This is a genomic window from Aeromonas sp. QDB14 (genome assembly GCF_027707845.1).
GTDB lineage: Bacteria > Pseudomonadota > Gammaproteobacteria > Enterobacterales > Aeromonadaceae > Aeromonas > Aeromonas caviae.
This window is the reverse complement of record NZ_JAPCJD010000010.1, coordinates 1-96,779: the sequence shown is the minus strand read 5'-3', so window position 1 is coordinate 96,779 and position 96,779 is coordinate 1. Positions and strand designations below refer to the sequence as shown.

At 60.1% G+C, this 96,779-nt stretch carries 104 protein-coding genes, 5 tRNA genes and 2 pseudogenes; 70 read left to right on the top strand and 41 right to left on the bottom strand.

Features of this window, described 5'->3' with window-relative positions; genetic code table 11:
- Positions 1-135 precede the first annotated feature (135 nt).
- The 3 genes from PG887_RS05570 to PG887_RS05560 are packed head-to-tail and all read left to right on the top strand — an operon-like array spanning position 136 to position 5,042.
- Complete coding sequence (locus PG887_RS05570) at positions 136-774, top strand: restriction endonuclease subunit S (RefSeq protein ID WP_270821314.1); 639 nt, start codon at positions 136-138, stop codon at positions 772-774.
- Position 775: 1 nt separating this feature from the next.
- Positions 776-1,951, top strand: coding sequence for an anticodon nuclease (locus PG887_RS05565; protein WP_270821313.1), 1,176 nt, complete (start codon positions 776-778; stop codon positions 1,949-1,951).
- Positions 1,944-5,042, top strand: a complete 3,099-nt coding sequence (locus PG887_RS05560; protein ID WP_270821312.1) for an HsdR family type I site-specific deoxyribonuclease — start codon at positions 1,944-1,946, stop codon at positions 5,040-5,042. Before PG887_RS05565 ends, PG887_RS05560 begins: the two co-directional genes overlap by 8 nt.
- 326 nt (positions 5,043-5,368) lie before the next feature.
- Here PG887_RS05560 and PG887_RS05555 read toward each other — a convergent pair whose 3' ends face one another.
- The 3 genes from PG887_RS05555 to PG887_RS05545 form a co-directional block, all read right to left on the bottom strand.
- Positions 5,369-6,532 (bottom strand): helix-turn-helix domain-containing protein, encoded by a 1,164-nt coding sequence (locus PG887_RS05555; RefSeq protein ID WP_270821311.1) that lies wholly within the window; start codon positions 6,530-6,532, stop codon positions 5,369-5,371.
- 1 nt (position 6,533) lies between these two features.
- The gene (locus PG887_RS05550) at positions 6,534-7,157 is read right to left on the bottom strand and encodes a hypothetical protein (protein WP_270821310.1); all 624 of its coding nucleotides are present in this window, start codon (positions 7,155-7,157) and stop codon (positions 6,534-6,536) included.
- A gap of 160 nt (positions 7,158-7,317) precedes the next feature.
- Positions 7,318-8,274 (bottom strand): tyrosine-type recombinase/integrase, encoded by a 957-nt coding sequence (locus PG887_RS05545; RefSeq protein ID WP_270821309.1) that lies wholly within the window; start codon positions 8,272-8,274, stop codon positions 7,318-7,320.
- Positions 8,275-8,506: 232 nt separating this feature from the next.
- On the opposite strand from PG887_RS05545, the gene dusA reads away from it, so the two are divergent.
- Entirely contained in the window at positions 8,507-9,559 is a 1,053-nt protein-coding gene (dusA, locus tag PG887_RS05540) for a tRNA dihydrouridine(20/20a) synthase DusA (RefSeq protein WP_270821308.1), read from the top strand.
- Between the two features lie 2 nt (positions 9,560-9,561).
- A complete protein-coding gene (locus tag PG887_RS05535) occupies positions 9,562-9,711 on the top strand; it encodes a hypothetical protein (RefSeq protein WP_270821307.1) in 150 nt (49 codons plus the stop codon).
- Positions 9,712-9,794: 83 nt separating this feature from the next.
- Here PG887_RS05535 and PG887_RS05530 read toward each other — a convergent pair whose 3' ends face one another.
- Together PG887_RS05530 and hupA are read right to left on the bottom strand one after the other, a co-directional pair.
- The gene (locus tag PG887_RS05530; protein WP_029313758.1) at positions 9,795-10,220 is read right to left on the bottom strand and encodes a hypothetical protein; all 426 of its coding nucleotides are present in this window, start codon (positions 10,218-10,220) and stop codon (positions 9,795-9,797) included.
- 113 nt (positions 10,221-10,333) lie between these two features.
- Positions 10,334-10,606 (bottom strand): nucleoid-associated protein HU-alpha, encoded by a 273-nt coding sequence (gene hupA / locus PG887_RS05525; protein WP_005305063.1) that lies wholly within the window; start codon positions 10,604-10,606, stop codon positions 10,334-10,336.
- Positions 10,607-10,944: 338 nt separating this feature from the next.
- On the opposite strand from hupA, the gene PG887_RS05520 reads away from it, so the two are divergent.
- Positions 10,945-11,427 (top strand): Rsd/AlgQ family anti-sigma factor, encoded by a 483-nt coding sequence (locus PG887_RS05520; RefSeq protein ID WP_029313757.1) that lies wholly within the window; start codon positions 10,945-10,947, stop codon positions 11,425-11,427.
- A gap of 102 nt (positions 11,428-11,529) precedes the next feature.
- Entirely contained in the window at positions 11,530-11,916 is a 387-nt protein-coding gene (locus tag PG887_RS05515; RefSeq protein WP_270821317.1) for a PilZ domain-containing protein, read from the top strand.
- 53 nt (positions 11,917-11,969) lie between these two features.
- Here the strand turns inward: PG887_RS05515 and radA are convergent, their stop codons facing one another.
- Positions 11,970-13,334: a DNA repair protein RadA gene (radA, locus tag PG887_RS05510; RefSeq protein WP_010673036.1), complete on the bottom strand. Its 1,365-nt coding sequence runs from the start codon at positions 13,332-13,334 to the stop codon at positions 11,970-11,972.
- Between the two features lie 100 nt (positions 13,335-13,434).
- Here radA and PG887_RS05505 point away from each other — a divergent pair, with 100 nt between their 5' ends.
- Positions 13,435-15,810: a PilZ domain-containing protein gene (locus tag PG887_RS05505; protein ID WP_270821306.1), complete on the top strand. Its 2,376-nt coding sequence runs from the start codon at positions 13,435-13,437 to the stop codon at positions 15,808-15,810.
- A 56-nt stretch (positions 15,811-15,866) separates the two neighbouring features.
- Here the strand turns inward: PG887_RS05505 and PG887_RS05500 are convergent, their stop codons facing one another.
- Positions 15,867-16,772, bottom strand: a complete 906-nt coding sequence (locus tag PG887_RS05500; protein ID WP_270821305.1) for an alpha/beta fold hydrolase — start codon at positions 16,770-16,772, stop codon at positions 15,867-15,869.
- Between the two features lie 28 nt (positions 16,773-16,800).
- Positions 16,801-17,805, bottom strand: a complete 1,005-nt coding sequence (serB, locus tag PG887_RS05495) for a phosphoserine phosphatase SerB (protein WP_104455220.1) — start codon at positions 17,803-17,805, stop codon at positions 16,801-16,803.
- 193 nt (positions 17,806-17,998) lie between these two features.
- Between serB and PG887_RS05490 the strand changes: the two genes are divergently transcribed.
- Positions 17,999-18,607, top strand: coding sequence for an AhpA/YtjB family protein (locus tag PG887_RS05490; RefSeq protein ID WP_010673032.1), 609 nt, complete (start codon positions 17,999-18,001; stop codon positions 18,605-18,607).
- Positions 18,608-18,672: 65 nt separating this feature from the next.
- Positions 18,673-20,876 (top strand): annotated as a pseudogene (locus PG887_RS05480) (PAS domain S-box protein).
- A 64-nt stretch (positions 20,877-20,940) separates the two neighbouring features.
- Here the strand turns inward: PG887_RS05480 and deoD are convergent.
- From deoD to PG887_RS05445, 7 genes are all read right to left on the bottom strand, one after another.
- The gene (gene deoD, locus PG887_RS05475; RefSeq protein WP_005341325.1) at positions 20,941-21,657 is read right to left on the bottom strand and encodes a purine-nucleoside phosphorylase; all 717 of its coding nucleotides are present in this window, start codon (positions 21,655-21,657) and stop codon (positions 20,941-20,943) included.
- Between the two features lie 133 nt (positions 21,658-21,790).
- The gene (locus PG887_RS05470; RefSeq protein ID WP_039039948.1) at positions 21,791-22,999 is read right to left on the bottom strand and encodes a phosphopentomutase; all 1,209 of its coding nucleotides are present in this window, start codon (positions 22,997-22,999) and stop codon (positions 21,791-21,793) included.
- Positions 23,000-23,013: 14 nt separating this feature from the next.
- Positions 23,014-24,345: a thymidine phosphorylase gene (gene deoA / locus PG887_RS05465; RefSeq protein WP_039039947.1), complete on the bottom strand. Its 1,332-nt coding sequence runs from the start codon at positions 24,343-24,345 to the stop codon at positions 23,014-23,016.
- Between the two features lie 82 nt (positions 24,346-24,427).
- The gene (deoC, locus tag PG887_RS05460; RefSeq protein WP_039039946.1) at positions 24,428-25,201 is read right to left on the bottom strand and encodes a deoxyribose-phosphate aldolase; all 774 of its coding nucleotides are present in this window, start codon (positions 25,199-25,201) and stop codon (positions 24,428-24,430) included.
- Positions 25,202-25,588: 387 nt separating this feature from the next.
- Complete coding sequence (locus PG887_RS05455) at positions 25,589-25,759, bottom strand: XapX domain-containing protein (protein ID WP_010673027.1); 171 nt, start codon at positions 25,757-25,759, stop codon at positions 25,589-25,591.
- A 123-nt stretch (positions 25,760-25,882) separates the two neighbouring features.
- Entirely contained in the window at positions 25,883-27,157 is a 1,275-nt protein-coding gene (locus tag PG887_RS05450) for a NupC/NupG family nucleoside CNT transporter (protein ID WP_010673026.1), read from the bottom strand.
- Between the two features lie 213 nt (positions 27,158-27,370).
- Complete coding sequence (locus tag PG887_RS05445; RefSeq protein ID WP_104455217.1) at positions 27,371-28,159, bottom strand: TatD family hydrolase; 789 nt, start codon at positions 28,157-28,159, stop codon at positions 27,371-27,373.
- Between the two features lie 40 nt (positions 28,160-28,199).
- On the opposite strand from PG887_RS05445, the pseudogene tppF reads away from it, so the two are divergent.
- Positions 28,200-28,814 (top strand): annotated as a pseudogene (gene tppF / locus PG887_RS05440) (type IVa pilus pseudopilin TppF).
- Here tppF and PG887_RS05435 read toward each other — a convergent pair.
- From PG887_RS05435 to amt, 4 genes are all read right to left on the bottom strand, one after another.
- Positions 28,783-28,953 (bottom strand): DUF5363 family protein, encoded by a 171-nt coding sequence (locus PG887_RS05435; RefSeq protein WP_164882078.1) that lies wholly within the window; start codon positions 28,951-28,953, stop codon positions 28,783-28,785. The pseudogene tppF and the gene PG887_RS05435 sit on opposite strands and share 32 nt — an antisense overlap.
- 81 nt (positions 28,954-29,034) lie before the next feature.
- On the bottom strand, positions 29,035-29,544 hold the full coding sequence (locus PG887_RS05430; protein ID WP_199769718.1) for a GNAT family N-acetyltransferase: 510 nt from the start codon (positions 29,542-29,544) through the stop codon (positions 29,035-29,037).
- A 112-nt stretch (positions 29,545-29,656) separates the two neighbouring features.
- The gene (gene rlmD, locus PG887_RS05425) at positions 29,657-31,009 is read right to left on the bottom strand and encodes a 23S rRNA (uracil(1939)-C(5))-methyltransferase RlmD (RefSeq protein WP_104455215.1); all 1,353 of its coding nucleotides are present in this window, start codon (positions 31,007-31,009) and stop codon (positions 29,657-29,659) included.
- A gap of 231 nt (positions 31,010-31,240) precedes the next feature.
- Positions 31,241-32,668 carry an ammonium transporter gene (gene amt, locus PG887_RS05420; RefSeq protein WP_270821303.1) on the bottom strand — a complete coding sequence of 476 codons (1,428 nt, stop codon included), beginning with the start codon at positions 32,666-32,668 and terminating at the stop codon, positions 31,241-31,243.
- A gap of 533 nt (positions 32,669-33,201) precedes the next feature.
- On the opposite strand from amt, the gene PG887_RS05415 reads away from it, so the two are divergent.
- A complete protein-coding gene (locus PG887_RS05415; RefSeq protein ID WP_104455214.1) occupies positions 33,202-33,570 on the top strand; it encodes a VOC family protein in 369 nt (122 codons plus the stop codon).
- Between the two features lie 299 nt (positions 33,571-33,869).
- Here PG887_RS05415 and PG887_RS05410 read toward each other — a convergent pair whose 3' ends face one another.
- Positions 33,870-34,922 (bottom strand): site-specific integrase, encoded by a 1,053-nt coding sequence (locus tag PG887_RS05410; protein ID WP_270821302.1) that lies wholly within the window; start codon positions 34,920-34,922, stop codon positions 33,870-33,872.
- 241 nt (positions 34,923-35,163) lie between these two features.
- On the opposite strand from PG887_RS05410, the gene PG887_RS05405 reads away from it, so the two are divergent.
- Genes PG887_RS05405 through PG887_RS05395 form a run of 3 tightly spaced genes read left to right on the top strand, consistent with a single transcriptional unit; the run spans position 35,164 to position 37,440 of the window.
- Entirely contained in the window at positions 35,164-35,955 is a 792-nt protein-coding gene (locus tag PG887_RS05405) for a TIGR04255 family protein (protein ID WP_201969705.1), read from the top strand.
- A gap of 10 nt (positions 35,956-35,965) precedes the next feature.
- Positions 35,966-36,607, top strand: a complete 642-nt coding sequence (locus PG887_RS05400) for a hypothetical protein (RefSeq protein WP_270821301.1) — start codon at positions 35,966-35,968, stop codon at positions 36,605-36,607.
- The gene (locus PG887_RS05395; RefSeq protein ID WP_270821300.1) at positions 36,604-37,440 is read left to right on the top strand and encodes a hypothetical protein; all 837 of its coding nucleotides are present in this window, start codon (positions 36,604-36,606) and stop codon (positions 37,438-37,440) included. Before PG887_RS05400 ends, PG887_RS05395 begins: the two co-directional genes overlap by 4 nt.
- Before the next feature lie 133 nt (positions 37,441-37,573).
- Here PG887_RS05395 and PG887_RS05390 read toward each other — a convergent pair whose 3' ends face one another.
- Positions 37,574-37,795 (bottom strand): hypothetical protein, encoded by a 222-nt coding sequence (locus PG887_RS05390; protein WP_270821299.1) that lies wholly within the window; start codon positions 37,793-37,795, stop codon positions 37,574-37,576.
- A gap of 74 nt (positions 37,796-37,869) precedes the next feature.
- Here PG887_RS05390 and PG887_RS05385 point away from each other — a divergent pair, with 74 nt between their 5' ends.
- Positions 37,870-38,073 carry a hypothetical protein gene (locus PG887_RS05385; RefSeq protein ID WP_270821298.1) on the top strand — a complete coding sequence of 68 codons (204 nt, stop codon included), beginning with the start codon at positions 37,870-37,872 and terminating at the stop codon, positions 38,071-38,073.
- Between the two features lie 165 nt (positions 38,074-38,238).
- Here PG887_RS05385 and PG887_RS05380 read toward each other — a convergent pair whose 3' ends face one another.
- Positions 38,239-38,922, bottom strand: coding sequence for a LexA family protein (locus PG887_RS05380; RefSeq protein WP_270821316.1), 684 nt, complete (start codon positions 38,920-38,922; stop codon positions 38,239-38,241).
- A gap of 110 nt (positions 38,923-39,032) precedes the next feature.
- On the opposite strand from PG887_RS05380, the gene PG887_RS22660 reads away from it, so the two are divergent.
- From PG887_RS22660 to PG887_RS05295, 17 genes are all read left to right on the top strand, one after another.
- On the top strand, positions 39,033-39,329 hold the full coding sequence (locus PG887_RS22660) for a Cro/CI family transcriptional regulator (protein WP_333563757.1): 297 nt from the start codon (positions 39,033-39,035) through the stop codon (positions 39,327-39,329).
- A gap of 5 nt (positions 39,330-39,334) precedes the next feature.
- On the top strand, positions 39,335-39,622 hold the full coding sequence (locus PG887_RS05370; protein ID WP_244057266.1) for a hypothetical protein: 288 nt from the start codon (positions 39,335-39,337) through the stop codon (positions 39,620-39,622).
- Between the two features lie 28 nt (positions 39,623-39,650).
- Positions 39,651-40,166 carry a phage regulatory CII family protein gene (locus tag PG887_RS05365; RefSeq protein ID WP_244057264.1) on the top strand — a complete coding sequence of 172 codons (516 nt, stop codon included), beginning with the start codon at positions 39,651-39,653 and terminating at the stop codon, positions 40,164-40,166.
- A gap of 8 nt (positions 40,167-40,174) precedes the next feature.
- Positions 40,175-40,522: an ogr/Delta-like zinc finger family protein gene (locus tag PG887_RS05360; protein WP_270821297.1), complete on the top strand. Its 348-nt coding sequence runs from the start codon at positions 40,175-40,177 to the stop codon at positions 40,520-40,522.
- Between the two features lie 24 nt (positions 40,523-40,546).
- Complete coding sequence (locus PG887_RS05355; RefSeq protein ID WP_270821296.1) at positions 40,547-41,005, top strand: hypothetical protein; 459 nt, start codon at positions 40,547-40,549, stop codon at positions 41,003-41,005.
- Positions 41,006-41,066: 61 nt separating this feature from the next.
- Entirely contained in the window at positions 41,067-41,243 is a 177-nt protein-coding gene (locus PG887_RS05350) for a hypothetical protein (RefSeq protein WP_223933176.1), read from the top strand.
- A 2-nt stretch (positions 41,244-41,245) separates the two neighbouring features.
- On the top strand, positions 41,246-41,419 hold the full coding sequence (locus PG887_RS05345; protein WP_216993518.1) for a hypothetical protein: 174 nt from the start codon (positions 41,246-41,248) through the stop codon (positions 41,417-41,419).
- On the top strand, positions 41,416-41,607 hold the full coding sequence (locus PG887_RS05340) for a hypothetical protein (RefSeq protein WP_270821295.1): 192 nt from the start codon (positions 41,416-41,418) through the stop codon (positions 41,605-41,607). Before PG887_RS05345 ends, PG887_RS05340 begins: the two co-directional genes overlap by 4 nt.
- Entirely contained in the window at positions 41,604-41,813 is a 210-nt protein-coding gene (locus tag PG887_RS05335) for a hypothetical protein (protein WP_270821294.1), read from the top strand. Before PG887_RS05340 ends, PG887_RS05335 begins: the two co-directional genes overlap by 4 nt.
- Positions 41,810-42,337: a hypothetical protein gene (locus PG887_RS05330; RefSeq protein WP_270821293.1), complete on the top strand. Its 528-nt coding sequence runs from the start codon at positions 41,810-41,812 to the stop codon at positions 42,335-42,337. The genes PG887_RS05335 and PG887_RS05330 overlap by 4 nt, the downstream gene beginning before the upstream one ends.
- Positions 42,334-42,648, top strand: coding sequence for a hypothetical protein (locus PG887_RS05325; RefSeq protein WP_270821292.1), 315 nt, complete (start codon positions 42,334-42,336; stop codon positions 42,646-42,648). Before PG887_RS05330 ends, PG887_RS05325 begins: the two co-directional genes overlap by 4 nt.
- A complete protein-coding gene (locus tag PG887_RS05320; RefSeq protein ID WP_270821291.1) occupies positions 42,645-42,902 on the top strand; it encodes a hypothetical protein in 258 nt (85 codons plus the stop codon). The genes PG887_RS05325 and PG887_RS05320 overlap by 4 nt, the downstream gene beginning before the upstream one ends.
- On the top strand, positions 42,899-45,235 hold the full coding sequence (locus PG887_RS05315) for a replication endonuclease (RefSeq protein WP_442866332.1): 2,337 nt from the start codon (positions 42,899-42,901) through the stop codon (positions 45,233-45,235). Before PG887_RS05320 ends, PG887_RS05315 begins: the two co-directional genes overlap by 4 nt.
- Positions 45,232-45,435, top strand: coding sequence for a hypothetical protein (locus PG887_RS05310; protein ID WP_270821290.1), 204 nt, complete (start codon positions 45,232-45,234; stop codon positions 45,433-45,435). Before PG887_RS05315 ends, PG887_RS05310 begins: the two co-directional genes overlap by 4 nt.
- Positions 45,428-45,931, top strand: coding sequence for a hypothetical protein (locus PG887_RS05305; RefSeq protein ID WP_270821289.1), 504 nt, complete (start codon positions 45,428-45,430; stop codon positions 45,929-45,931). The genes PG887_RS05310 and PG887_RS05305 overlap by 8 nt, the downstream gene beginning before the upstream one ends.
- On the top strand, positions 45,928-46,260 hold the full coding sequence (locus PG887_RS05300) for a hypothetical protein (protein WP_270821288.1): 333 nt from the start codon (positions 45,928-45,930) through the stop codon (positions 46,258-46,260). Before PG887_RS05305 ends, PG887_RS05300 begins: the two co-directional genes overlap by 4 nt.
- Positions 46,261-46,360: 100 nt before the next feature.
- On the top strand, positions 46,361-46,696 hold the full coding sequence (locus PG887_RS05295) for a hypothetical protein (protein ID WP_270821287.1): 336 nt from the start codon (positions 46,361-46,363) through the stop codon (positions 46,694-46,696).
- Between the two features lie 16 nt (positions 46,697-46,712).
- Here PG887_RS05295 and umuC read toward each other — a convergent pair whose 3' ends face one another.
- Together umuC and umuD are read right to left on the bottom strand one after the other, a co-directional pair.
- Positions 46,713-47,990, bottom strand: coding sequence for a translesion error-prone DNA polymerase V subunit UmuC (umuC, locus tag PG887_RS05290; protein WP_270821285.1), 1,278 nt, complete (start codon positions 47,988-47,990; stop codon positions 46,713-46,715).
- Positions 47,987-48,409 carry a translesion error-prone DNA polymerase V autoproteolytic subunit gene (gene umuD, locus PG887_RS05285; RefSeq protein WP_270821284.1) on the bottom strand — a complete coding sequence of 141 codons (423 nt, stop codon included), beginning with the start codon at positions 48,407-48,409 and terminating at the stop codon, positions 47,987-47,989. The genes umuC and umuD overlap by 4 nt, the downstream gene beginning before the upstream one ends.
- Positions 48,410-48,716: 307 nt before the next feature.
- Here umuD and PG887_RS05280 point away from each other — a divergent pair, with 307 nt between their 5' ends.
- Positions 48,717-49,688, top strand: coding sequence for a hypothetical protein (locus PG887_RS05280; RefSeq protein WP_270821283.1), 972 nt, complete (start codon positions 48,717-48,719; stop codon positions 49,686-49,688).
- A gap of 452 nt (positions 49,689-50,140) precedes the next feature.
- On the opposite strand, the gene PG887_RS05275 is transcribed toward PG887_RS05280, so the two are convergent.
- Both PG887_RS05275 and PG887_RS05270 read right to left on the bottom strand, forming a co-directional pair.
- Positions 50,141-51,202: a phage portal protein gene (locus tag PG887_RS05275; protein WP_244081748.1), complete on the bottom strand. Its 1,062-nt coding sequence runs from the start codon at positions 51,200-51,202 to the stop codon at positions 50,141-50,143.
- The gene (locus PG887_RS05270) at positions 51,199-52,968 is read right to left on the bottom strand and encodes a terminase ATPase subunit family protein (RefSeq protein WP_270821282.1); all 1,770 of its coding nucleotides are present in this window, start codon (positions 52,966-52,968) and stop codon (positions 51,199-51,201) included. The genes PG887_RS05275 and PG887_RS05270 overlap by 4 nt, the downstream gene beginning before the upstream one ends.
- Before the next feature lie 149 nt (positions 52,969-53,117).
- Here PG887_RS05270 and PG887_RS05265 point away from each other — a divergent pair, with 149 nt between their 5' ends.
- From PG887_RS05265 to PG887_RS05140, 26 genes are all read left to right on the top strand, one after another.
- Complete coding sequence (locus PG887_RS05265) at positions 53,118-53,948, top strand: GPO family capsid scaffolding protein (protein ID WP_139737916.1); 831 nt, start codon at positions 53,118-53,120, stop codon at positions 53,946-53,948.
- Between the two features lie 11 nt (positions 53,949-53,959).
- Complete coding sequence (locus tag PG887_RS05260; protein WP_270821281.1) at positions 53,960-54,991, top strand: phage major capsid protein, P2 family; 1,032 nt, start codon at positions 53,960-53,962, stop codon at positions 54,989-54,991.
- 9 nt (positions 54,992-55,000) lie between these two features.
- Entirely contained in the window at positions 55,001-55,681 is a 681-nt protein-coding gene (gpM, locus tag PG887_RS05255; RefSeq protein ID WP_270821280.1) for a phage terminase small subunit, read from the top strand.
- Positions 55,682-55,790: 109 nt separating this feature from the next.
- The gene (locus PG887_RS05250; protein WP_270821279.1) at positions 55,791-56,261 is read left to right on the top strand and encodes a head completion/stabilization protein; all 471 of its coding nucleotides are present in this window, start codon (positions 55,791-55,793) and stop codon (positions 56,259-56,261) included.
- The gene (locus PG887_RS05245) at positions 56,261-56,464 is read left to right on the top strand and encodes a tail protein X (protein ID WP_139737920.1); all 204 of its coding nucleotides are present in this window, start codon (positions 56,261-56,263) and stop codon (positions 56,462-56,464) included. The genes PG887_RS05250 and PG887_RS05245 overlap by 1 nt, the downstream gene beginning before the upstream one ends.
- Before the next feature lie 2 nt (positions 56,465-56,466).
- Positions 56,467-56,697 carry a TraR/DksA C4-type zinc finger protein gene (locus PG887_RS05240; RefSeq protein ID WP_180344887.1) on the top strand — a complete coding sequence of 77 codons (231 nt, stop codon included), beginning with the start codon at positions 56,467-56,469 and terminating at the stop codon, positions 56,695-56,697.
- 15 nt (positions 56,698-56,712) lie between these two features.
- Complete coding sequence (locus tag PG887_RS05235; RefSeq protein WP_041214915.1) at positions 56,713-57,075, top strand: putative holin; 363 nt, start codon at positions 56,713-56,715, stop codon at positions 57,073-57,075.
- A gap of 1 nt (position 57,076) precedes the next feature.
- The gene (locus PG887_RS05230; protein WP_270821278.1) at positions 57,077-57,385 is read left to right on the top strand and encodes a phage holin family protein; all 309 of its coding nucleotides are present in this window, start codon (positions 57,077-57,079) and stop codon (positions 57,383-57,385) included.
- The gene (locus tag PG887_RS05225; protein WP_270821277.1) at positions 57,382-58,203 is read left to right on the top strand and encodes an N-acetylmuramidase family protein; all 822 of its coding nucleotides are present in this window, start codon (positions 57,382-57,384) and stop codon (positions 58,201-58,203) included. The genes PG887_RS05230 and PG887_RS05225 overlap by 4 nt, the downstream gene beginning before the upstream one ends.
- On the top strand, positions 58,193-58,666 hold the full coding sequence (gene lysB / locus PG887_RS05220; RefSeq protein ID WP_270821276.1) for an Rz-like lysis system protein LysB: 474 nt from the start codon (positions 58,193-58,195) through the stop codon (positions 58,664-58,666). Before PG887_RS05225 ends, lysB begins: the two co-directional genes overlap by 11 nt.
- Positions 58,560-58,802, top strand: coding sequence for an Rz1-like lysis system protein LysC (gene lysC, locus PG887_RS05215; protein WP_234932323.1), 243 nt, complete (start codon positions 58,560-58,562; stop codon positions 58,800-58,802). Before lysB ends, lysC begins: the two co-directional genes overlap by 107 nt.
- On the top strand, positions 58,777-59,247 hold the full coding sequence (locus PG887_RS05210) for a phage tail protein (RefSeq protein ID WP_270821275.1): 471 nt from the start codon (positions 58,777-58,779) through the stop codon (positions 59,245-59,247). Before lysC ends, PG887_RS05210 begins: the two co-directional genes overlap by 26 nt.
- Positions 59,229-59,687: a phage virion morphogenesis protein gene (locus tag PG887_RS05205; protein ID WP_270821274.1), complete on the top strand. Its 459-nt coding sequence runs from the start codon at positions 59,229-59,231 to the stop codon at positions 59,685-59,687. Before PG887_RS05210 ends, PG887_RS05205 begins: the two co-directional genes overlap by 19 nt.
- A 78-nt stretch (positions 59,688-59,765) precedes the next feature.
- Positions 59,766-60,338, top strand: a complete 573-nt coding sequence (locus PG887_RS05200) for a phage baseplate assembly protein V (RefSeq protein WP_270821273.1) — start codon at positions 59,766-59,768, stop codon at positions 60,336-60,338.
- Positions 60,335-60,706 carry a GPW/gp25 family protein gene (locus tag PG887_RS05195; protein ID WP_270821271.1) on the top strand — a complete coding sequence of 124 codons (372 nt, stop codon included), beginning with the start codon at positions 60,335-60,337 and terminating at the stop codon, positions 60,704-60,706. The genes PG887_RS05200 and PG887_RS05195 overlap by 4 nt, the downstream gene beginning before the upstream one ends.
- Positions 60,703-61,602: a baseplate J/gp47 family protein gene (locus PG887_RS05190; protein ID WP_104452366.1), complete on the top strand. Its 900-nt coding sequence runs from the start codon at positions 60,703-60,705 to the stop codon at positions 61,600-61,602. Before PG887_RS05195 ends, PG887_RS05190 begins: the two co-directional genes overlap by 4 nt.
- The gene (locus PG887_RS05185) at positions 61,599-62,231 is read left to right on the top strand and encodes a phage tail protein I (protein WP_104452365.1); all 633 of its coding nucleotides are present in this window, start codon (positions 61,599-61,601) and stop codon (positions 62,229-62,231) included. The genes PG887_RS05190 and PG887_RS05185 overlap by 4 nt, the downstream gene beginning before the upstream one ends.
- Positions 62,228-63,244: a phage tail protein gene (locus tag PG887_RS05180; RefSeq protein ID WP_270821269.1), complete on the top strand. Its 1,017-nt coding sequence runs from the start codon at positions 62,228-62,230 to the stop codon at positions 63,242-63,244. Before PG887_RS05185 ends, PG887_RS05180 begins: the two co-directional genes overlap by 4 nt.
- 17 nt (positions 63,245-63,261) lie before the next feature.
- On the top strand, positions 63,262-63,663 hold the full coding sequence (locus PG887_RS05175) for a tail fiber assembly protein (protein ID WP_270821268.1): 402 nt from the start codon (positions 63,262-63,264) through the stop codon (positions 63,661-63,663).
- A gap of 181 nt (positions 63,664-63,844) precedes the next feature.
- Positions 63,845-65,023, top strand: a complete 1,179-nt coding sequence (locus PG887_RS05170) for a phage tail sheath protein (RefSeq protein ID WP_171272718.1) — start codon at positions 63,845-63,847, stop codon at positions 65,021-65,023.
- 9 nt (positions 65,024-65,032) lie between these two features.
- Positions 65,033-65,551 (top strand): phage major tail tube protein, encoded by a 519-nt coding sequence (locus PG887_RS05165; protein WP_171272719.1) that lies wholly within the window; start codon positions 65,033-65,035, stop codon positions 65,549-65,551.
- A 77-nt stretch (positions 65,552-65,628) separates the two neighbouring features.
- Positions 65,629-65,913: a phage tail assembly protein gene (locus PG887_RS05160; RefSeq protein ID WP_104452360.1), complete on the top strand. Its 285-nt coding sequence runs from the start codon at positions 65,629-65,631 to the stop codon at positions 65,911-65,913.
- 8 nt (positions 65,914-65,921) lie between these two features.
- Positions 65,922-66,053 (top strand): GpE family phage tail protein, encoded by a 132-nt coding sequence (locus PG887_RS05155; RefSeq protein WP_201926187.1) that lies wholly within the window; start codon positions 65,922-65,924, stop codon positions 66,051-66,053.
- Entirely contained in the window at positions 66,050-69,376 is a 3,327-nt protein-coding gene (locus PG887_RS05150; RefSeq protein ID WP_270821267.1) for a phage tail tape measure protein, read from the top strand. The genes PG887_RS05155 and PG887_RS05150 overlap by 4 nt, the downstream gene beginning before the upstream one ends.
- Positions 69,377-69,387: 11 nt before the next feature.
- Positions 69,388-69,879, top strand: a complete 492-nt coding sequence (locus PG887_RS05145; protein ID WP_104452358.1) for a phage tail protein — start codon at positions 69,388-69,390, stop codon at positions 69,877-69,879.
- Positions 69,879-71,039 carry a phage late control D family protein gene (locus PG887_RS05140; RefSeq protein ID WP_270821266.1) on the top strand — a complete coding sequence of 387 codons (1,161 nt, stop codon included), beginning with the start codon at positions 69,879-69,881 and terminating at the stop codon, positions 71,037-71,039. The genes PG887_RS05145 and PG887_RS05140 overlap by 1 nt, the downstream gene beginning before the upstream one ends.
- 258 nt (positions 71,040-71,297) lie before the next feature.
- On the opposite strand, the gene PG887_RS05135 is transcribed toward PG887_RS05140, so the two are convergent.
- Positions 71,298-71,382 (bottom strand) — tRNA-Leu (locus PG887_RS05135).
- Positions 71,383-71,525: 143 nt separating this feature from the next.
- Here PG887_RS05135 and PG887_RS05130 point away from each other — a divergent pair.
- A complete protein-coding gene (locus PG887_RS05130; RefSeq protein WP_161470421.1) occupies positions 71,526-72,038 on the top strand; it encodes an RDD family protein in 513 nt (170 codons plus the stop codon).
- A 144-nt stretch (positions 72,039-72,182) separates the two neighbouring features.
- On the opposite strand, the gene lptG is transcribed toward PG887_RS05130, so the two are convergent.
- Positions 72,183-73,253, bottom strand: coding sequence for an LPS export ABC transporter permease LptG (gene lptG / locus PG887_RS05125; RefSeq protein ID WP_041210919.1), 1,071 nt, complete (start codon positions 73,251-73,253; stop codon positions 72,183-72,185).
- Positions 73,254-73,278: 25 nt separating this feature from the next.
- Positions 73,279-74,391, bottom strand: a complete 1,113-nt coding sequence (lptF, locus tag PG887_RS05120) for an LPS export ABC transporter permease LptF (RefSeq protein ID WP_270821265.1) — start codon at positions 74,389-74,391, stop codon at positions 73,279-73,281.
- A 172-nt stretch (positions 74,392-74,563) separates the two neighbouring features.
- Here lptF and pepA point away from each other — a divergent pair, with 172 nt between their 5' ends.
- The 6 genes from pepA (at position 74,564) to pbpG (ending at position 82,778) form a co-directional block, all read left to right on the top strand.
- Positions 74,564-76,075 carry a leucyl aminopeptidase gene (pepA, locus tag PG887_RS05115; protein WP_010672960.1) on the top strand — a complete coding sequence of 504 codons (1,512 nt, stop codon included), beginning with the start codon at positions 74,564-74,566 and terminating at the stop codon, positions 76,073-76,075.
- A 169-nt stretch (positions 76,076-76,244) separates the two neighbouring features.
- The gene (locus PG887_RS05110; protein WP_201985204.1) at positions 76,245-76,700 is read left to right on the top strand and encodes a DNA polymerase III subunit chi; all 456 of its coding nucleotides are present in this window, start codon (positions 76,245-76,247) and stop codon (positions 76,698-76,700) included.
- Positions 76,701-76,765: 65 nt separating this feature from the next.
- Positions 76,766-79,630, top strand: coding sequence for a valine--tRNA ligase (locus PG887_RS05105; RefSeq protein WP_270821264.1), 2,865 nt, complete (start codon positions 76,766-76,768; stop codon positions 79,628-79,630).
- A 207-nt stretch (positions 79,631-79,837) separates the two neighbouring features.
- Positions 79,838-81,130 carry a hemolysin family protein gene (locus tag PG887_RS05100; protein ID WP_029313724.1) on the top strand — a complete coding sequence of 431 codons (1,293 nt, stop codon included), beginning with the start codon at positions 79,838-79,840 and terminating at the stop codon, positions 81,128-81,130.
- A gap of 18 nt (positions 81,131-81,148) precedes the next feature.
- Positions 81,149-81,814 carry a DedA family protein gene (locus PG887_RS05095; RefSeq protein WP_010672956.1) on the top strand — a complete coding sequence of 222 codons (666 nt, stop codon included), beginning with the start codon at positions 81,149-81,151 and terminating at the stop codon, positions 81,812-81,814.
- Between the two features lie 178 nt (positions 81,815-81,992).
- Positions 81,993-82,778, top strand: a complete 786-nt coding sequence (pbpG, locus tag PG887_RS05090) for a D-alanyl-D-alanine endopeptidase (RefSeq protein WP_010672955.1) — start codon at positions 81,993-81,995, stop codon at positions 82,776-82,778.
- Between the two features lie 329 nt (positions 82,779-83,107).
- Here the strand turns inward: pbpG and PG887_RS05085 are convergent.
- The 10 genes from PG887_RS05085 to pncC form a co-directional block, all read right to left on the bottom strand.
- Positions 83,108-83,184: transfer RNA gene (locus PG887_RS05085), tRNA-Arg, on the bottom strand.
- Positions 83,185-83,194: 10 nt separating this feature from the next.
- Positions 83,195-83,271: transfer RNA gene (locus PG887_RS05080), tRNA-Arg, on the bottom strand.
- Positions 83,272-83,365: 94 nt separating this feature from the next.
- Positions 83,366-83,442 (bottom strand) — tRNA-Arg (locus tag PG887_RS05075).
- A 4-nt stretch (positions 83,443-83,446) separates the two neighbouring features.
- Positions 83,447-83,539, bottom strand: a tRNA-Ser gene (locus tag PG887_RS05070).
- A gap of 212 nt (positions 83,540-83,751) precedes the next feature.
- Complete coding sequence (gene csrA, locus PG887_RS05065; protein ID WP_005315760.1) at positions 83,752-83,940, bottom strand: carbon storage regulator CsrA; 189 nt, start codon at positions 83,938-83,940, stop codon at positions 83,752-83,754.
- Between the two features lie 93 nt (positions 83,941-84,033).
- Positions 84,034-85,281, bottom strand: coding sequence for an aspartate kinase (locus PG887_RS05060; RefSeq protein WP_010672822.1), 1,248 nt, complete (start codon positions 85,279-85,281; stop codon positions 84,034-84,036).
- 16 nt (positions 85,282-85,297) lie between these two features.
- Positions 85,298-87,922: an alanine--tRNA ligase gene (gene alaS / locus PG887_RS05055; protein ID WP_270821263.1), complete on the bottom strand. Its 2,625-nt coding sequence runs from the start codon at positions 87,920-87,922 to the stop codon at positions 85,298-85,300.
- A gap of 273 nt (positions 87,923-88,195) precedes the next feature.
- Positions 88,196-88,702 (bottom strand): regulatory protein RecX, encoded by a 507-nt coding sequence (locus PG887_RS05050; protein ID WP_270821262.1) that lies wholly within the window; start codon positions 88,700-88,702, stop codon positions 88,196-88,198.
- 41 nt (positions 88,703-88,743) lie between these two features.
- Positions 88,744-89,808 carry a recombinase RecA gene (gene recA / locus PG887_RS05045; RefSeq protein WP_043154135.1) on the bottom strand — a complete coding sequence of 355 codons (1,065 nt, stop codon included), beginning with the start codon at positions 89,806-89,808 and terminating at the stop codon, positions 88,744-88,746.
- Between the two features lie 80 nt (positions 89,809-89,888).
- The gene (gene pncC, locus PG887_RS05040; RefSeq protein ID WP_029313644.1) at positions 89,889-90,380 is read right to left on the bottom strand and encodes a nicotinamide-nucleotide amidase; all 492 of its coding nucleotides are present in this window, start codon (positions 90,378-90,380) and stop codon (positions 89,889-89,891) included.
- A 199-nt stretch (positions 90,381-90,579) separates the two neighbouring features.
- Here pncC and PG887_RS05035 point away from each other — a divergent pair, with 199 nt between their 5' ends.
- Positions 90,580-90,987: a Spy/CpxP family protein refolding chaperone gene (locus tag PG887_RS05035; protein ID WP_039040926.1), complete on the top strand. Its 408-nt coding sequence runs from the start codon at positions 90,580-90,582 to the stop codon at positions 90,985-90,987.
- Positions 90,988-91,250: 263 nt separating this feature from the next.
- On the top strand, positions 91,251-93,821 hold the full coding sequence (gene mutS / locus PG887_RS05030) for a DNA mismatch repair protein MutS (protein ID WP_270821261.1): 2,571 nt from the start codon (positions 91,251-91,253) through the stop codon (positions 93,819-93,821).
- A gap of 70 nt (positions 93,822-93,891) precedes the next feature.
- Here mutS and PG887_RS05025 read toward each other — a convergent pair whose 3' ends face one another.
- Together PG887_RS05025 and PG887_RS05020 are read right to left on the bottom strand one after the other, a co-directional pair.
- A complete protein-coding gene (locus PG887_RS05025; protein WP_270821260.1) occupies positions 93,892-95,490 on the bottom strand; it encodes a BCCT family transporter in 1,599 nt (532 codons plus the stop codon).
- Positions 95,491-95,499: 9 nt separating this feature from the next.
- Positions 95,500-96,027, bottom strand: a complete 528-nt coding sequence (locus PG887_RS05020; RefSeq protein ID WP_270821259.1) for a hypothetical protein — start codon at positions 96,025-96,027, stop codon at positions 95,500-95,502.
- A gap of 163 nt (positions 96,028-96,190) precedes the next feature.
- Here PG887_RS05020 and PG887_RS05015 point away from each other — a divergent pair, with 163 nt between their 5' ends.
- Positions 96,191-96,670 (top strand): MarR family winged helix-turn-helix transcriptional regulator, encoded by a 480-nt coding sequence (locus tag PG887_RS05015; RefSeq protein WP_010672813.1) that lies wholly within the window; start codon positions 96,191-96,193, stop codon positions 96,668-96,670.
- Positions 96,671-96,779: the final 109 nt, after the last annotated feature.

The following is a 96,779-nucleotide window of genomic DNA, read 5'->3' as shown; positions in this document are numbered from 1 at the left end:
ATGAGCGTTCACATTGGTCCGGAAATGGTGTTCACGTTGAATCGGAATTGGTGTTCATGATCGGCCGGAATATGCACCGAGCTTACCACCGAGCTTACGGCACGGAAAAAGCAATACAACTACTATCGTGACCAGTTGTTGAGTTTTAACGATGGGGAAGTTGAATGGAAGACATTGCCGGAGATGGCAGTTGATTTTGGGCGTGGAAAATCCAAGCATCGCCCGAGAAATGATGAGCGGCTGTATGGCGGTGATGTTCCATTCATACAAACGGGCGATATTAGAAACGCAGCCCACGTCATCATGACGCACAACCAAACGTATAGCGATTTTGGATTGCAGCAAAGCAAACTGTGGCCAAAGGGCACACTGTGCATAACAATTGCAGCCAATATCGCGGAAACTTCCATATTGGGTTTTGATGCTTGCTTTCCCGACAGCGTAATCGGCTTTGTTGCTGCCCCTGAAAAAACAACCTCTGCTTATGTTGAATACCTTCTTCAATCAACCAAACGTAAGCTTGAAGAAAAGGGGAAGGAAAAAAGTAGTGCGCAGAGCAATATAAATCTTGGCACCTTTGAAGCATTGAAGCTCCCCTTTCCACCACTTGCCGAGCAAGCCCGCATCGTCGCGATCCTCGACAAATTCGATGCTCTGACCAACTCCATTACGGAAGGCTTACCCCGCGAAATTGAATTGCGTCAGAAGCAATACGAGTATTACCGCGATTTATTGCTGAGCTTCCCAAAGCCGAATACCGAGGTAGCCGCCTGATATGAGCAAGACGTTAACGGAAATTGCCCAACAATTAAATGCACCAAGGTCAGTAAAGCATAAGAAAACCACCGAGGTTGAGGTGGTCACACAAGTGCCTAAAGTGCAACTAATCTATGCGTTCAACGGTACGGGTAAAACCCGTTTGTCTCGTGAGTTCAAACTGCTGGTTGCACCTAAAAGTAATGGTGAAGGTGAGGAAGTAATATTGCCACGCGAAAAAATACTGTATTACAACGCCTTCACCGAAGATCTCTTTTATTGGGACAACGACTTGGAAGGGGATGTTGCCCCTAAACTGAAGATTCAACCGAATACGTATACTGACTGGTTGCTCTCGCTTCTGAAAGACCTTGGACAGGATACGAACATTGTTAGGTACTTCCAGCACTTCGTAAATGATAAATTGACTCCGCATTTTAGTGAAAACTTTGCTGAAGTGACCTTTACACTGGAGCGGGGTGATAACAAAGGTACCGAACCGCTGAAAATCTCCAAAGGTGAAGAAAGTAACTTTATCTGGAGTGTTTTCTACACGCTTTTGGATCAGGTAATTACGATCCTGAATGTAGCAGAGCCAGCTGAGCGGGAAACCAATCAGTTTGATCAATTAGAGTATGTGTTTATTGATGACCCAGTCAGCTCTCTGGATGAAAATCACTTGATTGAGCTAGCGGTCAATTTGGCAGGGATTATCAAATCCAGTAAATCTAACCTGAAGTTTATTGTCACCACTCACAGTCCCTTGTTTTATAACGTGCTCTACAATGAGCTAAATAGTAAAGTTTGTTATCTATTGGAGCGTTTTGAAGATGGCACCTTCGCGCTTGCAGAAAAGCATGGAGATTCTAACCAGAGCTTCTCTTATCATTTGTATTTGAAGCAAACACTGGAAAAAGCCATCGCTGAAAACAAGGTTCAAAGATACCATTTCACATTATTGCGAAACCTTTATGAGAAAACCGCAAGCTTTTTGGGCTACCCCAAATGGTCTGAACTCTTGCCTGACGACAAGCAGGCCTATTTGAATCGAATTATTCAATTTACTAGTCATTCAACATTATCGAATGAAGTTGTCGCTGAACCCAGTGGACCAGAAAAGAATACTGTAGGTTTGCTACTGAACCACTTGGTCAGTAATTATGGCTTTTGGCAGCAGGAGCACCAAAATGGCTGATTATAAAACCATCGCAGAATCCAACAAATTTATCGTGCTGGATAAATACACCAAGGAATGGTCTGTAGCTGAAAGCTATCAGAGCGAAAGTGATCTGGAGCGCGAGCTAATTGAAGATCTGGTCAATCAAGGTTATGAGTTCCTGCCCACCCTGAATAACCCTGCTGCCATGCTCGCCAATGTACGGGAACAGCTGCAAACGCTCAATAACATAGCGTTTCTTGATGGCGAATGGCAGCGTTTTGTTGAGACCTTCCTCGATAAGCCCAGCGACAGCATCGTCGATAAAACCCGCAAGATCCACGATGACTATATCCATGACTTCGTTTTTGATGATGGCCGAATTAAAAACATATACCTGCTGGATAAGAAGAACACCGTCCGCAACAAGGTACAGGTGATCAAGCAGTTTGAACAAACCGGCAGCCTTGCCAATCGCTATGATGTGACGATCCTGGTGAACGGTCTGCCACTGGTACAGATCGAGCTTAAAAAACGTGGTGTGGCGATCCGCGAAGCCTTTAATCAGGTCCACCGCTACAGCAAAGAAAGCTTTAACAGTAAGCACTCTTTGTTCAAATATTTACAGCTGTTTGTCATCTCCAACGGCACCGATAGTCGCTATTTTGCCAATACCACGACACGCAATAAAAACAGCTTCGACTTCACCATGAATTGGGCGAAGTCGGACAACGCGCTTATCAAGGATCTGAAGGACTTTACTGCAACCTTCTTTCAGAAACACACATTGCTCAATGTGCTGCTGCATTACTCGGTGTTCGACATCAGCAACACCTTGCTGGTGATGCGCCCTTACCAGATTGCCGCCACCGAGCGCATTCTGTGGAAGATCAGAAGCAGCTATCAGACAAAGAACTGGAGTAATACCGAAAGCGGCGGCTATATCTGGCACACCACAGGTTCAGGAAAAACCTTGACCAGCTTTAAGGCGGCGCGGCTGGCCACCGAACTGGAGTTTATCGATAAGGTATTCTTCGTGGTGGATCGCAAGGATCTGGATTACCAGACCATGAGGGAGTACCAGCGCTTTTCACCCGATAGCGTCAATGGCTCAGACAGCACAGCGGGCCTGAAGCGCAATCTGGACAAGGATGACAACAAGATCGTCGTCACGACCATCCAGAAGCTCAACAACTTGATGAAGAGCGAGGCCGACTTGCCGATTTACGGCAAGCAGGTGGTCTTTATTTTCGATGAATGCCATCGCAGCCAGTTTGGCGAGGCACAGAACAACCTGAAGAAAAAGTTCAAGAAGTTCTACCAATTTGGCTTTACCGGCACGCCCATCTTCCCGCAGAACGCGCTGGGCGCAGACACCACCGCCAGTGTGTTTGGCCGCGAGTTGCACTCTTATGTCATCACCGATGCCATTCGCGATGAAAAAGTGCTCAAGTTCAAGGTGGACTACAACGATGTGCGCCCGCAGTTCAAAGCCATCGAAACAGAGAAAGATGAGAAGAAGCTGAGCGCGGCGGAAAACAAGCAGGCCTTGCTACATCCGGATCGCATTCGTGAGATCACCCAGTACATCCTGAATAACTTCCGGCAAAAGACCCATCGCCTGCAAGCGAACGCCAAAGGCTTTAATGCCATGTTTGCGGTGAGCAGCGTGGAGGCGGCCAAGCTCTACTACGAATCGTTCAAGGCGTTGCAGCAAAAGAGCAATAAGCCCCTTAAAGTTGCCACCATCTTCTCGTTCGCCGCCAATGAAGAGCAGGATGCTGTGGGTGACATTGAGGATGAGAGCTTTGATGTCTCTGCCATGAATAGCAGTGCCAAGGAGTTTTTAAACGCGGCAATCGCAGACTATAACGCGCTGTTTAAAACCAATTTCAGCGTGGACAGCAATGGTTTTCAGAACTATTACCGCGACTTGGCCAAACAGGTTAAGGCCAAGGAGATCGACCTGTTAATCGTCGTGGGCATGTTCCTGACCGGCTTTGATGCCCCCACGCTGAACACACTGTTTGTGGACAAAAACCTGCGCTACCACGGTCTGATGCAAGCCTATTCACGCACCAACCGCATTTACGATGCCACCAAGACTTTCGGCAATATCGTCACCTTCCGCGACCTGGAACAAGCGACCATCGACGCCATTACCCTGTTTGGTGACAAGAACACCAAGAACGTGGTGCTGGAAAAGAGCTACAAGGAGTACATGGAAGGCTTTACCGATCTCGTAACCGGTCAAGCACGGCGCGGCTTTATGGATGTGGTGAGCGAGCTGGAGCAGCGCTTTCCAGACCCTGCGGCCATTGAGAAAGAGGCCGACAAAAAGGCGTTCGCGAAACTCTTTGGAGAGTATCTGCGCGTTGAGAACCTGCTGCAAAACTACGACGAGTTTGCCAGCCTGAGGGCCCTGCAAAGCGTAGATATGAGCGACCCTGAAGCTGTCGAAGCATTCAAAGCCGAACACTATCTGGATGATGCAAAGCTGGCCGAGTTGCAGATCATTCGCCTGCCAGCCGAACGCACGATCCAGGACTACCGTTCTACTTACAATGACATCCGAGATTGGCAGCGTCGGCAAAAATCGGCAGAGGAAAAGGACAAATCCAAAATTGATTGGGACGACATCGTCTTTGAGGTGGATCTGCTCAAATCCCAGGAGATCAACCTCGATTACATACTTGAGCTGATTTATGAGCACAACAAGAAAACCAGAAGCAAAGCCGAGCTGGTTGACGAAGTACGCCGTTTGATACGCGCAAGCCTTGGCAACCGAGCCAAGGAGAGCCTGCTGGTCGATTTTATCAATCAAACCGACTTGGACCAGATTGGTGATGCCGCCAGCGTCATCGAAGCTTTCTACGCCTTTGCTCAGGCCGAGCAACGACGAGAAGCCGATGAGCTGATCAGCTCTGAAAATCTGAATGCGGAAGCGGCAAAGCGCTATATCAGCACCTCGCTCAAGCGCGAATTCGCTAGCGAAAACGGCACTGAACTCAATTCACTGCTGCCCAAGATGAGCCCGCTAAACCCGCAGTATCTGACCAAAAAACAGAGCGTTTTCCAGAAAATAGCGATATTTGTCGAGAAGTTCAAAGGGGTCGGCGGGCAGCTGTAGAGTGCAGCTATAAACGAGAAATTGAGGGCGCTTTAAACGCCCTCAATTTTATCCCACTTTAGTTGGCCTCTGTAGCAAAGTTCGTATACAGGTGGAAAAACAGATGAAGAAAATAAGGGATAGTGATGGTACTCAAGATGTCAAAGCTAAATTACGTCGAATGGTGAATACTGAAAAAAATATCGCACTCCGCGGTTGTCTATTTACGAGCGCATAGATAGCGCTCGGAAATAAAATATTTATTTCACTTAGATTAGATACTGCAATGCAACCCAAGCTTCATTAATTAATAGCTGGGCTGCATTGTTTTTTTATAACCAGTTACTTTATTTGACTAAATGTAAATTAGGTTGTCCTTTCTGGGTAGCAGAGGCCTGTGACCTTCCATCCAGAGCATTGAGCATCAAGCCAAAAGTGAGTTCATCCAGTTCTTCCGGCTGAATCAGCAATTCCCTCGCAACATCATTTTTAGATATACCGTCCTCGCGAAGGCTGGCGAATACCTTCTTGAGCACTTGCGATGTTTCAAAGGGTGATGGTTCAGGCTCGTGATCCCGCCCCAATTTGGCCAAATCAATACATAGCGTTCGATACGTCCAATCTGTTGTCAGGTTTAATGAATGAAGCCGGTAGTTAAGCGCTGCGGCAGACACGCTCCAGTATTTTTTGTGGGAGATAAGGCTTTTTAATGTCGCGGTTCTTGGCGCATAGGCCAGCACACTTCGTCGCGGCATTAAAAATGCCGATGCAAAGGCGTTAGCTTCTTTCTCTGCCTCTTGTCCTTGGGGCGCACCGTGACGATGCATTACTAAATGCCCCAACTCGTGAGCTGCATCAAATCGGCAACGTTCCGCTGTTTTCTTGGTATTAAGAAATACAAAAGGAATTTCGCCATACCACATGGAAAAGGCATCTACCTCTCTGGCATCAACAGATAGAGAGAAGACACGCACACCCTTGGATTCAAGCAGAGCAATCATGCTCTTAATCGGAAGCTCACCTAGATCCCAGTAGCGGCGAAGCATTTCAGCAGCAGCTTCTGGATCATTTTCCTGCCCAGTGTTCGGGAATTGATCACCTTCAGATGACTGCTGATAGGTGTCAGTTTTTGACTTTCCATCCGAGGAAATTCGATAATCTTCAGGGAAGTCAGGTGATGGCAAGTCAAATTTATTGTCAATCCATTGATTCAAAAGCAATGCAACTACCCCCGCCGACAGTGCAATATCCCTTTGGGCGGCTGTCATTTTGGTAAGCGCACGAAAACTAGCCACCTCAATGGGCAGCTCTTCTACGTCATCAGCAAAGAAAAATTCGACCGGAAACCGGAGCGCACGCGCGATCTTTTCGACGGTCTGGCTTTCAGGCGCAGTTTGGCCGCTCTCATAAGCAGTGATCGACCGATCTGTTACACCAACTTCCTTTGCCAATGCCCGTTTTGTTAGCCCTCTGCGCTTTCTCGCAAGGGCAAAACGAGTATTGTTAAACATGTTATGCCTTCTTCTTGATAGGTACTTCTATATCTGGCAAATCAGGAAGTTCAATTTCGACTGAATCATTATCCAATGGCATACTCGGCAAAATAATGCGCTCTTTCCACCCATTGATTTTGCCACTGGAAATGCTTGATGGCAGGGAGAGTTCGCAACGTACCTCATTGGCAGCCAAATGCATCAGCAGTACCCAAGTCGTAGGCCCTTGAACCTCTTCAATTGTTGGCAATAGCTCACTGAACATATCTAGCTGATTGTTGGCTTCAACTGCCTCAGCCGTATTCACGCCCTTTGGGCACTTATTAGAAGGCGTTGCTCCAACTATGCCTGTTGCTTCATCGCCAGTGGTAACAACAATGGCCAAGCCCTCTTTCTCATTTACCGTAAGTTCGTAGTTGCCTTTATCTGATTTAACCCACCCCTGAGGTCGTAACTGTTCCCTCAATACGGCAACGGTTTCTGCCCACATAATGATCCCCCGAGCAATTCTCGGGTGGTTAGCCGTAGTACGAGACCTTGCCAGATACCCCTGCCAAACGGATTCTGTAAGGACAGAGATTGCAATCCCAAGCTCGGATAGCCGATCTACGGCATTTCCTTCTGTGTGTAGCAGGTTGTTCATGCAGCGTCCTCTAAGTGAATCTTTAGTCTTCTTGTTTTTATACCTCATTTGAGGTTAAAAAACAAGAAGAGCGATGTGCGTACTCCGATAACATTGAAAATTGCCGCAGTCTGAGGGGATATGACCTACGCGAGAACTACTAGATCCCACTTTTCCCACTTTATCTGGCCTCTGCTGCCCCCTTGGCTTGTTGCAACCGCTCAAACTTGGCGTGTACCCGGTTGGGGTAGAGGTCGGTGTAGATCTGCCAGAGGATGTTAATGTTTCTGTGGCCGGTGACCTGGGCGACCTCATCTATGACAAAGCCTGCCTCAAACAGGCGGCAGGCCCCTTCGCGGCGCAGATCGTGCCAGCGCAGATCATCGATACCAAGCTCTGTTCTGACCCGCTGGAAACCGGCGGTGACGCTCTTGCCGTTGTAGGGGAAGATGCGATCATCAGTTCTGGGCTGACGCTTGAGGATCTCCCAGGCTTCACCCAGCAGGGGCACCAGCATATGGTTCCCTATTTTCTTTCTAGGGTCTTTACGGTCTTCAACCAGCACGGCCCGGTTCTTCTCATCTACGCCAGACCACTTGATCTTGCACACCTCGCTAATCCGCATGCAACTCAGGATGGCGAAGTTGAGCAGAGCGGTGTAGGGGATCTTGGCCATGCCGTGACTCTGCCGTTTTTCCAGCCCCTGGATGATCCGTTCCAGTTCATTGCTCACCGGACGGCGGGTGCGCTTCTGGGCTTTTCCAACCAATTTCAGGTTGTTGAGGGTCTTACGGGCTTCCAGGATGAGCTTGTTATCGACCGGGATATTGAAGACGGGGTTGGCGGCTGCAAAGACAGAACCAAGGTAGCTGATGTCGTGGGCAATTGTGGCAGGAGATGCTCCCGCATCTCTTCTGGCTTGGCAGTGATCGACAAGGTCCTTGATGGTGAGCTCGTCAGCATTGAGCTTGGCGATATCGCAATCGGCTACAAGGTCAAGGCAGTAGGCCTTGGTTCTGCCTATGGTTGGGCTGATGGCTGGATGGGCACGGTAGAGCGAAATAAGCTCACGGATAGTGGGGACGGGTTGCACCTGGCCTGGCAAACCATCTCGCTCGATCATCGCTACCATCTGCATTCCCCAACTCTTGGCGTCGGACTGTCTGCCAAAGGTTCGGGATTCTCGGTATACTACCTCTTCGCCTTTATGTTCCCTGACGGTACAGCGATAGCGTAACTCGCCTTTGCTGGTCTTACGTTTTTCTATTGTGTAGCCGGCCATAGATACCTCGTGGAGTACACCTGCCCCATGAAATGGTGGGGCAGATATGGGGCAGGATCAATCAACAAATGTCTGGAAACACCCGCAAATGACTCAGAAACAAATCAGTGAAAACCCCGTGAAATCAGGCTCTGAGGCCATATCTGGCAAGCCTGCCCACCACCAGACATTTTCGATTGCCCCCATGCTGGACTGGACCGATCGGCATTGCCGTTATTTCCACCGTCTGATGACCCGCCAGACCCTGCTCTATACCGAGATGGTGACCACGGGCGCCATCATCCACGGCAAGGGCGACTATCTGGGCTACAGCGAGCAGGAACACCCTCTCGCCCTGCAACTGGGTGGCAGCAACCCGGCAGACCTGGCCCGCTGCGCCAGGCTCGCCGAGGAGCGCGGCTATGACGAGATCAACCTCAACGTCGGCTGCCCCTCCGATCGGGTGCAAAACGGCCGCTTCGGCGCCTGCCTCATGGGTGAACCGGCACTGGTGGCCGATTGCGTCAAGGCGATGCGCGACGTGGTCGATATTCCGGTCACCGTGAAGACCCGTATTGGCATCGACGAGCAAGACTCCTACGAGTTCTTGCAGGCCTTCATCGAGCAGGTTAGGGACGCCGGTTGCGATACCTTCATCGTCCACGCCCGCAAGGCCTGGCTGAGCGGTCTGAGCCCGAAAGAGAACCGCGAGATCCCGCCCCTCGATTATCCTCGCGTCTACCAGGTCAAGCAGGATTACCCGGATCTGACCATTGCCATCAACGGCGGAGTGACCAGTCTGGAACAGACTCTTGAACATCTGCAGCACCTCGACGGGGTCATGATGGGCCGCGAAGCCTACCAGAATCCCTACATTCTGGCCCAGGTGGACAATCTGGTGTTCGGCGAGAACCGTGCCGTGCCGAGCCGCCACGAGGTGGTGCGGATGATGCTGCCTTACATCGAACAAGAGCTGGCCAAGGGCAACTACCTCTCCCACATGACCCGCCACATGCTGGGGTTGTTCCAGAACATGCAGGGGGCGCGCGCCTGGCGTCGCCATCTGAGCGAGAATGCCTGCAAGCCGGGGGCCGACATTCAAGTGGTGCTGGACGCCATGGCCAAGGTGCCGGAGTTCGCGCCAGCCGACGCGGTGGAGTGATCATGTACCGCTTCACCGGATCCTGGCTGCACAAGGCCCTGGTGCGTCTGTGCGCCGGCCTGCTCACCATTCTCGGCATCAAGCTCAGCGTCTTCTATTTCATCGGGCTGCTGATCGTGCTGGGGCTGCACCGGGACCAGATCCTGGGCTAAGCGCCCCGCGCTCCCGAACAAGAAAAAGCCGGCGCCCCTGCGCCGGCTTTTTTGTCACCACGGAGGCGACCCGACAGTCTGGCTTACTCCTCCTGAACCATGAACTGGAGTTCAGGGGGAGAAGAGGTCAGCACATCGGCGCAGTAATCCCAGGTCGAGATGCGGTAGTGCTGCAAATCTTCATCCAGGTGCAGCCCATCGGATTCCTGATGGAACCAGCTGGCGAAACGGGACGGGGTGATGAGCTGGATCTGCTCCTCGATGACGTGGCTGTCACGCCCCTCTGCCAGATCACAATCCTCCATCACCCGCACCGCGAAGATGTGGCGAAAACTCACCCGGCACAGGGGCAACGGAGGCAGATCGATGCTGCGAGCACGCCCCAGCATGACGGTCAGGGTGTCGCTCCAGATATCCTGATGCAGTTCGGCAACGACCAGGCCGGGAGGGAGTTGACGAGAGGGAGCCCAGGGGACGGCTACCTGCCGAATGGCATTTTTCTGTTCCATATCCACCTCGCTACAGCGCATGCCATATCCTGAGTGTATCTGAAACAAATTTTGACGAAGATGGCAAGAAAAAACCCGGCACAAGCCGGGTTTCATTTGATTACAAGACGACCTTATTTGACGGCGTCTTTCAGCGCCTTGCCAGCCACGAAGGACGGCACATTGGCAGCTGCAATCTGGATCTCTTTACCGGTTTGCGGGTTGCGACCGGTACGGCCCGCGCGATGGTTGACCTTGAAGGTACCAAAACCCACCAACTGAACGGCATCGCCCTCTTTCAGGCTCTGGGTAATACCATTGATGATCTCTTCCAGAGCGACTTTGGCCTGAGCTTTGCTCAGGTCTGCTTTGGCGGCAATTGCATCGACAAGTTGAGCTTTGTTCATAACATTTCCTTTATGATCGGGCATTTAGCACCGGGCCACTCTATTCAAAAAAAAACACTCAGGCAAAGGCTTTATCAGCCGGATTGGCTTGAATGCTGGGGTTTTCATCAAGATCTGCGGAAATAGTCACATATATCGCCCCCTTGTCCCCTGGATGGGCGACAGGATGCGAAGTACCGGTGGGGAGAGGCATGCAAATCCCCGCCTGATGTAACAATATCCCTACACTCCTATTGACGGTCAACTGGATTTTCCCTAGTTATAGGAGTGTCGTCAGTCGATGAGAATGACCGGAGGCGTGCGACCCGAGTGCCGCATGCCATGCCCATGGAGGGACTATGTTAACTGAACTGGAAAAAACCAAGCGCGCACTGGCAGGCAAGCACAGAGCAATAGATGACTGGCTGGATGCCAGACAGGCGTTGCTGGTCGAGTACATGCGACTGGCAGGCCTCATGCCCGCCAAGTGCAAGCAACGCACCCTCCCAGGCCATGTAGAACTGCAACGTTTTTGCGAACAACTGGTCGACTACGTCAGCGCAGGCCATTTCGAGATCTACAACCACGTCGTCACCGCCTTTGAGCAAGCCAGCGGCGACAAACTGGAGCTGGCCAAGCGCATCTACCCCCATATCCGTGCCTGTACCGAATTCGCGTTGGAGTTCAACGACAAGTACAGCAACGCCGACGAAGCCCAGTTGCTGCAACTGGACGAGGATCTGAACCAACTCGGCCCCGTGCTGGAGGACAGGTTCAAACAGGAGGATCGGCTGGTCAAGGCGCTGCAGGTGGTGGAATCCCTCAGCCATCAGCAGGTCTGATATTCAATATCGGAGCCAGTTCAATATCCTGGCGTGCCAGCTGGATTACACTCTGCAACATGAAGAATGAGCATCTTGCTCGCACGCAGACCGGAGACGACCATGGCCGAGCGCCGCCACTTTACTCGGATTTTCTATTTGACCGCCGCCAAGCTCACCCAGGGTGAACACCAGTGGCGCAACCAGCTGGTCGATGTCTCCCTGCAGGGAGCCCTGCTGCTCAGACCCGAGGATTGGGTCGCCAGCGAGGACAAGGAGTACGAAATCTGCTTCGTGCTCGGGGGCAGCGACATCGAGATCAAGATGCAGGTCGAGCTGACCCACGAAGCCAGCAAGAAGCTGGGGTTTTACTGCCACCACATCGACATCGACAGCGCCACTCACCTCAAGCGGATGATCGAGCTGAACATCGGAGAGGAGCAACTGCTCCATCGCGAGCTGGAGCAGTTGCTGCAAGAGCACCGAGACCACGTCCCCCCCGAATCCTGAGCGGGCGGGCAGAAAAACAAAGGAGCGTTCATACGCTCCTTTTTCATGGTTGGTTACAGGGCCTCGAGGGCATCGGAGAGTTTCTTCACCGGCACCACCTCCATCCCCTCGATGGGATGTTTGGGCGCATTGGCATGCGGGACGATGGCTCGGCGGAAACCGTGCTTGGCCGCCTCCTGCAGTCGCTCCTGACCCGAGGGCACGGGCCGTATCTCGCCGGAGAGTCCCACCTCACCAAAGACCACCAGATCCTTGGGCAGGGCCTGATCCCGGAAGCTCGACACCATGGCCAGCAGCAGCGCCAGATCCGCGCTGGTCTCCTCGACTTTGACGCCACCCACCACGTTGATGAACACATCCTGATCCGCCATCTGCAACCCGCCGTGACGATGCAGCACCGCCAGCAGCATGGCGAGACGGTTGTGGTCCATCCCCACCGCCACCCGGCGCGGATTGGAGAGCTGGGAGTAATCCACCAGCGCCTGCAACTCCACCAGCAGGGGGCGCGTGCCTTCCCAGATCACCATGACGATTGAGCCCGGAGCCTGCTCCTCCCCGCGGCTGAGGAAAATCGCGGAAGGGTTGCTCACCTCCTTCATTCCCTGCCCGGTCATGGCGAAGACCCCCAGTTCGTTGACCGCACCGAAGCGGTTCTTGTGGGAGCGCAGGGTGCGAAAACGCGAGTCGTGCCCGCCATCCAGCAGCACGGAGCAGTCGATACAGTGCTCCAGCACCTTGGGACCCGCCAAAGTGCCGTCCTTGGTGACGTGGCCCACCATGAAGATGGCCACATGATTCTGCTTGGCATAGCGTGTCAGCAGCGCCGCCGACTCCCGCACCTGGGAGACGGACCCCGGCGCAGACTGCACATCCGCCACGTGCATCACCTGGATGGAGTCGATGACCATGATCTGAGGTTGCTCCTGCTGGGCGATGAGGCAGATCTGCTCGACGCTGGTCTCGGACAACATGCGCAGCTTGTCCGTGGGTAGACCCAGCCGACCGGCCCGCATCGCCACCTGTTGCAGTGATTCCTCACCGGTCACATAGAGGGTCTTCATGCGCTGCGCCAGGCCGCACATGGTCTGCAGCAACAGGGTCGACTTGCCGGCCCCGGGGTTGCCGCCGATGAGAATGGCCGAACCGGGGACCACGCCGCCACCGAGTACGCGGTCCAGCTCCTTGAAGCCCGAGCTGAAACGGGGGATCTCCGTAGTGGCGATCTCTGCCAGGGTCTGCACCTGGCTGCCGACGGCGCCCGCATAACCGGTATAGCGAGCGCTCTTGCCGGGTGTCGTCACCCCCAGTCGCACCTCGGTGATGGTGTTCCATTCCTTGCACTCGCTGCACTGGCCTTGCCAGCGGGTGAAGTCGGCTCCACATTCGGAACAAACATAGGCGGTTTTGTTTTTGGCCATGGATAACTCGGGGACAGGATGAATTCCTGCTTGATATACTTGTTTGCGACCGGCAGATCAAACCCAGAATCGGAAAAGTGACTTTCCGCGGCAGGAATACATGGATTCAGAACAACCACTACATCTGATAGAACAACTTGTCCCCCTGCTCCGGGAAAAGGACTTCGACGAAATCTTCAACCGTCTGACCCAGAACGAAAATACGAACAGCCGGTTCCTGCTGAAGATGGAACTCAAACGCAAGTGCACCCCCTGTCGGCGTGTCATCGACATGCGCAACGAGCTGGGCGCCCTCTGTCAGGTGCATGAGTTCGACGGGGTGACCCACTTCATGCCCGCCGAGGCCATCGAGCTGTTTCAATCCCAGTGCTACCTCTACCGGGACAGCTACACCCTGGGGGTCTACGAGGCGCTGCAAGCCTGGTACAAACTCAACCAGGGGCGCAGCGACAATCTGGCGCTGCCCATCAGCCCGTTTCGTCCGTTCGATGTCAGCGCCATCCCCTTCGCCAGCCATTACGGGCGGCAGGAAGAGCGCATGCACTTCAGCTCGCCCATGGTGCTCCAGCTCGCCAACGGCGAGAAGATCCTCGCCAAGAGCTCCGACATCTCCCTCGGCGGCATCCGGGTATCCGTGCCCTATCTGCCCGACTACCAGACAGGCGACCTGATAGCCGTCTTCTTCACCGGACTGGAACGCGATCATCCCCATCCCCTGCTGCGTGACCCGGTCAGCTACCAGATCCTGGGGGAGGAGAGAAAAGAGGACAAATTCTGGCTCAGGCTGCTCAAGAACGGCGAGCATCCGGTGTTCGACGAGTTCCTGCGCGACTTCATCGAGCGCAACCGCAGCCGCTATCGCGTCAGCGTCGACTACCTGCTCTCCGCCGCCGTCATCAAGGGGTATGAGCAGTTCTATCTGCCACGCATGACCGGCATGCCACTCTATTTCGGCAAGGGCAGCGTCCCCGCCCTCGAGATCGCCCTGCGCACCGAGAACAACCAGCACATTCTCGAATACTGGCGCGACGCCAAGAACCGCGACATGCTCGCCAGCCTCTTCACTGCGGCCCGCATGCCCTCGTTGCTCCCGGGCAAAGAGGGGCTGCGCGAGACGCTGATCTACTGCTTTACCCATGCGGTACGCAGCCACCTCTACTTCTTCTCCGCGACCCGGGAGGAGCTGGAACAGAGCGGACTGACCACGCTCTTCTTCCAGATCGGCGCCCGCCGCCCCAGTTGGCGGGTGTACAAGTTCAGCATGGAAGCCAGCACCCTGCGGGAGGCCGACCTCGACAACCCCCAGGGCGGGGCGAGCCCGTTGCAGGACAGGCTGCTGCGCGAGCGCCTGGCCCAGCTCGGATACGTGGGCATGCTGCAGGAGATAAACCTGGACAACCAGCGCGACGAGTTCCAGCGAGAGACGGGTCAGGATCCGCTCAACGCCAACGCCTTGCAGCGCTTTGGCCATGACATCCATGCCGCCCCCTTCGAGATAGAGACGCTGCACTATGTGCAACTACGCAAGGAGGCGCGCTACATGCACAAGACGGCCATCGTCTTGCATCACAAGGAGCGATCCTGGGTCGGCTGGACCCGAGACATCTCGGCCCACGGCATGCAAATCGAGCTGGAGGAGCCGTTCGACGGGGAGAAGGGAGACATCATCACTGTGGCTCTGCCCCGCTTGCAGGAGCTCGCCAGGAACATGGACCTGCAACGCCTGCCCTATCGGCTGGTCAGCCTCAACTTGAGCCGCACCGTGCTGCATCTGTGCATCGAGGGGACGGCCGAGCGCCATACCGGCCACCAGTTCTTCAGCCTGCTGATCGAAAGCAACCAGAACAAGCTCAAGACCACCCGGGAGTTCAATCGCTATCGCGGCATGGCCAGGGCGCTGCGCAACCTCTACACCCACCACCTGTTCAACACCCCCGTCTATGTGAACAAACTCAAGGCCGCCCCGAAACTGGCCGCGGCCGGCCTCTCGCCACAGCCACGCAGCCTTTCCCGTCTGCTGCGCATCTGTGCCGAGCAGGATCAGCAGTTGAACCTGTATCCCCTGTTCCAGGGGGCGCTGCTCAAGGCCCTGCTGCTCAATCCCCTGCGCGCCATCGAGCGGGAAGACAAGCCGGAAGAGGAGGAGGTCTACATCGCCGCCCTCAACTCCCAGGGGGGAACCCCCCTGTTTCGCAGCCACCTGGCCAGCAGCTTCAGCTCACCGGATCAAAAGCGCCGCTTCATCGAGCTGGCCCGGCAACAGGGCGAGTTCTATTCGGTACTGGTGGGTATTTCGCGCACCGGCCGCCCGGACACCAGCTTCATCGCGGGTGAACTGGACTACATCGCCAAGTTCGCCATTCACAAGGCCAAGAAGCTGGAAGAGGAGCTCTGGAGTGTCGTGGGCGTGGGTGAACTGACCGATACCACCGAGGCGACCCTGTTCCGCCTTGGCATACCATCCGGGCCCCGCTAGCCAGCAGGGCAGGGAGACAACAAAAAACGGGCACGCAAGTGCCCGTTTTTTGTCTATCAGGCAGCCTGGGGGTTGCGCAGCCAGGCGAGGATGTCGGGGAAGTGATCCTCCTGTGCCTGGGGCGCCGTCAGCATGTTGATGTGGTCGTAATCGAGCCGGTTGCCGTTGTCCCGCCCAAGGCGGGTGTGGCGGGCGGCCGAGCCCATCTCGTCGCTGAAGCGGCGCACGTCGACGGGGTGGCCAAGTACCTTGTCAGCCTTGGCGGAGATCATCCAAAGCGGGGGCCAGTTGACCCGGCTCGCCGCCTCGTCATAGGCGAAACCGTCAAAGGGATCCTGCCAGGGCCCGCACTTGACCCAGGGGATGGTCTCCTGCAGGTAGCGCAGGGGCTCATCATCGGCCCCTATCTTCAACCGGCGGGCGGCCAGAAACCCCTGGCGGTGCGCCAGCCAGGGGGCGAGCCGGTTCCAGATCAGATCCACCTTCAACCAGCGCTCCGGGTTCTGCACCGAGACCCCCCGCTTGGTGCCGAAGAACACCAGGCTGGCAACCTGCTCCGCCAGCTCGGGGAAGCGCACCAGGGTCGAGGCCATGATGACGCCGCCCCAGGAGTGGGCCATCCAGTGCACCCGGGCACCGGCATGGCGGGTCGATACCCAGCGCTGCAAGGCGGGCAGATCCTCGGTGATCAGCTCATGCTGGCCGTGGCCGGCCCGCTCGGCGATGGTCGGTGTGCTCAGACCCCGACCACGCAGATCCGCCACATAGACCTGATACCCGTGGCGAGCCAGAAAGCAGGCCAGCCCCTTGCCCGATTCGGTGTAGAAGATGCGGCCGTTCTCGATGGCCCCGTGCACCATCAGGATGGGGTCGGCATGCACCGCGACACCGGGCTGGATATGGCGCACATGGAGTCGATGCTCACCGCAGGGGACAAACAGGGATTGCTGTAACAGTTCCATCTCGTGATCGGCTCCTCCTTGAGCGGGATCAGCACCAGCGTCGGTCGCGACAAGCCAGGGCGCCGAGCAGGCAGAGCACCCCTTCCAGATCGTGGTGATTGAGGGTCGCCGCCGCCTGGGCACGAACCAGGGGTTTGGCATGAATGGCAATGCCAAGCCCCGCCACCCCCATCATCTTGAGATCGTTGGCACCATCGCCGACCGCGACCGTCTGGGATGCAACCACCCCGTACTCCGAGGCCAGCTGTTGCAGTGCCTCGGCCTTGGCGGCGGCATCGACGATGGGGCCGCTCACCTTGCCGATCAGCAAGCCCCCTTCCACCGCCAGCTCGTTGGCGAAAATGGCATCCAGACCCAGAGCACGCTGCAACTCGCCGGCAAAGCGGGTGAAGCCACCGGAGGCGATCGCCACCTTCCAGCCAGCCTGCTTGAGGGTATCGACCATGAGTGGCAGGCCCGGCATCCAGGGCATGTCGGCCGCCACCTCGTCGAGGATGGTGACCGACGCCCCTTCCAGCAGCGCCACCCGGGCACGCAGACTGTCGGCAAACTCCAGCTTGCCCTGCATGGCCGCCGCGGTAACGGCCGCCACCTGCTCACCGACCCCGGCCAGCCGCGCGATTTCGTCGATGCACTCTATCCTGATCGCGGTGGAATCCATGTCCATCACCAGCAGACCGGGCTCACTCAGGGTGGGCAGGGCGGCCAGATGACACAGGTCGATGTCCCACTCCTGGGCTTTGAGCGCCTGCACCAGCTCGGGGGAGAAGCGGTTGGTGCCAAGCAGCAGCAGTGGAATACCGGCCTGCTCCCCTGCGGGATAGAGGCTTGACTCAAGCCCCAGGGCATCCAGCTGCTGGGCCAGGCGGGCCAGATGACCGGCCTCCAGCCCCTTGCCAAACAGGACAATCCAGGCGCTGTCGTGGGCGTTGGCCGCGGGCAGCAGGGCTTCGTTGGTGAGCTGCCAGCAGGGAGCACAGCTCAGGGCCCCGGACCAGTCGTGCAGGGAGCGGGGAAGTTGGGACAACAACATAAGAGAGACGCCTTCCTTGGAAATCATGGGGTTCATCATGCGGGCCCAGAGTAGCGTATTGCTTTTTGTACAGGCAAGCGCCAAGATCCCGCCTGCGGTGCGGGCAGACATGGAAACAGACCCCCCAGTTTCCCGCTTCGCGACACCGGGGCACCAGCCAGCCCCGCTCATCCATTACCAGAGGCCCGGTTCTGTGCGTCATCTTCCCATCAAACGTGTTGTCAGCCTGGCGGCGGGAGTCCTGCTCGGTCTCTGGGTGCTGGTGCTGCTCATCCACATGCAGGGAGAGAGCCAGGCCGCCCTGCACGCGGCCGCACGGGACAGGGCACAGGCGCTGGTCGCCTATGCCGCCCGGGACATGCGCCGCTGGATCAAGGAGGACAAGGAGAGCGAGCTGGAGAGACTGGCGCAGGATCTGGCCGCCGAGCCTGACATTCTGGATGTCACCCTCTATGACGCCCGCGGCATTCCCCTCGCCCAGTCGGACAACGCCCTGCCGCTGGACAGTCTGCTGCCCATCGGCAGCGACAACAAATCCCTGCCGGAGCAGGGCAAGGGGCGCATCCAGTTCGTCCAGGAGATCCAGGACGGAAACCTGACGCTGGGCTATCTGAGGATCACCCTGGAAGAGCAGAAACTGCTGGCCGCACAAGATACCCATCTCAAGGTCAACCAGGAGAAACAGCGCCTGATGCTGCTGGTGATGCTGCTGGCCGGCCTGCTCATCTCCTACGGGGTGCGTCGCAACTACATGCGGGTGCGCAAGCACAAGAAACAGAGCAAACCCGCCGCTCCGCAATAAGCGGGAGTGGATCACATCCTCCGGCTTGTATATAACACTGGCAAGATCACTGGCAGGAGAGCCACATGATTGCCCCCCCCTTGCCGCTGGATGAACACAGTCGACTGGAACGACTGCGCATCCTCGGCCTGCTCGACCACGAGCCCATCGATCAGCTTGATCGCCTCACCCGGCTCATCACCCGCCATTTCGCACTCCCCATCGCCATGGTCTCCCTGACCGACGTGAACAGACAGTGGTTTCTCGCCCGCACCGGGGTCGATATGTGCGAGATCAACCGGGAGCACTCCTTCTGCGGTCATGCCATTTTGCGCCCCGACATCATGCAGGTACCGGATGCCAGACGGGATCTCCGCTTTGCCGACAATCCGCTGGTGACCGATGATCCCGGTGTGGTCTTCTACGCCGGCCGCCCCTGCGGGCGCTGGATGGCGTGGTGCTCGGCACCCTCTGCCTGGTGGACCATGTGCCACGCCATCTCGACGAAGATGCCTGCCAGGATCTCGACGACTTCGGCCGCCTGGTGGAGAACACCCTGCACGATCTGGAGCGGCGCCACCAGGTGCGCACCCTCAATCAGGTGCTGGAAGACAAGGAGCATCTCTTCACCCTCACCTTCAACCAGTCGTCGGTGGGCATGGCCCTCTCCTCTCTCGAAGGCAAGTGGCTGCGGGCCAACCCGGGGCTGGAGCGGCTGCTCGGTTACAGCGAGCATGAGATGCTGAGCCGGACCTGGCTCGCCATGACCCATCCCGAAGATCTGCAACGGGAGCAGCCCCTGTTCGATGCCCTGATCGCGGGGCAACGGCAGGATTACCGGCTGGAGAAGCGGATGGTCCGGGCCGATGGCACCCTGTGCTGGGTCCAGCTCAGCGTGACCCTCTGCCAGAGCCGCACCATGGCCCCCCACATGATCGCCGTGTTTGCCGACCTCACCGAGCGCAAACAGGCCGAAGCCGAACTCGTGCGGCTGCAGCAAGGGCTCGAGCAGCAGGTGCAGTCACGGACCAGGGAGCTCTCCTGCACGGTGGAGCAGTTGCATCAGGAGATGCGCGAGCGCGGCGCCATGCAGCAGCAGCTGTGGCAGGAGCAGCGCCGCTTGCAGCACATGCTGGAGCACACCAGCAATGCCTTCCTCGAGCTCGATGCCGATTTCATCATCACAGGCTGGAACCCGGCCTCCACCACCCTGCTCGGCTGGCACGCCGACGAGACCCTGCTGAGCCTGTCAGGCAACCCGCAGAGTCCGCCACGGCGGCTGGAGTGCGACATCATCACCCGCACAGGCCGGCACATCCCGGTTGAGGTGATTGCCGAGCGTTACCAGTTCGACGGCAAGGTGCGCATCGCCCTGTTTTTGCACGACATCACGGCCCGCCGCCAGGTGCTCGCGGAGATCGAGCGTGGCCGTGCCCGACTGCGGGCCATCACCGATGGCCTGCCGGTCACCATCAGCATGGTGTCGCCCGAGGGGCGTTACCTGTTCGCCAACCAGGCCTATTGCCGCTACTTCGGGCTCGATACCGAACAGATGCGGGAAATGAGCGTGCGGGACATCATCGGCGAGGAGGCCCACGGCAGGGCCATGGCCTATGTGGCAAAGGCCCTCGCCGGTGAGCAGGTGAGTTTCGAGCACCGCTTCGATCTCCCCATAGGCCGACGCGACCTCAGGATCACCATGATCCCGAGCCGGGGCGACGAGCCCGGGGTCTACATCCTCGGCAGCGACATCACCGAGTTCAAGGCGCTGCAAAGCCAGCTGGAACACGAGGCGGCTCACGACCCCCTCACCGGCCTGCCCAACCGGCGCGCCTTCACCCTGCGCCTCTCCCGGGAGCTGGAGCGGGTGCGCCAGAATGCCGAACCCCTGGGCCTGCTGTTCCTCGATCTCGACGGCTTCAAGGGGATCAACGACAGGCTGGGACACCACGTCGGCGATGCCCTGTTGCAACGCTTCGCCCAGGTGCTGAGTGCCGAGGTGCGCCCGGGGAACATGGTGGCGCGCCTGGCCGGCGACGAGTTCACCATCATACTGCCCGCCCTGCGCCAGCCGGAACTGGAGCTGCCCGCCCTGTGCGAGCGGCTGCTGGCGGCCATGGCGGTTCCTGGGGACGTGGCCGGTCACCGGCTGCCCCTTGCCGGCAGCATAGGAGGCGCCCTCTGCCACTCGGGCCAGTATTGTCACATCGACGATCTGCTGCACCGGGCCGATGCCGCCATGTACCGGGCCAAGCAGTCGGGCAAGGGGCGCTTCGCCCTCGATCTCTGACCGTGCTTCGCAAAAATGCAAAACGGCGGCCCGAGGGCCGCCGTTTTTTTATGCGCGAGGGGGATCAGTTGTCACCCAGCAGGACGGAGTCCAGCGCGATTTCGATCATGTCGTTGAAGGTCAGCTGACGCTCTTCGGAGGTGGTCTGCTCACCGGTACGGATATGGTCGGAGACGGTGCAGATGGTCAGCGCCTTGGCACCGTACTCGGCGGCCACGCCATAGATACCGGCGGCTTCCATCTCGACACCCAGGATGCCGTATTTTTCCATGACGTCGAACATGGAGGGGTCCGGGGTGTAGAACAGATCGGCGGAGAAGATGTTGCCCACGCGCACGGCCACGCCCTTGTTCTTGGCAGCCTGAACGGCATTGGCCACCAGATCGAAGTCGGCGATGGCGGCGAAGTCGTGGTCCTTGAAGCGCAGACGGTTCACTTTGGAATCGGTGCAGGCACCCATGCCGATCACCACGTCACGCAGTTTCACGTCTTCACGCACGGCACCGCAGGAGCCCACGCGGATCAGGGTCTTCACGCCGTAGTCGGTGATCAGCTCTTTTGCGTAGATGGAGCAGGACGGGATGCCCATGCCGTGACCCATGACGGAGATGCGACGACCCTTGTAGGTGCCGGTGAAACCGAACATGTTGCGCACGTCGCACACCTGCTCGACGTTCTCCAGGAAGGTTTCGGCGATGTACTTGGCACGCAGGGGGTCGCCCGGCATCAGCACGGTATCAGCAAAGGCGCCATCTTTCGCATTGATATGAGGAGTTGCCATTCTCTTTATTCCTTCACACTAGGTTGAGTTTTATTGTCTTTATGGATTGTCCGCTGCCTGCGCGGCGGCGGTACATTACAGGAAACCAGGGCCCTGTGGCACCCCGGGCAGGCGAACCGGCCCGGGGTCACCATCACAGGAAGCTGGTACCGTATTGCAGCTTGGGCAGGCCGTGGTAGGCCGCGATGCTCTGGCCGATGTCGGCGAAGGTCTCGCGACGACCGACGGAGCCCGCCTTGACCGGCTTGCCGTAGAACAGTACCGGAATGTATTCGCGGGTGTGGTCGGTACCGCTCCAGGTCGGGTCACAGCCGTGGTCGGCGGTCAGCACCACCACGTCGCCATCCTGCAGCAGGTCGAACAACTCCGGCAGGCGGGAGTCGAAGTACTCCAGCGCATCGGCGTAGCCCTTGACGTCACGGCGGTGACCGTAGGAGGAGTCAAAGTCCACGAAGTTGGTGAAGACGATGGTCTGATCACCGGCCGCTTTCACCTCTTCCAGAGTCCTGTCCCACAGCTCGGTCAGACCGGTCCCCTTCACCTGCTTGGTGATGCCCTGCTGGGCATAGATGTCGGCGATCTTGCCGATGGAGACCACCTGGCCACCCGCTTCCTTCATGTAGTCCAGCACGGTCGGCGCCGGCGGCAGCACGGAGTAGTCGTGGCGGTTGCCGGTGCGCTTGAAGTTGCCCTTGCCGCTGCCCACGAACGGACGCGCGATGACGCGGCCGATGTTGTAGGGCTCCAGCAGCTCGCGCACGATGTGGCAGAGCTCATAGAGCTTCTCGAGGCCATAGGTCTCTTCGTGGCAGGCAATCTGGAATACGGAGTCGGCAGAGGTGTAGAGGATCGGCTTGCCGGTGCGCATGTGCTCTTCGCCCAGATCGTCCAGCACCTGGGTACCGGAGGCGTGGCAGTTGCCCAGATACCCGGGCAGACCGGCCTTCTCGACGATGGCATCCAGCAGCTCCTGCGGGAAGCTGTTGTGGTGGTCATGGAAGTAACCCCACTCGAACAAGACGGGCACGCCGGCAATCTCCCAGTGACCGGACGGGGTGTCCTTGCCGGAGGAGAGCTCCTGGGCAAAGCCGTAGGCACCGATCACCTCGACATCCTTGTTCAGTCCGGCCGGGAAGGTGCCGCTGGCGAGTTCGCCCGCGTGGCCCAGACCCAGCTTGCTGAGGTTTGGCAGGTTGAGAGCGCCACGGCCCTCGATCTCACCGGCGGCGCACGCCTTGGCGATATGGCCAAGGGTATTGGCACCCACGTCGCCGAACTTGTCGGCATCGGCGGCAGCACCAATACCGAAAGAGTCCATCATCAGAATAAAGGTACGTTTCATGGGACTTCCCCTTGTTACAAATCAGCCAGACCGATGCGACGGTAAACCTCGGGCAGCGCCTCTGGTCGGGTGTCGCCGATCTTCACGGCAGCCTGCACCATGCGGGCAGCCTCGGCAAATTGAGCTTCTGTCTGAGCGTGGATCAGGGCGAGCGGCTTGTCAGCATCGACGCTCTGACCCAGGCGGATAAAGTCGGTCAGACCGACCGCATAATCGAGTTTGTCGGCGGCGGCGCGGCGACCGCCCCCCATGGCGACCACCGCCAGGCCCAGTTCACGGGTATCCATCGCGGTGACGAATCCGCTGTGGGCCGCGTAGACGGGGCGCACGATGGCGGCTTTGGGCAGGTAGGCGTCGTAGCGCTCCATGAAGTCGGCGGGACCACCGAGGCCGGTCACCATGCGCCCGAAGATCTCGGCTGCCTTGCCGTTGTCCAGCACCGCTTGCAGCTTGGTGCGGGCATCGCCGTCATCGCTGGCAAGACCGGCGGAGATCAGCATCTCGGCGCACAGGGCCATGGTCACTTCGTGGATGCGCGGGTTGCGATACTCACCGGTCAGGTAGCGCACCGCTTCGCGCACTTCCACGGCGTTGCCGGCGCTGGAGGCCAGCACCTGGTTCATGTCGGTCAGGAGTGCAGAGGTGCGGCAGCCGGCCCCGTTGGCCACGGCGACGATGCTCCTGGCAAGCTCTTCAGAGGCTTCAAAGGTCGGCATGAAGGCGCCGGAGCCCACCTTCACGTCCATCACCAGGGCTTCCAGCCCGGAGGCAAGCTTCTTGGAGAGGATGGAGCCGGTGATCATGGCAATGGACTCGACGGTGGCGGTGATATCCCGTACCGCATAGATACGCTTGTCCGCCGGGGCGAGATCGCCGGTCTGGCCGATGATGGCGACACCAGCCTCTTTCACCACTTTCAGGAAGCGGTCGTTGTCGACCGAGGTCTGGTAGCCGGGAATGGCGTCCAGCTTGTCGAGGGTACCGCCGGTGTGACCGAGACCACGGCCGGAGATCATGGGCACGAAACCGCCGCACGCAGCGACCATGGGGCCCAGCATCAGGGAAACCACGTCACCCACGCCGCCGGTGGAGTGCTTGTCGACGATGGGGCCGCCCAGGTTGAGGTGGTCCCAGGTCAATACCATGCCGGAGTCGCGCATGGCGCAGGTCAGGGCGACCCGCTCATCCATGGTCATGTCCTTGAAGTAGACCGCCATGGCCAGGGCCGCGATCTGCCCCTCGCCGATGGTGTTGTTGGTAATGCCCTGGACGAAGAATTGAATCTCTTGAGTACTGAGCGCTTCACCGTTGCGCTTCTTGCGAATAATTTCTTGAGGCAAAAACATCTTTCATTCCCTCCGTGCATCACGCACGAACATAGACCGAACCAGATCCGGAAGGGGGCGGCGCACCGCCCCCTGCCGCCGCTTAGTAACCGCTGGTATTGGCAGGCTTGTCGCCATGCCCCAGGGTCGCCAGCAGGCTGGCCAGCAGGCTGGAGGCGCCGAAGCGGAAGGTGCGGGCGGATACCCAGTCCTTGCCCAGGATCTCTTCGGCCATGGCCAGGTACTGACCCGCCACGGCGGCGTCTTTCACGCCACCGGCCGGCTTGAAGCCCACTTTCGGGTTCTTGGCCTTGATCACTTCCATCATGATGCGGGCCGCTTCCGGGGTCGCATTGACCGGCACCTTGCCGGTGGAGGTCTTGATGAAATCGGCACCGGCGTCGATGGAGATCTCGGAGGCGCGACGGATCAGCGCCTCTTCCTTCAACTCGCCGGTCTCGATGATCACTTTCAGCAGTACCTTGGCGCCGCAGGCTTCCTTACATGCTTTGACCAGATCGAAGCCGACCTGTTCATTGCCGGCCATGAAGGCGCGGTACGGGAAGACCACGTCCACCTCGTCGGCACCGTAGGCCACGGCGGCACGGGTCTCGGCCACGGCGATCTCGATGTCGTCGTTGCCGTGGGGGAAGTTGGTCACGGTCGCGATGCGCACGTCGGCGGCGCCGATGTCACGCAGGGTCTTGCGCGCGATGGGGATGAAACGGGGGTAGATGCAGACGGCGGCGGTCAGGCCGGCCGGAGACTTGGCCTTGTGGCACAGGTCGATCACCTTCTGATCGGTGTCGTCATCGTTCAGGGTGGTCAGGTCCATCAGGTTCAGGGCGCGTTGGGCGGCCACTTTCAGATCAGTCATGCTATGTCTCCAAAGTCTTGTTAAGCCCCATCACCCGCGATCGGCTTCACCGAACACCAAGGGTCGGCAGAGACGTTCCCGGAGCAACGGGATATGGAATTGCAGCGCAAATGCACAGGCAATACGGCTGCAAATAAGGCAAGAGCCCTGTCACTTTCTTACAAAAGTGCGGACTTGGTTCCATGAAGACTTGAGAAAGGCCGACTACGCAGACCCGACTTCCCAATCAATTCCATTTGACCGCCAACACCCGGATTCACCGGGCATTAGTCAATGCCAGCACCCTGCTGGCATCGCCTATTTCAGCCGAGATACCCCGTGTTTGCAAGCCGGATTTGCCAATTTCAGAGGTACCTCACACCCGGCAAATCCAGCGCTGGAAGGCGCTTAAGAGAAGAAGCGGGTCAGGATCCAGGAGTAGGCAATGCCCCCCAGATAGACCCCCACGATCCCCATGACGCCGGAGAGGACGGGCGGCGCCGGTATCGGCAACTTGAGGAAAGAAAACAACACCCCAACGATAAAGCCGGCCGCCATAGCCAGTAGCACTTCATTCATAGAACCTCCGATTTGACTCACTTTATTATTAGTCTTGACAGGAAAACGGTTGTCACCACCCCAAACGAGAACGCCACAGCAAATCGCTGTGGCGTTCGTCTTTATCCTGTCAGTCAGGCGATGTTACATGCCGGACAGCGCCAGGAAGAAGCCTGCGATGGTCGCAGACATCAGGTTGGACAGGGAACCTGCCAGCACGGCCTTCAGACCGAACTTGGCGATGGTGCCGCGACGGTTCGGTGCCATGGAGCCCAGACCACCCAGCAGGATGGCGACGGAGGACAGGTTGGCGAAGCCGCACAGGGCGAAGGAGATGATCGCCTTGGTGTGCTCGGACATGGCCACACCGTTGATCAGCACTTCATCCTTCAGGTAGGGAGCGAAGTTCAGGTAGGCCACGAACTCGTTGACCACCAGCTTCTGACCGATGAAGGAACCGGCCACGACCGCTTCGCTCCAGGGCACGCCGATCAGGAAGGCCAGCGGGGAGAACAGCCAGCCCAGCAGCAGCTCCAGGGAGAGTTGCGGGTAACCGAACCAGCCGCCCACACCGGAGAAGATGCCGTTGATCATGGCGATGAGGCCGATGAAGGCCAGCAGCATGGCACCCACGTTCAGGGCCAGTTGCAGACCGGCGGAGGCACCGGCGGCAGCGGCGTCGATCACGTTGGCCGGCTTGTCGTCCAGCTCACCTTCTGCGGTGTTCTCGTCGTAGCTCGGGGTCTCGGTTTCCGGTACCAGCAGCTTGGCGAACAGCAGACCACCCGGGGCAGCCATGAAGGAGGCGGCGATCAGGTATTCCATCTTGACGCCCATGGAGGCGTAACCGGCCAGCACGGAGCCGGCAACGGAAGCCAGACCACCACACATGACGGCAAACAGCTCGGAGTCGGTCATCTTGGAGATGAAGGGACGTACCACCAGCGGGGCTTCGGTCTGACCGACGAAGATGTTGGCAGTGGCGGAGAGGGATTCGGTACGGGAGGTGCCCAGCACCTTCTGCAGACCGCCGCCCAGCAGCTTGATCACCCACTGCATGATGCCGAGGTAGTAGAGTACCGCGATCAGGGAAGAGAAGAAGATGATGACGGGCAGGACGCGGAAGGCGAAGACGAAGCCACCGCCACCGAATACTTCGAACATCTTGTTGCCAACCAGACCACCGAACAGGAATTCGATGCCGTTCTGGCCATAACCGATGACGCTGGAGACGGCGTCGGACACGCCCACCAGGATGTCACGACCGACCGGCACGTAGAGCACGAAGGCCCCCAGACCGGCCTGGATGGCAAAGGCGCCACCTACGGTACGAATTTTGATTGCCTTGCGGTTGCTGGAGAACAGCACCGCAATAAGGATGAGCGTCGCCATCCCTACCAGACCCATTATCAGATTCATTATTAACACTTCCTCTTTAGTAGCACCTGCCAGCTTGTTAACGATTTGTGTATTGAAGCCGCTAATCAAGGGTGCGCATTATACTAATTACGGTGCGACAAAATAGAATACTGGTCACATTTTATAAGCCACAAACGGCCTGAACATCGTTTAATTAGACCGCAAACGATTTTTATGGGCCCTATTTTTTATCACTCGGTCATCATTTGATGATCAAATGTTAATTTCATGATTTCCCGGGGGGAACAGCCGCCGGGTGGAGTCATGTAACACCGAAATAACATCCTCCAGCGATTGCTGCCGCAATTGTGCCAACAAGCGGGCTATGGTCGGCAGGCTGGCCGGCGTGTTCACCTCCCCCTGCTGGCCCTGCAGCGGCATGTCGGGAGCGTCGGTTTCCAGCAGCAAGGCCTCCAGCGGCATCTGGCGTATCGCCTCCCGGGTCTTGTTGGCCCGCTCATAGCTGATGACCCCCCCGATCCCCAGCCTGAAACCCAGTTGCCAGAACACCTCCGCCTGATGCAGGGAGCCGCTGAAGGCATGAATGACCCCCCCTTGTGGCGGAGTGAAGCGCCGCAGGATCTTGGCGACCGTGTCGTTGGCACGCACCGAGTGGACGATGAGGGGCAGCGCATGCGCCATGGCCAGCCGCACCTGCGCCTCGAACATCTCGACCTGCCCCCCCTGCGGCACATGGGAGCGCAGATCCAGCCCGCACTCCCCCACGGCCACCAGCCCACGGGGCCGACTCGCCAGCAGGGTCTCCAGCCGGGTCAGTGCATCCCGGGGCTGCTTGCCCACATACCAGGGATGGATCCCCAGGCCATAGCGGATGTCGTCGTGGCGCTCGGCCAGCGCCATCACCCGCCCCCAGTTTTCCTCTCCCACGGCGGGGATGATATACTCGCCCACCCCCAGCTGGCGCCACCGGGTCAGCAGCGCCTCCCTATCGGCGTCAAAGACCGGAAAATCGAGGTGGCAGTGGGTGTCTATCAATTCCATGTCGCGCTTACCTGTCTGTCGTACTCAATGGGTTCATTCCATGCCAACACACGTTTCCCGAGGCTTTACCCTGATAGAACTGGTGCTGGTCATCATCGTGCTGGGGATCCTGGCCGTGACCGCCCAGCCCCGCTTCATCAACATCCAGGACGACGGGCTCAAGAGCAGCGTCTCGGCCACGGCGGGCAGCTTTGCCAGTGCCGCCCGGCTCGCCCACGCCGGCTGGGCGGTCAAGGTGAAGGGGGAGCCCCTGGCACTCTACAACTTTAGCGGCATGGGCAGGCAGGATCTCGACATCAACAGCCATGGCTGGCCGGTTGGCACCAAGGAGGACTAGGGAGGTCAGGGGCCCGATACCGTCTTCCCCGGTGGCGACAGCGATCAGATCTCCGTCAGCAGCCGGGACGACTGCGAGAGCCTGTTTGGCGCCCTGCTCGATACCGATCTGACGGTGGCCGATGAGTTGCACCAGGATTCGGACAGTGACTACATCTCCCGGCTCATCCCGGCAGACGCTCAGGCTGACGGCGCCCTTCGTCACGACAACTGCCGCTATACCCTGCGCAGCTCCGTGGGCCGCTTCCCGGCATACCCCGACGGGCTCTCGTTCGACTACAACAGCGTCACTGGCGCCGTGACCCGCCAGTTCCAGTGAGGTCGTCGCCCTTCTCCGGGCGCTTCTCGTCTTCATCATGGCGTACCGGCGCGCAGCAGCGCCGGTTCTCCGGTGTGAGTCCCCACTCCTGGCACCAGGCATCGTAGCGAGCCAGCCAACGCAGCAATATCCCCTTCATGGGCGCCTCCTTGTCTTGATGGTTTCCCCACAAGCCTGCCCCAATCCAGCGCCCCAGACCAGCATCTCGGGGCCAGCGGCGTCATGGCCTGTCCAGCGGCAGCAGCAGCCCCATGGAAATCTCGTCCACATAGCCCTCGTCCAGCCGATAGGCCTGCCGTCTCACCCCTTCCTCCACGAACCCGCACTTGCGATACAAGGCGTGGGCCACCTCGTTGTGGGCCATCACTCCCAGCTCCAGCCGGTGGATACCGAGATCCCTCGCGGTCGCGATCAGGGTACGCAGCAACCGTTCCCCCCATCCCTGCCCGCGCGCCCCCGAACGCAGCCCCATCACCACCAGGGCGCAGTGGCGGTTGCGTGCCAGGCCGCCACCAAGGAGCGCGGCAAACCCTTGCACCTCCCCCGCCAGCTCCAGCAGCCACATGGCCTGATTGGGGGCCGCGGCCATGGCCTCGAGCCGCCTGCGCTGCCCCTCGATGTCCGAGGGGCGCTCTCCCGCTTCATACAGCATGAAGCGGGTCTCCCTGTCCAGTTGCCCGAAGAAGCTGTCCAGCGCCGCCGCATCCTCCACCCCTGCCATACGAATCATCACGCCGACCTCCCTGCCTGGTGGTTCTGCCGACCACGACCATAAAAAAAACGACTCCCTCAGGAGTCGTTTTTATCAGAGCAATCTGGCTAACGCCACGCCCTCGGCCCGATCAGGCTTTCGCTGGCAGGCTCAGGCGAGCAACGGCTTCCACGTGCATGGAGTGCGGGAACATGTCCACCGGCTGCACCTCGTCCAGCACGAAGCCCTGCTTGACCAGCCAGGCGAGATCACGGGCCAGGGTCTGGGGGTTGCAGGAGACATAGACCAGACGGCGCGGCGCCATGGCCACCAGGGTCTGCAATACCGCCTTGTCACAGCCCTTGCGGGGCGGATCCATCACCACCACGTCGGCACTCACCCCGTCGGCATGCAGGGCAGGCATCAGCTGCTCCGCCTTGCCCACGTGGAACTCGGTCTGCTCGATGCCGTTGAGGGCCGCATTGCGACGGGCGTCGCTGATGGCGCTCTCCACCGACTCGATCCCCACCACCTTGGCGGCCTTGCCTGCCAGGAACAGGGAGATGGTGCCGATGCCGCAATAGATGTCGAACACCGTCTCGCTGCCGGTCAGCTCGCAATACTCCAGCGCCTTGGAGTAGAGCACGTCGGTCTGGCTCGGGTTGTTCTGGAAGAAGGAGAGGGGCGAGATCTCGAATTCGAGCTCGTGGATCTTGTCGCGGATCACCCCGCTGCCCAGCAGCACCCGGTTCTTGTCACCCAGGATGCGGTTGGTGCGCGCCTCGTTGATGTTCTGCACCAGAGTAGTGACCGGCAGATCCGCCAGGGCCACCAGCAGCTCGGCTTCGAACGGCAGCGCTTCGCCCAGGGTCACCAGCACCACCATCAGCTCGCCGCTCTTGAAGCCCTTGCGGGTCATCAGGTTGCGCACGCAGCCGGTGTGGGCCACCTCGTCATAGGCCGCGATGTCGTGCTCGCGCATCCAGTTGCGTACCCGGGCATTGAGCTCCACGTGCAGGGAGTCCTGCACCGCGCAGTCATCGGCGGTGATGAGGTCATGGGAGTGCTTGCGGTAGAAGCCGATCTCGGCGCCCGCCTCGCTGCCACGCACCGCGTACTGGGCCTTGTTGCGGTAGGCAAACGGCGTCTCCATGCCGAGGATGGGGTTGACCACGGCCTCACCCAGCCCGACCTGCTCCAGTGCGCTCTGCACCAGGCTCTGCTTGAGGGCAAGCTGGGCCGGATAGGCCAGCGGGCGCACCTGGCAGCCACCACATTCGGTGTTGGGGCAAAAATCGGCCACCCGATCGGCAGAGGGCTGGGTCAACTCGACCAGCTTGCCGTGCAGGTAGTTCGGTTTGACCTCGGTCAACTCGACCAGCGCCTGCTCACCGGGCAGCAGACCCTCGACAAACAGGGGGCGATCGAACAGGCGACCCTTGCCATCCCCCTTGTCGGTCAGTTCCAGAATATCGATCTGATGTTGGTGTCCCACTAACGGCATGAGCGGCTCCGAAGGCATGAAAGAGAGGGTGACGACGGGGCAGACCCGGCGACCCCGAATAAAGGGTGGCAGAGTTTAGCGGAGATCCGCCCAAAATGCAGGCATAAAAGACCCTGCAAACACAAATAGCGACCCCGGCCACCAGCGGCCCGGTCCGGGCAGCCTAGCCAGCCCGCCCCAATAAAAAAACCGCCGGACGGGGCCGGCGGTATGACATTCATGGCAGCAGGATCAATGGCTGTAGGCTTTCTCGCCGTGGCTGGTCACGTCCAACCCTTCGCGCTCGGCATCTTCCTTCACCCGCAGACCGATCAGCAGGTCCACCAGCTTGTAGGCCACGGCCGAGACCAGGGCGGTCCAGACCACTGTCACCCCCACGCCGATGACCTGTACCTTGACCTGGGCCAGGATGGAGTATCCCTCGGCCACCTGGTTGGTCACATAGTCCCACACCCCGGTGCCGCCCAGATCCGGGCTGGCGAACACCCCGGTCAGCACGGCACCCAGGATCCCGCACACCCCGTGCAGGCCGAACACGTCCAGGCTGTCATCGGCCCCCAGCAGACGCTTGAGACCGTGCACGCCCCACAGACCGGCCACACCGCTGAGCAGGCCGATGATGAGGGCCCCCCCCACACCGACGAAACCGGCGGCAGGGGTGATGGCGACCAGGCCCGCCACCGCACCGGAGACAGCGCCAAGCAGGGAGGGACGGCCCTTCATCGCCCACTCGGCGAAGGTCCAGGAGAGGGCGGCAGCGGCCGGTGCGATCCAGGTGTTGGCGAAGGCCAGGGCCGCCGTGCCGTTGGCTTCGAGGGAGGAGCCGGCGTTGAAGCCGAACCAGCCGAACCACAGCAGGGCGGCCCCGATCATGGTCATGGTCAGGCTGTGGGGGGTCATGGGGTCACGGCCATAGCCAACCCGTTTGCCCACCATGAAGGCCCCAACCAGACCGGCCACCGCGGCGTTGATGTGCACCACGGTGCCGCCGGCGAAGTCCAGAGCGCCGTGCTGGAACAGATAGCCTGCGGTGGCACCGGCCGCTTCGGCGGCGGCCGCATCCGTGTAGGCATCCGGACCCGCCCAGTACCACACCATGTGCGCCATCGGGATATAGGCGAAGGTGAACCAGATCACCGCGAACAGCAGCACCGCCGAGAACTTCATCCGCTCGGCAAAGCCGCCGACGATGAGCCCGCAGGTGATGGCGGCAAAGGCACCCTGGAACACCACGTAGATGAACTCGCTGATCCCGACCCCCTTGCTGAAGGTGGCGGCGATGGAATCCGGCGTCACCCCCATCAACAGCACCTTGTCGAAGGAGCCGTAGAAGGCGCCGCCCTCGGTGAAGGCCAGGGAGTAGCCGTAGACCACCCAGAGGACGGTGATGAGGCAGAACAGGGTGAACACCTGCATCAGCACGCTCAGCATGTTCTTGGCGCGCACCAGGCCGCCGTAGAAGAGGGCGAGGCCCGGCACGGACATCAGGATCACCAGGGCCGCCGCCACCATCAGCCAGGTATTGTCCCCCTTGTTGATGGTCACGGTCACGGCCGCCTGTACCACATCGGCCTGCGCGGCCACCTCTTCGGCCCAGCCCGGGGCGGCCATGGTGGCGGCCAGCGCCAGCAGGCCAGTCATTACGAGTCTCTTGAACATACAGCCCTCTCCTTGTCGTCCCGGCATCCGGGTCCATTTCCTGATATGCATTTCCAACCTGGCCACCTGCCCACCGCACCTGTGTGGCTCACGGAGACATCATGGCGACATGACATGGGGAAAGCATAAAGCAGGCCAAGAAAAATAATCCTTTTATTTCATTGATTTATGTTTTTATCACATTCAACACGCACCATCTTGGCGCACGATGCCCGGTTACAGGGGGAAAATCGCACTTTGGCTGTGCATTGCCGGGAAAATGCACCAGGATGACCCAATCGCCTCACAATGACAGGGCGAACCCGTGGTGATGTCACCCTGGCAGGCTTATCTATCCCGCTAAGGTATTTATGAAATAAATGAAATGGGCCATACCATGGTGAAATCAAATGAGGCTGACGGCCAATATCCCCCCACCCGAGGGGCACAAGCACGATAAGAGTGCAAACTCGTGCCATTCGTCTGGCTTGCCCCGAAATGCCCGGTCATACTGGCAAGCCATCTTCCCCTGTTCCCAGCGCCGCGAGGAGCCCATGCCCAATCTCAACGTGACCGAAATCAAGGCCTTCGTGCCTGCCCGGGATTTCACGCTGTCAAAGCAGTTCTATCAGGATCTCGGCTTTACCCTGGCCTCCGATGGCGACGGCGTGGCCTATTTTCATCTCGGCAACGCAAGCTTCCTGCTGCAGGATGGCAACCCCCCGGGGCTGGCCGAGCAGCTCATGATGCACCTCCTGGTGGAGGACGTGGCCGCCTGGCGGGCCCAAGTGGAGGCGAGCCAGATCGCCGCCCGCTACGGCGTCCGGGTCACGGAGCTCGTCACCCAGCCGTGGCGCATGAAGGAATTCTGTCTGTACGATCCCGCCGGCGTGCTGTGGCGCATCGCACAGAACATCGACTGAGGGGATGGCAGTCCGAGAGGCTGATGGCCTGAGAGCCTGTGGGTCTGAAGGTCTGAAGGTCTGAAGGTCTGAAGGTCTGAAGGTCTGAAGGTCTGAAGGTCTGAGGGTACACCTCTTCGCACCGCCCGGAAAAACAAAAGGCCATCCGCGAGGATGGCCTTTTGTCATGGAATCTGATGGTGCCCGGGGTCGGACTCGAACCGACACGTATTGCTACGGCGGATTTTGAAACCATCGCAAGCCGCAGTGAATCAATGGGTTGCCGTGTTTTCGCGGGTTTGCTTGGGGATGGGTGGGGGTTATTGGGTGTCGCTGGTGAGCGCTGCCGCCACTTTGCCGCCATTTTTCATCGCGGTGATCGGGTTAAGTTTGACCGCATCTTCGAGGTGGTCCGGAGCGAAGTGGGCATAGCGCATGGTCATCTTGATGTCGGTGTGGCCTAGGATGCGCTGCAGCACCAGGATGTTGCCGCCGCCCATCATGAAGTGACTGGCAAAGCTGTGTCGCAGCACGTGGGTTCGCTGGCCGGCCGGCAGAGTGATCCCCGCGCGGCGCAGCGCCTTCTCGAACTCGGCGTAGCAATCACCGAACAGGCGGCCGGTGCGCTTGGGCAGCAAGGCCAACAGCCAACCGGCCACCGGCACTGTGCGGTTCTTCTTGCCCTTGGTGCGGGTGAAGGTCAGCCGGCCGATGCCGACCTGTGAACGGGTCAGTTTTTCAATCTCGGACCAACGCGCTCCGGTCGAGAGGCACAGCATCACGATCAGCCACAAGTCGTTCAGCCCCGCGCACGCTGCCAGCAGCTGCTCGATTTCATCCTGATTGAGGAACGCCAGCTCGGATTCCTGCACCTTGTACTGGCGCAGCACCTCCAGCGGGTTGCCGTAGGCCCACTCCCCTAGGCGCCCGAGCTCATTGAACACCGCCTGCAGGTAGAGCAGTTCGCGGTTAATGGTGGTCGGGGAAACCTGTTTGCGCTGACCGGGCACATAAAGCTCGCCGGCCAGTCGCCGCTCACGGTAGGCCGCAAACTGCTGAGCGGTGAACTCGGTGGCCTGGGGGTTGCCCAGCGCCTCCGCCAGCCAGATCAACTTGTCGCGGCGCCGATCGCCATCGGTCAGGGTCTGGCCGTGGCGGCCATACCAGAGCACCACCAGGTCGCTCAGCCGCCGTTCATCCCCATTCACCGCCTCTGGTTGCTGCCAGGGCTGGACCAGCATGTGTTTCTCCCACGCCAAGGCTTCGCCCTTGGTGGCAAAGCGCTTGCGTTTGCGGGGGCCATCACGGCCTTGGGGATAGACCTCGGCAAGCCAGGGCTTGGGCTTGCCATCATCGAGTTTGCGGACTGTCATTAAGTGATAAACCTACCAACGTGTTGCTTGTAAAACTCTAAAAAAATCAGACTCATGAGTTAGCAAAGGAACTGACTGAGATACCGGCTGAACTACCGACAATACAACTGACACTGGTCTTTTATACAGCAAAAGTAAGGGGGGAGAGGTACCGGTCAAAAAGTCAAATGCTGTGGATAATGTGTCAACCAAAGTGTAAAGTTAAGATACTATCATTTAAACAACGTCGCTGGTCTCTATCATGGGTATCAAACTACGCAACGCACCGGTCTACTACACGCTTGCCCAAGTGCAATTCAATCCGATCTTAAATCTGGACGCCTACATCCCTGGCATTCAGGCAGAGATGCGTATGGCAGGCTTCCCTGATTTTAGAACTGAAATCCAACAGCAGGTGGCCTTGCCCTTCGGTGGCATTGTAAACGGCCAGATGGTCAGCCCGCCTGTTACCCAGCAGTCACGCTACATGTTCGGCGATATTGAAGCCAAAACACATTTTATCGTTGATAACAATGGACTGATTCTGCAAAGCACCGAATACGACACATTCGAAACATTTTCTGCGCGTTTTTTGCAAGGGTTGGGCATTTTGCATAACTTTTTGCAGCTCAGTTTTGTGGAACGGATTGGCCTTCGTTATCTGGATGCCGTCTTACCTAGGGATGGCGAAAGCTTAAAGGAATACCTCGTCCCGGAGGTGTTGGGCCTTTCAATGCGTGAAGAAGGCACTTTGATGCAATCTTTTAGTGAGACAGGTCTAAACACTCCAGCCGGCCAACTTATCGCACGCGCAATCATCCTTGATGGGGTAGTGGGTTTGCCTATGGAACTAACTGCCTTTGCCCCAAAACTAGCCCCTCGGTTTACAGCGAGATCTGGACTGCACGCCATCGTAGATACAGACTGCTTTATCGTTCAGAGGGAACAATTCAGTATTGCCAATATTGCAACTAGATTGACCGACCTACATTCAGAGATTTACAAAGCATTCCGCGCCACGGTTAGTGATTTCGCCATAGACGTATGGAAATAAGGAGCACTACATGACTCTCGCTTTGGGCTATTCAAATAGTCATAGGGGCTGGGGACAAATGCCGTTAGCAACTGGCGTTTTGCTAGGCCTAGCGATAATTTCTGCTGCGGACGGAAGCCATGCATACGGGACAGGTGCGGATGTTGTTCACCACCAATTCCCCCAACACAACTCGCTCAGGGCTTACGCGTCAGAAAAAAAGAAGGTTAATACGGATGTAGCACGTTCGCCGAGTGATGATCTTGTACTCGTCAGAACTATATTGAAGCCTGCTGTATCCGACCTTGCCACGGCCCTCAGTGTGTCTCGGCAAACAGTTTACAACTGGCTCAATGGTGATGCGGTCACACAAGATAATGCCATCCGCAAGTTACGAGATCTGGCACTCGCAGCAGAAGAGCTGGAGCAAGCTGGTGTCACGATCAATGCAGCCCTGTTGAAGCGAAAGTTTTTCCATGGCAAGACTCTGATGCAGGTGGTTCAAGCAGGTGAATCCGTCAGTGATGCGGCTCACTTGATGGTGCATATTCACCAGAGAGAGGCGGCTCAAAGGGAACGAATTACAGCACAATTCGCCCATCGGAAGAACACTCCTGCAACTGCCGATTTCGACCTTCCAGAGGCGAATGATCTGTCTGAGGACAATGCATGACAGAGTGGTTGCGTAACAGCCCATGGCGCCAGGGGCATCTGTTGGAAAGTGCTGTTGCTCAAGAATTGGGGCTTGTTCATTCTGACGGGTCTGATCGCACTCTGGTCGTGGTCATCAGTCAAGATTGCGATATAGCGCAGGATCCAAACGCTGAGCCGATGATTGAAATCGTGATTGGTCGAGTCATTGGTGATGATGTTGAAAAGGGAAACAACACCAACGCAAAGAATGCGAGAAAGCTCTATATCAGCTTCGAGCAGGAAGGGGGGCTCGTTTGGGGGGAATTTTTGGCAACAGCCAAGACAGTTGTCGATAAGTTAACCCTGAACAAGTTTGCACCACGCCAAGGGATTCATCTCACATCGGAAAACATGACAATACTCCAGACTTGGCTGGCCAGTCGCTACCGCCGTTCTGCATTTCCGGATGAGTTTGAAGCACGTTTAAAAGGCGCTGGGTTAGACAAAAAGATCTCCAAGATAGCAAAGCCCCATGGCGAGCTAATTTTGGGGGTCTTATTCGACGTGGACTCAGGTGAAGACATCGAACATAATGGTGCAGATGACCCTTACACCCTCGACATCATGATTTTACATCGTGCCGATCCTGATTTTGTTATGGCAGAAGCTGCTGCAATAGATGTCAGGGATAAGATAAAGGCTGCATTTGAAGCCAGATTTAAGGTCGGCCATCAGTGGCATAGCATCGAATTATGCTCATGCGAGGAAGCATCGGAGTCGGTAGCCTCTTTCCAGAGAGTAAGGCAACTCAAGAAGTGGAATCTGGATAGCCTCAGCTTGGGTGCGGACCCACAACAACCTCTGGTTGAATAACGTGGTTTCTTCCCTCCATACCTCTCAAGAACAGCACAAACCGAACACACAAAACTGTCCAAGCAAAACAGGGCGATACTGCGCCCTGTTCTTTAATCGTTTCCTGATGTTCCGGTGTTCACCCATCGCACAGCTATGCCTGATGCACTAAGCCATATTCAGCGACAAGCGCTTCCCATTGCTCTCCGTCCATCTCATCGCCCATCGCGGATAAGTCATCCTTGCTGGCTTCATCAATCACATTGACGAGATAGAAGTCATCACCGTCTTCAGCAAAGACATCCTCAACCACCAACCTCATGCCTTCGACGTTCTTGGTAGAAAGATACAACCCGGTCTTCGGTACACTTTTCATCGGTTTGCTCCTGAGTGAGAAGTACAGCCAATCAGCCGCCTCGTTTGACAATGCGGCAAGTTCGACCATCGTCGATGCGCAGTCTGTCGCAGAATGCTGTGGGTTATCCCTTGCTTCTGCGGGTGCTGGTGTCGCTGCGCTTTCGAGTCGTGGAGGAATATTTGCGAGAACCAGAAGAGTTGCTTATCCCTACGGCGCTCGACCCGCTTGCGCTGCATATCTTCTTGCTGGCGCTGTATGAGCCATCGTTACAGACAAACCGCTCTCCATCACAGTGAGAGATCCCGCCCTTGTTACCCGAGCAGGGTTTCCTCCCTTTGGCGAAGGTGGGAGAGGCGCTGAACATCGCTAAGGTGCAGACCATCGCGATGATGATTTTTATAGGTTTGCGCATGTCGCTATCCATTCCATGGGTCAGGAAAAAACAAGGGCGCACCAGCGCCCTATCGTTTTCTGAAAATACGGTGTTCTACCATCACGCCGATGATCTCGATGTGCTGCCGGTCGGAGTGCATGGGCGGGTAATCGTCGTTGAGGGGGACCAGTTCAAAGACCTCTTGCCCACTCTCATCAATGCCACGGGGCCGGTACTTCTTGAAGGTGGCCTCTTCGCTACCGTTCTTGGCGACCACGAAATCCCCCGGGCGTGGCTGTTCGTCAGGGTCCACGATCACCAGGTCCCCCTCATTGAATTGCGGGGTCATCGAGTTGCCACGCAGCCAAAGGCCAAAGCCACGGGGACCGATGTCCACACTGGCCGTCACATACTCCACGTTGCCATCAAAACCCGTGGCCTGTTCGCAGATCTCCCGCCAGTTGCCGGCCTGCACATAGCTGAGGATGGGGACCCGAACCCCTTGTGGGATGTCGGCGGGCTCGACGTTGCGATAGCCAGGGGGAGAAGGCTCCATCACGCCAGCGGCCCCGTCCTCTTTGCCGGTCAGCAGCCAATCAACAGACACGCCGAGCGCAGCCGCTAAATCATTGAGATAGCGGCCTTTGGGCTGGTTCAATCCTGATTCCCATTTACCAACAGACACCCGGGTTATACCGATGCGGCTGGCCAACTCATGCTGAGAGAGCTTGAGGTGTTTTCTTCTGGATAGGATTCGATCGTTTATGGTCATGTAACCGAAGTTACCACAAGAAAATGACACTAAAGGGTCTTTTATCGCTTGCAGCATGACGACACCTAGGTTACCTTTGCCCCATTAAAGGAACCTTAGGTAACCTCAAAATGAATAAGAGCGACGTTTTAAGTTACTTCGGTGGCACGGCTGCCACAGCAAAAGCCTTAGGGATCTCGCATGTGGCGGTCAGCAAGTGGGGCGACACCATCCCCCAGGGCCGCGCCTACCAGATCGAGGTGTTGACCGGCGGCGCGCTGAAAGCAGACCCCGCTCCCACATCTGGCCAGCCGCGCCCATCTCAGCGCGTCGCGCCGGGCACCCCGCTGGAGGCGATCCCCAGCGTCCAGCGGGCGACGGCCGCCGCCAAGGCTGACCCCACCAACGCACAACCTGGTAAGGCGTAACCACCATGCCACCTCGTCATATCAACCCAGCGGCCAGGCCGACACCGGCCCCCGCCGTCAGCGCGATCACCCTGGTGCTATCGGCAGACATCCCACCACTGATGCCCATCGCCAGGTTTGCCGCGTGGATCGGGGTTTCTACCGATACCGCCCGTGGCTGGGTCAAAGCCGGCAAGCTCGAGATCATGGAGAAAGAACTCCCGAATGAGCTGTCGATGGTCAAGGTGCATGTGTTTATCGCCAAGCAGATGGCGGGGTCGGTGTTGGCACCCCAGTTCAAACACGCGGGTTAACCATATCGTCCTTTGGAGGGAAATCAGAGTGTCAAACCAGTCCTGTATTTCACACAACCACTTTGCGGCGGCCTGCGACACCTTCAAGGGTATGCACAACATCAGCGAACTGGAACGCGAGCTCGGCATGCCGAGCCGTGTGCTGCACAACAAGTTCAATCCGGCCAGCGAGAAACACAAGCTCACCGCCCTCGACCTCATCGCCCTTTATCGCGCCACCGGGGACGACACCCTGTTTGACGGCCTGCTGTTTGACTGCGGTCTGACCGCCACCAAGCTGCCCGCCGCCGCCGCGCCAACCCCCGAGGCCCGCGCCCAGCAGGCGCTCAATGCAGGGGCCCAGATCCTGGGGGTCACCGCGCAAGCCACCACCCTGCTGAGCGGCCCTCGCGTTACCAAGGCCCATCGCAATGCGGTCATCAGCGGGATCTGGGCGGGCATCGAGCACCTGGTGCTGATTGCCACCGAGGTGGAAGACAAATTCCACGCCGTACCCAGCCTTGCCTGCGCCGCCGACATGGCCCGCGTGGCGATGGGCGCATAGGAGACCCCATGTCCAAGTTTTTCCCCTGCCCTCACTGTGGGTCTTACAGCACCGTCAGAACCTCACAGCGCATGAGCGATCTCACCGTGCAGGCGCGCTATCGCTGCAGCAACGATTTCTGTGGGTACGTCTTCCAGGTGTTGTCCACGGTGACCGGTTACTACGTGCCCAGCGCCCTGCCCAACCCCGCCGTTCTGGTGCCACGGCTCAAGGGGAGCCGCAGCCCACAAGAGGAGCCGGCCAGCACAGCCACCCCGCCCCTGCCCACCAAGCCGCGCCCGTTCCGCGCCATTGAGGAACTCAAGCAGGCACAGGCCGGGGCCACAGACGCAATCACTGAACAGGAAGGGGCCTAGGCCCCCTACAGCAAGGAGAACCCCATGCAAACGCAACGCATCGACCATGAACAGCGCAACCTGGCGGGGCTGACCCCCGACGAGCAGGTGGCCATGAACACCGCCGGCTGCCAGATCCTGCGGGAGATGTTCGGCAAAACGCGATCCAGTCTGGACACCGACTGGCTGGCCCTGAGCCAGGCCAAGAAAGCGGCCATCTGTGCCATTGCCCGCCAGCCAAGAGGCGAGCTGATGACGGCCAGCTTGTCAGCCCTGCCCCACGCACGACGTGAGGCGGTAAGGATGGCAGTGATCGCGCTGGAGTATCAGGGGGAGTTTCGCGGCGGCTGTGACACCAAGGTGTGGCACCCGGCGCCAGTGACCAGACCCATCGGGGATATCGAGAGAGAGAAGAAGGAACGTGCCGCCAAGCTGCGCATGAAACGCGCCGTGCTGGCGGGCAGTGAGATGTGCCAGTCAGGCCCCAGGGCCATCGGGCAATAAAAAACCCGCTATCGGTGCGCCAACACCAGCGGGCTTTCCATCGTCAACAAGGAAAATCGACATGCCAACTTTAGCCATTCGTGACCAATTGCGCAACCTGCGCCTGCAAAACCGCAAGCTGGCCTGCCGTGGTCAGCGTTACCGCACCAGCCCAGACCTGATCCATGCAGTAGAGCGCCCTGCCGCCATGGCGTGGCGTGCGGTCTGGTCGTGCGTCAACCGCCGTGGGGGGATCTGATCATGGCCGCCGTTATCACTCGTCACACCGAACCGACCATCAAGGCGGCATCCGCCTATCTGGTCAGCCGCGGTTACATCAACTGCGGCACCACCTGGCTGCGCGGCCGGAACGGCTACGCCCGCATGGAGCGCCTGACCTCTGGCGCCATCCGCATCATCGAGGGGGTGGCATGAACAAGCTGTTACACCCCATCTCCCGGCAGGCAGCCCTGGCCGACTTGGCCGATCTGCCGCACCGCATCAGGGCGAAGACCTACACCACCCGACGCGGACCAGAGGGCCGTAATCTGCGCGAGCAGGCCCGCCAGCAACTGCGCTGGCACCAGCTATTCCACACCATGAACCGGAGGGCCCTGGCATGAGCATCGACGCCATTCATATCGCCAAGCGGGCAGAGCAGGCCGTGCTGCCCCTGCTGACCGAACTGCTGGCCACCGGCGAGCAGGAAAACCGCATCGCCCTGGGCGAGCTCTACGCCGGGGATGAGTACATCCAGGTGCAACTGGTCGTGACCAGCCGACCTGCGGATCTGCTCGATGATGACTCTGTGATGGGGGATGAGGCATGAGCCAAGACCTGATGTTCCTTCGCTTGTTCAACGAGTTCGCCGCAGCCAACCCACAGGCTGCGGATGAATGGCTGTTCGTAGAGGGAAGAAGCAGCTTTACCTGGAGTGTCGATGAAGTGCGGATGGTGTTCCAGCCGCAAGACGAGGCCGACCAGGCGCCGGTTGATGACCTGCCGTTTATGGATGACCCGTTCTTCATTGGCGCTGATATGGCCTCTGGCCCCGATGCCTCCGTGATGCAAACCATCAAGGTGCCGAGCCGACCTAATCGCCTGAGCTTGATCCGCATCAGCTTCTTTGTGATGTGTCAGGACTGCCTACGCCTCTCGCTCTACTCCAGAGAGAAACACGGTGAGCAGGAGTTCTGCCAGTGCGGAGGCCAGTGGTGTGGCTGCGAAAGCTGCAACGAACAAGCACTCATGCTGCTGAGCGGCGAGCGTGATCAAAACAAGCTGGGCCTGCAAGTGCCCATCTCAAGCTGGTCACCGGTGAACGGATGCGTGGTGGTAGGGGGTGCAGCATGACAGACCTGTTTGAACTGGAGGCACCGCTGGATGAGCAGGGCCCCACAGAGGCGGGCCCCGCCCATATGCAGCCACCGGCGCCGGTCAGCCCGCTGACCAAGCACTGGGAGGCGGCACAGGAGGAATTCAACACCTCGGGCTGCGACGCCAAGCGCAACCGCAATATCACCCAGGAGCTGCTGGCCCTGGGCGCCGTCCGCGCCGTGTACTGGCTGGCGCTGGGTGGCGGTGAGGTGGCGCTGGCCAGAGAGATAGCCGAATGGTGGGAAGAGTGTGAGCCACTCCACGGACTGGGGGAGACTATCAAATGAGCCACCGCCTGATCACAGACCTGCAAACCCGCGTCGATAGATGGTTCGACACCATGATGGGCGACGAGGCCCGCCTGCGCAGCTACCAGCGCGACCTGCTGGCAATGCGTCGGCTATCCCCTCGCCCACGCTGCACGGTCTCCCTGACCCTGCGCCAGTGTGCCGCAGCCAGAAAGATGGCGGGGCATGCCCGCCATGCGCTGGCCTCCTGCCGGAACAACATCAAAGAGCTGTCGGGTAACAATCACCAATGACCAACCAACAAAAAACAGGGCCAGCCGCCGAGGCTGGCCATCTTGGTTTTGCCATCAGCCGCCTGCCGACGCCAAAACGCAACCAGCTGCCGCTATCCAAGAAGACCCTCAAGGCCCGTATCGATGCCCTCGCCAATGCCATGCCGGGCACAAAGCTGGAGGCCGCCTTTGTCGGTGCCCCTGGTGAATCCGATCTGGTCTGGGCGGTGCAGCTGCTCGATGGCCTCTCCATGCAGTTCACCCAGGTGCTGTTCAAGCAGTACGTGCGCCGCCGCAAAGATGGCACCACCCGCAACTGCCGCAGCGCAAACATCTGGCTGCGGGAACGGGTGAAGTGGGTCAGGTCTCTGGTGATAGCGCTGCCAGTCGATGCTCAGCACCTGCGCGACGACGAAGGCCGCCGGCGAGTGGCCCACCAGTTCGCCAATATGACAGCCGCCATCTGGAAAAACATTGAACAGAACAGCACCGCCGGTGAACTGGATCTGATGGCGACATGGGACGCCATCAAGCAGCCAGCAGACCAGTGGGGATTCATCGGCAAGATGCCGGACTTCAAAACCAAAGAGGCGAGGGATAACTGGATCCTGAGCGTCATGGTGCGCCTGCTCTCCGCCAAGTGGTGGGAGAGGCGCGTGAACCGCTGCTGGGATCGGCTGCAAGAGCACATCGCCATCCTGCTGGGCAAGGTACGCAAAGGCGTCTCCGCCTACGTCTCGAACGCCACCATGAAGGTGGTGCGCGAGCGCAAGCAGGCCATGATGCGCTGGTTGGCTGAGTCGGAAGTGATGAACGGCCAGCATGACCTGGTGATCTCGATGAAGGATTGCTGGGAGGCCAGCATCTCCAACCCGGTCAACCGCCGCAACGAGATGATGACCCGCATGCGGGGGTTCGAGGACTACGCAGAGCAACAGGGCCATGTGGGGGTGTTCTTCACCTGGACGGCCCCCAGCCGATTTCACGCCTGGAAGACCGGCCGCAACGGCAAGACCATCGAGAACGACAAGTACCAGGGCGCCACCCCACGCGAAACCTGCGCCTATCTGGCCAAGCTCTGGAGCCTGACCCGCGCCTCACTCAAGCGCAATGATTCACCTGTCTACGGCTTTCGGGTGTGCGAGCCACACCATGACGGCACCCCGCACTGGCACATGCTGCTGTTTATGCGCCCGAGCGATCGCAACAAGGTGATCAGCACCCTGCAACACTACGCGCTGACAGACGACAAGGACGAGCTGGTGCGGGTACCCATGGCTGCCCCCACCTTTACCGATATCACGCCACGGTTCGACTGGAAGATGATCGACCCAGCCAAGGGCGATGCAACCGGCTATCTCGCCAAGTACATCGCCAAGAACATCGATGGCGCCTATGTCGGTGACGACGAAGAGGCTAACACCCCAGCAGACCAGGGCGCTCTGCATGCGTGCGCTTGGGCCAGTTGGTGGGGGATCCGCACCTTCCAGCAGATCGGTGGCGCACCGGTCGGGGTCTGGCGCGAGCTGCGCCGTATCAGCAACGCCAAGAAGAATGGCGAACTCGTGGGGCCACCCAAGCCGGTGTTGCAAGACCCACGCTTTGAGGCCGCCCGCTATGCCGCTGATAACGCCATCTTTCGTTGCTACCTGGAAGCCATGGGTGGCGCACTGGCTACCCGTGCCGAGCACCCCATCAAGCTGGCCCACCTCATCGAGGAGCAGGCCAACAGATACGGCGAAGACATCAAGCGCCTGATGGGGTTGCACACAGCCCGCCTGGGTATCAAGACCCGCCTGCAAGGGTGGGAAGTGGTGCCAGCAGGCACCTATGAGGCCGCCAAGGCCGCCAGAGTTTCGGCTGGGGGTGTTGGGGTTAAGACGGGCGACAGCCCGGCACCTTGGAGCTCTGACAATAACTGTACGCAGCCGGATCCTGAGGCGTTCGCGGATCAGTTGATGGCAGAGCAATGGGGTTTATCTCCCTTCTCCATCGGGCGTTTACGGGCAGGCGCCAGCGTCAGCGCGGACGGCTTCACCCTCTGGCTGGAGAACGGCCAGGTGCAGTCGAGCCGGGCGATCCCGAGCGAGCCGGATTGGCAACCAGAAGGCCAACTGCCAGCCGAGCAGGGCCAGCCGGATGAGTACGCGGTACCGGAAGGCGATCAGGACTGGCCGACGCTGGTTGAGCTCTGCGGCAAGGTCTACCAGGCGCAGGGCCATACCGGTACCCGCAACTGGATAGAGATGCTGCCGGAGCCTTACCGCAGTGAGATGTGGCGGGTGCTGGAACGGCTGGACGTGCCGGAGTGGATGCAGGAACAGGACGACTACAGCGAGGAGTGGGAAGCATGACCGCGACAAAGTACGAAAAAGGGGTGATGACCCTAACTAGGGTTCAGGCACTGATCTGGCTAAAGAAGAATGACCCGGAATATGACTGGGTGGGGCAGGGATTGTCGAGGGAAGAGTTGGTTGCCGTCATTCGTGACAACCTCCAAAACTTCGGGGAAAAGAATCAGGCCCCTGGTTTAAGGGCGGTCGAGTATGCATAACCATCGCCAAGACCCTAGCGCCAAGGCCGTCAGCCGCGAAGAGTACCGCCGCCTGGATAATCGGGTGACCTGCATTCTCCAGCAGCGCTGGCCAGCCAACGAGATCAGCCAGTGGGTGGGGATGCTCAAGGGCAAACAGCAGGCTGTGGCCTGTGCCATTCTGCGCCGCCGCCACCCTCGCCCCGTATCGCTGGCCCTGCCAGCCATCGCCACCGAGGTACCGACCCCGTATCAGGTCAGAGCCAACCGCCCCACCGTGCCGGTGCTCTCTGCTGATGGCCAGTACGTTGGCAAGCGCCACGTGGTAGAGGGTCGCACTCCGGTCGCCATCGACCAGAGCGGTACCATCCGCTGCGCCAGAACGGCCCGCACACTCTGGATAGCCCCGGGCAGCAGCATAGATCGCGCCAACCCGGGCGCAGCCGCACAGCTCAATCCAACCTACCAGCCAGCACTGCACCAAGTAGTGGCTGACCATCGCAAGGAGACAGCATGAACCCAGCCACCAAACGCAAGCAGGACCAACGGGCCAGGCGGGCTGCGCTCGGTATCAAGCGGGTGGAGGTGGCACTTTCCACCCGTGAGCGCGAACAACTGGAGACATTGCGCCGGGCCAGAGCCGGATCCGGTGAACCTTACAGTGCCGACGAGTACATCAGCACCTTACTGCGCCGCGACTGGGAATGGTGGCAGCAGCAACAAGCAGAGCTGGCCGCACAAGCCTGCCAGCACTGCGGCAACCCTCTCCCAGGCGGCTGCGGCGGCACCTTCAAGGGCGAGGCTGCCTGCTGGCACACAACTGGGGAGAAAATCTTAGCGCTGTGACCGGTCACAGTGCCAAGATTTGGCATATTCCTCCCCTGATGACCTGAGATGGCTATTAGATGTAAGCTGCCTCGAACGGAGCTTGAATTGGATACCCAAAATGGAACGCCTGAAAGACCTGCTTGTCACATTGATAATGGAGCCTGGGGTGATGAAGTTCTTTGGTGGCTTGCTGATGATGATCTCTTTGGGAGCACTGGCACTTGGAGGAAGATCACTTCTGTTTGAACGTCGTATTGAACGGGCTTTTACCAAACTCCAGACCATTACAGATGGCAAAGCGGCACTCCCCACCCCACCCGGTCTGTTTGACCAGTGGCCCATAATCCAGGCTATGGTTCCCGAAACCATCATTGGGTTTTTCACTTGGGCCAGTTTTTTCTTGGCGGGGTGGATGATGGTGAGTTTTGGCAAGCAGATCGAACGCATGTACTGATCCCTCTCAGCAATCATCACTTCACCACCGGCAGCTCGCTGAGCTCGGTGGTGTAGCGGGGGCTTAACTGCTCCCGCTTCATCATCCACTCACGGGTATCCCGTCCGCGGGCCGCGAAGTAGACCTTCCCCAGCCGTCCCTGGTTGATCTTGTCGATGACCTGCATCAGCGCCTCGCTGCGTGGGGATTGCTGCTGTACGGCGAACAGGTCGCCCTGTTGCATGCTGGCGGGGGTGAAGTCGGCCAGCATGACGCCCCCTTTCTGGTATCGCTGCTCGTCGCGCCAGATGCGGGGTAGCAACTCGGGGATCAGGGCCAGTAGCGCCCGGGTGTCATGGGTGGGCATGGCCAGCTTGGTGCTCACCTGGTTGCCGTAATAGGGCTCGCGGTCGCTGAACGGGCTGGTGCGAATGAACAGGGTGACGTGCCGGCAGCACATCCCCTCCCCCCGCAGCTTCTCGGCGGCCCGCTCCATGTAGCCAGCGAGCGCCTGGTGCATGGGACCGAACTGAGTGATGCGCTCCCCAAACGAGCGCGAGCAGATGATCTGCTGCTTGGCCTGGGCCTCTTGCTCCAGCTCGGCACAGGGGATCCCCCGCAGCTCCTGCACGGTGCGCTCAACCACCACGCCATACCGGCGCCGCAAGCTCTTGGGATCGGCCGCCACCAGGTCGGCCACCGTCTTGATGCCCTGAGCCTCCAGCTTGGCCGACAGCCGCTGGCCGATGCCCCATATCTCGTCCACCGAGGTGATAGCCATGAGGCGGCCGCGCCGCTCCTCATCGCGCAGATCGACCACCCCCCCGGTGGCTGGCCACTTCTTGGCGGCGTAGTTGGCTAGCTTGGCCAGGGTCTTGGTCGGCGCTATGCCCACCCCGACGATGAGCCCGGTCCACTGCTGCACCCGCTCCCGGATCTGGCGGCCATAGACCACCAGATCACCGGCCCATGACTCGCTCAGCTCGATAAAGGCCTCGTCGATGCTGTAGACCTCCACCGCCGGAGCCATCCCCTCCAGAATGCTCATCACCCGGTTCGACATATCGCCATAGAGGGCGTAGTTGCTGGAGAACCAGACCCCGCCCATGGCCTCGAAGAACTGGCGGATCTGGAAGTACGGCCCCCCCATCTTGATGCCCAGCGCCTTGGCCTCCGCCGAACGGGCCACCACGCAGCCATCGTTGTTGGAGAGCACCACGATGGGCCGCCCCTTGAGGTCGGGGCGAAACAGCCGTTCGCAGCTGGCGTAGAAGTTGTTCACGTCGACCAGGGCGACGGCGCAGTGCTTGTTCATGGGGTTGGCATCATGTGCACGACACAGGTCACCACCCCGAAGATTTCCAGCTCCTGCCCCTCGCTGAAATGGATGGGCCGATAGGCCGGGTTACCCGGGAGCAGCGCCACTGTGGGTTCAAGCTGCAGTTTCTTCACCGTGAACTCGCCATCGACCGCGGCGATCACCACGCTGCCATGAACCGCCTTGCGGCTGCGGTCCACAACCAGCAGATCGCCATCGCGGATCCCGTGGTCGACCATGCTGTCACCGGCCGCCCGCACGAAGTAGGTGGCCGCTGGGTGCGCCACGCACAGCTGATTGAGGTCGATGGTCTGCTCGGTGTAATCCTGCGCTGGCGACGGAAAGCCACAGGCCACCGGGGAGAGAAACAGGGGCAGCTCCAACAAGGGAGCATCAGGAGTGGGTTGAGCAAACATACGGGGCATCTCGATAGGCTGTATAAAAACACAGTATAGCAAACAGCCCAGAGAGGATCACCGTTCGGCGTTTGGGTCTCATTTCGGTTAGTGAAATGTTCAAGAGAAATACATAAATGGTGTCCGACACTCACGCAAAGCGTGACCAAATTCGGTTCAAAAGATATTCTGCCAGTATAAAGAATAGGGGCTTCACAAATGGGTGTTTTTAATCAAGAACGAAATCAGTAAACTTTAAGACAATATGAAACAATGTCCATAATAGCTATCATTATTTTTAAAAAATGAAATATTGAAAGGAGATAATATGGGGGAGACCTTACTTGCGCTGCTTCCATCTGTGCATGCATCACTTATTGGTATTATAACCGCTTTCTATTTGGCATATTTTGTCTATGGCTATCAAAAGATTGATGAAGCGAAAGACAACCTTAATGTTGCCACCAATGAATTATATAAGCATCTATTTTCAATACAACAATCCGATATGGGAGTGCCACCTAGCTACATACTAAATGGGGAGCATATGGACTGGACGAAAATGATATTCCATTTGAATGAAACTAACTACACACCAAATAGTAAATCTCATGATACATACCGTGAAGTAAGTTCAATTTTATATGCCGCTCTGTCTAAATTTCCATTTGCAGAATCTCAATGTGAAAGCAGCATGCCCACTAATGAACTCAAGATTAAAACGAGCATGGGATACTTTAACTTAAAGAGAACGTATATGATTCAAGATAGAATCTATCAAATGGCCAGTTTTTTGGACTCTCACCAACAGAAATTACTTGATTTGGCAAATGCTACAGACGAAATCCGTAACGGAAATAGAGAATTACATGATAAATATATGGCGCAAAGAAAAGTTGATTCTGCAGGCATAGACCATAGCACACTATGTTATATCCCACCAACTAAAGGCCATTATTTCAACAATAAAGCCATCGAGGATTACATAAATGCAGTTTTTAATATAAAACAATATTGCTTAGACGAGTTGGTAAGGACAACAAATATTGTTGTGTCTAGAATTGATCGGTATAAGCCAAAAGCCAATAGCATAGATTTATTAAAATTTTCTTCGTTCATTATAGCGTGGGGCATTATGGCGCCGATGATTACCCTGACTGTTTATGATGAATTCACATCATTAGAAAATTACATTCCAATGAAAATCATTGCCTTGTTTTATTTAGCTGCAACAGTAACCCCATATATATATAGGAGCTACAAATTATTAACACTCTTAAAAGGAAGCAATCATTACTAACAAAAAACACAACGGTGAATTGTTATTTCAAACAATACCTATTAAATTAATTCTATTTTTAACCTGCTGGTAAATACAAATCACAACCTCTGAAAAATCCGAAGCAGGCAAAGATGCAATGATTTGACAGAAAATGAAGGATCACAGAAAGGATCCGAATCCCCGCGCGCGGCCAGCGCTGGCGCAGGGTGCCGGTAGCCAGAGCCAGTCTTTCACCTGCATGATTTTCCACACATAAAGCGGGCAGGCGAGGCGGGGTCCCGATTGCGCGCCAGCGGTGCTGGCAGGGGGGCAGCAGGCGGCTCCAGCCGCTCAGGATGCGCGTGAAAGGATCTGCGAGGGTGCAAGGGTAGCCCGCATCGGTGATGCAGCAGCGGGCCGCTGATGCGGCCACGTGAGGGGCAAAATAAAACCCCGCCAGGTGGCGGGGTGGTCGGGATGCACAGGCCGGGTCAGCGCAGCATGTCGCCTTGGCTGGCCTGCTCGATGCCGGCGGCCAGCTTGTAAGGGTTGAACCGGATCACCTCCTCCCCTGCCCAGTCATTGAGCGCCAGCAGGCTGGCCTTGATGCTGTCGATCTCGTTGATGTCGAACACCTGGGCGGCCTTGGTCACATCGCCGAACCCGCCCGTGCTGTTCGGCATCACTCCCATCAGCTGGGGCGGTACCCGGTGGGTGGCCAACTGGTCGTCGCGGCTGACGTTCTTGATGGAGAGAAAATCATCCTTGGCCGCCACCTCGGCAACCGGGATCAGCCTCACCCCGTCCTTGCTGCCGTTAGGGGTGTAGAGCAAGAGGTTGCGGAAGTTGCCGGGCCCCTTGCTCTGGCGCAGCGCCTCACGCAAGGCCGCAATGTCGCCCTCGTTCTGCACCGCGTCGGTGATGTGCATGATGAACCCGGCGTGGGAACCGTTCTCGTAATACTTGCGGCGAAACAGGGTGGCAGACTCATTGAGCAGGGTGGAATTGAGCCCGCCGACATAGTCGGGGATGCCGTAGATCTCCTGGTTGATGTCGCTCTCCATCACATGGCCAACCCGCCCGGCCGGCAGCGCCTGCTCCTGCCCGGGCTGGGCAATCCACCAATAGGTGTCCAAGTCCAGAGCCCGCCGGGTGTATTTAGCCCGCAGGTGGTCATAGCGCAGCACCCCGCCGAGCCGGTTCTGCACCGCCTGCAGATAGCCGTTGCCGAAGATCAGATAGTCCAGCGCCAACCCGGTGAAGGCGGCCAAACTCAGTTTCGGATGCGGGATGAAACAGGAACGCAGGATGTTGCGCTTCACCTGGATGGCCGAGGCGTGATGCACCCCGGCCCGATAGACCCGAGACAGCCCATTGAGGGAGAGGGGCGGCTCGTACCAGCGGCCGTTGTGCATGGCCTCCAGGTAGTCGAACACCTCCCGTTGCGATAAGACGGGCACCGGCTCGCCAAAGCTGAACGCCTCGATGGCCGCGCCGGGTTTCTGGGTCGCCGTCATCGGCGAGGTATGGCGCTGTGGGCGGCGCTTTCTCATGCGAAAATCTCCATCATGCTGGTATTGGCACCGGTGGCACCTGCCAGCGGTTCGTGTAACAGGGCCTGCATCGTTGCCCAGGCAATATCGGCGTGGCTGGTTTCCTCTGACCGGCTGGCCTCAAAGGTCGGCAGCTTGCCGCCCGCGGTCACGGCGCGGCGGATGCTCATGAACGCCTGGGCGAGGTCGGTCCAACCGCTGTCAAACTCCAGCCGCCCCTTGTTCATCACATCCTGTGCCTTCATCACCATCTGGATTTTCACGCTCGGGTTGTACTGGATAGGGGTCGCCGCCGGGTAGAACTGCTTCACCAACTGGTAGACCCCCTCCCCGATCCCGGTCGTATCGATGCCGATGTAGCACACGTTGTAGCGCTCGCACATGGCCTTGATGGCTCGCGCCTGGGCGTCGAAGTCCATCCCGCTCCAGCGGTGGCGCTCCAGCACCCGGAACTTGCCGCCGGGCACCGCCGGCGGAGCCAGCACGGCGCAACCTGCGCTATCCCCCTGCCCACCCTTGGCCGGGTCATAGCCGATCCACACCGGCCGGCTACCCAGCGGACGCAGGGCAAAGGGCTTGTAGTCGTCCCACAGTTCCCAGCTGTCGACCATGCAGCGCTGCAGGGTAACGAGCGGGAACACGCTCGAGGTGTCATCCATGAAGATGCACATCAGCAGGTTGAGGTATTCCTCCTCGGAGTACTCGCTGCGCAGCTGATCCAGGTCGAACAGGTCGCAGCCACCGCGCACCGCATCTTCGACCGTGACAATCTGCCGCCACTGACCATCGGCGCACAGCTTACCGCTGGCAAGATTGGCGTGGCTCAGGTCAATCTCGACCCGGTCTGCCTTCGCCTTGCCACGGTTGAAGTTGGCGCCGGACCAGAACGCATAGGCGGGATGGGAAAGGCTGGATGGGGTGGAAATGTAGGTCTGGCGCCACTTCTTGTGCATCGCCATGCCGGAAGCCACCTTGCGGAACTCCAGGAAGCCATGGATCCAGAAGTACTCATCCATGTAGATGTTGCCGTGGTAGCTCTGGGCGGTGCGGGCGTTGGTGCCGAGGAAGTAGAGGTGCGCTCCGTTCGGTAGCACCATGGGGTCGCCCTTGAGCTCCACCCCCTCCTCCTTGGCAAACTGGATGATGTACTGCTTGAACACATGAGCCTGCGCCTTGCTGGCCGACAGGAAAATCTGGTTGCGCCCGGTGACCAGGGCATCGATGAAGGCCTCGAAGGCAAAGAAGTAGGTCGCCCCAATCTGGCGAGACTTGAGCAGGTTGCGGATCCTGTGCTGGTTGCCAGCCTCGTACCAGGTGCGCTGGTAGCCAAACATGGTGGACTCGAAGCGCTCGATCAGCCGCTCTTGCTGTTCGGGCTCCACCACATTGCGCTCGGGTGCCTTCTTCGGCCCCTTGTTGCGGTTCGCCACCTTGGGGTTGAGGTCGACCTCGTTGCCTCCGTTGCTGTACTTGTTGACCCGGGCGATCCGCTCCAACTGCCTACCCAGCAGGTCAATCTCCTTGAAGTCGCCGCCGCTTTTCACCTCCTTGGCGATCAGCTGGCACATCCGCGCCTCGATGGCGAAGTCGACCCGGTCAATGGGTTTGATGTCATCCCAGCCGTCGCGCTTCTTCCAGGTCGAGATAGTCCCCTCCGGCGTCTGCAGCAATTCAGCAATGGCGCGGAGCGGATAGCCCTGGAAGAACAGGTGCATGGCCTGCCGTCTGGGTTCGATATGGGGGAAAAGTAAGGGTGCTGTCGTCATGGCGCCAGTCTACCCAGCCACAACCCATCCAAACGCCACCGCGCCAGTGTGCCAGCGCCGTACACACTGGCCGCCGATTGCACGATCCCGCCTGTCACCCAGACCATAACCGCGACATCACCACCCAATCACCAAAGGGATCCCAGCTCATGGCGAAGAAAGCAAAATTCAAGCGCGTCGCGGTGGCAGGCCAAACCACCGACGGCCGCACCATCGCGCCGGAATGGCTCACCCAGGCAGCCAAAAACTACAACCGCGAAAAGTACGGCGCCCGCGTCAACCTCGAACACTACCTCAGCCCGTTCCCTGATAGCGATTTTCGCGCCTATGGCGACGTGATCTCCGTCTATGCCGAAGAGGTCGAGATCGACGGCGAAAAGAAAATGGCCCTGTTCGCCGATATCGACCCGACCGAAGACCTGATCAAACTCAACAAAGCCCGCCAGAAGGTTTACACCTCCGTCGAGCTGGATCTGGACTTTGCCGGTACCGGCGAGGCCTACCTGGTAGGTCTTGCAGTGACCAACACCCCCGCCAGCCTTGGTACCGAATACCTCCAGTTCTGCGCCGGTGCTGGTGACAAAAGTCCGCTGGCCGCGCGCAAGCAAAAATCGACCAACCTGTTTACCTGCGCCATCGAAACCGAGGTCGAATTCACCGAAGAGGGCGACAAGGGCCCAGGTCTGCTGGAACGGGTCACCGCGCTGTTCTCCACCCACAAGAAGCAATCCACCGCCGATTTAAGCGATGTGCACCAGGCCGTCGAGACCGTTGCGAAAGAAGTGACCAGCCTCGATGCCGTCCTGCAGAAGAAGTTCACCGAGCAGGGCAAGACCATCACCGAGCTGACCAGCAAGCAGGATGCCACCGCCAAGGCGCTGGCCGACCTCACCGCCAAGCTGGAAGGCCAGGAAGACCTCAGCCACAAGCGCGATCCCGCCACCGGTGGCGATGGCACCTCCATTCAAACTGACTGCTAAGGACCCAATCCATGCGTAACGAAACCCGCCAGAAGTTCAACGAGTTCACCGGCCAGGTGGCCAAACTCAACGCCATCACCAGTGCCATGGTGCAGTTCAGCGTGCAGCCCAGCGTCCAGCAGACACTGGAAACCAAGATGCAGGAGTCGGTCGCCTTCCTTTCCATGATCAACATGGTGCCGGTGGATGAACTCAAGGGGCAGAAGGTCGGCATCGGCATCAGCAGCACCATCGCCGGCCGTACCAACACCGATAACAAGGACCGCCAGCCCAACAACCCGGCCGCCCTGTATGACCACAACTACGAGTGCGCCCAGACCAACTACGACACCATGATCGGCTACGCCCAACTCGATTCGTGGGCCAAATTCCCCGACTTCCAGACCCGTATTCGCGATGCCATCATCACGCGCCAGGGGCTGGACCGGATCATGATCGGCTGGCACGGCACCAGCGCGGCTCCCGACACCGATCGGAATGCCAACCCCCTGCTGCAAGACGTCAACATCGGTTGGCTGCAGCACATCCGCACAGATGCACCGGCCCAAGTCATGAGCGAGGGCACCGAGGGAAGCGGCAAGATTTACGTGGATACCACCGACGGCGACTACAAGAACCTCGACGCCTTGGTGTTCGACGCCGTCAACGAGCTGATTAAACCCTGGTTCCAGGACGACACCGATCTGGTGGTGATCTGCGGTCGCAAGCTGCTGTCCGACAAGTATTTCCCCATCATCAACGACGCCAGCGACAACCAGAACAAGTTGGCAGGCCAGGTGCTGGTGAGCCAGAAGCAGATCGGCGGGCTCAAGGCTGTGCGCGTCCCCTTCTTCCCGGAAGACGCTCTGCTGATCACCAAACTCAGCAACCTCTCTATCTACTGGCAAGACGGAGCCCGCCGCCGCCATATCGATGAAGAGCCCAAGCGCAACCGCATCGTCAACTACGAAAGCTCCAATGACGCCTACGTGGTCGAGGACTACGACTGCGCCGCCCTGGTCGAAAACATCGTCATGGGGCCGAACCCGGCCCCCGGCGAGTAAGGGGGTGACATGACTCCCGCCCGTCGCCACCGCGAAAGAGCACTGGCCGCCCTGCAAGGGGCGGCCAGTCCCCAGTTCGACCAGGCCCGTGCCAACGCTTACGAACTCCAGCTGATGCAGTTGGCCGAACACCGCCGCACCCTCAAAGGCATCCAGAGCATCGAACGCAAGATCGACGCCAAGCGCACCATGCTGCCGGTCTACAAGCCTTGGATTGATGGCCTGCTGGCCGCCGACCGGGGCGGCCAGGATGACGTCCTCGTCACCGTCATGCTCTGGACCCTCGACACCGGCGATCTCGAAGGGGCCTTCAACATGGCCGACTACGTGATCCGCCACGGCCTCAGTACCCCGGACCGCTACGAACGCACCGCCGCCACCATGATCGCCGAAGAAGTCGCCGACACCGCCATCAAGCAGCAAGAAGCCGGCGCGGGACCCTCCCTGCCCCTGCTCAATCGCTATCTGGCCATGTTGGCCGACTGCGACATCTTCGACCAGGTGCGCGCCAAGCTGCACAAGGCGGTAGGCCGTGCCTGCCTCGCCGATGGGCTCAAGCAGCAGGCCGCCGAGCACTACCGGCGCGCCATCGAGCTGCATGACAAGGTCGGCATCAAGAAAGAGCTCGAAGTGCTCGAGCGCGAACTGAAAAAAGAACAGCAGCCCGACGCCACCGGCGGCGGCAGCTAACCGAGCGAACCCCGCACCCTGGGCGGCTCGGGCCTGACGAATGCGTTTCGCATACCAGACGGCCCGACCACCGCCCAACAAACGGGCTACCACCAGAACCAGGAGCACCATGAGCACCGGATTCATCGCCACCGCACCGACCGCACCGGATGAAGGGCAAGTCACCAGCGATCCATTCTGGCCAGCGATCTCGCTGCCTGACCTGCGCGACACCGTCCGGCTCGATGGCACCGTCACCTCGGCCCGCCTCAAGCATGCCGTGATCGACGCCATCACCAGCGTCAACCGGGATCTGGCTGACTGGCGCCGCGCCCGTGAGGCAGAAGGGGTCGCCACCCTGGCCGCCGTACCGGGCGAGGTCATCAATGGCGAATCGGCGCACCTGCACAGCTATCGACGCGCCGTCTATGCCATGACCCGCGCCAACCTGCTGGAGCGTTACACCGACTACAGCGCCACCGGTGATGGCGTCAAAGGGGCCGATGCCAAAATCATCAGCTCTGACGACCTCTACCGCGACGCCCGCTTTGCCATTCGCGACATCCTCGGTACCACCCACATCACCGTGGCGCTCATCTGATGGAACTGCGCAGCCAACAGGGTGACACCCTCGACCTCATCCTGTTCCGGCACTACGGCTACACCGCAGGCATCACCGAGCAGGTGCTCGCACTCAACCCCGGTTTGGCCGCGCTCGGCCCCATCCTCCCGACCGGAACCCTCATCACAATGCCAGCGGCCCCCACCCAGGCCGAGCAGCCGCTGATCCAGCTATGGGAATGACCATGAGCCGCCTCGACGACGAACTCGAACGACTGGCCGACATCAGCGAGCAGCAACTCGCTGCCCGCATCCACGCCGCCCGCATCAGTGGCACCGGCCCGCACTACTGCATCGACTGCGACAACACCATCCCGCAGGCGCGCCGTGAAGCGATCCGGGGCTGCGAACGCTGCGCCGAGTGCCAGACCATCCACGAATTTCAAACCGCTCGCCACTACGGCAGCAAACGATAAAAACAGGAGAGCACGATGCCAGAACCCATTTCATCCAGTGCAGCAACCAGCACCCTGAGCGCCTTGGCGTTGCTGTCCCTCTTCCCGGGCGTTGACCCCGGCGTCCTGCTCGGTGCATTCGCCGGGGCGCTGGTGTTCATCGCCACCACCGCCGAGCTGGGCAACCTGCGCAAAGCGGGCCTGTTCGTTGCCGCCTTCGTGGCGGGGGCACTGGCGGCACCGCTGGTTGCCGCCATGCTGGCCAGCGTGCTGCCGCTCAGCGTCGAGGTCCCCAGGGCTGTCGGCGCAATGCTCGCCTCGGCGCTGGCCGTCCACCTGTTGCAGTGGATCCTGCGCAAAACGCCGGAAGACCTGCTCAAACTCCGCAAAGGGGGCTGACATGCTAACCATCCTCTACGCCATGATCTGCGCCGCCATCGCGCTGCGTATCGCCACCTTCAACCGCAACGGGGGCGACTATCGCCCCCTCCCTGCCGTGCTGGCCTGGCTGCTCACCTTCGCCGCCGGTTCCGTGCCCCTGCGTGCCCTGATCGGGGCACTGCCAGCTCCTGACCCCGCCGCCGTCCTGCTGGCCTCTGTCATACTCACCGCCCTGATCGGCTCTCGCGGATCCGTCATGCGCCTACTGCCGCGCCGTCGTCAGCAACCGACCACCGCCAGCCACCAGAACGGGAGGTTTCAACCATGAGCCTCAAAAAAGGGGATACCGGCGCCGCCGTCGCCGACCTGCAGCGTCGCCTGGCCAAAGCCGGTTATCCGCTCGATCCGGATGGCTGGTTTGGCGATGCCACCGAGCGCGCCCTGCTTGCCTTCCAGCAGGACTACATGATCACCGCCATCGGCCAAGCAGGCCCCCGCACCATGGCCGCCCTGCTCGGCAGCGAGCGGGGCAACCAGTTGCGCATCGGCGACATGCAGGCTGGCGCTGACCTGCTGGGCCTGCCGCTGGCCACCATGGCCACCGTCGCCCAGGTCGAGAGCATCGGCGAGGGGTTCACCACCGACATGCGCCCGGTGGTGCTGTTCGAGCGGCATGTGTTCTACAAGCAGCTCACCCAGCACCTGGGCAAGGGCACTGCCGACCAGATGGCCGCCCATTACCCCAACCTGGTCAACCCCAAGCGCGGCGGCTATGCGGGCGGGGCGGCCGAGTGGGAGCGGCTGCAACTCGCCATCAGCTTGCACCGGGATGCCGCCATCGAGTCGGCCAGTTGGGGGATGTTCCAGATCATGGGCTTCCACTGGCAGGCGCTGGGCTTTGCCTCGGCCAGCGACTGGCAGACCGCCATGCAGCGCAGCGAAGTGGACCACCTCACCGCCCTGTGCAGCTTCATCCAGCAAGATCCCGCCATGCACAAGGCCATGCAGGGTCGAAAGTGGGCTGACTTTGCCCGCCGCTACAACGGCCCGGCCTACAAGGACAATGACTACGACACCAAGCTGGCCAAGGCATACGACCATTTTGCCAAGGTCTATCCGGTGAAGGAGGTGGCGGATGTGGCCTAACCTCCTGCGCTCCCCCCTCACCTGGTTGCTGCTGGCCCTAGCCGTTGCCTTGGCTGGCTGGGGCTGGTCGGCCCGCTCTGCCGCCAAGGCTGAGGGCAAAGTCTCCACCCTGCAAAGCGACCTCAAGGCCGCCAGCAACAAGGCCAAAGAGGCCGAGCAGCGGGAGAAACTCAAAGACGGGGTGATCGATACCATCACCGACGAGCTGGACGCCCAGGCAACCGCCGCCGCCACGCTGCAACGCCAGCTTGGCGATCTGACCATCACGGCCGCCACCCGGGCCGACACCATCAAGAGGCTCAAACGTGAAAATGCTGAACTCAAGGAGTGGGCTGATCGCCCTCTGCCTGATCCTGTTGTCAGGCTGCTCCAGCGCCCCGCCCTCACCGGCGCCGCAGATTATCAGGCTCACCTGTCCGGTCCAGGCGCCCTGCCAACTGCCGGCAGCCAGCCCGGTCAATAACGGCGATCTGCTCGACCAACTGACCCAGACCGAGGCAGCCTGGGCCGCCTGCGCCGCCCAAGTCGACAGCCTTATCGCCTGCCAGCAACGCCACCAGAACGGGAGGGAACATGGAAAAGCCAAAACAGATCCGTGAGGTGCTGACCCGCTGCGTGCCTCACCTCAATACCAACCCCGACAAGCTGCATATCTTCATCGCCCCGGGCAACGTCGAAAGCACCGGCGCCCGCTCGCTCTCGTTCGAGTGGCAATACCCCCTCACCATCGGCATAGAAGACTTTGCTGGCCACCCGGATCAGATCATGGTGCCGCTGCTGGCCTGGCTGCGCCAACACCAGCCCGAGCTGATGACCAACGACGAGCGGCGCAAGGAGGGCATCACCTTCGAGGCGGAATACCTCGCCAACGACCTGATGGATCTCATCATCACCGTCAAGCTGACCGAGCGGGTCAGGGTGTGGCAAAACGAGCAGGGCATTGGATGGGAGCACCTGCCTGAGCCGCCGGAAGACCCTTACGACGGCATCACCTGGGAACTCTTCATCAACGGGGAGCATCAGCCATGGCCGCCGACGACCTGAGCCGCCTGACCAGTTGGGCCGATGGCCTGCTGGCCAGCATGGAGCCCGCCGCCCGCCGTCAGTTGGCGGGCGAGATGGCCCGCACCTTGCGCACCAGCCAGGCCCTGCGGATCCGCGCCAACCGCCAGCCCGATGGCAGCCCCATGGCCCCGCGCAAGCCTCAGCCCAAGCTGAAAAAAAACCGGGGGCGCCTGCGCCGCAAGATGTTCTTCAAGATAAGCAACCCCGCCTGGCTCAAGGCCCGCGCCAGTGAACAACAGGCCGTGGTGGAGTTTGTCGGCACCGCCAACCGGCTCGCCACCATTCACCAATATGGCCTCAAAGACCGCATCAAGGGCCGCGAGATCTCATACCCGGCACGGGAACTGCTCGGCATCACAGAACAAGAGCGGGACCAGCTAGAAACCACCCTGCTCGCCCACCTCACCAAAGGACTATAACCACCGCAGCCAGTGTGCCAGCGCCGTACACACTGGCCGACCCTCGCCTTCCCGGCCATTGCCCAAAACAATGGCCCCATGCAACCGACCCCGACTGAACTCCAACGCCTGATCGACAACCTGATCCGCATCGGCACCGTCACTGCCGTGCGATCCGGGGAATGTCGCGTCAAAACCGGCGACCTCATCACCAACTGGCGGCCCTACGCAACTGCGCGGGCCGGGAAGAACCGCACCCGCCATCGCCTCTCCATTGGCGAACAGGTGCTGATGCTCTCGGTCAGCGGCGACCCGCGCAATGCCTACATCGTCGGCCCCATCAATTGCGCTGCCTTCCCAGAGCCCTTGGCAGACGATGACAACCCGGATCTCGACCGCACCGAATACAGCGATGGCGCCGTCATCGAATACAACCCGGCCACCGGGACGCTCAATGCCACCGGCATCAAGACCGCCACCCTCTCGGCCTCCGTCACCGTCAAGCTGATCACCCCCCTGGTGGAATGCACCCAGGCACTCAAGGTTGGTTCGACCATCGAGGCGGGCGGCAAGATCACCGCCCCCACGGCCAAGATAGGCAACGTCGAAGTCACCACCCACAAACACAGCGACGTCAGCACTGGCGGCGGCCAAACAGGGGGCCCGGCATGAACTGGCTCGGCATGAATGCAGCCTCTGGCCGCGCCATCAGCGCCACCGACCACATCATCCAGTCGGTGCGCGACATCCTCATCACCCCGGTGGGGTCACGGGTCATGCGCCGCGACTACGGCAGCGAGCTGTTTTACCTCATCGACCAGCCCCAGCATCAGGCCACCCGCCTGCGCCTGATGGCCGCCACCGTGCAGGCCCTCATCAACTGGGAACCCCGCATCACCATCACCCGGGTCGATGTGCTGGGCGGCGGCATGGATGGCGCCCTCACCGTCGAGCTCACCTGGCAGCGCAAGGACGGCGGCGCGCCGGGTACCGGAACAGAGAGCGCCACTATTGCCATTCCCACAGGAGCCGCCAATTGAGCACCATCACCCTCTCCCAACTGCCCCAGCCCGATGTGATCGAGCTGCTCGATTTCGAAACCATCCTGGCCGAGCGCAAGGCCTATTTCGTCAGCCTCTACCCGGCTGACCAACAAGCCAGCGTCGAAGCCACCCTGGCCCTCGAATCAGAACCCATCACCAAGCTGCTGCAAGAGAATGCCTATCGCGAACTCATCCTGCGCCAGCGCATCAACGATGCGGCGGTGGCCAATATGCTGGCATGGGCCAAGGGGAGCGATCTCGACAACCTGGTGGCCAACTGGAAAGTCACCCGCCTCACCATCCAGCCGGGTGACCCCACCGCCACACCGCCGGTACCGGAAATAAAAGAAGATGACGAGGCGCTGATCCTGCGTGCCCTGATGGCCTGGGATGGCCTCAGCGTGGCGGGCCCGACGGGCGCCTATGAGTATTTCGCCCTCTCGGCTGACGGTAAGGTGGCTGACGCCAAAGGGTCCAGCCCAGCGCCCGCCGAGGCGCTAGTCACCATCCTCAGCACCGAGGGGAACGGCAGCGCCGATGCGGCGTTGATCGCCAAAGTCACCCAAGCCCTGAGCCAGGAAGACAGGCGCCCAGTGGCCGACCGGCTCACCGTGCAGAGCGCCGGCATCATCAACTACACCATCACCGCCAAGCTGCACATCGACAGTCAGGGGGCCGAGGTGGATGTGATCCTGCAGGCTGCCCGCGAACAGCTCGCCGCCTTTATCAATCCCCGCCGCCGCATCGGGGTCGAGGTGCCGCGCTCCGCCATCGATGCCGCCCTGCACGTGCAGGGCGTGCGCAAGGTCGAGCTGACTGGCTGGGCTGACATCATCCCGAGCGCCACCCAGGCCGCCTACTGCACCGGCTTCACCGTGGAGCGGGCCCCATGACCACCCTGCTGCCACCCAGCACCAGCCGCACCGAACGCAACCTGGCCACGGCGGGCGCCGCAGCCCAGCAGTTGCCAATCCCATTACGCACGCTCTGGTCACCCTGGACGTGCCCCGCTCACCTGCTGCCCTATCTGGCTGCCAGCTGGAGTGTTGACCGCTGGGATGACAACTGGCCAGAGGCCACCAAGCGCCAGGTCATTGCCAACAGCTACTTCGTGCACAGCCGCAAGGGCACCATCGGCGCCATCCGCCGGGTGGTGGAACCGCTGGGCTATCTGATCCGGGTGTTGGAATGGTGGCAGGAGACGCCCGCCGCCACCCGGGGCACCTTCAAGCTCGACATCGGCGTGCTCGATACCGGCATCACCGAGGCCATGTATCCAGAGCTGGAACGGCTGATCGCCGACGCCAAGCCCATGACCCGCCACATGACGGGCCTCGCCATCAGCATGGAAACCCGCGGCCAGATCTACATGGCCGCCGCCTGCTACCTGGGCGACGAGTTGACCATATACCCCTACAGCCCTGGCGTTATTGAAGTCAGTGGCCAAGCGTGGCACGGCGGCATCACCCACACCATCGACACCATGACCATTCAACCGCAACAGACAGGAGGTGCTGCTTGAGCGCTATCTACTTCGCCATCCTCACCGATGCCGGCCAGGCCAAAATGGCAAACGCCCTCGCGCTGGGCGTGCCGCTGAAAATCACCCACATGGCCGTCGGCGATGGCAACGGTCAGCCCGTCACGCCAAACGCCGCCCAGACAGCACTGGTCAGGGAGCGGCGGCGCGCACCCATCAACACCCTGTTTCAAGACCCCACCAACCAGTCGCAGTTGGTCGCCGAGCAGATCATTCCGGAAAACGTCGGTGACTGGTGGATCCGTGAAGCCGGCATCTTCTCCGAAGATGGCACCCTGATCGCCATCGCCAACACCCCGGACACCTACAAACCACTGCTCAGCAGTGGTGCAGGCCGCACCCAGGTGATCCGCATCGTGCTGATCGTCAGCGACACCAGCGCGGTGGAGCTCAAGATTGACCCGGCCGTAGTGCTGGCGACCCGCAAGTATGTCGATGACCTGATGGCGGCCCACAAGCAAAGTCGCGATCACCCGGATGCCAGCGAGACCGCCAAGGGCTTTACCCGCTACGCCACCCAGGCACAAGTCAATGAAACCGTCCCTGCCAATCAAAAAGATGATGTGGTGGTGACGGTGAAAAAATTGTGGGGCTGGGTCAAGCAGGCCAGTGAGACCATGCAGGGTATGATGAAGGTGGCCACACAAACGCAGACCGATGCAGGCACGGCCGATGATGTGGTCGTGACCCCGAAGAAGCTGCTTAATGGCGTCAGTAAAACAGTTGCCCAAGTTGGCTACTTAAAACTCCCCAGCTGGTTGGGAGGCATCATTATCCAATGGGGGACACACATCCCCTCGGCAGCGCTGGCAGAACAATCAATCACCTTGCCAGTTACCTACCCCAACCAGCTCCTGGGGTTCTATGTCATTCCTCAAAATGGAGCTGCAAATCCGTCATCGGCCTGGCGTGTCGGTACCCCGACGACGAGCAGTTTCTCATATGCCATGAATGGTCAAGTTCAGACCGTGTACTGGTACTCGATCGGTCGCTGACAAAAATGGAGCACCAGATGTTTTATTCACCTGATACCAATGGCTTCTATCCGTCACGTTACCCTGGTTTTGATGGCCGACTCCTCGAGATCGACATCAACAGGTACAATGAACTGCTGAATGGGCAGAACAAGGGCTTCATCATTCACCCCGATGAAACTGGGTACCCGATGCTATCCCCCCCACCAGAACAGTCAGATTACGCTAGGGCAGACATAGAAAAAGCCCGCAGGATGGAAATTGCTGCCCAGCAAATAACCATCATCCAACCCGCTGTCGAGGGGGGCTATGCTAAGCCGTCACACACCACGTTACTAGCTGACTGGCAGCGCTATCGCTACGAGCTAACGCTGGTACCGGAAAAACTGGGGTGGCCTGAATCACCGCAATGGCCAGCCGAGCCTGAACGCATCATCTGACTCATACCCCCGCCCTGTGCGGGGTGTTTCGTTACCGCAGCCCACCCTCACCTTGTCACCGCTTCGCCAGTGTGCCAGCGCCGTACACACTGGCCGCCGCTCGCCTGTCATCCCCTGCCCCTGCATCCTGACCATGCTCGCATTTCCTTGCAAAAGCTCCGTCCGGACAACAGGAGAACCTATGGCACTGGACCAATTTCACCACGGCGTGCGCGTCGTGGAAGTTAGCGAAGGCACGCGCACCATCCGCACCGTCGCCACGGCGGTGATCGGCATCATCTGCACCGGCAGCGATGCGGATGCCGCCTACTTCCCCCTCAACAAACCCGTGCTGATTGCCAACCTGCCGGCGGCCATCGCCAAGGCGGGCAGCACCGGCAACCTCAAGCGCTCGCTGCAAACCATCTATGACACCGTCAACACCATCGTCATCGCCGTGCGCGTGGCCGATGGCGCCGACGCCGCCGAGCTGACCAGCAACATCATCGGCACCATCCTGCCGGATGGCAGCTATACCGGCCTCAAGGCGCTGGAGCGGGCCGCCCCGGTCACGGGCGTCAAGCCGCGCATCCTCTGCGTGCCGGACAATTGCACCCTCCCCATCGCCACCGCCCTGGCTGGCGCGACCAAGAAGCTGCGCGCCTTCGCCTACGTGCCGACCATCGCCGACACCGTCGAAGCAGCGCTCGCCTACCGCGAGAACTTCTCCAGCCGCGAACTGATGCCTATCCACGGCGACTGGACCGCCTGGGACACCGCCGCCAATGCCAGCATCAAGCTGGATGCCTGCCTCAAGGCGGCCGCCATGCGCGCCCTCATCGACAAGGAGATCGGCTGGCACAAGACCCTGTCGAACGTCGGCGTGACCGGGGTCGACGGCATGACCAAGGCCCTGTTCTGGGATCTGCAAGACCCCGACACCGAGGTCGGCCTGCTCAACGCCAACGAGATCACTGCCCTCATCCGGGCGGACGGCTTCCGCTACTGGGGCAACCGCACCTGTTCCGATGACCCGCTGTTCGCCTTCGAGAACTACACCCGCACCGCCCAGATCCTGGCCGACACCATGGCCGAGGCACACATGTGGGCCAACGACAAGCCGCTCACCCCCACCCTGGTGAAAGACATCATCGAGGGCATCAAGGCCAAGGGCCGCGAACTGGTGGCGGGCGGTTACCTGCTCGGCTTTGACTGCTGGTACAACGAGGAGCTCAACGACAAAGACACCCTCAAGGCCGGCAAGCTGCGCATCGATTACAACTACTCGCCGATGCCGCCGCTCGAAGACCTGGGCTTCATCCAGCGCATCACCGACTCCTACCTCATCGACTTCGGCGCCCGCGTCGCGGCCGCAGCATAAGGATCGACTATGGCACTGCCACGCAAACTCAAGAAACTGAACGTCTTCCTCAACGGCGACAGCTGGGTCGGTGAGGCCGAAGACTTCACCCCGGCCAAGCTTGGCCGCAAATTCGAGACCTATCGCGGCGGCGGCATGCCCGGTGCCGTCAACATCGACATGGGGCTCGATGACAGCGCCCTTGATGTCTCCTTCACCTTCGGCGGCTACGGCGAACCCCTGCTGAATTGCATGGGTGAGCCCAAAGCCGACGGCACCAGCCTGCGCTTTGCCGGTTCAGTCCAGCGTGATGACACCGGCGAAGTGGTCGCCGTCGAAATCGTCTGTCGTGGCCGCTTCAAAGAGCTCGACCGCGGCACTCTCAAGGCTGGCGACAACACCCAGGCCAAAGTCAGCATGGTCAACACCTACTACAAAGAGACCATCAACGGCCGGGTGATGCACGAGATTGACCTGATCAACATGGTCGAGATTGGCCCCGACGGCGTCGACCGCATGGCCGAACACCGCAAAGCCATCGGCCTCTAACCCACCCAACAACCCAACGGGCGGCCCTTATCCCAACAGAAAGTGCCGCCCTCACCACATCACTAGGAACAAACACCATGGAACAGAAAGAAATCACCCTCGACACCCCGATCCAGCGCGGCGAGAACACCCTCAACAGCCTGATCATCCGCAGCCCCAAGAAGGCGGGCCACCTGCGCGGGCTCAACACCATGGACATCGTCCAGATGAACGTGGATACCCTCATCAAACTGCTGCCCCGCATCACCGACCTGACCGAAAAGGAAGTGAACGATATGGACCCGGCTGACCTGCTCAAAGCCGGGGTCGTGGTGGTCGGTTTTTTGATGGGCTCGCAGCAGGAGGCCTACCTCACTGCATAGATGACCTGATGGCAGAGATCGCCATCATCGCCCACTGGCCGCCGTCCGAGATGGCGGCCATGGACATCAGCGAGCTGATGGGCTGGCACCAACGCCTCGTTGAGATTCACAACCGCATCAACGGGGCAGACGAACAATGAACCCTCTCAAACTGCAAATCCTGCTCGGGGCGGTCGACAAGCTCACCGCCCCCCTCAAAGCGGTCAGCGGCCAGAGCCGCCTGACCGCCAAAGACCTCGCCGAGACGAAAAAGCGCATCAAGGAGCTCGAGACCCAGAGCGGCCAGATTGACGGCTATCGCACCCTGGGAAGCCAAATTGGCGCTACCCGCGCCCAGCTCACAGCAGCCCAACGCGATGCCCAGCAGATGGCCCAGCAACTTGCCAAGGTCGAGCAACCAACCAAGGCCATGACCCGCGCCATGGAACAGGCCAAGCAGAAGGTGCGCGACCTCTCCCAGCAAGAGCGTGAAATGGTTGCCCGTCACGGCAGCCTGAAACGGGCCCTGGGCGAGGCAGGCATCAACACCAAGCAGCTCGGCGAACACCAGCGCCGCCTCAAGACCGATCTGGCTTCCGCCAATACCCAGCTCGACCAGCAGCGCGCCAAGCTGGGCCAAATGGCCGACCAGCAAAAGCGCCTCAACCAGGTCAAGGCGAACTATGACAAGACCATGTCCATGCGCGGCACCATGGCGGGCTATGGCGCCGCAGGCATGGCAACCGGTGCTGCGGCCATCTACAAGGGCACCAACATCGCCAGCAAGGCCATGGGCTTTGATGTCGACATGTCCAAGGTGCAGGCGATCACCAGGCTGGACAAAGGCAGCAGCGAACTGGCCGCCTTGCGGGCTCAGGCCCGGGAGCTCGGCGCCAATACCGCCTTCACGGCGGGCGAAGCGGCGCAGGGCCAGGGCTTCCTCGCCATGGCTGGCTTTACACCCAAGGCGATCCGTGACGCCATGCCCGGGGTGCTCGACATCGCCAAGGCCGGGGGCGTCGAGATCGCTGCCGCAGCGGATATCGGCTCCAACATCCTGACCGGCTTCAAGCTGCCGGCAAACCAGATGACCCGACTCGGGGATGTGATGGTCGGCACCTTCACCCGCGCCAACGTCGACTTGCAGATGCTGGGGGAAACCATGAAGTACGTGGGCCCGGTAGCGGCGGGCCTTGGCGTGGACCTTGAAACTGCCTCCGCCATGGCGGGCAAGCTGGGGGATGCCGGTATCCAGGGCAGCATGGGCGGTACCGCCATGCGGGCCATTCTCGGCCGCCTCGCGGCGCCCCCCAAGGCCGCGCACGACGCGCTCGCCGCCCTGAACGTGAAGACCGCCGATGCCGCCGGTAACCTGCGCGCCCTGCCCGATATTCTCGACGAGCTCTACAAGAAGACCAGCAAGATGGGGGACACCACCCGATCGGGCTACTTCAAGGCCATCGCCGGTGAGGAAGCCTTCGCCGCTCTGGCCGTACTGACCGAACAGGCGGGATCCGGCAAGCTGCAGGAGCTCATCGCCACCTTGAAGCAATCCCAAGGCGAAGCGGGCAAGGTCGCCAAGGTCATGGCTGATAACGCCATCGGTGATCTGGATAACCTCACCTCCGCGTGGGATGACGTGGGCATCCAGATGATGGAGACCGAAAACGGCCCGATGCGCGGGATCATCCAGCGCATCACCGAGATTATCCAGGTCACCGGCAACTGGATGCGGGCCAACCCTGAACTCACTTCCACCCTGACCCGCATCGCGGCCGTGACAGCTGTGGCGGCCGCCGCCGGCGGTTCACTGCTACTTGTCGTGGCTGGCCTGCTGGGTCCGCTGGCCATGCTGAAATTTGCGCTTGGCGGCACACTGGTCAGGCTCGGTGGATTATTTCTCTCGGCCAACAAGACAACCGAAAGCCTGTCGATGTTCTCACGTATGATGGCACTCAACAGCCGCATGGCCGCCCCGCTGCTGGCGAAATGGGCAGCCTTGGGCAACGCCATCAAAAGCCTGACGTTCGCCGGGGTGGGGGCTGGCATGAAAACCATGCTGACAACGATCACCAGCTTGCCATCGAAGATTGGCGCAATGACTGCCGCAACATGGCGCTATGTGACGGCACAACTGGCAGCCTCAAAGGCGGCCGCAGCCGCCAAGTTCGCGTCAATGATAAACGGGCTCAGGGGTGCAACCGCCGCCACCTATGCCTATGTCGCGGCCAATGGCGTCATGGGGACATCCCTGAACCTGCTCAAGGGGAGTGTGGGCGGCGTCATCACCCTCCTCAAGGGCGCTTTCGTGGGCGCCCTGCGACTGGTGGGCCAGACCATCGCCTTTGTTGGCAGGCTGCTGCTCATGAACCCCATCGGCCTGCTGGTCACCGCGATTGGCCTCGCTGCGCTCACCATCTACCGCTACTGGCAACCGATAAAGGCATTCTTCTCGGGCTTCTTCCAAGGGCTCAAAGAGGGGCTTGGGCCGGTTGCTGCCGTGTTCGCGCCCGCGTTTGAGGCGATGGCCAACGCCCTCAGCCCACTCAAACCGATATGGGACGGCATCAGCAGCGCCCTCGGCTCTGCTTGGGAATGGATGACCAACCTGCTAACCCCCATCAAAACCACCCAGCAAGAGTTGGACGGCGCAACCAACGCAGGACACCGGTTCGGACTGTGGTTGGGCGGGCTTGGTAAATCCTTCGTCCAGGTGATCGCCGACTTCACCCAATTTGGCTCTGACTTGATGGATGGCCTGCTAACGGGCATATCCAACAAATGGAGCGAATTGAAGGCAAAAGTCTCGGAGCTGAGCAATTTCCTGCCAAAATGGCCATGGGCAAATGAACCTGTAGAGATCGCCGTTAAACAGGCTGCAAAACATCCTGCTTTGCAGCCACAGAAAGACCATGGCTTTGCCGGGTTATACGATAAAGGCGGCCTGATACCGGCAGGTAAATGGGGAATTGCTGGGGAAAATGGGCCTGAAGTGGTGAAAGGCCCAGCCAGCATCATCAGTCGCCGTCATACCGCCACCATGGCGTCAGCGGCGATGCTAGCCAGTATGCCACTGGCCGCCATGCAGCCTAATTTGGACGCCACCCGCACTATCCGCGAGCAGGTCATGCCTGCCGAGTTGCGCCAGCCAGCCGATGTCGTTCTCACCATCCGCGAGCAGGTCGTTCCAGCCGCACTGCGTCAGCCAGTCGAGGCCACCCGCAGGATCCGCGAGCAGGTCGTGCCTGCCGCGCTGCGCCAGTCAGCCGACGAAAACAGCAGGTCAACCAATCGCATCGTTGAAACGCCAAAGCTGGCACCGACAAGAGGCAACAGCACCACCCAGATCCACGCCCCTATCCACATCGTCCAGCAACCGGGGCAATCCGGCGCCGATGTGGCACAAGAGGTGCGTCGTGAGCTGGATAGGCGAGAACGGCAAGCCGCAGCCCAGGGCCGCGCCAACCTGGGCGACCGCCACTAAGGAGTTCCACCATGATGATGACCCTGGGCTGGTTCGTGTTTATGCGCTCGACCCTCGCCCCCCTCTCTCAACAAGACGAACGGGCATGGCGCCATCCGGGCAATAACCGGATCGGTGCTCGCCCTGCCTATCAGTTCCTCGGCCCAGATGATGAAACCACCACCCTGAGCGGGGTGCTGCTGCCCGAAGTGACCGGCGGCCCCGTCTCCCTCGACTTGCTCAACAATATGGCTGACAGCGGTCAGGCCTTCCCGCTGATCCAGGGCGATGGCGTCATGCGTGGGTCATTCGTGATCGAGGGCATCAGCACCACTCGCAGCGAGTTTTTCAGCGATGGCACCGCCCGTAAAATCGAGTTCACCATCAAGCTCAAGCGGGTCGATGACAACGACAGATCCCTTGTCCAAACCCTGCTGGGCCGCACTGCGGGCAACCTCTTTGGCCGCCTGGGCCTGGGCAAGCTGGTCGGCAGTATCGGCAACAAGCTCGGGGGGCTTCTCTGATGGGGGCTTTCGACCAGTTCGGCACGCGATTGGCCGAAAACTTGGGGCTGACCAATCCGCTCGACGCCTTGCGCCAAGGCCACCCGGTACCGGCTTACCAGGTACTGGTCGACGGCAAAGACATCTCGGCCGCCATCAGGCCGCGCCTGATGTCAATGACCATCACCGACAACCGGGGCTTCACCGCCGACACCATCGAGATCACCCTCGATGACAGCGACGGCCAGCTCGATATGCCACGCCGGGGCGCCACCCTACGCGCCCTCATTGGCTGGCAAGGCCAGGCCCTGGTCGACAAGGGCACCTACAAGATCGACGAGGTGGAGCACGGCGGGGCCCCGGATGTGCTCACCATCCGGGGCAAGTCAGCCGACCTGCGCGGCGGCATGAACAAACTGCGTGAGCAAAGTTGGCACCAGACCACAGTCAGCGACATCGTCAGCCAGGTCGCCGCCCGCTACCAGCTCACCCCCTGCGTGGGTGACTCACTCAAGGGCCTGCTGATCGACCACATTGACCAGACCAACGAAAGCGATCTCGCTTTCCTTACCCGTTTAGCGGGTCAGTGTGATGCCATCGCCACCGTCAAGTCTGGCCGCCTGATGTTTATCAAGGCGGGCCAGGGCACCACCGCGAGTGGCCAGCCCCTGCCCGCCATCACCATCACCCGTCGGGATGGCGATCAACACCGCTTCTCGGTTGCCGACCGCGATGCCTACACCGGCGTGACTGCCTACTGGCAAGACAACAAGGCGGCGGAAAAGAAGAAAGTCGAGGTGAAGCGCAAGAAGAAGGCCACGAAGAAAGAAGAGCAGCAACTGCCGCCAGGGGTCGTCGTCAACAAGAAGGAGCACGAGCTGCTGGTCGGCAGCAGCGAGAACGTCAAGGAACTGCGTCACGTCTACGCCAGCCAGGCCAACGCCATGCGGGCCGCCCGGGCTGAATGGGAGAAGCTGCAACGCGGCGTGGCCGACTTCCAGATTACCCTGGCGATGGGGCGCCCCGAACTCTACCCGGAGCAACCAACCATCGTCAGAGGGTTCAAGCCCCAGATTGACGAGGCCGACTGGTTGCTCACCCAGGTTGTGCACGACCTCACCAACCAGGGCTACACCAACCGTCTGCAGCTCGAGGTGAAACTCGACGAGCTGCCAGAGTAACTGGCCAGATGCGAGAAGGGCCCCAATTGTGGGACCCTTCTCATTCTGCCTGACGACGCGCTGAAACATGGCCAGGGAATGGCGCCGCATGAGGTGCGCCATCAGGCAGACGCGGCATCATACAAGAAGGTGCTATCAGCACCAAAAACAAGAGTGTGGCCTATGCCGCCAAAAATTCTGCCGCCACTTTGCCGCCACCAAACGCCAGAAAGACTTAAGGCCATCCGCTTGGATGGCCTTAAGTCATTGAATTCTAAATGGTGCCCGGGGTCGGACTCGAACCGACACGTATTGCTACGGCGGATTTTGAATCCGCTGCGTCTACCGATTTCGCCACCCGGGCAGCTGCGAGGGATTATACGAATGGCGCTTGGCCATGCAAGGTGTTTTTCTTGCGCCCACCGTTGTTTGCTCATTTATTCAACGCCTTGCCGATGCCAAGCCAGTTACATAGAATGCCCGCATCATATTAATGGAATAATCATCATGGCCAAGCGCAAGACCCCCTCCCCTCTCCAGCCTGCTCCCCGGCATCCGTCTGCCGGTCTGCTGCGCCGTCTCGGCGCCCTGCTCTATGACTATCTGGTGGTGATTGCCCTGCTGATCATCGCCGGCTTCATCGGCATGGGGGTGGCCCACCTGCTGCTGGCCACCGGCATGGCGCACGTTCCCGAGGGCAAGGATGCCGCCTGGCTGCTCACCAGCCCCCTCTACAGCGCCTGGCTGGCCTTCGTCATCTGCGGTTTCTACACCTGGTTCTGGGTCCGCGCCGGCCAGACCATTGGCATGCGGGCCTGGCGCCTGCGCATCCAGAACCTGGACGGCAGCAACATTCGCGTCACCCAGGCCCTGATCCGGCTCGCCACCTCGGCCTTTGGCCTGGGCAACCTGCTGTGTGTGTTCAATCGCGCCCGCCCCCGCGCCTTCCAGGACATCTGGGCCGAGTGCGAGGTGGTGGTGCTCGGCAAGGCGGAAAACCTGGAGCAGCTCAATCGCTGATCCCAAGGCGGCAACGAAAAAGGGCACCCAGAGGTGCCCTTTTTGCTGACCAGAACTGACTGCTTGCAGCCCAGAACCTTGACGGAAACGGTGCATCGAGAGCAATGGCCGCCTTTTGTCAGCAGCCCGCCGTCCTTCAGGCCGCTACTGCTTGCGGCTCAGGATATAGAAGGAGATGCCGCCAAACAGCAGGCTGGGTGCGATGGCCGCGAGGATGGGCGGGACCGCATAGACCAGGCTGACCGGGCCGAACACCCTGTCGCTCACATAGACCGCGAAGCCGGTCATGATCCCCATCAGCATCCGCGCCCCCATGCTCACCGAGCGCAGCGGGCCGAAGATGAAGGAGGAGGCGAGCAGTATCATGGCCACCACGGAGAGCGGTGAGAGCAGCTTGCGCCACATCTCCAGCTTGTAGCGTCCGGCATCCTGCTTGTTGGCATCCAGATAACCGATGTAGTCCCGCAGCCCCGAGATGGGCAGGTTCTCGGGATCGATGCTGACCACCCCGAGCTGCTTGGGGGTCAGCTCGGATTGCCAGGCCATCTGGGCATGCTGTTCGTCCTGGATCCGGGTGGGATCGTCAAACCGGGTGATGTGCACCTGTTTCAGCAGCCAGTGGTGATCCTCAAACACCCCCTCCTTCGCCTGCACCACGTCGATCAGATTGCGGGACGGAGTGAAGCGGTAGAGGGTGATGCCGGTCAGGGCGCCATCGTTGCGCACCCCGTTGATGTTGACGAAGTTGTTGCCATCCCGTGCCCAGACCCCGTAGGCCGAGACCGTGAGTCTCCCTTCCGACATGGCCCCCGCCTTGATGTCATCCGCCATCCGCTTGGCGGCCGGTGCGACGTACTCGCCCATCAGCCCCACCAGCAGCATCAGGGGAATGGCGGTCTTGAGCGCCGCCATGACGATGCTGATCTTGGAGCGTCCCGCCGCCTGCATCACCACCAGCTCGGAGCTGGTCGCGAGCTGGCCCAGACCGATGAGGCCACCGAGCAGGGCCGCCAGGGGGAAGAAGAGCACCGCCTCCTTGGGCATGGAGAGCAGCACGTAGTAGAGGGCGTTGAGCATGTCGTAGTTGCCTTCCCCGACCGCCTTCAACTGCTCCACGTACTTGATGAGCGCGGCCAGCCCGACCAGGGTCAGCTCGCACAGCAGGATCGACATGAAGATGACCCTGCCTATGTATCTATCGAGAATGCCGAACATCAGCAGAGACTCCCAGGTTGCAGCATCATGCTGACTTTCTCTTGAACAATTGCCCTTTGACCCCGTTCCACCAGCTGGTGCCCTGCAGGTTGAGAGGCAACCCTATCAGCAGCAGATAGACCAGGGGCACCAGGAACATCCCGGGCCAATGGGGCAGACGCCCGCTGTCGATGGCCGACCGGGCGGCACTGAGCAGCAGGAAATAGGAGAGATAGAGCAGGATGGCCGGCAGCAGCTTGGCGTAACGCCCCTGACGGGGATTGACCCGCGCCATCGGCACCACCAGGAAGGTGAGCACCAGGATGGAGAGGGGCAGCGACAGGCGCCACTGCAATTCGGCCATCAGCTGGTTGTCCTGGGTGCCGAGCAATGCCAGGGTCGGCTTGGCCGCCGCCTTGCGGTTGGATCGCTCCATCTCCTGCTGGCGGATCACCAGGCTGTATTCACGAAACTCCGAGACCTGGAACTGCTTGCCGGTGAAATGCCCCTCGTAGCGCGAACCATCCTTCAGGGTCAGCCACTGCAAGCCGTTGCTGTCGGCGGTCACCTGCCCCTCGTTGGCCACCACCACTGACGGGGGTGAGCCACCCTCGGCCCGTTGCAGCACGAAGATTTTCTGCAACTCCGACCCCTTGTCGTTCAGATCCTGGATGTAGGCCACCAGGCGCCCCTTGTCGAGCTCCATGAAGCGGCCGGCCTGCAGGAAAGAGATACCGGGATCGGCCTTTAACTTGTCGATCACCTGGTACTCCCGCTCCTTGGCCTGGGGGGCGACCCAGCCGGTGTTGAACGCCGCGACGGCGGCGGTCAGCAAGGCCAGCACCAGAGCGCTGCCCATGATGAAACGGTGACTGAAACCCACCGCATGCATCACCGTCATCTCGCTTTCCGCGTACAAACGGCCGTGAGCAAACAGAATGGCTAAAAACAGACTGATAGGCAGCATCAACAACGCCATATTCGGCAGGTTGAGCAGCAGGAGGGTGGATACCAGGCGCGTCGGCACCTCACCATCGGCGGCATCGCCAATGATCTGGATAAATTGCTGGCTGACGAAGATAAGCAGCAGCACGAACAGCACCGCCAGCTGGGTTTTCAGGGTCTCCCTGAACAAATATCGGAAAACGATCACAGTCATTCCCAAGTAAACTTGTGTTTTTAGTCGAATGCCTGAAAAATAGGGCCCTATATTGGATTTTTACCAGTTTGAACTGCGGAGCCTGTGACTGTTCGCTCCGCCTCTGATACCCCAACAAGCACCGCATTATTCAATAAATGGTGCCTTTTGTCTTTAGGATGTAGGAGATTCCATGGAGTTCAGTGTAAAGAGTGGCAGTCCTGAGAAGCAACGCAGTGCCTGCGTCGTGGTCGGCGTTTTTGAGCCCCGCCGCCTCTCTCCGGTTGCCGAACAACTGGACAAGATCAGCGACGGCTACCTCAGCTCGCTGCTGCGCCGTGGCGACCTGGAAGGGAAACCGGGCCAGATGCTGCTGCTGCATCAAGTACCGGGCGTGCTCAGCGAGCGCGTACTGTTGGTCGGGTGCGGCAAGGAGCGCGAACTCGACGAGCGCCAGTACAAGCAGATCATCAACAAGACCATCACCACCCTGAACGAAACCGGCTCCATGGAAGCGGTCTGCTTCCTGACCGAGCTGCACGTCAAGGGTCGGGATACCTACTGGAAGGTGCGTCAGGCGGTGGAAACCACCAAGGCGGGCCTCTACAGCTTCGATCAGTTCAAGACCAACAAGGCCGAACCGCGCCGTCCGTTGCGCAAGCTGGTCTTCAACGTGCCGACGCGTCGGGAACTGACCATAGGCGAGCGCGCCATCAACCACGGCCTGGCCGTGGCGAAAGGGGTGCGCATCTGCCGCGACGTGGCGAACATGCCGCCCAACGTCTGCAATCCCGCCTACCTCGCCTCCCAGGCCCGCCGTCTGGCGGATGCCTATGACAACATCACCACCAGGGTGGTGGGGGAGCAGGAGATGGCCGAGCTCGGCATGAACTCCTACCTGGCGGTGGCCCGCGGCTCCGAGAACGAAGCCATGATGGCCATCATCGAGTACAAGGGCAACGCCGACGCCAAGCCCATCGTGCTGGTGGGCAAGGGGCTGACCTTCGACTCCGGCGGCATCTCCATCAAGCCGGCAGACGGCATGGACGAGATGAAGTACGACATGGGTGGCGCCGCCTCCGTGCTCGGCACCATGCACGCCCTGGCCCAGTTGCAGCTGCCCATCAACGTCATCGGCGTGCTGGCGGGCTGCGAGAACATGCCGGGGGGCAACGCCTACCGCCCAGGTGACATCCTCACTACCATGTCCGGCCAGACCGTCGAGGTGCTCAACACCGACGCCGAAGGCCGCCTGGTGCTGTGTGATGCCCTCACCTATGTGGACCGCTACGATCCCGAGACCGTGATCGACGTGGCGACCCTGACCGGTGCCTGCATCATCGCCCTGGGCCACCATACCTCTGGCCTCTTGGCGAACCACAACCCCCTGGCCCACGAGCTGCTCAACGCCTCCGAACAGGCCGGCGATCGCGCCTGGCGCCTGCCCCTGTTCGACGAGTATCAGGAGCAGCTGGAAAGCCCGTTCGCGGACATGGCCAACATCGGTGGTCGTCCGGCCGGTACCATCACCGCCGCTGCCTTCCTGTCGCGCTTCACCAAGAAGTACAACTGGGCCCACCTGGATATCGCAGGAACCGCCTGGAAGAGCGGCAAGGAGAAGGGCTCCACCGGCCGTCCTGTGCCCCTGCTGACCCAGTTCCTGCTCAACCGGGCCGGTGTGGCGGACGTCGAAGACAAGGAGTGATCCCCTTCCCCATCGACTCGAAGAGCGATGCGAGAAGGCGTTACCCTGTATCACAAGGAAGAGGCCTGCCTCTTCCTTGTTTCATTGAGAGAATCCGGGAAGTCCGTGCCAGACGCGGCTCCCGAAGACGGCCAATCGCTGTCCGTCACAGCCAAACGGGACCGACCTGATGAGCCAAGTGACCTTTTACCTGATGAGCCAGCCCGATGATGCGGATGCCTCCGCCGTCGAGCGCCTCGCCTGCCAACTTGCGGCCGATGGCTGGAGTGGCGGCCACCTCTATCTGTTCTGCGACGACGAGGCCCAGGCCCTGCGTCTGGACGAGCTGTTGTGGCAGTTGCCGCCCGATCGCTTCGTACCGCACCAGTTGCAGGGGGAGAGCGGTCAGGCTCCGGTGGAGATAGGCCATCAGCCGCCACGGCGGCGCTATGCCTGCCTCATCAACCTGGCCCGGCAGACACCTTTGTTTGCAGGACACTTCGCTCAAGTGGTAGATTTTGTCCCCACTGACGAAACGCAAAAGCAGCAAGCCCGCGAGCGCTACAAGCACTATCGCCAGGCGGGCCATACCCTCGAGATGAGGGATCAGCCCGTCCTTGCCGCACCGGATCCGGCGCAGCCCTGACTGTGCCACCCTCGATCCACGACGAATCAACACCAGAATCCATCCATCCAGAATACGGCGAGACCATGGAAAAGACTTTTAATCACAACGCCATCGAACAGGCGCTCTACCAGCACTGGGAAGCCCAGGGTTACTTCAAGCCCCACGGCGACACCAGCAAAGACTCCTTCTGCATCATGATCCCGCCGCCGAACGTCACCGGCAGCCTGCACATGGGTCACGCCTTCCAGCAGACCCTGATGGATACCCTGATCCGCTACAACCGCATGCAGGGCAAGAACACCCTGTGGCAGGCGGGTACCGACCACGCCGGTATCGCCACCCAGATGGTGGTTGAGCGCAAGATCGCCGCAGAAGAGGGCAAGACCCGCCACGATTACGGCCGGGAAGCCTTCATCGACAAGATCTGGCAGTGGAAGGAAGAGTCCGGCGGCACCATCACCCGTCAGATGCGCCGTCTGGGTGACTCCGTGGACTGGGAGCGCGAGCGCTTCACCATGGATGAGGGCCTCTCCGCCGCCGTGCAGGAAGTGTTCGTCCGTCTCTACGAAGATGGCCTGATGTACCGCGGCAAGCGTCTGGTGAACTGGGATCCCAAGCTCAACACCGCCATCTCCGACCTGGAAGTGGAAAACCGCGAGATCAAGGGCCACATGTGGCACCTTCGCTACCCGCTGGCCAACGGCGCCAAGACCGCCGAAGGCCAGGATCACCTGATCGTCGCCACCACCCGCCCGGAAACCATGCTGGGTGATACCGCCGTGGCCGTGAACCCGGAAGACCCGCGCTACAAGGCGCTGATCGGCCAGCACATCCTGCTGCCGCTGGTGAACCGTCTGATCCCCATCGTTGCCGACGAACATGCCGACATGGAGAAGGGCACCGGCTGCGTGAAAATCACCCCGGCCCACGACTTCAACGACAACGAAGTGGGCAAGCGCCACAACCTGCCGATGATCAACATCTTCACCCTGGACGCCCACGTGCGTGCCGAGGCCGAAGTGGTCGATACCAATGGCAACCCGAGCACCGCCTATGACGCCGCTCTGCCGACCGAGTTCGCCGGGATGGAGCGCTTCGCCGCCCGCAAGGCCATCGTCGCCAAGCTGGAGGAGCTGGGCCTCCTGGCCGAGATCAAGGATCATGTGCTGCAACAGCCTTACGGCGATCGCGGCGGCGTGCCCATCGAGCCCATGCTGACCGACCAGTGGTACGTGCGCGTGGCCCCCATGGCCAAGACCGCCATCGAGGCGGTGGAAGATGGCCGCATCCAGTTCGTGCCGAAGCAGTACGAAAACATGTACTTCTCCTGGATGCGCGACATTCAGGACTGGTGCGTCTCCCGTCAGCTGTGGTGGGGTCACCGCATCCCGGCCTGGTATGACGATGCCGGCAACGTCTACGTGGGCCGCAACGAAGAGGAAGTGCGCGCCAAGCACAGCATCCCGTCCGTGACCGTGCTGCGTCAGGACGAAGACGTGCTCGACACCTGGTTCAGCTCCGCCCTGTGGACCTTCTCCACCCTGGGCTGGCCGAACAACACCGAAGCGCTCAAGACCTTCCACCCGACCGACGTGTTGATGAGCGGCTTCGACATCATCTTCTTCTGGATTGCCCGGATGATCATGATGACCATGCACTTCATCAAGGACGAAAACGGCCAGCCGCAAGTTCCGTTCAAGACCGTCTACATCACCGGCCTCATCCGTGACGAAGAAGGCCAGAAGATGTCCAAGTCCAAGGGCAACGTGCTGGACCCCCTCGACATGATCGACGGCATCTCCCTGGGAGACCTGCTGGAGAAGCGCACCGGTAACATGATGCAGCCGCAGATGGCCGAGAAGATCGCCAAGCGCACCGCCAAGCAGTTCCCGGAAGGGATCAATGCCCACGGCACCGACGCCCTGCGCTTCACCCTGGCGGCGCTGGCCTCCACCGGTCGTGACATCAACTGGGACATGAAGCGCCTGGATGGCTACAACAACTTCTGCAACAAGCTGTGGAACGCCTCCCGCTATGTGCTGATGAACACCGAAGATCAGGATTGTGGCTTCTCTTCGCAAGGGAATGGTGGCGAGATGCAGTTCAGCCTGGCGGATCGCTGGATCCAGTCCCAGCTGCAAGTGGCCATCCGTGACTTCCGTACCGCGCTCGATACCTACCGCTTCGATATCGCGGCCGGCGTGTTGTACGAATTTATCTGGAACCAGTTCTGTGACTGGTATCTGGAGCTGACCAAGCCGGTACTGACCAAGGGCTCCGAGGCCGAGCAGCGCGCTGCCCGCCACACCCTCGTCAGCGTCCTCGAGAACCTGTTGCGCCTGGCACACCCGATCATCCCGTTCATCACCGAGACCATCTGGAAATCGGTCGCCCCGCTGGCTGGCGTACACGCCGACACCATCATGATTCAGGCTTTCCCGGAGTTCGACGCCGCCAAGGTGGACGACGCCGCGATGGCGGATCAGGAGTGGGTGAAGGAGTTCATCGTCAGCATCCGCAACATCCGCGCCGAGATGAACGTGGCCCCGAGCGTGCCCCTCAACGTGCTGCTCCAGTGCGATGCCAAGGATGCCCAGCGCGCCGCTGACAACGAGGCCTTCCTCAAGTCGCTGGCCCGTCTGGAATCCATCCGCGTACTGGCGGCCGGTGAAACCGCCCCGCTGTCGGTCAAAAAATTGATCGGTGCCACCGAGCTGATGATCCCGATGGCCGGTCTCATCGACAAGGAAGCCGAGCTGGCCCGTCTGGCCAAAGAGGTGGCCCGTCTGGTGGGCGAGTGCGGCCGCATCGAAGGCAAGCTCGGCAACGAAGCCTTCGTCGCCAAGGCGCCGGAAGCGGTCATCATCAAGGAGCGCGAGAAGCTGGAAGATTACCGTCTCCAGCTGACCAAGCTGGAAGCCCAGCAGGCCGAGATCGCCGCGCTCTAAGCCACAGCGCAACATGACAAGCCCCCGTTTATCGGGGGCTTTTTCATGTCAGGGGTTCAGTTCTCCCTCTCCTGCCCCGCGGTTTTATCCCTCCCGCCGGGGCGATATTCAAAAATTCACGAGCCAAATCACCTCCTTTCACAAGCGCAGAGCCCGCAAATTCATTACACTGCCAGCGGTCTTTTCTATCGGGAGTGCTGCTGCAGTATGGAAATATTGATCCTGTTTGGATTGATTTTGCTCAATGGCGTCTTCGCCATGTCGGAAATCGCCATCGTGACGGCACGCAAGGCACGTCTCGCCAAAATGGCGAGCGAAGGGAGCCGCTCCGCCGCCATCGCCCTCAAGCTCGGGGAAGATCCGACCCATTTCCTCTCCGCCGTGCAGATCGGCATCACCAGCATCGGTCTGCTCAACGGTATCTATGGCGAGTCCCTGCTGGCCCAGCCCTTCGCTCTCTGGCTGCAGGAGTGGGGGCTCTCCCCCAAGAGCAGCAGCCTGCTCGCCACCGTCATCGTGGTCGTGCTGGTCACCTATCTCTCCATCGTGGTAGGGGAGCTCGTGCCCAAACGCCTCGGACAGCTCAGCGCCGAGCGCATCGCCTGTCTGGTAGCCCGCCCCATGCTCTGGCTGGCGACCCTGACCCGTCCCTTCGTCTGGTTGCTCTCCGCCTCCACCAACGCCAGCCTGCGGCTGCTGCGGGTCGATCAGCGCAGCAGCAACAACGTCACTCAGGAGGAGATCCACGCCATGCTGGTGGAGGGCTCCGAAGCGGGGGTGATCGAGGACCATGAGCACACTATGTTGCGCAACGTGTTCCGCCTCGACGAACGCAGCCTGGCCTCCCTGATGGTGCCGCGCAGCGACATCCGCTATCTGGACCTGTCACTGCCACTGGAAGTGAACCTCCAACGTCTGGTGGAGTATCGCCACAGCTTCTTCCCTGTCTGTGACGGCAGCCTGTCGGATCTCGTCGGCATCCTCAACGTCAGCAAGGTGCTGCACGCCTACATCAAGGGAGAGCCCATCGATCTGGCGGCGCTGACCCAGGACGGCAGCCTGCTGCCGGAGACCCTCAACGGCCTGGAGCTGCTCAACCACTTCCGTACCCACTCCGAGCACATGGTGCTGGTGGTGGACGAATATGGCGAGCTGCAGGGGCTGGTCACCCAGCAGGATCTGCTGGAAACCCTGGCCGGCGACTTCCAGCAGGAAGATGGGGAGGACAACTGGGCCTTCCAGCGCGCCGACGGCAGCTGGCTGCTCGACGGCCTCATTCCACTGCCAGAATTGAAGGACTGTCTGGAGCTGGTTCGTCTGCCGGAAGAAGAAAAACATCACTATCACACCCTTGGAGGGCTTATCATGCTGCTCCTTGGCCGCCTTCCCCAGACCGGAGACCTGGTCACCCTGGAACAGTGGCAACTGGAAATCGTGGATATGGACGGCCTGCGCATCGACAAGGTACTTGCCATGCCCTTGACCGACCAACCCAGCTAACCTGCGGAGTTTGCATGTATGGAGCAGTTTTACCACCTGGCTCACGCCTTTATGCATCAGGATCTGGCGACACTCTCTGATCCCAAGATGGTCTTCATGGTCTATGTCGTCCTGCTGACCTTCCTGGTGCTCGAGAATGGCTTTATCCCCACCGCCTTCCTGCCAGGGGATACCCTGCTGATCCTGACCGGCGTGCTGATCTATCAGGGGGTGTTGCCGATGGCGGTGGTCCCGCTGCTGATCATGGCGACCTTCGTCGGTACCTGGCTTGGCTACATGCAGGGGCGTTTCCTCGGCCACACCCGGATGTATCACAGGCTGATGTCCCATCTCGATGACAAGCACAAGGAGAAGGTGCACTACCTGCTCAACAAGTACGGCATCATCACCCTGATCACCGCCCGCTACATCGCCTTCGTGCGTACCGCCTACCCCTATATCGTCGGCGCCAACGAGATCCCCCAGGGGCGCTTCCTGGTGGTCAACCTGATCAGCTCCATCATGTGGATCTGCCCCCTGGTCGGGCTGGGTTACTACCTGAGCCACACCAAGCTGGCCGCGCAGTATGAGTCCCAGTTTCTCAGCGTCATTCTCTACCTGCCGGTCGTGCTGCTGGTGGGCGGCCTCATCGCTCTGGTCTGGCGCTGGTGGAGCAGACGCAAGCCCGGCGTCTCCAGAGAGTGAGACAAGCCACAGGGTCGCCCACAGGCGGCCCTTTTTTATGGAAAATAGTGGCGAATTCCCCCTGCTCGCTCTTGTAAAGCAGGGGCAAAAATGAGTGAATCTAGCGCCTTTTTTCGCTGTGGATGGAGTTGGTTGTATGGGGTGTTGGATTCGCGCAATCGCGCTGGTAGGTGGATTGATGGGACTGCTGGGTTCGCAGACAGCCCTGGCGACCCCCGACCCGGCCAAGCTGCAGCTCAAGTCGGGCAGTGCCCTGGTGATGGACGTCAACACCGGCAAGACCCTGTATCAGAAAAACCCCACCCGGGTGCGCCCCATCGCCTCCCTCACCAAGCTGATGACGGCGCTGGTGGTGCTGGATGCCCGCCAGAACCTCAATCAGACCCTGACCATCGATCAGAACGACAGGGACAACATCAAGCACACCTATTCACGGGTGCGCATGGGCACCCAGGTCAGCCGCCGCGACGCCCTGCATCTGGCGCTGATGTCCTCCGAGAACCGCATGGCATCGGCGCTTGCCCGCCACTACCCGGGGGGTCGCCAAGCCTTCATCCGCGCCATGAACAACAAGGCCAGACAGCTCGGCATGCGCAACACCCGCTACTATGACTCCACCGGTCTCTCCACCCGCAACGTCTCCACCGCCCAGGATCTGGCCAAGCTCCTCTCTGCGGCCTATCGACAGCCGCTGATCCGTGAATTCACCCAGGACACCAGCAGGGAGATGCGCTTTCACAAGCCGGCCTACAGCCTGATGTTCAACAATACCAACCCCCTGGTGAAGAACCCGGACTGGGATGTACGCCTCTCCAAGACAGGCTATACCGACGAGGCGGGCCGCTGCCTGCTGATGCGTGCCAAACCGGATCGTCAGGAGCTCGCCATCGTACTGCTCAACTCGGTGGGCAAACGCACCCCTGTCGGGGATGCCAACCGCATCCGCAAGTGGCTGAAAAGCTGATTCTCTCAACGAAGACATGAAAGGATGCCGCGGCATCCTTTTTTATTGCCCGCCAAACGCCACAGCAGACCGCCAGAGGGCGCCAGCCCCGCACAGCATAGATGCGCATGGTTCGGGCCCCCAGGTCGCCACAGGCACGGCCATGGGATGCGTCAGCAGCCTGCCAGGCAAGATACGTGGAGAGTGGTGACCCAGGGGCACGTGCAGCAAGGGGGAACCGTCCCCCGTGGGGGCGTCAGGGAGAAGGATACGAGAGAGACAACCCCATGATGGGGAGGAGGATATCGCCCATAAAAAAACAGCCCCGGCTGACGTCGAGGCTGTCTGTATGGTGCGCCCGAGAGGATTCGAACCTCTGACCACCTGGTTCGTAGCCAGGTACTCTATCCAGCTGAGCTACGGGCGCTCATAAAGTATGGTGCGCCCGAGAGGATTCGAACCTCTGACCACCTGGTTCGTAGCCAGGTACTCTATCCAGCTGAGCTACGGGCGCCCTGTTTTCAAACGATAAAAAAAGCTTACTCAACAGTAAGCCTTCTTTAGTGCCGACTTGCTGATGGTCAACACATGACTCCAAGAGTCAAATATGGTGCGCCCGAGAGGATTCGAACCTCTGACCACCTGGTTCGTAGCCAGGTACTCTATCCAGCTGAGCTACGGGCGCAAAATGGCGGAGAAGGGGGGATTCGAACCCCCGATGCGGGTATAAGCCGCATACTCCCTTAGCAGGGGAGCGCCTTCAGCCTCTCGGCCACCTCTCCGTTTGCGGGGCTGATAATACTTCACAGGGATTTTTAGTCAAACACTTTTTTGGAGAAAACAGAGCGTTCGCTCAGCATTTGGCCAAAGAGTGGAATATTCAAGCAATATCGACACTTACCCAGTAGTTACGCGCTCTGCAGGCCGATTTGCAGGCCCCTGAAAAACAAAAGGCGACATCCGGGATGTCGCCTTCAGGCAGCCATGAAATGGCTTAGAAATTCGGTTGGCCCGGGACTTTCTCGGCCTGTATCCGCATGTAGATCTCTTCGCGGTGTACGGAAACCTCTTTCGGTGCATTCACACCGATACGAACCTGGTTCCCTTTTACGCCCAGTACGGTAACGGTTACTTCGTCACCAATCATCAGGGTTTCCCCTACACGACGAGTCAAAATAAGCATTCGCTTGCTCCTGTATCCTGTTTTGTATTTATATCGATATGCGCCATTATCTTACAAAGATACCGATATGGTAAATGGTTGAAACTAAATCAATCAGGGATTGTTTCCCAAGGGCTGCTCATGAGGCTCTTGATCCAACCCGAACGCCGAGTGCAACGAACGCACGGCCAGCTCCAGGTACTTCTCGTCAATCACCACGGATATCTTGATTTCAGAGGTGGAGATCAGCTGCATGTTGATCCCTTCCTCACCCAATACCTTGAACATGGTGCGCGCTACACCAGGATGATTCCACATGCCGACCCCGACGATGGAGACCTTGGCGATCTCTCCGTTGCCCTGCACGCAGGCGGCCCCCAGCTCGCTGGCGGTCTCCTCCAGCAAGGCGCGGGCCCGGCGATAATCATCGCGATTCACCGTGAAGGTGAAATCGGCGGTGCCATCCCCCATGGTGTTCTGCACTATCATGTCGACATCTATGTTGGCGTCGCTGATCGGATTCAGGATCTGCGCGGCCACGGTCGGCCTGTCCGGCACACCCAGAATGGTCAGGCTGGCCTCGTTGCGATTGAACGCAATGCCGGATACCAGGGGTGCTTCCATCCTCTCACCTCCATATGTGATTAAGGTTCCCTCTCCGTCGACGAAACTCGACAGCACCCTTAGCGGCACGCGGTACTTGCCCGCGAACTCGACCGAACGGATCTGCAACACCTTGGCACCGAGACTCGCCATCTCGAGCATCTCCTCGAAGGTGATGGTATCGAGGCGACGCGCCTTGGGCTCGATGCGCGGATCCGTGGTATACACCCCGTCCACATCGGTAAAGATCTGGCACTCATCGGCCTTGATGGCCGCAGCCACGGCCACCGCGGTGGTATCCGAACCACCTCGGCCCAGGGTAGTGATGGCATTGTGCTCATCGCGCCCCTGGAAACCGGCAATCACTACCACCTTGCCGGCACCGAGTGCGGCTTCCACCTGCTCGGTGTCGATACGGGTGATGCGCGCCTTGCCATAGGCGGAGTCGGTGTGGATGCGGACCTGATCACCGGTCATCGAGACTGCGGGGCAACCGCGCTTGTTGAGCGCAATCGCCAGCAGCGCAATGGTGACCTGCTCGCCGGTGGAGATCAGCACATCCATCTCGCGCCGGTTGGCATCCTGGTCCAGCTGCTGGGCCATGCCCAGCAACCGGTTGGTTTCGCCCGACATGGCGGAGACCACCACCACCACGTCATGTCCCTGGGCACGGGTCAGTTGAACCCGCTCAGCAACTGCCTCGATCCGCTCCAGCGTGCCGACCGAGGTGCCACCGTACTTCTGTACATAGAGTGCCACAGATCACCTCGCCCGCTTACAGGCGCTCTTCCAGCCAGGAGTGAACGGATTGCAGCGCCGCCGGCACCGCCTCAGGCTGGGTACCACCCGCCTGTGCCATGTCGGGACGACCACCGCCCTTGCCACCCACCTGCTGGGCCACCAGATTGACCAGCTCACCAGCTTTGACCTTACCGGTCAGGTCATTGGTCACGCCCGCGATCAGGTTGACCTTGCCATCACTGCTGGTTGCCAGCAGCACGACACCGGATTTCATCTGGTTCTTCAGCTCGTCCAGCATGCCGCGCAGGGATTTGGGGTCGACCCCTTCCAGGGCGGCAACCAGCACCTTCTGGCCATTGATGTCGATGACCTGACTCAGCAGGTCGTTACCCGCCTGCGCCGCCAGCTTGGCTTTGAGCTGTTCCAGCTCGCGCTCCATCATCTTGGCCTTGTCCAGTACCTGGCGCACCTTGTCGGCGATGGAGAACTGATCGCCCTTCACCAACGCGGCGGCCTCTTCGATCTGTTCACCCAGCTGGTGCATCAGATCGATGGCGCTCTTGCCGGTGACCGCTTCGATACGACGCACGCCAGCCGCGATGCCGCTCTCGGCAATGATCTTGAAGAAGCCGATGTCACCGGTGCGCTTGGCGTGAGTACCGCCGCACAGCTCGGTGGAGTAGTCGCCCATGCGAACCACACGCACATCGTCTTCATATTTCTCGCCAAACAGCGCCATGGCACCGGCTGACTTGGCCTCTTCCAGCCCCATCAGCTGGGTGGCCACCTCGTGGTTGGCACGGATCTGGGCGTTGACGAGCTCCTCGATCCGGCGAATAGTCGCCATGGTCAGCCCTTCGAAGTGGGAGAAGTCGAAGCGCATGCGCTCGGCGCCCACCAGGGATCCTTTCTGGGTCACGTGCTCACCCAGCGCCTGGCGCAAGGCCGCGTGCAGCAGGTGAGTCACGGAGTGGTTAAGGGCGATGGCCTGACGACGGTCGCCATCGACCACGGCCTCGACCTCGGCTCCCTTCTCCAGGGTACCCAGTTCCAGATAGCCCTTGTGGATGATCGCCTTGCCCGCTTTCTGGGTGTCGGTGACGGCGAAGATGCCGTCATCCACCTTGAGGATGCCGCTGTCACCCACCTGACCGCCGGACTCCGCATAGAAGGGGGTCTCCGCCAGCACGATCACGGCCTCTTCACCAGCGATGAGGCCATTGACCTCGACACCATCCTTGTAGATACCGACCACCTGGGTGTTCTGGCTCAGCTGTTTGTAACCGGTAAAGGGGGTCTCGAAATCGAGCTTCAGCACGTCGTTGTAGTTCACGCCGAAACTGGAAGCCTCTTTCGCGCGGGCGCGCTGCTTCTCCATCTCGGCCTTGAAGCCCTCTTCGTCGATGCCGATCTCGCGCTCGCGCACCACGTCGGCGGTCAGGTCGGCCGGGAAGCCGTAAGTGTCATAGAGCTTGAACACCACTTCCCCCGGGATCACCTTGGCATCACCGAGGTTGGCCAGGGCGTCTTCCAGCAGCAGCAGACCTCTGTCCAGCGTGCGGACGAACTGCTCCTCCTCGATGCGCAACACTCGCTCGACCAGCGGCAGCTGGGCGATCAGTTCCGCCGCCACATCCTTCATCTGCACGGCCAGCTCGGCAGCCAGCTTGTAGAAGAACACGTCGGTAGCACCCAGCTTGCGGCCGTGACGCACGGCGCGGCGGATGATGCGGCGCAGCACGTAGCCGCGACCTTCATTGGAGGGCATGACTCCGTCAGCCACCAGGAAGGCGCAGGAACGGATGTGGTCCGCGATGACGCGCAGGGACTGGTTGCTCAGATCCGTGGTGCCGACGATCTCGGCCGCCTTCTTGATCAACGCCTGGAAGATGTCGATCTCATAGTTGGAGTGCACCCCCTGCATGATGGCGGAGATACGCTCCAGACCCATGCCGGTATCCACGGACGGACGGGGCAGCGGCTCCATGGTGCCGTCAGCCTGACGGTTGAACTGCATGAAGACCACGTTCCAGATCTCGATGAAGCGGTCGCCATCCTCTTCCGGTGAACCGGGAGGGCCACCCCAGATGTGATCGCCGTGGTCGTAGAAGATCTCGGTGCAGGGACCGCATGGGCCGGTATCGCCCATGGCCCAGAAGTTGTCGGATGCATAAGGAGCACCCTTGTTGTCACCGATGCGCACGATGCGATCGGCTGGCACGCCGACCTCTTTTTCCCAGATGTCGAAGGCTTCGTCATCAGTCGCGTAGACGGTCACCAGCAGGCGCTCTTTGGGCAGCTTGAGGGTACCGGTCAGGAATTCCCATGCAAACCGGATGGCGTCCTGTTTGAAGTAGTCACCGAAGCTGAAGTTGCCCAGCATCTCGAAGAAGGTGTGGTGACGGGCGGTATAGCCGACGTTTTCCAGGTCATTGTGCTTGCCGCCAGCCCGCACGCAACGCTGGGCCGTGGTGGCACGGTGATAGGCACGCTTGTCGGCGCCAAGGAACACGTCCTTGAACTGGTTCATCCCTGCGTTGGTGAACAGCAGGGTCGGATCGTTGTGCGGTACCAGCGAGCTGGAAGAGACAACCTGGTGTCCCTGGGTGCGGAAATACTCGAGAAACGCAGTGCGAATCTCTGACGTGGACATGTACATGGAAAATCCTGCTTGATTCGAATACGGACTTTTAACCGCATTAATGTAAGTTTTCTGCAGGATAAAGTAAAACGTGGGGACCCTTGGCGGGTGAAATAGCCCCCAAGGGGCCAGCGTTTGGCTGCAGCACCCGCAAGGACGTCGCAACAGGGGGGCTTCGGGATGCCTCGCTCGACCACAGGGCAGCCATCGACAGACTCGGCGAAGGGCTGATATTCCCCACCAGCCGCACCGCACACCCGTTGCCCATAGGTGTTCAACCTCGGCGCGCCACTATTGCTCACCTTGCATGGCTGAGAGGGCGTAACGGGCTTGTTCCTGGGTAAAACCACGCCCCATCAGATATTTGAGCCACTTCATGCGCAGTTTGAAGTCGGCAAGGTCGGTCGCCTTTGCCCGACGCGACAACAACGCAAGCGCCAGTTCGAACCAATCGAGCTCGGGTTGATCCAGGGCAGCCTCGATCTGGGTGTCATCCAGCCCCTTGCGGCGCAGGTCGAAGCGGATCCTAAGCGGACCATGGCCTTTGGCCGCACCAGCCCGCACCGCCATGGCACCGTAACGATCGTCATTGACCCAGCCATAGCCACGGCAATGGTCGAGTACAACGGCGACCACCTCCTCCTCGAATCCCTTCTGACGCAGGCGTCTGGTCAGCTCGGACTCCGCACTTTCGCGGCGGGCAAGACTACGCATGGCAAAGGCGCGGGCGGCGACGACCAGCTCTTCAAAGGTCAATTCGACGGGCTCGCCCGGCTCGTTCACTGATTCATCCACCATAAACAACAAGGCCGGGTATCAACCCGGCCTTTCCTCATTCCTTATTCGAACTCTTGTTCGTTTTCGGCTTCAAACTCGGCGTATTCGGCAGCCGTGGCCTTCTCCTCCACCGGCGCGGCGCCGGAGAGCAGCAGCTCGCGCAGCTTCACTTCCACCTCGGCAGCCAGTGCCTTGTTTTCGGAGAAGAGCTTCATCACGTTGGCTTTGCCCTGGCCGATCTTCTCGCCGTTGTAGCTGTACCAGGCCCCCGCCTTGTCGATCAGCTTGTGCTTGACGCCGAGATCCACCAGCTCGCCCTCCTTGGAGATGCCGGCACCATAGAAGATCTGGAATTCAGCCTGCTTGAAAGGTGGCGCCACCTTGTTCTTGACGACCTTGACGCGGGTCTCGTTACCGACCACTTCGTCACCTTCCTTGATGGCGCCGGTACGACGGATGTCCAGGCGCACAGAGGCGTAGAACTTCAGAGCGTTACCACCGGTAGTGGTCTCCGGGCTGCCGAACATGACACCGATCTTCATCCGGATCTGGTTGATGAAGATGCACAGGCAGTTGGCGTTCTTGATGTTGGCGGTCAATTTACGCAGCGCCTGGGACATCAGTCGGGCCTGCAGGCCGACGTGGGAGTCACCCATCTCCCCTTCGATTTCCGCTTTCGGAGTCAGGGCAGCCACGGAGTCGACGATGATGACGTCGACGGCATTGGAGCGCACCAGCATGTCGCAAATCTCCAGTGCCTGTTCACCGGTATCCGGCTGGGAGATGAGCAGGTCGTCGACGTTGACGCCCAGCTTGGCGGCATAGATAGGATCCAGTGCGTGCTCCGCATCGACGAAGGCACAAGTCTTGCCCTTCTTCTGGGCTTCGGCGATCACCTGCAGGGTCAGCGTAGTTTTACCGGACGATTCCGGACCGTAGATCTCGACGATACGACCGCACGGCAGACCACCGATCCCCAGCGCCACGTCCAGAGAGAGAGAGCCGGTGGAGATGGCTTCGATATCCATGGTCTTGCTGTCGCCCAGACGCATGATGGAGCCTTTGCCAAACTGCTTTTCGATCTGGCCCAGCGCAGCCGCCAGTGCCTTCTGTTTGTTCTGATCCATGCCAATCTCCGCTGGGAATCGTGAGTAAGAAGTGAAGTTGGGCTAAGTATACTGTTTATGCATACAGTATCAAGCCCAATTTATTTGAGCAGTGCCAGGAGTCCGGACAAGGCCTGTCTGACCGCCTGCTGGCGCACCTGATGGCGATCCCCATCGAAACGGGCAAGCAGGGAGTGGTGACGACCGGTACGATCTGCCCAGGCAAACCAGACAGTGCCGACCGGTTTCTCCTCGCTGCCCCCACCCGGCCCGGCGATACCGCTGATGGCCACGCAGATACCCGCATCGGAGCGAGCCAGGCAGCCCCGGGTCATCTCCAGCACCACGGGTTCGCTGACGGCGCCGTGGCGCAACAGGCTGTCGATGCTGACGCCGAGCATCTGCTGTTTGGCTTCGTTGGTGTAGGTCACAAAACCGCGATCGAACCAGGCCGAGCTGCCGGCAGTATCCGTGATGGCAGTGGCAACCCCGCCACCGGTGCAGGATTCCGCCGTGGCGGCAAGCCAGCCTCTGGCCAGCAGTGCCTCGCCCAGTTCCCGGGATAAGCGGGAGATCTCTGCTTCAAGTCCCATCATCGCGTCCTCTTCCGGCCTCTTCCAGGCGAAATATGGCGCTTATTATGCAGTTGCCCCGCCCCTCGGGCAACCGACCCCGGGGCCACTGCGTCAGCAAGTTGTCGTCGCTTAAGCTCCAGTACATGGCTGCTCGTTATCATGTACCAACACCGCCATGCATGCGGTATCCATCCCATCAGACCAAGGAGAAAGCCGGATGAAGCATCCGTTCAACGTCGCCATGACAGCCCTCGCAATGTGTATCGCCACCCATGCCTTTGCCACCGAGGGCACCGCCGAGCTGCAGAGCGAGACCTCCCTGGCCCAGGAGCTGAACCTCTCCAGCGCCCAGGTGGAGCAGATCAAGGGGCTGCGCGAGCAGGCCACCAGGGAGCTGGGCTCCATCAAGCTCGACGCAATCGGCCAGGATGTCATCGTCAACATGATCAAGTCCGGCAAATGGGATGAAGTGGCGGCGAGAAAGCAGTTGCAGACCATCAGCGACGTACAGGCCGAGGCCCGCTACCATCGCGCCCACTACCTGTTCGAGGTGAGCCGGGTGCTGACGCCCGAGCAGAAAGCCAAACTGCACGAGATGCTGAGCGGCGACGAAGCCATGTACTGAGGGCGACACTCTCCCCGTCTCTCCCATCCCCGCATCCGTGCGGGGATGCTATTTCTCCTCCCCCATGCCTCTTCTCGGCCAGGCTCCCCCCAGGCCACTCTGGTCAGCATCAGCCGGATGCACAGATCCGCGACGGGACGCCGGCTTTGCCCCCAAGACGGAGATTCCTCCTCACCATCTTGCCTCGAGCATGTAGAATGGCCCCCAGATTCAGACCCATGACGGCAGACGTTTGCCCGCAAGAGCACCTTCTGGAATAGCACATGACAGCACAATACCAAGCGCCAGGCGCCAACTTGAGCGCCCACACCCCCATGATGCAGCAGTATCTGACCCTCAAGGCCGAGAACCCGGAGATCCTGCTGTTTTATCGCATGGGCGACTTCTACGAGCTCTTCTACGACGACGCCCGCAAGGCCTCCCAGCTGCTCGACATCTCCCTGACCAAGCGCGGCCAGTCGGCCGGCAGCCCCATCCCGATGGCCGGGGTGCCCTATCACGCCATCGAGGGGTATCTCGCCAAGCTGGTACAGCTCGGCGAATCGGCCGCCATCTGCGAGCAGGTGGGGGACCCCGCCACCAGCAAGGGGCCGGTGGAGCGCAAGGTCATTCGCATCATCACCCCGGGTACCGTCTCCGACGAGGCGCTGCTCAGCGAGCGGCAGGACAACCTGATCGCCGCCGTCTACCACGATGGCCGCCGCTTCGGTTACGGCACCATGGACATCGGCTCCGGACGCTTCTTCATCAACCAGTTCGAGAAAGAAGAGACCCTGCTGGCGGAGCTGCAACGCACCAATCCGGCGGAGCTGCTCTACCCCGAATCGTTCGCCTTCCTGCACCATGTCGAGGGTCGCCGCGGTCTGCGCCGCCGCCCGGAGTGGGAGTTCGAGCTCGGCACCGCCCGCAAGCTCTTGTGCCAGCAGTTCGGCACCCAGGATCTGGTGGGCTTTGGGGTCGAGCAGAGCGAGACCGCCCTGTGCGCCGCCGGCTGCCTGATGCAGTACGTGAAAGACACCCAGCGCACCGCCCTGCCCCACATTCGCAGCGTGCGCCTGGAGCAGCCCGATCATGCGGTCATCATGGATGCCGCCACCCGCCGCAATCTGGAGCTGACCCAGAATCTGGCCGGCGGTCACGACAATACCCTCTCCGCCGTGCTCGATTGCACCGCCACGCCGATGGGCAGCCGCCTGCTCAAGCGCTGGATCCACCAGCCGATCCGCGATCGGGTGATCCTCAAAGGTCGCCAGAGCACCATCAAGGAGCTCATCGAGCAGAACCTCTATGACGAGCTGGGCGGATTGCTGCGCCAGGTCGGCGACGTGGAGCGGGTGCTGGCGCGTCTCGCCCTGCGCAGTGCACGCCCGCGCGATCTGACCAGGCTGCGGCAGGCTTTTGCTCAGCTGCCCGAGTTGCAGCGTCTGCTGGCGGAGAGCGAGCACGAGGCGGTGCAGCAGCTGCGCGAGCGGGCAAGTATCTTCCCCGAGCTGTTCGACCTGCTGGAGCGTGCCGTGATGGAGGTGCCGCCGGTGCTCATCCGCGATGGCGGCGTCATCCGTGAAGGGTTCAATCAGGAGCTGGACGAGCTGCGGGATCTCGCCAATGGCGCCACCGCCAGCCTGGCCCGCATCGAGGAGCGGGAGAAGGCGCTCACCGGCATCAACACCCTCAAGGTGGGCTACAACAAGGTGCACGGCTTCTACATCGAGGTGAGCCGTGCCAACAGCCACCTGGTGCCGGCCCACTACATCCGCCGCCAGACGCTGAAAAACAACGAGCGCTACATCATCGATGAGCTGAAGAAGTACGAGGACAAAGTGCTCACCGCCCAGGCCCAGGCGCTGGCGCTGGAAAAACGTCTCTACGAAGAGCTGCTCGACGCCCTGCTGCCCCACCTCGGCGATCTGCAGGAGTCTGCTGCCGCACTGGCGGAGCTGGACGTGCTGGCCAACCTGGCGGAGCGGGCAGAGACCCTCGACTATCGCTGCCCCACACTCATCGACGAGGATCAGATCCTCATCGAGGCGGGCCGCCATCCGGTGGTGGAGCAGGTGATGACCGACCCCTTTATCGCCAACCCGATACGACTGGAGCGGGAGCGGCGGATGCTGATCATCACCGGCCCCAACATGGGCGGTAAGTCCACCTACATGCGCCAGACTGCGCTCATCGTGCTGCTGGCCCATATCGGCGCCTTCGTGCCCGCCGACAGCGCCCGCATCGGCCCCATCGACCGCATCTTCACCCGCATCGGGGCGTCGGATGATCTCGCCTCCGGCCGCTCCACCTTTATGGTGGAGATGACCGAAACCGCCAATATCCTCAACAACGCCACCGCCCGCAGTCTGGTGCTGATGGACGAGATTGGCCGCGGCACCAGCACCTACGACGGCCTCTCCCTGGCCTGGGCCTGCGCCGAGCAGCTGGCAAGCAAGATTGGCGCCTACACCCTGTTCGCCACTCACTACTTCGAGCTGACCCGCCTGCCCGAGCTGATGAGCGGGCTGGCCAACGTCCACCTTGATGCGGTGGAGCACGGCGACACCATCGCCTTCATGCACGCAGTACAGGAAGGTGCGGCCAGCCGCTCCTACGGCCTGCAGGTAGCGGCGCTGGCCGGGGTGCCGAAATCGGTGATCCACCAGGCCCGCCACAAGCTGCATGAGCTGGAGAGTGCCACTCCGGTGGCCGCCGGCGAAAGCCGTCCGGCTCCGGTCACTCTCGCCCCGCAACCCCATCCTGTGGTGGAGGAGCTGGCAGCAGTACGCCCGGACGAGCTGACCCCGCGACAGGCCCTTGACCTGCTCTATCGACTCAAGCAGATGCTGTAACTACCGACCGCCGAACAGGCATGAAAAAGGGGAACCGCGAGGTTCCCCTTTCGTTTGACCGAACCTGTCATCAGCCCGGACCGATGCGATCCATCAGGCTCAGATTGTCCGACCCCGGATGGCGCTTGAGCTTCTGCCTGTATTCGAACTGGTGCTGGCTCTCCTGTTTGAGCCCCTGCATCAGGGAGTAGCACATGGCCAGCATGATGACCGAGAAGGGCAGCGCGGCGATGATGCTGGCGGCCTGCAGGGCGGCAAGCCCGCCGGAGACCAGCAGGATGGCCGCGACCAGCCCCTGGCCCAGCCCCCAGATGGCGCGGTGCAGCACCGGGGGATCCTGATCGCCGATGGAGAGCAGCGTCGTAATCACTAGCGTGCCCGAATCGCTGGAGGTGATGAAGTAGGTGCAGATAAGCAGGGTCAGCACCCCCTTGGCAATCCAGCCGAAGGTCTCCCAGTGCAGCAGTTCCACCGTCTTGTAGAGCGCCATGGTGACATCCTGATTGACCGCTTCCACTACGCCGCCGCCACCGAACAGCTCCAGGTTCATGGCTGTCCCGCCGAACACGGTGAGCCAGAGCATGCCGAGCAGGGAGGGCACCAGCAGGACACCGAGCACGAATTCACGAATCGTGCGGCCCTTGGAGATGCGGGCGATGAACATGCCGACAAAGGGTGCCCACGCAATCCACCAGCCCCAGTAGAACGCGGTCCAGCTAGACTGCCAGGCCGAGGTACCGTTGGCTTCGGTATTGGTCCAGAAGCTCAGCTTGACGATGTTCTGCAGGTAATCACCGATGTTCTGCACATAGGCGTTGAGGATGTAGGTGGTCGGCCCCAGCACCAGGAAGAGGCCAAGCACGAACACGCTTAACCAGATATTGAGTTCGGAGAGGATCTTCACCCCGCGCCCGACACCGGAGATGGCCGACAGGGTGGCAATCAGGCTGATGCCACCGATGAGCCAGAGCTGGTTCGCTTGTGACACGCCCATGCCGAACATCTGGTTGAGGCCGGTGTTCATCTGGGAGACGCCCAGCCCAAGGGAGGTCGCCACCCCGAACACGGTACCGAACACCGCCAGCACATCGGCGGCATGGCCCCAGAAGCCGTAGATGCGATCGCCAAGAATGGGATAGAGCACGGAGCGGATGGCCAGCGGCAACTTGCGCCGGTAGCTGAAGAAGGCCAGCGACAGGCCGACGATCACATAGATGGCCCAGGGGTGCAGACCCCAGTGGAAGAAGGTGAGGCGCATGGCGATCTGGGCCGCTTCCGGCGTCATGCCTTCGGTGATGAAGGGGTTGCCCTGCAGGTGATACATGGGCTCGGCGATGCTCCAGAACACCAGGCCTATGCCCATGCCTGCGCTGAACAGCATGGAGAACCATGCAAAGTAGCCAAACTCCGGTACCTGGTCGTCGTCGCCCAGCCGGATGCTGCCAAAGCGGCTGAACATCAGGTAGACGGCGAAGAATAGGAACAGGGCGACCACCAGGATGTAATACCACTTGAAGCCAGCAATGATGGTGTCCTTGGCCCCGGTAAACCAGGTGCCTGCGGTATCCGGATCAAAGACGCCGAACAGCAGGAAGAGGGTCACGACGGTGAGGGCCGTCATGGCCATGGTGGGATTGAGGCCTTTCAAAAGCCCTTTGGTTGCTCGCATCGGGCCTCCTTAGTCGTTGTTGAAAAATTCTTCACCCACGTGATCGCCGGCACCGCCGATGGCGCGATAGGCCAGACGACCTGCCACCTGCTCACGGTGATCCACCAGGGTCACCGACGGCTGACCGTTCACTGCGTGGCGTTTGCCAAGGAAGATAGCCATGGGCACCCCCAGATTGGAGACACCGCTGGTGATCCAGAGGCGGTTGAAGTCATAGGAGCCACCGATGAACTCGAGCTGGGCCAAACCGTTGTCCAGACCCGCCAGATAAAAGTTCATGGCACTCTCGTCGGGGAAGAGGTGAACCAGCACATAGGCATAGCGCAACTCATTGACCAACTCCTTTAGACTGAAAGAACCTGTATTGCTGCAAGAGAGCGGCAGCTCACCATCGTAGTGGTGTACCTTGAGGTTGTTGGGGTCCTCGTCATAGGCAGGTTGATAACGCACAAACGCCGCGGTATCCGGCAGTTCATAGCGAACTCTGACCACACGCAGGTCGGCAACCAGGGACTTGATATCCAGCTCGTCATGCATGATTTCACTCCTCAAATATCGGGTTGGAATGGGGCAATTGTCCGATAACCTAACACAAGATTCATTAGAGCTGAAATCATTACATCAAAAACCATATTGACCTTGTTATGGATTAGGCGGAGAATTTCGCGCCTCTCCACAGCTCTGCGATGACCCAGACCCCATGGAAAAACATGATGAAGTGCTGATCGCCCTGCGCCAGATCATCCGTGCCATCGACATGCACTCCAAGCGCTTGATCAAGGAGGCCGGCCTGACCTCGCCCCAGCTCCTGCTGCTCAAGGGGATCGACGAGCTTGGCCAGATCTCCATGCGCCAGCTGGCGGATCACACCAACATGAGCCAGGCCACCGCGACCACCATCATGGACCGACTGGAGAGCCGCCAGCTGGTACAGCGCATTCGCAGCGAAACCGACAAACGCAAGGTGCATGCGACGCTCACTGACGCGGGACGCGCCCTGCTTGCCCAGGCTCCGACCCCCTTGCAGGAGAGTTTCATTCAACGCTTTCAGGCGCTGGAGAACTGGGAGCAGGGGTTGTTGCTCTCATCCCTGCAACGCATCTCCGCCATGATGAATGCCGACGGCATCGATGCCGCCCCCGTGCTGAGTGTCAGCCCCCTGACCGAAGAGCGGGCCTGAACTGCAGCCATAAAAAAAGCTCCCGACCGGGAGCTTTTTTTAGGTTCTTCGCGGGATCTTGGGGAAGTGGAAGTTGACAGACAGGGTGCTGGTAAACTGGCTGTCTCCA

Coding starts and splice junctions, on each gene's coding strand:
- PG887_RS05565 (WP_270821313.1), top strand. CDS start 776: ATGAGCAAGACGTTAACGGAAATTGCCCAACAATTAAATGCACCAAGG.
- PG887_RS05560 (WP_270821312.1), top strand. CDS start 1,944: ATGGCTGATTATAAAACCATCGCAGAATCCAACAAATTTATCGTGCTG.
- PG887_RS05555 (WP_270821311.1), bottom strand. CDS start 6,532: ATGTTTAACAATACTCGTTTTGCCCTTGCGAGAAAGCGCAGAGGGCTA.
- PG887_RS05550 (WP_270821310.1), bottom strand. CDS start 7,157: ATGAACAACCTGCTACACACAGAAGGAAATGCCGTAGATCGGCTATCC.
- PG887_RS05545 (WP_270821309.1), bottom strand. CDS start 8,274: ATGCAGATGGTAGCGATGATCGAGCGAGATGGTTTGCCAGGCCAGGTG.
- dusA (WP_270821308.1), top strand. CDS start 8,507: ATGACTCAGAAACAAATCAGTGAAAACCCCGTGAAATCAGGCTCTGAG.
- PG887_RS05535 (WP_270821307.1), top strand. CDS start 9,562: ATGTACCGCTTCACCGGATCCTGGCTGCACAAGGCCCTGGTGCGTCTG.
- PG887_RS05530 (WP_029313758.1), bottom strand. CDS start 10,220: ATGGAACAGAAAAATGCCATTCGGCAGGTAGCCGTCCCCTGGGCTCCC.
- hupA (WP_005305063.1), bottom strand. CDS start 10,606: ATGAACAAAGCTCAACTTGTCGATGCAATTGCCGCCAAAGCAGACCTG.
- PG887_RS05520 (WP_029313757.1), top strand. CDS start 10,945: ATGTTAACTGAACTGGAAAAAACCAAGCGCGCACTGGCAGGCAAGCAC.
- PG887_RS05515 (WP_270821317.1), top strand. CDS start 11,530: ATGGCCGAGCGCCGCCACTTTACTCGGATTTTCTATTTGACCGCCGCC.
- radA (WP_010673036.1), bottom strand. CDS start 13,334: ATGGCCAAAAACAAAACCGCCTATGTTTGTTCCGAATGTGGAGCCGAC.
- PG887_RS05505 (WP_270821306.1), top strand. CDS start 13,435: ATGGATTCAGAACAACCACTACATCTGATAGAACAACTTGTCCCCCTG.
- PG887_RS05500 (WP_270821305.1), bottom strand. CDS start 16,772: ATGGAACTGTTACAGCAATCCCTGTTTGTCCCCTGCGGTGAGCATCGA.
- serB (WP_104455220.1), bottom strand. CDS start 17,805: ATGTTGTTGTCCCAACTTCCCCGCTCCCTGCACGACTGGTCCGGGGCC.
- deoD (WP_005341325.1), bottom strand. CDS start 21,657: ATGGCAACTCCTCATATCAATGCGAAAGATGGCGCCTTTGCTGATACC.
- PG887_RS05470 (WP_039039948.1), bottom strand. CDS start 22,999: ATGAAACGTACCTTTATTCTGATGATGGACTCTTTCGGTATTGGTGCT.
- deoA (WP_039039947.1), bottom strand. CDS start 24,345: ATGTTTTTGCCTCAAGAAATTATTCGCAAGAAGCGCAACGGTGAAGCG.
- deoC (WP_039039946.1), bottom strand. CDS start 25,201: ATGACTGATCTGAAAGTGGCCGCCCAACGCGCCCTGAACCTGATGGAC.
- PG887_RS05455 (WP_010673027.1), bottom strand. CDS start 25,759: ATGAATGAAGTGCTACTGGCTATGGCGGCCGGCTTTATCGTTGGGGTG.
- PG887_RS05450 (WP_010673026.1), bottom strand. CDS start 27,157: ATGAATCTGATAATGGGTCTGGTAGGGATGGCGACGCTCATCCTTATT.
- PG887_RS05445 (WP_104455217.1), bottom strand. CDS start 28,159: ATGGAATTGATAGACACCCACTGCCACCTCGATTTTCCGGTCTTTGAC.
- PG887_RS05435 (WP_164882078.1), bottom strand. CDS start 28,953: ATGAAGGGGATATTGCTGCGTTGGCTGGCTCGCTACGATGCCTGGTGC.
- PG887_RS05430 (WP_199769718.1), bottom strand. CDS start 29,544: ATGATTCGTATGGCAGGGGTGGAGGATGCGGCGGCGCTGGACAGCTTC.
- rlmD (WP_104455215.1), bottom strand. CDS start 31,009: ATGCCGTTAGTGGGACACCAACATCAGATCGATATTCTGGAACTGACC.
- amt (WP_270821303.1), bottom strand. CDS start 32,668: ATGTTCAAGAGACTCGTAATGACTGGCCTGCTGGCGCTGGCCGCCACC.
- PG887_RS05415 (WP_104455214.1), top strand. CDS start 33,202: ATGCCCAATCTCAACGTGACCGAAATCAAGGCCTTCGTGCCTGCCCGG.
- PG887_RS05410 (WP_270821302.1), bottom strand. CDS start 34,922: ATGACAGTCCGCAAACTCGATGATGGCAAGCCCAAGCCCTGGCTTGCC.
- PG887_RS05405 (WP_201969705.1), top strand. CDS start 35,164: ATGGGTATCAAACTACGCAACGCACCGGTCTACTACACGCTTGCCCAA.
- PG887_RS05400 (WP_270821301.1), top strand. CDS start 35,966: ATGACTCTCGCTTTGGGCTATTCAAATAGTCATAGGGGCTGGGGACAA.
- PG887_RS05395 (WP_270821300.1), top strand. CDS start 36,604: ATGACAGAGTGGTTGCGTAACAGCCCATGGCGCCAGGGGCATCTGTTG.
- PG887_RS05390 (WP_270821299.1), bottom strand. CDS start 37,795: ATGAAAAGTGTACCGAAGACCGGGTTGTATCTTTCTACCAAGAACGTC.
- PG887_RS05385 (WP_270821298.1), top strand. CDS start 37,870: ATGCGCAGTCTGTCGCAGAATGCTGTGGGTTATCCCTTGCTTCTGCGG.
- PG887_RS05380 (WP_270821316.1), bottom strand. CDS start 38,922: ATGACCATAAACGATCGAATCCTATCCAGAAGAAAACACCTCAAGCTC.
- PG887_RS22660 (WP_333563757.1), top strand. CDS start 39,033: ATGAATAAGAGCGACGTTTTAAGTTACTTCGGTGGCACGGCTGCCACA.
- PG887_RS05370 (WP_244057266.1), top strand. CDS start 39,335: ATGCCACCTCGTCATATCAACCCAGCGGCCAGGCCGACACCGGCCCCC.
- PG887_RS05360 (WP_270821297.1), top strand. CDS start 40,175: ATGTCCAAGTTTTTCCCCTGCCCTCACTGTGGGTCTTACAGCACCGTC.
- PG887_RS05355 (WP_270821296.1), top strand. CDS start 40,547: ATGCAAACGCAACGCATCGACCATGAACAGCGCAACCTGGCGGGGCTG.
- PG887_RS05350 (WP_223933176.1), top strand. CDS start 41,067: ATGCCAACTTTAGCCATTCGTGACCAATTGCGCAACCTGCGCCTGCAA.
- PG887_RS05345 (WP_216993518.1), top strand. CDS start 41,246: ATGGCCGCCGTTATCACTCGTCACACCGAACCGACCATCAAGGCGGCA.
- PG887_RS05340 (WP_270821295.1), top strand. CDS start 41,416: ATGAACAAGCTGTTACACCCCATCTCCCGGCAGGCAGCCCTGGCCGAC.
- PG887_RS05335 (WP_270821294.1), top strand. CDS start 41,604: ATGAGCATCGACGCCATTCATATCGCCAAGCGGGCAGAGCAGGCCGTG.
- PG887_RS05330 (WP_270821293.1), top strand. CDS start 41,810: ATGAGCCAAGACCTGATGTTCCTTCGCTTGTTCAACGAGTTCGCCGCA.
- PG887_RS05325 (WP_270821292.1), top strand. CDS start 42,334: ATGACAGACCTGTTTGAACTGGAGGCACCGCTGGATGAGCAGGGCCCC.
- PG887_RS05320 (WP_270821291.1), top strand. CDS start 42,645: ATGAGCCACCGCCTGATCACAGACCTGCAAACCCGCGTCGATAGATGG.
- PG887_RS05315 (WP_442866332.1), top strand. CDS start 42,899: ATGACCAACCAACAAAAAACAGGGCCAGCCGCCGAGGCTGGCCATCTT.
- PG887_RS05310 (WP_270821290.1), top strand. CDS start 45,232: ATGACCGCGACAAAGTACGAAAAAGGGGTGATGACCCTAACTAGGGTT.
- PG887_RS05305 (WP_270821289.1), top strand. CDS start 45,428: ATGCATAACCATCGCCAAGACCCTAGCGCCAAGGCCGTCAGCCGCGAA.
- PG887_RS05300 (WP_270821288.1), top strand. CDS start 45,928: ATGAACCCAGCCACCAAACGCAAGCAGGACCAACGGGCCAGGCGGGCT.
- PG887_RS05295 (WP_270821287.1), top strand. CDS start 46,361: ATGGAACGCCTGAAAGACCTGCTTGTCACATTGATAATGGAGCCTGGG.
- umuC (WP_270821285.1), bottom strand. CDS start 47,990: ATGAACAAGCACTGCGCCGTCGCCCTGGTCGACGTGAACAACTTCTAC.
- umuD (WP_270821284.1), bottom strand. CDS start 48,409: ATGTTTGCTCAACCCACTCCTGATGCTCCCTTGTTGGAGCTGCCCCTG.
- PG887_RS05280 (WP_270821283.1), top strand. CDS start 48,717: ATGGGGGAGACCTTACTTGCGCTGCTTCCATCTGTGCATGCATCACTT.
- PG887_RS05275 (WP_244081748.1), bottom strand. CDS start 51,202: ATGAGAAAGCGCCGCCCACAGCGCCATACCTCGCCGATGACGGCGACC.
- PG887_RS05270 (WP_270821282.1), bottom strand. CDS start 52,968: ATGACGACAGCACCCTTACTTTTCCCCCATATCGAACCCAGACGGCAG.
- PG887_RS05265 (WP_139737916.1), top strand. CDS start 53,118: ATGGCGAAGAAAGCAAAATTCAAGCGCGTCGCGGTGGCAGGCCAAACC.
- PG887_RS05260 (WP_270821281.1), top strand. CDS start 53,960: ATGCGTAACGAAACCCGCCAGAAGTTCAACGAGTTCACCGGCCAGGTG.
- gpM (WP_270821280.1), top strand. CDS start 55,001: ATGACTCCCGCCCGTCGCCACCGCGAAAGAGCACTGGCCGCCCTGCAA.
- PG887_RS05250 (WP_270821279.1), top strand. CDS start 55,791: ATGAGCACCGGATTCATCGCCACCGCACCGACCGCACCGGATGAAGGG.
- PG887_RS05245 (WP_139737920.1), top strand. CDS start 56,261: ATGGAACTGCGCAGCCAACAGGGTGACACCCTCGACCTCATCCTGTTC.
- PG887_RS05240 (WP_180344887.1), top strand. CDS start 56,467: ATGAGCCGCCTCGACGACGAACTCGAACGACTGGCCGACATCAGCGAG.
- PG887_RS05235 (WP_041214915.1), top strand. CDS start 56,713: ATGCCAGAACCCATTTCATCCAGTGCAGCAACCAGCACCCTGAGCGCC.
- PG887_RS05230 (WP_270821278.1), top strand. CDS start 57,077: ATGCTAACCATCCTCTACGCCATGATCTGCGCCGCCATCGCGCTGCGT.
- PG887_RS05225 (WP_270821277.1), top strand. CDS start 57,382: ATGAGCCTCAAAAAAGGGGATACCGGCGCCGCCGTCGCCGACCTGCAG.
- lysB (WP_270821276.1), top strand. CDS start 58,193: ATGTGGCCTAACCTCCTGCGCTCCCCCCTCACCTGGTTGCTGCTGGCC.
- PG887_RS05210 (WP_270821275.1), top strand. CDS start 58,777: ATGGAAAAGCCAAAACAGATCCGTGAGGTGCTGACCCGCTGCGTGCCT.
- PG887_RS05205 (WP_270821274.1), top strand. CDS start 59,229: ATGGCCGCCGACGACCTGAGCCGCCTGACCAGTTGGGCCGATGGCCTG.
- PG887_RS05200 (WP_270821273.1), top strand. CDS start 59,766: ATGCAACCGACCCCGACTGAACTCCAACGCCTGATCGACAACCTGATC.
- PG887_RS05195 (WP_270821271.1), top strand. CDS start 60,335: ATGAACTGGCTCGGCATGAATGCAGCCTCTGGCCGCGCCATCAGCGCC.
- PG887_RS05185 (WP_104452365.1), top strand. CDS start 61,599: ATGACCACCCTGCTGCCACCCAGCACCAGCCGCACCGAACGCAACCTG.
- PG887_RS05175 (WP_270821268.1), top strand. CDS start 63,262: ATGTTTTATTCACCTGATACCAATGGCTTCTATCCGTCACGTTACCCT.
- PG887_RS05170 (WP_171272718.1), top strand. CDS start 63,845: ATGGCACTGGACCAATTTCACCACGGCGTGCGCGTCGTGGAAGTTAGC.
- PG887_RS05165 (WP_171272719.1), top strand. CDS start 65,033: ATGGCACTGCCACGCAAACTCAAGAAACTGAACGTCTTCCTCAACGGC.
- PG887_RS05160 (WP_104452360.1), top strand. CDS start 65,629: ATGGAACAGAAAGAAATCACCCTCGACACCCCGATCCAGCGCGGCGAG.
- PG887_RS05155 (WP_201926187.1), top strand. CDS start 65,922: ATGGCAGAGATCGCCATCATCGCCCACTGGCCGCCGTCCGAGATGGCG.
- PG887_RS05150 (WP_270821267.1), top strand. CDS start 66,050: ATGAACCCTCTCAAACTGCAAATCCTGCTCGGGGCGGTCGACAAGCTC.
- PG887_RS05145 (WP_104452358.1), top strand. CDS start 69,388: ATGATGATGACCCTGGGCTGGTTCGTGTTTATGCGCTCGACCCTCGCC.
- PG887_RS05140 (WP_270821266.1), top strand. CDS start 69,879: ATGGGGGCTTTCGACCAGTTCGGCACGCGATTGGCCGAAAACTTGGGG.
- PG887_RS05130 (WP_161470421.1), top strand. CDS start 71,526: ATGGCCAAGCGCAAGACCCCCTCCCCTCTCCAGCCTGCTCCCCGGCAT.
- lptG (WP_041210919.1), bottom strand. CDS start 73,253: ATGTTCGGCATTCTCGATAGATACATAGGCAGGGTCATCTTCATGTCG.
- lptF (WP_270821265.1), bottom strand. CDS start 74,391: ATGACTGTGATCGTTTTCCGATATTTGTTCAGGGAGACCCTGAAAACC.
- pepA (WP_010672960.1), top strand. CDS start 74,564: ATGGAGTTCAGTGTAAAGAGTGGCAGTCCTGAGAAGCAACGCAGTGCC.
- PG887_RS05110 (WP_201985204.1), top strand. CDS start 76,245: ATGAGCCAAGTGACCTTTTACCTGATGAGCCAGCCCGATGATGCGGAT.
- PG887_RS05105 (WP_270821264.1), top strand. CDS start 76,766: ATGGAAAAGACTTTTAATCACAACGCCATCGAACAGGCGCTCTACCAG.
- PG887_RS05100 (WP_029313724.1), top strand. CDS start 79,838: ATGGAAATATTGATCCTGTTTGGATTGATTTTGCTCAATGGCGTCTTC.
- PG887_RS05095 (WP_010672956.1), top strand. CDS start 81,149: ATGGAGCAGTTTTACCACCTGGCTCACGCCTTTATGCATCAGGATCTG.
- pbpG (WP_010672955.1), top strand. CDS start 81,993: ATGGGACTGCTGGGTTCGCAGACAGCCCTGGCGACCCCCGACCCGGCC.
- csrA (WP_005315760.1), bottom strand. CDS start 83,940: ATGCTTATTTTGACTCGTCGTGTAGGGGAAACCCTGATGATTGGTGAC.
- alaS (WP_270821263.1), bottom strand. CDS start 87,922: ATGTACATGTCCACGTCAGAGATTCGCACTGCGTTTCTCGAGTATTTC.
- PG887_RS05050 (WP_270821262.1), bottom strand. CDS start 88,702: ATGGTGGATGAATCAGTGAACGAGCCGGGCGAGCCCGTCGAATTGACC.
- recA (WP_043154135.1), bottom strand. CDS start 89,808: ATGGATCAGAACAAACAGAAGGCACTGGCGGCTGCGCTGGGCCAGATC.
- pncC (WP_029313644.1), bottom strand. CDS start 90,380: ATGGGACTTGAAGCAGAGATCTCCCGCTTATCCCGGGAACTGGGCGAG.
- PG887_RS05035 (WP_039040926.1), top strand. CDS start 90,580: ATGAAGCATCCGTTCAACGTCGCCATGACAGCCCTCGCAATGTGTATC.
- mutS (WP_270821261.1), top strand. CDS start 91,251: ATGACAGCACAATACCAAGCGCCAGGCGCCAACTTGAGCGCCCACACC.
- PG887_RS05025 (WP_270821260.1), bottom strand. CDS start 95,490: ATGCGAGCAACCAAAGGGCTTTTGAAAGGCCTCAATCCCACCATGGCC.
- PG887_RS05020 (WP_270821259.1), bottom strand. CDS start 96,027: ATGCATGACGAGCTGGATATCAAGTCCCTGGTTGCCGACCTGCGTGTG.
- PG887_RS05015 (WP_010672813.1), top strand. CDS start 96,191: ATGGAAAAACATGATGAAGTGCTGATCGCCCTGCGCCAGATCATCCGT.